The following is a 115,343-nucleotide window of genomic DNA, read 5'->3' on the forward strand; positions in this document are numbered from 1 at the left end:
TCAAATCACCTTTCATCATTCTATATCCCAAATCTACTGCTTTTTCTTTTGTTGTATTTGAAGGTAAAGATGCAATGTATTTTATCGAATAATCTTCAATTTGTTTATCATCAACATTCCCAACAAAGAAAAATTCAAAATCTCCTGCATTAGCAAAACGCTCTTTGTATTTGTCATAAGCCAATTTATAATCTGTTGTTGACCATGTTTTTTCGTCAGGGAAAATTCCAATAAATCTTGGGTTCTCTTTCATCAAATAACCATAAAACTCTTGTTGAAAGAACACATTAGGTTGCGACGATAAATTCTTGAAAAACGCCGATTGTTTTTGCTTGTAACTTTCAAATGCTTCGTTATCATAATTCAAATCGGTCATGTAAGCATGTGTCATTTGAAATAAATATTCTAAATCTTTTGGAGTTGTATTTCCTCTTAAACCTTCAGTTGTGTTACTTATATATGGAGAAACACTTGCGATTTTTCCTGACATAAATTTGTCAATATCATTTTTCTTTAATCCAGAAAATCCAGCTTCTGTTAAACCTCCATTTGCAAATTGAACTTTTTTAGCATCTTCATTTGAATATAAATTAGATCCTCCAAAGCTAATTGCTTCCATCAATATTTCATCATTTTTAAAATCTGTTTTTTTATAGGTTACTCTAGCACCATTAGAAAGTATTAAAGTTGTTGTTCCTACTTTTGCATTAGACTCTTTTTTAACAACTGATCCAGCTTTTACTTCATTTCTTAACAAACTTCTAGCTACTTCAGTTTCTTTATAAGCTGATACATCAGTATCTTTTACATTTAATACATTTAACACTTCAGCTTCTGTTACTTGCTTCAAACCTTCTTTTTCAGGTCCTGTTAAAACAATAACTCTGTTTTCATCTTTAACATAGTTTTTTATCAAATCATTTGTTTCTGATAAAGTTATTGTTGGCAACATTTTTTTAATTGTGTTGAATTCCCACTCAATTCCTGGAGTTGGTACACCTTGAAGAAAGTAACTTTGATATTCTGAAACAAATCTTTCTGAATTAGTTTTATCTCTTTCATTAAAAGATCTTTCATAATTTGCAATTGTTTCAGATTTGGCTCTATCTAATTCACTTTGTGTAAATCCAAATTTCTTAGCTCTTTCATTTTCAACAACTAAAACCTTAAGCGCCTCAAGTTGCTTATCCTCTGAAACCATTGCAAATGACTGATATCCTTCTTTCGACCTAGCAAAAGTTTCTCCATGATATGAAAACCCATAAACAAATGGTGGATTTGGAGCATTTGTAAGTTCTTGTAAACGATTATTTAGCATTGTTGTGAATAATCCTTTCACTAAGTCATCTCTGTAATCTTTAATTGTTATTGTTTTTTCAGGTAATCCACTATCTTTATATAGCAATTGAACTCCTGAATCGGATGCTTCTTTATCTTTTTCAATACTTACAAAAGTTTCTTTATGATTTGGAACTTCGTAAATTTTACGTGGTTTTTCATTTTTTGGATTTTTATATTTAGAAAAATGTTCTATAATCTTTTTTTCCATTTCAGCAATATCTATATCACCAACAACAATAACAGACATTAAATTTGGACGATACCAATCATTATAAAAACTAGTAATTTTATCGTAAGTAAAATTTTCTAAAATTTCTTTTTTTCCAATTGGTAAACGATTTGCATACTGTGAATTATACATCATTTTAGGCATAAATCGATCCATCATTCTTTTTTCTGCTCCAAGGCCTAAACGGTATTCTTCAAGCACAACACCTCTTTCTTTATCAATTTCCTCGGGTGTCAAATTTGCATTAAAAGCCCAATCTTCAATAATTTGAAACCCTTTTTCAAGTTTTTCTTTATCGTCTGATGGAATAGGTAAAAAATAAACTGTTTCATCAAAGCTTGTATAAGCATTTAAATGTTGTCCGAATTTCACACCAATACTTTGTAAATAATCTACAAGTTGATTTTTTGGAAATCTTTTTGTTCCATTAAAGCACATGTGCTCCATAAAATGTGCTAAACCTTGTTGCTCATCTGTTTCTAAAATCGATCCTGCATTAACTACTAATCTCAAATCAACTTTATTTTCTGGCTTTGAATTTTTTCTGATGAAATAGGTCAAACCATTTTTAAGTTTTCCAGTTTTTACATTCGAATCAAAAGGAATTTTATCATAACCGTTTAAATCTTGCGCTAATAATGACAATGGAACTGCCAATAAGAATAGCATTGTTTTTCTAATTTTATTCATAATTTGTGGTTTAATTTGTACTAAATATAGTACATAACTCCAAATTAAATCGTTTATTGTAATACATTTAACAAAAAATTATAACGTCAAGAATACAGAAATATAGGCTTGGCACAATATTAGATTATAATTATTGTTATATTTACACTTCTTAAAATTTCATTTCCAATGAAACATAAATTATTATTTTTATTGTCTGTTTGTTTTTCATCAATTCTTTATTCACAAGAAAAAGAAGTTAATCCTCCATTTCATATCAAAACAATATCGTTTGTTCAAAACGGACAGAATGTTATTCCGTTATTTCAATTAGGAGACTCTTTCCAATTGCAATTTGATGATTTACACGGAACAGAAGATAATTATTATTACAAAATTACACATTGCGATTATGATTGGAAACAGTCGCAATTATCGATCAATGAGTATCTTGTTGGTTTTGATAATCAACGTATTCAAGAGCATATTAATTCCTTGAATGCTTTACAAATTTATTCCCACTATAGAATCCCATTCCCAAATAAACTGACACAATTAAAAGTTAGTGGTAATTATGTAATTAGTATTCTAAATGAAGATCAAGAAGTTGTTTTCGCCAGAAAATTTATAGTATATGAGCCTTTGGTTTCGGTACCAATGCAAGTTAAAAGAGCCAGAAATGTAAAAGATGTTGACTTTAAACACAACCTTGATTTTGCTGTAAGGTCTAACACTATAACTTTTCAAAGCCCATTACAAAATGTTAAAGTACTTTTGCTGCAAAACGGAAAATTCAATAATGCAATAAGCGATATAAAACCCATGTATACTGTTGGTAACGATTTGATTTATAAATACGATCGTGAAACACAATTTTGGGCAGGCAACGAATATCTATTTTTTGAAAATAAAAATATTAGAGGCGCAAATAATAGCATTGCAAGAATTGATACCGAAGGCGGTTTGTATAATTGTTATTTGTATACAAGCAATGCAAGAGCAAAAAATCCTTACACCTATTGGCCAGACATAAATGGTAATTTTAGCATTAAGAACATCAGTGCAGAAAACGATGAAATAGAAGCAGATTACGCATGGATATACTTCACTTTATCAGCACCATCTTTTTATGAAAATAAGGATATTTATATCACTGGAATGTTTAATAACCACGCTCTTACTGATGAAAATAAAATGGAATACAATGAAAAAAAAGGTATTTATGAAAAAGCTTTAATGATTAAACAAGGTTTCACTAATTTCATATACACGATTGCAGATAAAAATGGTAAGATTGATGAATCAAATGCAATTGATGGTAATTTCTTTCAAACTGAGAATAATTATTTCGCAATAGTTTATTATCGTGAAAACAATCAAAGATATGATAGAGTTATTGGAAAAGGAGTTGCAACTTCAACAGACATAATCAATTAAAAATCTTTAACATAAAAATCACATTGGTTTTTTTATTATTTTTGTAACTTTACAAAAAGTTTGATTATGGTTTCTCAAATTACAAGAGGCATAAAAATATCGGTCGTAACTAGTTTTGAAGGCACCTACTTCAAGAACTATAAGATTCATTTTGCCTTTTCTTATGAGATAACTATCGAAAATCACAGCAAAGATTCTGTTCAATTAACCTCACGTCATTGGGAAATTTTTGACTCACTTAATGATGTTGAAGTAGTTGATGGCGAAGGCGTTATTGGGAAAAAACCTGTTTTAAAGCCTGGTGAGTCACACACCTACAGTTCTGGATGCTTACTTTCTTCTCCTCATGGAGCAATGCGCGGATTCTTCAACATGATTAACTTTACTTCAACCAAAAATTTTAGAGTAATTGTTCCAACATTTCGTTTGAGTGCACCTTACGCTTTAAATTAATAAGCTTTTATTTTTTAAAAATACATCCGAAATTTCTCTCGAAAAGTTTCGTAACATTTGTTATCAAAAATTTAGATTTTCCTTTGTACTTTTGTTACAAATTAAATAATTCGCATTATTTGAATTGTCTATTTATCAAATTGTCTAATTTTCAAAATATAAGATATGCCTAAAGGATTCTTTCACGTACCAAAAGCGGTTAATGAACCTGTAAAATCATACGCTCCAAATTCTCCAGAAAAAGCAGCTGTTTTAGCTGCCTATAAGAAAATGTGGAACGAAACAATCGATGTTCCAATGTATATTGGTTCAGAACAAATTAAAACTGGAAACACACGTACAATGTCTGCGCCTCATGACCATCAACATATCGTTGGTACTTATCATTTGGCTGACAAATCTCATGTAGAAAAAGCAATCGCATCAGCATTAGAAGCAAGAAAAAAATGGTCGCAAATGCCTTGGGAACACAGAGCAGCGATCTTTTTAAAAGCAGCTGAATTAATTGCTGGACCTTATCGTGCAAGAATTAATGCCGCAACAATGATTGCTCAATCGAAAACCATTTTTCAAGCAGAAATTGATGCATCGTGCGAATTGATTGACTTTTTACGTTACAACGTAGAATTCATGACGCAAATTTATCAAGACCAACCAACTTCAAATTCAGATGTTTGGAATAAAGTAGAATACCGTCCGCTTGAAGGATTTATTTACGCTATTACGCCATTTAACTTTACAGCTATTGCGGCTAATCTTCCTGCAAGTGCCGCTTTAATGGGAAATACAGTAGTTTGGAAACCAAGTGATAGCCAAGTTTTTTCTGCTAAAATTATTATTGACGTTTTCAGAGAAGCAGGTGTTCCTGATGGAGTTATTAATGTAGTTTTTGGTGATCCAGTGATGATTACTGATACTGTTTTAGCATCACCAGATTTTGCTGGAGTTCACTATACAGGTTCAACCTTCGTTTTCAAAGAAATTTGGAAGAAAATTGGAACACAAATTCATTCATATAAAACGTATCCTAGAATAGTTGGAGAAACTGGAGGAAAAGATTTTGTCGTAGCTCATCCATCAGCAAATGTAAAACAAGTAGTTACTGGAATTACTCGTGGTGCCTTTGAATTTCAAGGTCAAAAATGTTCTGCTGCCTCAAGAGCTTACATTCCTCAAAGTTTATGGCCAGCCGTAAAAGAGCAATTAATTATTGATGTAAATTCAATGAAAATGGGAAGTCCAGAAGATTTTTCAAACTTCATTACAGCAGTAATTCACGAAGGTTCTTTTGACAAATTAGCAAGCTATATCGACCAAGCAAAAAAAGATGCAGATGCAGAAATTATCCTTGGTGGAAATTATGATAAATCGAAAGGATATTTCATAGAACCAACAGTTATCGTTACTACAAATCCGAAATATACTACAATGGAAACCGAACTTTTTGGTCCTGTAATTACCATTTATGTGTATGAAGATGCTAAATGGAACGAAACTTTAAAATTAGTTGACGAGACTTCAGAATATGCTTTAACTGGTGCTATTTTCAGTCAAGACCGATATGCTACAATTGAAGCAACAAAAGCTTTAGAAAACGCTGCAGGAAATTTCTATATTAACGACAAACCAACAGGAGCTGTTGTAGGAATGCAACCTTTTGGTGGAGCAAGAGCTTCGGGAACGAATGATAAAGCAGGTTCGATGCAAAACTTATTGCGTTGGGTTTCGCCAAGAACTATAAAAGAAACTTTCGTAACTCCAGAAGATTATAGATATCCATTTTTAGGAGAATAATTTCAAAAACAAAGTGAAATTTTAAAAGCTCATTCAGAAATGTTTGAGCTTTTTTTATTTGGCTGATTACTAATTTTTTGTATCTTCGAAATTCAAAACTAACAAACTATGAAGTCAAAAATTACTTTATTATTTATTTTTCTTATTTCAATATTTGGCTACAGCCAAGATAAGACTTATGATTTATTGAAAGAAAAAACAGAAACTAAAATCCTTCACGATAGAGTTTTTGATTTGTCAAAAGCTGCAACGATTGGTTCTAAACCCATTAATTCCAACACTTTTAATCAGTTTTACCATGAAATTCAAAGAGCTGATTTCTTACAACGCTTACCAAAATATGAAATTTTAAAAAACGAAGCCAACTTTGGAAAAGCAACTAAACAAATTCCGTTAGCTATTTTAATCACTGAGTATGAAACTCTAAAAAGAACTTCAATTGATAATGGTGATGTTTTTCTTCAAAACAATCAATATAATGTTAAACCAAATGCTACTGGGCTTTTTGAAAAACATACTATTAGTCTAGTATCGCCTTTATTAAGTAAGTCAAATAGTAACACATTTCTACTTAAAGAAGATTTTATTTTAAATTCTACCAATAAAAAAATTCTTTCTGTTGAACTAAAACTGGAAGATTCTAATTGGGTAAAAATCAATTTTAACAAACCTTTTCAACTAAATTTCAAAGAAACTGGCAATCAAATAGTTGATTACAAAATTGAATTTACTGATGGAAGCAAAGTTCAAAATTCATTTGAATTTGAAATCACATCTATTGAAAATATTCAAGGGAAAAATAATGAAGCCCAAACCCCAAATATAGTTTTACCTATCACCTCAACCATTGCTTATCAAGGTTATAACGAAACTGCACCCTATTTTGGGCAAGGTGAATATGAACTTTTTATGGATACCACAAATGGAGTTTTAGACAAACCTATTTTTTTAGTAGATGGTTTTGATCCAGGTGACTCAAGAAACAGTACAATAATTTATCAATCATTAAATTATGGAACTGGTCAAAATTTGGCTACCGATTTAAGAGCACAAGGATTTGATGTAATTATATTAAATTTTCCAGTTTATACCAGAACAGGAACAACAACAGTAGTTGATGGTGGCGTTGATTACATTCAACGAAATGCAATGATTTTGGTTGAATTGATAAACCAAATTAATGCACAAAAAGTCGGCAGCGAACAGAATGTGGTTATTGGTCCAAGTATGGGCGGACTAATATCGCGTTATGCTCTTCGTTATATGGAAATGAATAATTTAACTCATCAAACAAGATTGTACATTTCTTTTGATTCACCACATCTTGGCGCAAACGTTCCAATTGGTTTTCAACATTTATTTAATTACATGGCTTACGGACCACTTGGAAGTACAGCAGTTCAGCCAGTAGTTGATGGTTTAATTAAAAGTCCTGCCGCTAAACAAATGTTGATTGATCATTTTGAAGGACACCTACAATCAGGAAGTGCTTTTGAATTTAATACAACTTCAAACTCTCTACTTCCAACTGGAGCACCTAATTTTAGAAATGCATTTCAAACTGAACTCAACACTATGGGATTTCCTGTTAACACAAGAAATGTTTCTATTTCAAATGGCGCAGGAAATGGCTCTATGAATTATTCTCCTAACTTTGAAGCGATGAACCATACGTTTAACGTAACTTCAACACAGAGAGCCATAATTAATTTGAGATTTACACCAGCTGCGAATCAAACTAATGAAGTAAGCCGATTTAGAGGACAACAATATTTTTTATTTTTCTGGATAACTGGTTATGAAAGCGCTGCTAACTCAAAATCGCCGACTTATACAGATGGTTTAGACTCTGCACCAGGAGGAAGATTTGATATGGCTGGTTTTCAAGCTGGAGCTGGAACAGACCCTTTACTTACGGAGTTTTTTGATAATTTATTAGTTGACTACTTTTGTTTTATTCCAGTATGGAGTTCTATGGCAGTTTCAAATACAACAAATCTTTATGCTCCAATAAATAGTAGTTCAACTACGCCATTTGCTGCCTCTTCAATTCCAACAGTAAATGAAAATCACGTTACTTTAAACTCCCAAAACACAGCATTTGCTTTAGCAGAAATTTTAAATCCAATTTTAACAAATAATGAAAATTTAGCTTTAAATAATTTTTGGATTCAAAACCCGATTCAGAATAGTTTACAAATTAACTCAAACTATACTATAGAAAATGCCTCAATAGTTGTGAAAGATATACTTGGAAAAACTATTGTTGAAATGAATAATCAAACTATTAATGGTTTACTTGAAATCCCTATTTCACTATCAAACGGTGTTTACTTAGTAACATTAAAAAATAGTCAAGGAAGTGTCACTAAGAAAATAATAAAAGGTTAAAAACTAAAAAGTCTCCAAATTTGGAGACTTTTTTATTTCAAAGGTAAATGAACTACTTTTTTGGTTTCAAAAAATTCATTAGAAAAATAATCAGATAAATTGTATTCAGTTGCCTTTGGAAAATCTTTCAACTCTTCAGACAAATCGCCACCTTTTAAATATAAAATTCCGTTTTCTAATTCGTGTTTCGATTTGGTTTTCATTTTTCCTTTTACCCAACTCACAAAGTCAGGCATATTCGTAACGGCGCGACTTACGATGAAATCAAAATCATGCGTTACAATTTCGGCTCTTTTTTGTTCTGCTTTAATATTTTTTAATCCTAGAGCTTTGATAACTTCATTAACTACCTTTATTTTTTTGGCAATAATATCAATAGCATAAAAATTAGCTTCCGGAAATAAAATAGCCAATGGAATTGCAGGAAAACCTCCACCAGTTCCAACATCCATAATTTTAGAACCTGATTTGAATTCTAAAACTTTAGCAATTCCTAACGAATGTAAAACGTGACGTGTATACAATTCGTCAATGTCTTTTCTCGAAATTACGTTGATTTTAGCGTTCCAATCTTCATATAAATTTTGCAACATTTCAAATTGTTGTATCTGATTATCAGTTAGATTTGGAAATTGCTTCAGAATTTCTTCCATAAATTGAATTTTCAACAAAAATAGTCTTTTTGGTTAATAATTATGATTTGTTTTTACTTCTAAAAAAAATATAATATTTACCTTTGAACAAATTATTAGAATTCCAAATTTATGAATACCACAACACCTGTCTTTTCTAAAAACGACAATCTTAAATTTTTTAGAACTTTAAATAAAAGAGTAAACGATTATTTTAAAGAAAACAACATTGATAAAACCGGAAACTGGAAATTACATTTAAAAACAATTGTAATGTTTACCATTTTCTTAACGCCTTATTTCTTTTTACTAGCAATGGAAATGCCTTTTTGGGCTTATCTTTTACTTAACGTAGTAATTGGAGTTGGAATGGCTGGCGTTGGAATGAATGTAATGCACGATGGAAATCACGGCGCCTATTCTAACAAAGGTTGGGTTAATAAATTCATGGGTGGAAGCATTTATATTCTTGCTGGTAATGTTTATAATTGGCAAGTTCAACACAATGTTTTGCACCATACTTATACTAATATTCTTGGCCATGATGAAGACTTAGAAGCTGGAAGAATTTTACGTTTCACCAAAGAGGCAAAATGGTATAGTCATCATAAATTCCAACACTATTATTCATTTATTCTTTACGGATTATTGACTTTCAATTGGGCAATTACAACCGATTTTCAACAAATGAGACGTTATTTAAAGAGAAATTTATCTTACGGAGAGTTTAAAAAACCTGTAATTCGTTGGACAACATTAGTGATTACGAAAGTTATTTATTTTTCAATGTGGATTGTAATTCCAATTCTTGTTGGACATGTAAGTTGGTGGCAAGTTCTAATCGGATTCTTTATCATGCACTACACAGCCGGAGTTATTCTGAGTGTTGTATTCCAATTGGCTCACGTAGTTCATGAAACGGATAATCCAATTCCAAATGATGAAGGCGAAATAGAAAATACTTGGGCAATTCACCAATTGTATACTACTGCTAACTTTGCACCAAAAAATTGGTTAGTAAACTATTACACTGGTGGATTAAATCATCAAATTGAGCATCATATTTTCCCAAATATCAGCCATATTCATTATAATAAAATAGCTGAATTTGTAAGAGAAACTGCAAAAGAATGTAATCTTCCTTATTATGAATTCAAAACAACTAGAGCTGCAATTTATTCGCACTTTACTCATTTGAGAGATTTAGGAAGACAACCTCAGTTATCGTAAAAAATTAAAATGAAGATTATTTAAACCATTAAGGCATTAAGGTCCATTAAGCTAAACTTAATTTTCTTAATCTCTTAATGGTTTAAATTTTTATAATTAGTATAATCAACAACACAACAATGAGCAACCCATTATCAGACAGAATTAACCAACTATCTACATCACAAACTCTTGCTATGGCAGCATTAGCAAGAGAATTAAAAGCACAAGGAAAAGACATTATCAGTTTAAGTTTGGGTGAGCCCGATTTTAACACACCTGATTTTATCAAAGAAGCGGCTAAAAAAGCAATCGACGAAAACTACTCAACTTACTCACCTGTTGATGGTTATATGGAATTGAAAGAAGCTATTTGTAGAAAATTTAAACGTGATAATAATTTAGATTACAAACCTGCAAATATTGTGGTTTCTACTGGAGCAAAACAATCTTTATACAACATTGCTCAATGTATGATTAATGAAGGTGATGAAGTTATTCTTCCTGCGCCATACTGGGTTTCTTACTTTGAAATTATAAAAATGGCTGGCGGAATTCCAGTTGAAGTTCCAACTTCGGTTGAAAGTGATTTCAAAATTACACCGGAACAATTAGAAAAAGCTATTACTCCAAAAACTAAAATGATTTGGTATAGTTCGCCATGTAATCCTAGTGGTTCTGTATATAATCGTGAGGAATTGACAGCTTTATCAAAAGTGATTTTAAATCAAACAAACGAAATTTATGTAGTTTCAGATGAAATATACGAACACATTAATTTCTCTGGAACTTTCTGCAGTATAGCTACTATTGACGGAATGTTTGACAGAACGATAACAGTAAATGGTGTTGCAAAAGCATTTGCTATGACTGGTTGGAGAATTGGATATATTGGTGCTTCTGAAATAATCGCAAAAGCCTGTACAAAAATGCAAGGACAAGTTACTTCTGGAGCGAATTCTATCGCACAAAGAGCTACAATTACCGCAGTTGATGCTGATCCAAGTGTGTTGAACGAAATGGTTTCTGCTTTCAAAAACCGTAGAGATTTAGTTGTTGGTTTAGTTAAAGAGATTCCTGGATTCAAGCTAAATGTACCCGAAGGTGCTTTTTACGTTTTTCCTGATGTTTCTTATTATTTTGGAAAAACTTTACGTGGAAAATTAATCAATAATGCTGATGATTTTTCGATGTATTTATTGGCAGAAGCTAATGTTGCAACTGTAACAGGTGATGCTTTTGGCAATCCAAATTGTATTCGCTTTTCTTATGCAACTAGTGAAGAATTATTAGCTGAAGCTATGAAACGTATTAAAGAAGCGTTGGTGTAAAATTCCAAAAAAATAAATTCCAAATTCCAAATAAATAACAAACCTCAAAATTCAAACTTTGAGGTTTTTTTATTGGTTTAACTTCCGAATTACTTTTGCAGGATTTCCAACTGCGAGTGAATTATCTGATATGTCTTTTGTCACGACACTTCCGGCTCCAATTGTACAACCATTTCCAATTTTAACACCTGGACAAATTACAGAGTTTCCTCCTATCCAACAATCATCACCAATAGAAACAGGTTTTGAAAACTCAACTGTTCGTCTTTCAACAGCGTCAAGTGGATGCGTTGCTGTGTAAATATGAACATTTGGACCAAAAAAAACATTGTTGCCAATTTCAATTTTCATAGTATCTAAAACCACACAATTGACATTAAAATATACATTTTCTCCCGAATGAATATTATAGCCATAATCGCAATGAAATGGTGGTTCGATATATAATCTTTTGTGAGCATTGGGCATTAGTTCACGCAGAATATTTCTTGAATTTCCATTCATTACATACTCTGTAACATTCAATCTATGAAGTAACTTTTTAGCTCGTAATCGCTCTGCCATTAAGACTTTATCGTTAGCAAAATAGATTTCTCCATCGAGCATTTTTTCTTTTTCGGTTTTCATATTTGCAGAATTTATTTTTTAGAGGTCAAATATGGTATCGCTTTGTTTAAAGGTGTTTGCTTAGCAAACTTTTTGTTGATGCGATTTCATAATTCAATTTTAAACAATCAAATATACTATTTTGCCACAGATTTGCACAGATTAAACGGATTAGAAAAATATTTGTTAGAAAAACTATTTTAACTGTATTTTTGAACTTATGCAATCTATCCTAAAAAATATCGCTAAACATGTTTCTTTAACTTCTGATGAAGAAGCTTTGTTTTTATCTAAAACCGAAACTAAACACTTAAAAGCTAAAACTATTTTATTGAGTTCGAGTGAAATTGCTAATTGTACTTACTTTGTAAATTCGGGTATTTTAAGAAGTTTCAACATTAACGACAACATTATCGAGCATGTTTTGCATTTTGCTTGTGAAGGTTGGTGGATTGGTGATATGTACAGTTATATTTCAGGAAAACCTGGTAATCTTTTTATTGAAGTTTTAGAAGATGCCGAAGTGGTTATCATCACCAAAGAAAATCATCAGGAATTATATAATGAAATTCCAAAATTAGAACGCTTTTTCAGAATTCTAGCTGAAAACTCGTTGGTATCACACCAAGAACGCTTAATGGATAACTTAAGTTTATCTGCAGAAGAACGCTTCGAAAAATTCTGTTCAAAATACCCAACACTAATTCAAAAAATACCTCAAAAGCAAATTGCTTCTTACATTGGTGTTACACCTGAGTTTTTTAGTAAAATGAAAAGTAAGTTGTTGAAGAAAAATTAATATTTTTTTGTAGTTTTGAAAAACATCAAAACCAAATTATGTCGCTGTTTCAAAATAACGTTGTTAAAAAATACACCAATACACTCGATAAAAAAAAGCTAGACGAAAAGTGGCAACTTTTTTCAACCATTTTTCATAATACTGCCAAGCAAGACAACATTCGAAATAGTAAAGAAGAACAATATCAAGAAGGATTTCTTCGTGATTTATTTGTTCAAATTTTGGGTTATACTTTAAATCCTGATGCGCATTATAATTTGATTTCGGAACAGAAAAACGAAACCAATAGCAAGAAAGCCGATGGCGCCATTATTCTGAACGAAAATGTGCACGCCGTAATTGAACTTAAAGGAACTGAAACTACCGATTTAGCTAAAATAGAAAACCAAGCCTTTGGCTATAAAAACAATCAGAAGAATTGCAGTTATGTGATTATTTCCAACTTTGAAAAACTACGCTTTTATATTGACAACGCTACCGAACATATAGAATTTAATCTGTTTACGCTTTCTCGTGCCGAATTTGATTTGCTATATACTTGCCTTTCTTTGGAAAGTATGCAAACTGATTTACCCAAGAAAATCAAAAACGAAAGTGTTTCCAATGAAGATAAAATCACCAAAGAATTATACAAAGATTATTCGGCTTTTAGAAAAGAATTGTTTACCGATATTGAAAAGCTAAATCCTCAGTATGACCGATTGCTTTTGTTCAAGAAAACTCAAAAGTTATTAGATAGATTTCTATTCATTTTCTTTGCAGAAGATAGACAATTGTTGCCCACCAATTTGATTTTTAGTATCAATCTCGAATGGCAAAAACTTCGTGAAGCACGCGTTTCTGTTTCGTTGTACGACCGATATAAAATGTATTTTCAAGATTTGAATACTGGTGCACGTGTGAGTTTGCCTGCTTTTGGAAAACATACCAACGAAATTGTAACAGCACAATATGATATTTATGCTTACAATGGCGGTTTGTTTCAACCGGATGATGTTTTAGACACGATTGCTATCGATGACGATTTGCTTTTTAAACATACCAAAAAATTAAGCGAATACGATTTTGAAAGTGAAGTTGACGTAAACATTCTCGGTCATATTTTTGAAAATTCGTTGAACGAAATCGACGAAATTACTAACGCTATTGAAGGTCAAGAATTAGATAAAACCAAAACCAAACGCAAGAAAGACGGAGTTTTTTACACACCCAAATACATTACCAAATACATAGTAGACAACACCATTGGCAAACTGTGTGAAGAAAAGAAAACCGAATTAGCACTTGACGAAACCAAATACACCATCGACAAACGCATAACGGTTGCCACCAAAAAGAAACTGATAGAAACCCTAGACAGTTACAGAAAATGGTTGTTGCAATTGACCATTGTGGACCCAGCGTGTGGCAGTGGCGCTTTTTTGAACCAAGCGTTGGAATTTTTAATTGCCGAACACAAATATGTTGACGAATTGCAAGCCAAACTATTTGGTGATGCGTTGGTATTGAGCGATGTAGAAGGAAGCATTTTAGAAAACAACCTTTTTGGTGTAGACCTCAACGAAGAAAGTGTAGAAATTGCCAAACTCTCGTTATGGTTACGCACGGCACAACGCAATAGAAAACTAAACAGCTTAAACAACAATATAAAATGTGGCAACTCACTAGTAGACGATGCCACGATTGCAGGCGACAAAGCGTTTAATTGGCACAACGAATTTCCGCAAGTGTTTGAAAAAGGTGGTTTTGATGTGGTGATTGGGAATCCGCCTTATGTATTATGTCAACAATCAAATACAAAAGAAGATACTCTTGAATACTTTAAAAAGTTTGAAGTTGCTAGTTATAAAATTGATTTATTCCATTTATTTTTTGAAAAATCAATTAAGTATTTAAAGAATAATGGAAAGCTAGGATTTATTACTCCAAATACATATTTGACAAATAAGTATATTCAAAAATTAAGAAATTATATTCTAAATAATACATCAATCGAAATTTTAGTCAATTATGAAGATTCTGTATTTATTGATGCAGGAGTTGATGTAGCAACTATAATTCTAAAAAAAGATAAAAAATTAAATAATTCAATTGAAACATTTAAATCAAAATTAGGTGTAATTGAATCATTAGGAAATAAAAATCAATTAGATTGGTTAAATGATTCTGAAAATAATTTTAACATTAAAATAGAGCAAAAGTTCAAATTCAAAAAATGTTTAAAATTTGAAGAAATTGGGAATTCATATTTTGGGATTCAAGCTTATGATAGAAAAACATCTATTTCTGATAAAAAAGAAAATGATCAATTTTTACCAATGATTGATGGTGCCGAAATAAATAGATATGAATTTTCAAATCCAAACAAGTATTTTAATTTTGTTTCTACAAATATAAAAAGTGGAGGTGATTATTCTGTTTATAAAAAATTAAGAATTGTAGTTAGACAAATTGGACAAACTCCTATTATTGGTATTTGTGAACCAGATATTGTAACGTCAAATACCTTATATAATCTATATCTAACAGACGAAAAATATTCTTTAAAATACATATTAGCAATATTAAATTCTAATTTAATAAAAAAATATTGGCTATCAAATTATTCGGATGGTAAACAGTTATTTCCTAAAATAAAAGGTTATCAATTAAAACAATTACCTATCAAAATTGCAACTAAAAACGATCAACAACCTTTCATCGAAAAAGCCGATTTAATGTTATCGTTGAATAAAGACTTACAAGAAATTAGTTTGAAATTCAGCAAGTATTTTTCGGGACAATTTAAGTTGGAGAAATTATCGGGTAAATTAGAGAAATGGTATGATGTATCGTTTGAAGAATTCATTAAAGAAATCAACAAAGCCATAAAAGTGCAAAAAGGCACACCTTTAACCAAAAAAGACGAATTTGATTGGATCGATTTATTTGAAGAAAATAAACAAAAAGCCAACGCACTACAACAAGAAATAGCAGTTACTGATAAAGCGATTGATGCTATGGTTTATGAGTTGTATGGGTTGACACAAGAAGAAATTGAAATTGTGGAGAATAGTTAAACATTATTTTGTCATTTTCTTTTTTGTCATTTTGAGGCACGAAGAATCACAAAAAACAATCACACAAAGCAATCACATAAAGAATAACAATACATGAGTTACTAGTGAGATTCCTACGGAATGACAAAACAAGAAATGTGTTTTGTCAATCTAAACAACTAAAAAAAGCAACTAAGTACAGTTGCTTTAATATATAGTGGAAATGCTTAGACGTATCTGCGCATGTAGTTATACACTACAAATATAAGAAACTTTTACTAAAATTAGCAAATCCAACTCCGCGAAGAGTTCTTCAAAAATGCTACGCAAATGTCACCTGACTTTGCGTTACAATAATTTAAACTATACCTTACTGGTTTCAACAATAACTATCCTAAACCTAATTTTCTATAATAAAATTCAAGCATCAAATTTCTTAATCTACATTAAGTGCTTCACGAATCTTATCGCTGTAAATTTGTATCATAATAATTACTAAATTTATAACGATATGAAAAATATAGTTTTACACAAAGCAGATTCAAGAGGTCACGCCAATCATGGTTGGTTGAATGCTTATCATAGTTTTAGTTTTGCAAGTTGGTACAATCCAGATAGAGTTCAATTTGGAATGTTACGCGTTTTAAACGATGATACAGTTGCCGCTGGAATGGGTTTTGGAACTCATCCACACGACAATATGGAAATTATAACTATTCCATTAGAAGGTGATTTGGCGCACAAAGACAGCATGGGAAATACTGAAACCATCAAAACAGGTGATGTTCAGGTTATGAGTGCAGGAACAGGAATTCAGCACAGCGAATTCAATCCGAATGCTGACCAACATACTAAATTATTTCAAATTTGGTTGTTTCCAAAATACAGAAATGTTGAACCACGTTACCAACAAATCACATTAGACCAATCATTACAAAAAAATAATTTTGCACAAATCCTTTCGCCAAATGCCGATGATGCTGGAGTTTGGATTCATCAAGATGCTTGGTTTTACTTGAGTGATTTTGACAAAGATTTTTCTAAAAAACTTTCTCTTAAAAAAGAAGGAAACGGATTTTACATCATGAATATTGAAGGTGAAATTGAAGTAAATGGCGAAAAACTAGAAAAAAGAGACGCAATTGGAATTTGGGAAACTTCTGAAATTGAAATTAAAGCAAATACAGATGCGAAGTTTTTAGTGATGGAAATTCCGATGGAACAATAAATAGCAGATTTCAACATTCAAAATTCGTTATTGAATATTCCAAGTTAAAAATGTTGAATATTCAATTTTGAGTAACGAATGTTGAAGTTTTTAAAAATTAAAAATCATGAACGAAGTACAATTAAAAATCAATGACAAAAACGGTGTTTTTTATATTGATGTTGATGGGAAACATGAAGCCATGATGACTTTTGTTTTTGCAGGCGATGACAAAATTATCATCGACCACACCGAAGTTAATCCCGGAAATGAAGCTAAAGGCTTTGGTAAAAAAATGGTTGTAAAAGCAGTAGAATATGCTCGTGAAAAAGGAATTAAAATTATTCCGCTTTGTCCATTTGCTAAAAGTGTATTTGACAAAACTCCTGAATTTAGAGACGTTTTATAATTTAAAAAATCAATTATGAATTCAAACGACTTAACAAAAGAATATACTAATGGCGAAGTTACCATTGTATGGAAAAATGGTTTATGCAAACACGCAGCTGAATGTGTAAAAAACAATCCAGATGTTTTCAAACCCAAAGAAAAACCTTGGATTATTGCAGAAAATTCGACTACTGAAAAAATTATTGAAACTATAAAAAAATGCCCTTCTGGTGCACTAACCTATTTTATAAACAATGAAACAACCACCTAGATGGAAGTTTGCTGTAATGGTTTGGATAGCAATTTATCCAACAATTACACTAGTTTCTCTTTTAATTGGAGATTACATTAAAAATTTACCGCTACCTTTAAAAACATTAATCATGACTGGAATTTTAGTTCCTTTAATGGTTTTTGTTTTGCTTCCTTTTTTGGGGAAAATATTAGGTAACTGGTTAAAAAAATAAACTATGAAAAAAATCATCGCTTTTGGAGCATCGTCAAGTAAGGCTTCAATTAACAAACAATTAGCAACCTATGCTGCTAATCAATTTAAAAATGCTACAGTAGAAGTTCTAGATTTAAATGACTTCGAAATGCCAATTTATTCGGTAGACAAAGAAAAGGATAACGGAATTCCTCAATTAGCTCAAGATTTCTATGCTAAATTAGGAACGGCAGATGCTATAGTGATTTCGTTTGCAGAACATAATGGTGCTTATTCAGCTGCTTTTAAAAACATTTTTGATTGGACTTCGAGAATCAATGCCAAAACATTTCAAGAAAAACAAGTGCTTTTACTAGCAACTTCACCAGGACCACGTGGCGGAAGTTCGGTTTTAGAAATTGCAAAAAATCGTTTTCCTTTTCAAGGCGCTGTTGTCAAAGGAAGTTTTTCTTTGCCAAGTTTCAATGATAATTTTGATGCTGAAAAAGGAATCACAAATGAAGATTTAAAGAATCAATTGTTAGAAATTATAAATGCAATTGAATTATAATAAAAATGTTATTTTTGCTAAAGTTTTGGGTAATACTTTTAAACTCTTAACCTTTTTAAACTTTTAAACTACATTTATGAAAGCATACATATTTCCAGGTCAAGGTGCACAATTCTCAGGTATGGGAAAAGATTTATATGAAAACTCAGCAGTAGCAAAAGAATTATTCGAAAAAGCAAATGACATATTAGGCTTTAGAATTACAGATATTATGTTCGAAGGAACTGCAGAAGAATTAAAAGAAACAAAAGTAACCCAACCAGCGGTTTTTTTACATTCGGTAATTTTAGCTAAAATATTGGAAGATTTTTGTCCAGAAATGGTAGCTGGACATTCATTAGGCGAGTTTTCTGCATTAGTTGCCAATGGAGCTTTATCTTTTGAAGACGGATTAAAATTGGTTTCACAAAGAGCAATTGCAATGCAAAAAGCTTGTGAAATTACTCCATCAACAATGGCAGCCGTTTTAAATTTAGATGATAAAATCGTAGAAGATATTTGTGCTTCAATTGATGGCGTAGTTGTAGCAGCAAATTATAACTGTCCTGGACAATTAGTTATTTCTGGAGAATACAAAGCTGTAGAATTGGCTTGTGAAAAAATGAAAGAAGCTGGAGCAAAACGTGCTTTAATTTTGCCTGTTGGTGGAGCATTTCATTCTCCAATGATGGAACCCGCAAGAGAAGAATTAGCTGCAGCAATTGAAGCAACTACTTTTTCAACTCCAATTTGTCCGGTTTATCAAAATGTGACTGCTAGTGCGGTTTCAGATGCTAACGAGATTAAGAAAAACCTAATCATCCAATTAACTGCTCCTGTAAAATGGACTCAATCGGTTCAACAAATGATAAAAGACGGAGCAACAAGTTTTACAGAAGTTGGTCCAGGAAAAGTATTGGTCGGATTAGTAAATAAAATTGATAGAGAAGTAGAAACTATTTCTGCTTAACAACTAGTTTATGGAAAATTTTGTAGACTTTTTATCTCATTTAGAATCAGCTAAAGTAATCGAGCCTAGCATTGATTATTCCGATTATGTTGCTTTAGATTTATCTGTTTCAAACACAGAATTGAATAATCATAAACTTGAAACTGCAGCCGATTATGAAGTTTTTATTCAGAATCACTTAGATAGAAACAATGCAAAAATTGCTTTTGGTGGTTATTTAGAAACCAGAAACTTATATAAAAGAAGTACGGTTTTTAAAAACGAAAATACCGAAGAACGTAACATTCACATAGGTTTAGATTTATGGATTAACAAACAAGCATCTATTCATGCTGCTTTAGATGGTACAATACATAGTTTTCAAAACAACACTGCTTTGGGCGATTATGGTCCAACAATAATTTTGGAACATGAAATAAACGAATTCAAATTTTACACTTTGTATGGTCATCTTAGTGAAGACAGTTTATTTGATAAAAAAATAGGTCAAAAGGTGACTCAAGGAGAGCAAATTGCAAATCTAGGTTTACCACCAATAAATGGAGATTATGCGCCACATTTACATTTTCAAATCATTTTAGATATTGAAGGCAAAACAGGTGATTATCCCGGAGTTTGTTCTGAAAATAAATTAAGTTTTTATAAAAATAATTGTCCTAACCCTAATGTATTATTAAAAATTAAATAGTTATGAAAAAAATAATTTTATCCTTAGCCTTTGCATCGCTGTTAATTTCATGCAAGGAAGAAACTAAAGAAAAAGTAAAAGAAGCTTCAAAAGCCGTTGGAGCTGATTTAAAACAAGCCGCTGATTCTGCAAAAGTAAAAGCTAAAAAAGTTTTAGACTCTTCTAAAGTTGGTGAAAAAGCTAAAGCAATAATTGCAAAAGGTGCAGAAAAAGTAGAACAAGGAGCAAAAAAAGTTCAAGAAGCCACAAAAAAATAATTTTAAGCATTATTTAAACTATTTGGCATCTAATTTGTATTACTGAAATTGTTATTAATTTTAATCTTTAAAAAAATGAAAAAAACAATTTTAGCATTAGCATTTATGGCTGTTGTGATGGTGTCTTGCGGAGACAAAAAAGTAGAAGGTGAACCAACTGTAGGAACAGAAATTGGTGAAAAAATTGACACTGTTGCACAAAAAACAGAAGAAGTAATTGACACTACTCAAGCTAAGGAAGGTGAAGCTCTTGAAGAAGATGCAGAAAAACTTGATGAAGCTGGCAAAGAACTTAAAGAAGCCGCTAAGAAGTAAAAAAAAGAAATCCTCATAAAATTTATGAGGATTTTTTATTTGTATAAATGTATAATATTTAGCTTCTTATCTTCTGTTCCCATTTCCAAGCACTAGCCAAACTATCTTCTAAAGTTGATTGTGCTTTCCATCCTAAAACATTATTAGCTTTATCAGTGTTTGCATAAGCTGAAGTTATATCTCCTTCTCTTCTACCTACAATTTGGTAATTCAGTTTTTGCCCAGAAACTTTTTCAAAAGCAGTAATAACTTCTAAAACTGAACTTCCTGTTCCTGTTCCAAGATTGAAAGTTTCAACTTTATCTAAATTTTGTTTGCTCAACAAACGCTTCAAGGCTACAACATGCGCTTTAGCCAAATCAACAACGTGAATATAATCACGAACCGCTGTTCCATCAGGTGTTGGATAATCATCTCCGTAAACAGATAATTTCTCACGCATTCCAATAGCAGTTTGTGTAATAAACGGAACTAAATTTTGAGGAATTCCTAAAGGTAATTCACCAATCTCCGCACTCGGATGCGATCCAATTGGATTAAAATAACGTAATAAAATAGAATTGATATTGGTCACTTTTGCAACATCAGTGATGATTTCTTCGCCAATTTGTTTGGTATTTCCATAAGGTGAAGCGGCAGGTTGTACAGAAGCATCTTCAGTAATTGGCATTATTTCGGCTTGACCATAAACAGTACAAGAAGAACTAAAAATAAAATTCGGGTTAGACAACTCTTTCAATTCCTGAAGTACATAAACCAATGCGTTGATATTGTTTTCGTAGTACAACAAAGGATTTTCGACACTTTCTCCAACAGCTTTTGATGCAGCAAAGTGAATCACTCCAGCAACATCATTATGTTTTTTAAAGAAATTTTGAACCGACGTTTTATCACGCAAATCCATTTTTTCAAAAATTGGTTTTTTACCAGTAATTCTTTCAATACCATCCAAAACACTTTCCGATGAGTTCGATAAATTATCAATGGCTACAACCTCAAAACCTTCGTTTTGTAATTCAACAACGGTGTGAGAACCTATAAAACCTAAACCTCCTGTTACTACTATTTTCATTTTTTTGAGATAATAGAATATAGAATATAGAATATAGATTTTAGCACTTATGTCTATTCTCTATTTTCTATTCTCTATTTTCTTATTTTAAATATTCTAAAACTGTATCAGTTATAAATTTAATTTGCTCATCGTCCAATTCGGTATGCATTGGCAAAGCGATAACTTCCTTACATAACTGATTTGTTACTGGAAAATCTTCTTCTTTGTATCTTGAATCGGCATACGCTTTTTGACTGTGCAACGGAATTGGATAATAAATCGCACACGGAATTCCTTTTTCTTGCAAATGTGCTAACAAGCCGTCACGCTTTCCATTCATAATTCTGATAACATATTGATGAAAAACATGGCAATCGCAAGTTTCACAAATAAATGGTGCCCAAATATTTGAATTTACACTCAACGCAATAGAATATTTCCTAGCAGCATCTTGACGTGCTTTATTATAAGTATCTAAATGTGGCAATTTCGCTTTCAAAACTCCAGCCTGAATACTATCCAAACGCGAGTTCACTCCTACAACATCGTGATGGTATCTTTCATACATTCCGTGATTTACAATTCCTCGTAATGTGTGAGCTAATTTATCATCGTTTGTAAAAATTGCTCCACCATCACCATAACAACCTAAATTTTTAGATGGAAAAAAAGATGTCGCTCCAACATGACCAATCGTTCCTACTTTCTTTTTAGAACTATCTTTTGATTTATAATCGGCTCCAATTGCTTGCGCATTATCTTCAATTACATAAAGGTTATGTTCGTTTGCAATTTCCATAATCGCATCCATATTAGCCGCACGACCAAACAAATGAACCGGAACAATCGCCTTAGTTCTAGGAGTAATTGCTTTACGAATTCCATCCAACGAAATATTCATATTATTCATATCCACATCAACCAAAACCGGAGTTAATTGTAATAATGCAATCACTTCAACAGTTGCCGCAAACGTAAAATCGGCTGTGATTACCTCATCGCCAGGTTTCAAATCCAATCCCATCATGGCAATTTGCAACGCATCGGTTCCGTTTGCACAAGGAATTACGTGTTTTACACCTAAATAATCTTCTAAATCTTTCTGAAATTGATGAACCAAAGGTCCGTTTATGTATGTATTATTTTCTAAAACATCTTGAATAGAAGCATTCACTTCTTCTTTTATTTTTTCGTATTGACCTTTCAAGTCAACCATTTGTAATTTCTTCATCTTAAAAAATTTGAAATACAAAAGTATAACATTTCTTATTATTTGGAGCGAATGGTTCGGGCTTTTTTTGGTTTCCTTTTTCCTGCTTTCCGTTACAATCTTTTTTCAATTGTTGCCTGAGGCACTCGAAGGCAACAATTGAAAAAAGGATTTCCTCTCCAATCAGGGCTATGTAGCATTTGTCTTTTGCAAAATCAGATTTTCAAAAGAAATTTAGTTGTGAAAATCCGTTTAATCTGTAAAATCTGTGGCAAAAAATCTTATTTTTACCCAACTAAAATTAGATAATGCTTTTTCTATACAATTTAATTATAATTTTTGCTTCACAAGTTGTAAAACTATTGGCACTTTTCAGTCCGAAAATGAAACTTTTTGTTGATGGTCGAAAAGAAGTTTTTTCAATTTTAAAAAGCAAAATCAATACAACCGACAAAACTATTTGGTTTCATGCAGCATCATTAGGAGAATACGAACAAGGCTTACCAGTTATTGAAAAAATAAAAGTTCAATATCCTAACCATAAAATAGTAATTACTTTTTTCTCTCCATCAGGTTACGAAGTAAGAAAAAACAATACGGTTGCCGATGCTACAGTTTATTTGCCATTAGACACAAAATCGAATGCTCAGAAATTTATAAAAGCGATAAATCCAGAACTAGTTTTCTTTATTAAATATGAATATTGGCCCAATTATCTAAATGAATTAAAGAAACTTGAAATAAAAACCTACTTAATTTCAGGAATTTTTAGAGAAAAACAAGCCTTTTTCAAATGGTACGGAGGTTTTTACAGAAATGCATTAAAAACATTCGACTACTTTTTTTTACAAAATGAAAGTTCAAAAAATTTGATTCAAAGTATTGGTTTCAACAATGTAAAAATTTCTGGTGATACGCGATTTGATAGAGTAGTTTCGATTTTAGAAAGAGACAATTCATTAGATTTTATAGAACAATTTAAAAACAACAAAACCACAATTATAATAGGAAGTTCGTGGCCAAAAGACGAAAATTTATTGGTCAATTATATTAATAATGCATCAGATGAAATTAAATTTATCATCGCACCACACAATATAAAAGCAGAACAAATCTCAAATCTTAAATCCCAAATAACAAAAACTTCTGTATTATTTTCTGAAAAAAGTACTATTGATTTATCAAATTTCAACGTTTTCATTATCGATACCATCGGAATTTTAACTAAAATATATTCCTACGCAGATATTGCTTACGTTGGTGGCGGATTTGGAAATCCAGGCGTACATAACATTTTAGAGCCTGCAACATTTGGTGTTCCGATAATTATTGGTCCAAATTATTCGCATTTTGCAGAAGCCACCGCTTTGGTTCATCAAGAAGGTTGTATTTCCATATCAAACCAAAACGAATTGAACGAAGCCTTTGATAATTTAATTTCCAACGAAGATGTTCGCCATGAAAAAGGACATATTTGTTCGACTTTTGTGCAAATGAATAAAGGAGCAACAGATGTTATTTTGAAACATATAATATGAAGAAGACTTTAGTTTTTTACTTTTTAATTTTTTCATTTTGTTTAAATGCTCAAACATTTGATGAAGTAAAAGCTTGCGAACTTAAGTATCAAAATTGTCTAGATTCTGGACTTGACATGAAAACTTGTGCCATCACTTTTTATAATGAAGCAGATGTATTACTTAATTTATCATATAAAAAACTCAAAAATCAATTAAATGCTTCGCAAAAAAGAAAACTTCAAAACGAACAAAGAAATTGGTTAAAGAAAAGAGACAAATATTTTGAAGAAGCTTTTGAAGAAGCAAAAAATGATAATGGCGGAAGTACACTTTCTGAAGATTTTAAAATGATGTATTTTGATAAAAAAGCTGAATTTGTAATTGAAAGAGTTAAAGAACTACTATCAAAAATTAAATAATTGATTCATTATAATAATTTAGAACCATCCCAAATCGAAACCATCATAACAATGATGCAAGATTTCTATGCCATTGATAACTATCCAATTGACGTTGAAGTTTCTAAAAAATTATTTCAAGAGTTTATTGCTAACGAACATCTTGGTAAAGCTTGGCTGATTTATTCTAAAGATGAATTAGTTGGCTATGTAATTCTTACTTTTATTTTTAGTTTTGAATACCAAGGAAGAATTGCCTTTATAGACGAACTTTACCTTAAAGAAACTGCACGAGGAAGAGGAATTGGAGCCAAAACGTTGCAATTTATAAAAGAACAAATCCCTAAATTATCGTTAAAATTGCTCTATCTTGAAGTAGAACATCACAATGAAAACACACAAAAATTGTATCTTGCCAACGAATTTGAAATTCATAATCGCAAATTATTAAAATACAAACTACACTAACTTATGAAATATTTTAAACTACTACTCTTATTATTTGTCATTCAAACGCAAGCGCAACAAGGCGGAATGTGGATTCCATCGATGTTAAAAGGAATGAACGAAGGCGAAATGAAAACCTTAGGAATGAAAATTTCTGCCGAACAAATTTATTCTATAAACCAATCTAGTTTGAAAGATGCCGTTCCTCATTTTGATGGAGGTTGTACTGCTGAAGTAATTTCGGACAAAGGATTGATTTTGACCAATCACCACTGTGGTTTTGATAATATTCAAAGTCATTCAACAGTTGAACATGACTATTTAACCAATGGTTTTTGGGCTTACAAAATGGAAGAAGAATTGCCAAACAAAGATTTGGAAGTAACTTTTGTGGTAAAAATTGAAGATGTAACTTCCAAAATAATAGAAGGTATTGCAAGTTTGACTTCAGAAGCTGAAAAACAAAAGAAAATTCAACAAAACATTTCGGAATTAGTTAAAAATTCTCCTAAAGAAGCTTGGCAAGAAAATCGTGTAAAAACATTTTACGACGGAAATCAATATCTATTATTTGTAGTAGAAAGCTATAAAGATGTACGTTTGGTTGGTGCGCCACCAAGTTCGATTGGTAAATTTGGTTCGGATACAGACAATTGGGTTTGGCCAAGACATACTGGAGATTTTTCTCTATTCAGAATTTATGCCGATAAAAACAATCGTCCAGCAGCTTACTCAGCTGATAATGTTCCATACAAACCAAAACATTTCTTTCCAATTTCCATTACAGGTTTAAAAGAAAACGATTTTACAATGGTTATGGGTTATCCGGGAAGAACTACAGAATATTTACCATCGGTAGCCGTTAATCAAATTGTTGAAACATTGAATCCTGCAAAAGTTGAAATTCGTGATGCGGCTTTGAAAGTGCAAGATCGTTTTATGCGAAAAGATCAAGCCATCAAAATTCAATATGCAGCAAAATATGCTTCTGTTGCTAATTATTGGAAAAAATGGATGGGAGAAACTAAAGGTTTGAAAAAAGCCAATGCGGTTGCTGCCAAACAAAAATTTGAAAAAGACTTTCAACAAAAAGTAGCAAAAGCTGGTAAACAAGCTGAATACGGAAATTTATTATCAGAATTTGAAAAAAATTATACTGAAATTAAAGACTATGCTTTAGCAAGAGATTATTTTTCTGAAGTTGCTTTAAGAAACACTGAATTACTTTCTGTTGGATATAAATTATACCAATTGGAACAAATTTTAAACACTAAAGGAGAACAATCTTTTACAGATAGAAAAAACACACTTTCAAGCGGAATTGGAGATTTTTATAAAGATTATAATGCAGAAGTTGATAAAAATGTATTTGAGCAATTAATCAATTTGTACGCAACTAAATCTCCAAAACAGTTTTTACCTGAAAGTTTGCACAACATTAATGCATCTCAATTAACGACTGATGTTTTTGCAAATTCAAAGTTAACATCATTAGAAAAATTTAGGTCATTACTTGAAGGAGATTCTAAAACAGTTATTGAAAAAATGAATGCTGATAAAGGATATCAAGTTATAAAATCAATGGCGGATGCCTTTACTAAAAATGTATCTCCAAAATATGACGAGTTGAATTTGAAAAACATTGCTTTGCAAAGAACTTATATGAAAGCCATTTTAGAGTTAAGTCCAAAATCGGCTCGAATTTTTCCTGATGCCAACAGCACTTTACGTGTAACTTACGGAAAAATTAAAGGATACAAACCGAATGATGCAGTATATTATGAGCCATTTACAACTCTTGATGGTGTTATGGAAAAATATGTTCCTGGTGATTATGAGTTTGATGTACCACAAAAACTAATTGATTTGTACAATGCCAAAGATTATGGTATTTATGGGGTAAATGGTAAAATACCTGTTTGTTTCATAGCTACTAATCATACTACTGGAGGAAATTCAGGAAGTCCGGCTTTAGACAAAAATGGAAACTTAATTGGCTTGAATTTTGATAGAGTTTGGGAAGGAACTATGAGTGATGTTTATTACTCTCCAGACATTTGTAGAAACATAATGGTTGATTCACGATACATTCTATTTATTATAGATAAGTATGCTGGAGCAAAAAACATCATTAACGAATTGAAAATCATACAACCAGCAAAGAAAAAATAATTTTAGCTAAATTTATAGTTTGGCACGAAATTTGTAAAGTAAATGATGGAATTCAAAGTGAGAATTTTAAAAAAAAGTTGAATAAAAGTTTTTTCGATTAAAAAAATTTATATCTTTGCTCCGAATTAATAATTAACCTTTTATATTAAATTAAGATGAAAAAAGTATTTTTAAGTTTAGCTGTTATCGCTGCATTAACTGTAGTATCTTGTAAACAATCAGAAAACGCTGCTGAGCCTGCTGCTGATACAACTGCTGTTGAAGCTCCTGCTGATACAACTGCTGCTCCAGCTGATACAACTGCTGCTCCAGCTGATACAACTGCTGCTCCAGCTACTGAAGCTCCAGCTACTGAAGCTCCAGCTAAAAAATAATTAGAACCCAGCTTCTAATTAAGCAAAAAATAAGCTCTGCATTGCAGAGCTTTTTTTTGCTTAATATATTTAAATTGACCCGAAGATTTCTTCAGCAGGAGGAAAAATATCATTTTGATTTGAAAAATCAAGAACCTCAGAGTTATGTAAAGAACGTTCTATTTCTGATATTCCTTTCTCCATCAATAATTGCGTTGTATATTTTCTACTTACAGCAATTTCTTTTTCATTTAAAATGATTTTAAAATACAGCTTGCCATTTTTTGATTTGAACTTCATAAAAAACAAGTTAGCCACTGATTTTTTTAGCAATTCGATATTCTCTTCACATTCAAAACGTAATTCAAAATCATTGCTTAGCAAAATTGCTTTACCTTTTCTAGAAGTAAATTCATATTTGTAATACCCATTCAATCTTTTACTAATAACAAAAGTACCCATATCAATTAAAAACAGAATCAAATTAAAACAAAAAAGCTCCAAACATTATGTTTGAAGCTTTAGTACTCAGAGCGGGACTTGAACCCGCACGAACATTACTGTTCACTGGATTTTAAGTCCAGCGTGTCTACCAATTTCACCATCCGAGCGTATAGGTGATTGAGCGAAAAACGGGGCTCGAACCCGCGACCTCGACCTTGGCAAGGTCGCGCTCTACCAACTGAGCTATTTTCGCATTATCAGATTTTGTATGAACTACAACACTTGTTCCGTATTGCGGATGCAAATGTAATATTAAAATTCAATTATACAAACGTTTTTTATAAAAAAAACTTCACAAAAACATAACCTACTGAAAACCTATTTGTTACTTTTTTAGCAACATTCGTTTTATTTCATTAAGTTTCATTAATGCCTCTACAGGAGTTAAGGTATTTATATCTAATCCAAGGATTTCTTCTTTAATTTCCTCCAATAATGGGTCGTCTAAATTAAAAATACTCAATTGCATTTCATCCTTAGCGGATTTTATTCCATGTAAAGCGTCTCCTGAATGGTCTTTTTCTAATTTCTTTAATAGTTTTTGAGCTTTTTGAATTACTGTTTGTGGCATTCCAGCCATTTTAGCTACATGAATTCCAAAACTATGTGCACTGCCTCCTTTTACTAATTTTCTTATGAAAAGAACATTATCTTTTAACTCTTTTACCGAAACATTGTAATTTTGAATTCTCGGAAGCATTTCGCTCATTTCATTCAATTCATGATAATGCGTTGCAAAAAGTGTTTTTGGTCGAGCAGGATTTTCATGCAAAAACTCTGCAATTGCCCATGCTATAGAAATTCCATCATACGTACTTGTTCCTCGACCAATTTCATCTAAAAGCACTAAACTTCTATCCGAAATATTATTTAAAATAGAAGCTGTTTCGTTCATTTCTACCATAAAAGTAGATTCGCCCATCGAAATATTATCGCTTGCTCCTACTCTAGTAAATATTTTATCGACAACTCCCATTCTAACCGCTTCTGCCGGAACAAAACAACCCATTTGAGCAAGTAATACAATCAAAGCTGTTTGACGCAAAATAGCTGATTTACCCGACATATTTGGTCCAGTTATCATAATTAGTTGCTGAGTTTCTCTATCTAAATAAACATCATTAGCAATATAAGGAATTCCAACTGGTAATTGCTTTTCAATAACAGGATGACGACCGTTGGTAATTTCTAATTCAAAAGTTTCGTCTATAATTGGACAAACATAATTGTTCTCAATTGCTAATTGCGTGAAAGAAGTCAAACAATCTAACTGAGCAACCAAATTAGCATTTAACTGAACTGGTTTTATATATGTAGCAATCCAATTGACTAATTGTTCGAAAAGTTGACTTTCAATTTGATGAATTTTTTCTTCGGCACCAAGAATTTTGGTTTCGTATTCTTTTAATTCTTCTGTAATGTATCGTTCAGCGTTTACTAATGTTTGCTTTCTAATCCATTCGGCAGGAACTTTATCCTTATGGGTATTTCTTACTTCAATATAATATCCAAAAACATTATTGAACGATATTTTCAAAGATGAAATTCCTGTAGCTTCAGATTCTCTTTTTTCAATTCCTTCTAAAAACTCTTTACCAGAAAAGGCAATATTTCTTAATTCATCTAATTCGGCATGAACTCCTGTTGCAATAGCATTTCCTTTTGAAATAGCAACTGGCGCATCTTGATTTAAGGTTGTTTTTATCTTTTCACGAAGTAAATCACAGCTATGAAAACTATCACCAATTATTCTTACTGCTTCTTGCTTACTTTCTAAAGCCAATGTTTTTATTGGAATTATTGCATCTAAAGATTCTTTCAAATAAATTACTTCTCTTGGAGAAACTTTTCCTGTTGCAATTTTAGAAATCAATCGTTCTAAATCGGAAATCTGCTTTATTTGATATTGTATTTTTTGAAGTATTTCTTGATTTTCTTTCAAATAAGTAACCACTTCATGACGACTTCTAATTTTGCTAGCATCTTTCAAAGGCAACGCCAACCATCGTTTCAACAAACGTCCACCCATTGGCGAAAGCGTTTTATCAATTACATCTAAAAGCGTAACAGCATTAGGATTATAACTATGATATAATTCTAAATTACGGATTGTAAATCTATCCATCCAAACATAAGCATCTTCGGCAATTCTTTGAATACTTGTAATATGCTGAACACGATTATGCTGAGTTTCTGACAAATAATATAAAATCGCTCCTGAAGCTATAATTCCATCTTGTAATTCTTCAATTCCAAAACCTTTTAATGAATTGGTTTGAAAATGATTGGTCAATGTTTCAAAAGCATAATCTTCTTGATAAACCCAATCTTCAAGATAAAATGTGTTAAAATCTTCTCCAAAATTTTCTTTAAATTGATTTCGATTGTTCTTCTGAATTAGAATTTCACTTGGACTAAAATTTTGAAGTAACTTATCGATATATTCTTCATTTCCTTGAGCCGTCAAAAATTCTCCAGTTGAAACATCTAAAAAAGAAACACCTAATTGCTTTTTTCCAAAATAAATTGACGCTAAAAAATTATTGGATTTAGATTGTAAAACCTCATCATTCATTGCAACACCTGGAGTCACTAATTCTGTAACACCTCGTTTGACAATAGTTTTAGTCATTTTTGGATCTTCAAGTTGATCACAAATGGCTACTCGAAGTCCTGCTTTTACAAGTTTCGGCAAATAGGTATTTATAGAATGGTGAGGAAAACCTGCCAAAGCCGTTTCTGTTTCTGAGCCAGCGCCTCGCTTTGTCAATGTAATACCAAGAATTTTTGAAGCACGAATAGCATCCTCCCCAAAAGTTTCATAAAAATCTCCTACTCTAAACAATAAACAAGCATCAGGATACTTCCTTTTAATCTCATTGTATTGCTTCATTAATGGCGTTTCTTTCGGGCTTTTATCTTTAGATGACAATGGTTTTATAATTTTAATTTTAGCTTACGAATTTAATTATTTAATATTAAATTTTATCATTAACAATTCATTTAATAAAAATTTAAGTTTCATTGTGACTCTTGAACTTTTTTTTATATAAATTTGTCTTGTTAAATTATTAATTTTATAAAAAATGAAAAAAATATTACTAGTAGCAGTTTTAGCAGTTTTCAGTTTAACTTCTGCAAATGCTCAAACAAAATCTAAAGCAAAAAAAGCTAAGAAAGCGGTATCAACTAAAGTTGAAACTCCTAAAGTTGATGGTGCAGGAATGGTTTTTGAAAATGAAACTATTGATTATGGAAGTATTCCACACAATGCTGACGGACAAAGAGAATTTGTTTTCACAAATAATGGAAACAAACCTTTAGTTATTGAAAATACTCAAGGATCTTGTGGTTGTACAGTACCATCTAAACCAGAAAAACCAATTCAACCAGGAGAAACAGGTAAAATTGGAGTTAAATACGATACTAGCAGAGTTGGCCCATTTACTAAAACAGTAACTGTAACTTCTAATGCTGTAGGTTCAAATGTTACTCCAGTAACAACTCCTTCAACAACTCCTGGTGGTGCTCCGGTTCCAACAGGAAAATCTACAAAAATTATTACTATTAAAGGTAATGTTCTTCCAGATGCTCCTGCTACTCCAGTAACAGAGACTAAAAGCTAATATTTTTTCCTCATAAAAAAAGAGCTTCCGATTTTCGGAAGCTTTTTTTTTGAATACCTTTACAAAAAAATTAGAAATGCGAAAATTAGAAAACAGCGAACTTGAAAGAAAATCGGTTGAAGATTTTAAACAAGCTGAAAAAACACCAATAATCATTGTCTTAGACGATATTAGAAGTCTTCACAATATTGGCTCGGTATTTAGAACTTCTGATGCATTTCTAATTGAAAAAATTTATCTCTGCGGAATAACCGCAACACCTCCAAACAAAGAAATTCATAAAACCGCACTTGGAGCAACTGAAACCGTCGCCTGGGAACACAATAAAAGTGTTATTGAAGTTATTGAAAACCTTAAAAAAGAAGGCATTTCTGTTTATGCTATTGAACAAGTTGAAAATGCTATATTCTTAGATGATTTTAAACCTGAAAAAGAAAAAAAATACGCATTAGTTTTCGGAAATGAAGTGTTTGGAGTTTCACAAGAAGCTATTGATTTAAGTGATGGAGTTATAGAAATTCCACAATTAGGAAGTAAACATTCATTAAATATATCGGTAAGTACAGGAATAGTAGTTTGGGATTTATTTCAAAAAATAAACACTCTTTAATCTTGTGAAAATAAAAAACATAACTAAAATATTTGTTTTATTTTTATTACTAATTGGGCCTTCTACGAAAGCTCAAACATCTAATGTCGCTCCAATTTTAACTGCAACCGGGAACCAAATATACTGTCCTGGAACTTCAATGAAAATAGTTACAAATATGACTATTGTTGATCCCGATGATCTTGGTGTTACCGCTATCTATATTCAAATTTCATCCGGATATGTTTCTGGTGAAGATATATTGACTCTTACTGGTTCGCATCCTACAATTAATAGTAGTTGGGACAGTAATACAGGAAAATTAACTTTGATTGGTCTATTTAGTCAACCTACCTACGCAGAACTAGAAGCTGCAATTGAAGATGTTGAATATTTTAGCAATGCTACTAATCCAAGTGGCGTTAGAACTTTTTCTATTTCAATTGGCCAAGCCAATTATTTACCTTCAAATGGACATTATTATCAATATATTCCCAATATCGGAATAACTTGGTCTGATGCTAGAGTTGCCGCTACTACCAACTTTTACTACGGAATTCAAGGCTATTTAGCTACAATAACCGCAGCAGATGAAGCACAAATTGCAGGAGAACAATCGGAAGGCGCTGGTTGGATTGGAGGAAGCGACGAACAACAAGAAGGTGTTTGGCGTTGGATGACTGGACCAGAAGCAGGAACTGCTTTTGCTTTTACTTTTTGGAATACAGGTGAACCAAACAGTAGTGGTGATGAAGATTATACTCATATCACTGCTCCAGGTGTAGGAATTCCTGGATCATGGAACGACATATCAAACACAGGAGCAACTAGCGGATTTTATCAACCAAAAGGGTATATAGTGGAATATGGAGGAATGCCAGGCGATCCAATAATTCAAATTTCTACAAGCACAACAATAACTATCCCAAGTATTATCTCAACAACAGCCGCAGAAATTTGCAATCCTGGAGTGGTAACTCTTGGAGCGACTGCAAATGTTCCAGTAATTAATTGGTATACTTCTGCTACAGGAGGAACGCCAATTGCAACAGGAACAACTTTCACTACTCCTTTTTTAAATTCAACCACTACATATTTTGCAGATGCCTCTCCTATTGGATGTACTTCAAATATTAGAACTGCCGTAACTGCTTCTGTTAATACAACACCTATTTTAACTACTGATACTAATGTAAGTATTTGCGAAAACACAGGAACGACACTTAATGCTTCTACTTCATCAGGAGTAATAAATTGGTATTCGTCTTTAACTAGCATAACTCCTTTAGTTACAGGAACCAGTTTTACAACTCCAGCATTAACACAAAACACTACTTATTACATTGAAGGAAACAACAATGGTTGTCTTTCAATTGGAAGAATTGCTATAAATGTTCAAGTAATTTCAAAACCTATAGTTGTTGATGAAAATCTTTCACTTTGTGAAAACGAAACACTTACTTTAAACGCAGGAATTAACAATGTTTCTTATTTGTGGTCAACATCTGAAACTACCAATACAATTACCATTGCTTCTCCTGGCATTTATTCTGTTTTGGTAACCGATTTGACTCCACAGGGTTGTTCTAGTACAAAGACATTTACAGTAACTCAAAATGACCTTCCTGTTATTGATGACGTTTTGATTAATGGTACAACTGCAACAATTATCGTTTCAACTTCTGGAGATTATGAATACTCCATTGACGGTGTGAGTTTTCAAACATCTAATGTATTTACCGTTTCTGATGGCGGAATTTATAATGCTATAGTTCGAGGAAAAAACAATTGTGGTTTTGATTTCAAAGAATTTGCAGTAATTACAATCCCTAATTTTTTTACTCCAAATGGAGATGGATTTAATGACAATTGGACAATCAAGGGTTTAATTTATTATCCAAAAGCAAAAGTTTCGATTTTTAATCGCTACGGAAAGTTAATTAAACAACTGAATGCTATAGATAATAATTGGGATGGCACTTTAAACAACCAACTTTTACCATCTGACGATTATTGGTTTACGTTTAAAAAGGATGAAAACACTCCAGAAATAAAAGGTCATTTTTCCTTAAAGCGTTAATTCAACTTCTTCTTAATTTCATCAAGAATGAAAATATAATCTTCTTGATTTTTTACAAAATCTCTTTCAGAAACGTCTACTATAAGTACATTCAAATCTTTCTGAGTTTTGATATAATCGAGATAACCATTATTGATTTTTTCTAAATAATCTGCTGGAATTTCTTGTTCGTAACTTCTTCCTCTTCGCTTGATATTTGCCAATAATCGTTCTGTATTTTGGTATAAATAAACATACAAATCTGGTTTTGGCATTTCTTTGTAAATGATATCAAAAAGCGTTTTATACAATCGATATTCATCTTCTGCCAACGTTACTTTAGCAAAAATTAAAGATTTAAAAATATGATAATCGGCAATTATAAAATCTTTAAACAAATCAAATTGCGCTAAATCGTCTGATATTTGTTGGTATCTATCGGCTAAAAAAGACATCTCTAGCGGAAAAGCATATCGGTTTTGATCTTTATAGAATTTAGGTAAAAACGGATTGTCTGCAAATCGTTCTAAAACGGTTTTGGCATTAAAATCTTCTGCCAATTTAGAAACCAAAGTTGTTTTTCCTGCGCCAATATTTCCTTCAATCGCAATGTAATTAAAATCGTCAAAATTGATTTTTTGCAATGGTGCATTCAGTTTTGAAATCTTAACACAATTTCCTTTATCCTTACAATCTTTTAAAATATCTGAAATTGATTTTTGAGAAATAGGATGTGTCCAATCGGAAACCAATTCCATCATTGGCAACAATACAAAAAGTCGGTCTTGAAGATGTTTGTGCGGAATTTGTAATGATTCAGATTCAATAATTTCATCATCAAAAGAAATCATATCAACATCAATAACTCTTGGTTGATAATCGGAACTTTCTGTTCGAACTCTACCCAACTTTTTTTCAACTTTCAAAATATTTTTTAAAAGCTTTTGCGGATTTTTATGCGTATGAATTAAAACGGCACAATTATAAAACGAATCACTAGAAAAACCCCAAGAATCTGATTCAAATAAAGAGGAAACCTTAACTACAGTTCCAACTTCATGATGCAATAAATCAATACAATGCTCAATGTTCTCAAGGCGATTACCTTGATTACTGCCTAGCGAAAGTATAACTTGATGTTGCTGATTCATATTTGGCAAAATAACTAAAAGAAATTCAGAATTGAAGTATATTTGTGCTTTGTGTTGATAACTATTTTTATTTTACATTTAATCAAATGGTTTGTAACAAATTATCTTTTTTAACTACTAATTAGTAAAATTAACTACTATGAGATTTTTAGGAAATGTATTAGCCACTATTGTTGGACTATTTATTTTTTGCATGATTTTTTTCTTCGGAATTATCTTGATTGGAGCCATTGCTGGTAGCGGAGATTCTGAAACAGTTTCGGTTAAAAGTAATTCTGTAATCGAGTTGGATTTATCTAAAATCAATTACGATTATGCTGGTAAAACCAATTATGACGACATGCCTTTTTTGAACGACAAGGACAAACATGACGGCTTATTTGATGTAATTAATGCAATTGAATACGCCAAAACTGATTCCGATATTAAAGGGATTTCAATTTTAAACAATTTTTCAAATTTAGGTATGGCACAAACCAAAGCGTTGCGTGATGCTTTAGAAGATTTCAAAAAATCTGGGAAATTTATCTATTCTTATGCCGATGTTTATTCGCAAAAAGATTACTATTTGAATTCGGTTGCCAATACCATTTATTTGAATCCTATTGGAGAATTAGAATTCAAAGGTTTATCTGCCGAATTGATGTTCTTTAAAGATTTACAAGAAAAATCGGGTGTTAAAATGGAAGTAATTCGCCATGGAAAATACAAAAGTGCAGTAGAACCATTTTTAGAAAATAAAATGAGTGATGCCAATAGAGAACAAACTACGCAACTATTAACTTCTGTATGGAATTCGGTTGTAACCGATGTTGCAGCTAGCAGAAAAATCTCTGTTGCACGATTAAATCAAGTTGCTGACGGACTTTTAGCAAGAACACCACAAATGGCAAAAGCTGAAAAGTTAATTGACGTTATTGCCTATGAAGATGTTTATCATAACGATATCAAAAAAGCTTTGAAGGTTGCGGCTGATGAAGATTATGAAAAAGTTTTAATTGAAGATTATGCTGAAAAAGTTGCTTCAACATCAAAAGATTATTCAACTAAGGATAAAATTGCTATCATTTATGCTCAAGGCGAAATTGGTAGCGGTGAAGGTGATGTAAACCTTATTGGAGAAGGTGCGATGCGTCGTTCTTTGCAAGAAGCTCGTGCTGATAAAAATGTAAAATCAGTGGTTTTAAGAATCGATTCTCCTGGTGGAAGCGCTTTAACATCGGAATTAATTTGGAGAGAAATTGAATTGACTAAAAAAGTAAAACCTATCGTAGTTTCTATGGGAAATTATGCTGCTTCTGGTGGTTACTATATTGCATGTAATGCTAATAAGATTTTCGCAGAAGCTAATACAATCACAGGTTCGATTGGAGTTTTTGGAGTTTTACCAAACTTTACTGTTGCAGCTGATAAAATTGGTTTAGACATCGAACAAGTAAAAACACATACAAATGCCGCAGGTTACAGTCCGTTTATGCCTTTAGATGAAAACTATCGCGGTTTTGCTCAAGAAGGTGTTGAAAAAATTTACTCCACATTTGTAAATCGAGTTGCTGCTGGAAGAAAATTAACTTTCGAGCAAGTTGATGCAATTGGTCAAGGTAGAGTTTGGAGTGGTCAAGATGCTTTAAGAATTGGTTTAGTTGATAAAATTGGCGGAATGGATGAAGCTATAAAAGAAGCAGCTAAACTTGGAAAAACATCAAAATATAGAATTCAAAATTTCCCTGAATATGAAAAAAGTTTTGAAGATGTTTTAGCTCAATTTGGATTTGCGCAATCGCGTCAAGCTATTATAAAAGAAGAAATTGGAGAGCAAAATTATAAAGTACTTCAACAAATAAAACAAATGACCAACCAAAAAGGCGTTCAAGCAAGAATGGCTTATGAGTTGAAAATTAATTAATCAAAAAACGATTGGGTTAGTTGTTTTTATCCGTCTTATTGAAAAATGAGACGGATTTTTTATTTGTAAAAGTTGTTCTACATCAAGGAAATAATGAAACATTTTATGACAATTTTACAAACTAAAACCATCCTAAAACACTAAATTTGTTGATTGTTTTTAGAAAGGCAAGATATTTGCATTGAATTAGTTGAATAAATAGTGAATCATTATGGTAAAGAAAATTTTAAAAATCGTTGGAATTGTATTATTGTTATTAGTTGTATCAGCTTTTGCAATTCCGTATTTATTTGAAGACCAAATAAAAGCCAAAATTTTAAAATCTATCAATGAAAGTGTCGATGCAAAAGTAGCTTTTACAGATGCTGATTTAAGTTTGTTTAAAAGTTTTCCAAATGCAAATGTGGCTATGGAAAATTTATCTATTGTAAACAAAGCACCATTTAAAGGTGACACTTTGGTTTCATTCAAAGAATTAAATTTAAAAATGTCGGTGATGGAACTTTTTAATGGCGATAATGAACCATTAAATATTGATGCTATTTCTTCCAAAAACGGATTAATTAACATCATTTTCAATAAAGATGGTATCGGGAATTTCGACATTGCTTTAAAAAATCAAGACCAAAAAACAGACGATGGGAAAAGCAAACCACTTGCTTTAAAAATTAAAGAATACGATGTTGAAAATTTCAAGTTCAAATATTTTGATGAATCCTCTAAAATTTCAATGGTTCTTGACAGCATCAATCATTCTGGAACTGGCGATTTTACAAATGATGTTTTAGATTTAGATACTAAAACAACAGCAAAAATTTCTTTGAATATGGACAAAGTAAATTATATGAATAATATTAATGTTTCTTTGGATGCCATTCTCGGAATTGACTTAAAAAATAGCAAATATACTTTCAAGGAAAACAAAGCAAAAATCAACGAGTTGCCATTAGAATTCAACGGATTTATTCAATTAGTTGATGCAGGACAATTATATGATTTGACATTCAAAACTCCAACTTCATCGTTTAAAAACTTCTTAGGATTGATTCCTTCGGCTTATGCAAGTAGTTTGGATAATGTAAAAACTTCTGGTGATTTTACAGTTGCTGGTTTTGCTAAAGGAATGTTGACCGATACAACCGTTCCAAAATTTAATATTGCTATTGCTTCTAATAATGCTTCTTTTCAATATCCTGATTTACCAAAATCGGTTAAAAATATTGTTATCGACACTAAAATCATCAATGAAACTGGTGTGATGAATGACACTTATGTGAATTTAGACAAACTATCATTTTCTATTGATCAAGATGTTTTTAACGCTAAAGCAAATATAAAAAACGTGGCAACAAACGCTTTGGTTGACGCCGCATTGAAAGGAACAATCAATTTAGGAAATCTATCAAAAGCGTATCCTATTAAATTAGAAAAGCCACTTTCTGGAATTTTGAAAGCTGATGTAACTACTAAATTTGATATGGCATCGGTTGAAAAAAGTCAGTACCAGAACATTAATAATGCAGGAAATATCAACTTAACTGGTTTCAAATATGTGGATGAGAACGGCAAATCGATGAACATCAACAGTGCAATTGTTCAATTCAATCCGAGTCGTGTTAATCTTCAAGAATTTAAAGCTACTACAGGAAAAAGTGATATGAACGTGACTGGAGTGCTAGAAAATTTCTACGGATTTATTTTCAGAAATCAGAATTTGCAAGGAAACTTTAATTTGAGTTCTAACCAACTTGCGGTTTCCGATTTTATGACAACAGCTGAACCAACTTCTAAAACAGAAACGAAAGCTAAAACTGAGGCGATGAAAATTCCTGCGTTCTTGGATTGTTCGCTTACCGCAAAAGCTAATACGGTTTTATATGATAATTTAACTTTGAAAGATGTTTCCGGAAAATTGATTGTAAAAGACCAAGCGGTGACTTTACAAAATGTGAAAACCAATATTTTTGGCGGTTCGATTGGCGTAAACGGAATGGTTTCTACCAAAGCAAAAATACCAACTTTCAACATGAATCTTGGTTTGAATCAAGTAAATATTGCAGATAGTTTTACCCAATTAGACATGTTGAAAAAAATCGCACCAATTGCAGGAATCATCAACGGAAAACTAAATTCAACTATCAAATTATCAGGAAATTTAGATGCTAATGAAATGACTCCTGATTTAAAAACATTATCTGGAGATTTATTAGGTCAATTGTTGTCAACTACTGTAAATTCTAGTAATTCTACTCTTTTGAGTGCTTTAGATTCCAATTTGAATTTTATCGATTTGAAAAAATTAAATTTAAACGATTTGAAAGCGGCTTTAACCTTTAAAGATGGAAAAGTTACGGTAAAACCATTTGATATAAAATACCAAGACATAAAAGTAACTGTTGGCGGAACGCATGGTTTTGACCAATTGATGAATTACAATTTAAAATTTGATGTTCCTGCAAAATATCTTGGAAGCGATGTCAACAATTTAATTGCAAAATTATCTCCGGCAAATGCAGCTAAATTGGAAAGTATTCCTGTAAATGCAATTCTTGGTGGTTCTTTTACTACGCCAAAAATCACTACAGATGTTAAAACTGCGACAACAACTTTAGTAAACAATTTAGTAAAACAACAGAAAGAGCAATTGATTGGAAAAGGTAAAAATGAATTAGAAAATCTAATCAATAAAAACAAAAAACCTGGTGATACTACAAAAACTAAAGTCCCTGCAACAAAAGAAGAAGTGAAACAGGAAGTTAAAACCAAAGCCAAAGATTTATTAAATGGTTGGTTGAAGAAAAAAGAAAAACCAGCTCCAACAACAACTCCGTAATTGTTGGTTTGTCATTTCGACGAAGGAGAAATCGCATAAAATAATCTAATGTGATTTCTCCTTCGTCGAAATGACAAAAAAAATCTACAAACTAATCTTCACTACATAACCTTCAAAGGTTCTTATGTTGAAAACAGTTCCGTCTTCGAAGATTAAATATTGTCCTTTTATTCCGGTTAGTTTTCCTAAGAAGTTTGGAGATTTATCCAAATTTAAACTGGTTACCTTTTTAGGATATTCCAAAACTGGAAAATGCAAATCATATAAATCTTCTTTTTCTGGATGATAGAATTCTTGTACTTCTTTTGGAATTAGGTATTTCAAATTGGCGCGTTCTTTTATTAGATCGGCAGCTGGAACCTCATTTTTTAGCATTTTTTGCCAATTGGTTTTGTCTGCAAAATGATTTTTCAAAGCTACTTCGGTAATTCCTGCCAAATATCGATTTGGAACTTCAACAATTGGAATGGCTTGCACCGCACCTTGATCAATCCATCGAGTTGGAACTTGCGTTTTTCTTGTCACGCCAACTTTCACCTCACTTGATAAGGCTAAATAAACAATATGTGGTTGCAATTGCACTCGTTTTTCGTATTCCAAATCTCTATCTTCAATATCTAAATGCGCTGTCGATAATTCTGGTTTCATAATCCAATCGCCTGCAGAGGCGCTATTCATAAAGCAATCATAACAAAATCCTTGACGGAAAATCTTCTTTTTCTTACCACATTCCAAACATTGATAGCCAAGAAAATTAATTTCTAACGATTTGTTTAACAACTGATTCAAATTCAAAAAACTGTTTTCAAAAACCAAATAATATTGAATTGGATTAGAAAACTCTGTTTGCATTTTGGTTAGAACTCCTTCGTATTGCATATTAAATATTAGATTTATGATATTAGATTTTAAATATTTTACTATTTTAGCGTAAAGTTATAACTCATAACTCACAACTCATAACTCACAACCAAAAAAAATGCCTTTTCCAATAATTAATTCTATCGCATCTTGGGTTTTGAAGCAACGCATTCATCAGATTGAGTTGTTTCTTAAATATCCTAATGAAGTTCAGGATGAGTTACTTATGAACTTAATTCGCAATTGTGAAGAAACCGTTATTGGGAAAAAATACAATTTTGAATCGATACGAAATTATAAAACATTTACCGAAAGAGTTCCGGTTTCAACCTACGAAGAATTGGAACCTATGATTGAACTCACTCGAAAAGGCGCACAAAACGTTTTTTGGAATACACCTATAAAATGGTTTGCGAAATCAAGTGGAACTACCAATGCTAAAAGTAAATTTATTCCGGTAAGCAATGAAGCTTTAGAAGATTGTCACTACAAAGGTAGCAAGGATTTGTTGTGTATGTATTTGAACAACAACGAAAATTCGGATATGTTTCTTGGAAAAAGTTTGCGTCTTGGTGGCAGTTCGCAGATTTATGAAAACAACAATACTTCGTTTGGCGATTTATCAGCAATATTGATAGAAAATATGCCAATGTGGGCAGAATTCAGCAGCACACCAAGCAATAAAGTTTCGTTAATGAGCGAATGGGAAACCAAATTAACTGCCATTATCAACGAAACAAAGACAGAAAATGTAACCAGTTTTGCTGGTGTTCCTTCATGGATGCTGGTATTATTGAATCGAATTCTGACCGAAACCAACAATTCTAATTTGATGGAATTATGGCCCAATTTGGAAGTATATTTTCACGGTGGCGTTAATTTTGAACCTTATCGTGAGCAATATCAAAAGATTATTCCGAGTAGTGATTTTAAATATTATGAAATTTACAATGCTTCCGAAGGATTTTTTGCGATTCAGGATTTGAATTATTCTAACGATTTATTGTTAATGTTGGATTACGGTATTTTCTACGAGTTCATTCCGATGGATACTTTTGGAACGCCGAATCAGCGCATTGTTCGTTTAGCCGATGTTGAATTATTTAAAAATTATGCCATTGTAATCACAACTAATTCAGGATTATGGCGTTATATGATTGGAGACACGGTTCGATTCACTTCTTTAAAACCTTATAGAATTAGAGTTTCAGGAAGAACAAAGCATCATATTAATGTTTTTGGAGAAGAATTAATGGTTGAAAATACTGATACTGCCATTGCTAAAACAAGTTCGGCATTGAATTGTGAAGTTAAAGATTATACGGTTGCTCCTATTTTTATGAAAGGTAAAGAAAAAGGCGCACACGAATGGATGATTGAATTTAAAAAACATCCCGAAGATATGGCGCAATTTCAAAAAGTATTGGACGAAACGTTGCAAACCGTCAATTCCGATTATGAAGCTAAACGTTATAACAATATGACTTTAAATCAATTGAAAGTAAATGTTGCGCGTGAGAATTTATTTTATGATTGGTTAAAAGAACAAGATAAATTGGGTGGACAACATAAAATACCAAGATTGTCTAACGAACGCGATTATTTGGAACAGTTGATTGGGATGCAAACTAGTGTGAATTCCAAAGGTTAAAATTTCTAGTCATGAAAAGATTAAATTTAATAATACTTTCTGTTTTTAATTTATTTTTTGGATGCAAAACGAACACTGATTTATCAAGTGAAGAAATAATTTACGCAGAGAATAACTATGAATTTGATCGCACAATTAAACTAAACATTTATTCTGATAGTACATATATTTTTACATCTTCAGAAAAAGATCCTCGCTATGAAAAAATAGAAAAATTTAAGGGCTTTTGCTTTAAAAGATTAGACACCATATATTTTAAACCATTCGAATTTGAGCTTACAGACTCAGAAAAAGCTGTTATTAAAAATAATTTTATAGAATTTATAGACGGAAAATATCCTTTAAGAATAAAAATAAAGAAGACAAATTTCCCCTTAAAAGAAGAAGCCTATTCAGAAAAACAAGATAGTTATTCAACATTTACATTTAATTCCAAATTTTATGATTGTTTCAAGGAAGACGTTAAACCTTACGATTTATCTGAAAAGGAAATAAATGAACTGGAAATATTGTTAATAAAATGCATTGAAGAAAACAAAAGCAAAATGACTCGTCCAATTACTGAATATCAAAAACAAGTTATCGCAGTTAAAAACTTACAAGGAGAAATTGAGGTTTGGGTAAATTGTAATTGTAAAGAGAAAAATGATGAATTTCAATATTCTATACTTGATTATAATGATGGTGGTGATTGTCATTTTAATTTGAAAATAAATTTATCTAAAAACACCTATTCAGAATTGTACATCAATGGCGAAGCATAAATTTTTAAATATAGAAACGAAAGAATTAAAAAATGAAAAAAATGAAAAAAACTGCTTTCCTACTACTTCTATCTTTATCCATAATTTCTTGTGGACCAAAAAGAATGAAATGTTACGGAAAACGTTGCGTGGAAACTTCGATTAAAAAAGAAAGTTCAGTACCTTCGCATCGCAATTCGTAAATCCCAAATCCTTTTTTGAAAACTAAACTTTACTTAGCCTTATTCTGTGTTGCCTTCTTTTGGGGCACAACCTTTTTGGGCATTCGAATTGGTATAGAAACCATTCCTCCTTTTCTTCTTGCAGGAATTCGTAATTTAATTTCTGGTTTTATCATTTTCTTTTATTTATTATTTCAACGAAAATTAGAACCTGTAAACCCAAGGCAATTTCTTAGAGTTTTTATTTTGGCGATAATGATGATTGTTCTTGCCAACGGATTAACAACCTATTCTGAAAAGTACATTACTAGTGGTTTGGCATCGTTAATATCAACTTTATCACCATTTTTTGTACTGATTTTAAATTTGATTTTAGGCAACGAAAAACTTTCCATCAAAACAACACTTGGAATTTTATTAGGTATGTTTGGAATTTTTCTAATCTACCAAAATAGTCTTTCCGATTTATTGAATCCTGAGTATCGCCAAGGCGTTTTTGCTATTTTAATTGCCGTTTTAATGTGGGCAATCGGAACTATTATCACCAAAAAAGGAAGTGAAAATTCGTTAACCATGCTAATGAATGTAAGTGTTCAAATGATAATTGCCGGAATCATTTTGACCGCAATTCAATTCATTTTAACACCAACAATCTCTACTGAGAATTGGAGTTTACGCAGCGTTTTAGCAATGGTTTATTTAGCCGTTTTTGGTTCGGTTGTAGGTTATGTGGCTTATAGTTATTTGATAACTCAAATGTCTTCTACCAAAGTTTCCGTTTTATCTTATGTCAATGTTGTTGTTGCTTTATTTTTGGGTTGGCTTATTCTAGATGAGACCATTACTTCTCGAATTATCATTGCTGCTTCACTAATTATTGGTGGTGTATTTATTGTTAACTACAAAAAAGTAAAATAAATCTTAAATTCATTGTAACATTTGTTGGTGTTTCAAGTCTTACTTGTAATCATCAATCAAATCAAATACAATGAAATCATTATTTTTATCTATTACCTTGTTAGTAGCAAATGCCTTATTTGCTCAAGAAACAGAAACACCAAAAGATACTATCAAGAAAAAAGTTGAAGTTCTTGACGAAGTAAAAGTAGCTACAAAAAAACAACTCATTAAAGTCGAATCAGACAAAACTACAGTTTCTGTAAAAGACAACGCTATGTTGAGCACAGGAAATGCTTATGATGCTGTTAAAAAATTACCTGGAGTTATAGCTTCACCAACAGGAGGTTTGACTTTAAATGGTAAAGGTGTTGCTATCTATATAGATGGCTCGCCAAGCACACTTAGCGGTTCTGATTTAGAAAATTATTTATCTTCTCTTCCTGCCAATGCTATTGAAAAAGTAGAATTAATCTATAATCCTGGTGCATCATTTGAAGCCAACGCAAGTGGTTCTGTAATTAATTTAGTTACAAGTAACAAAAGAATGAAAGGCATCAATGCAACATTCAATTTAAATTATAATTTTAATAAATATCAAAAACCTAGTCCGCAGATATTATTGAATGGTAAGGAGAAAAATTTGAGTTGGCAAACTATGATAGGTTACAACTATATTGATCGTGAGCAAAAATCAAAAAACGGACAAACTTTTACTTCTTTTGATCCAGATAAATACATTGACCAACAAAGATTATCTCTTACTACAAACCGAAACTTCTACATGAGAATTGGAACTAATTATAAGTTGAGTGAAAAATCTAACTTGTTGTTTAATTATAATTCTACTTATAGCAATGATAGAGATGTTTTTGATGCTAAAACTACTGGAAGTGAAATTTCAGATTATTTGAATAACGGAACAAATAAAACAAAATCTAACAATCAAGAGTTTAGTTTACAATATAAAACTAAGTTAGATACTATTGGAAGAAGACTTGATATTATTGCTTTTGCAAATACTTTTAATAGAAATCCGAATTTTAAATCTAATGCTTTCGATGGTGTAAATTCTAGTTATAATAATTTTACAAATGACTTTGGTTTACTAAATTATTATTTGAAATATGATTTTACAATTCCATTTGAAAAACTAAAACTTTCTATCAATACCGGAGGAAAATTTAACACCATCAAAGTCAATAATACTGGAAAATACAATTTGAATTCGCCAATTACAGACATAATTGACTTTGATTATGAAGAAACAAATTTAGCTTTTTATGCAGAAGCGAGAAAGAAAATTAAAAAATTCAACTTTACTTTAGGTCTTCGTTATGAGGATTTTAATATCGATAGAACTGGAATTGTTGACAACACAAGAACAGATATAGACTTTAATAACAAAAATTTATTTCCAAATGTTAGTGCTTTATATGAAATTGCGCAAAGTGTAAATGTGAGCGCATCCTATTCAAGAAAAATTGCACAACCAAGTTATGGTGTTCTAGATCCAAATGGTTCCAATTTTGACCAATACAATTCTTCAACTGGAAATTTATTGTTGAATCCGTCATTTTTTGACAATTATGAATTCAAGATTTCAGCAATGGATTTCATTCAGTTAGGAACAAATTATACCGTTTCTAAAGATCATAATTTATTTATTTTTAATGCCGAGCCAGGACAATTGGTAAGTACACAAACGTTCCAACAATTTGATCGTTTTAAAACTATGAGTGTTTTTGCCAACTTCCCAATTCCGTTAGATTACTTTTTTAAAGGTAAAGAAGAGTTCAAAAACAGAATGAACAATATTGACAAAATGAATTACATCTTTTTGAACATCAATTACATCAAAAACTTGACAGAAGGATATGACTTTTCATTTGAATCAAAACCAATTTGGAACTATGCAGCTCAAGCACAAATAATGTTACCATGGGATATTAAAAGCAGCATGACTTACTTCATTTTACCTGAAGGTGGTGTTTGGGAAATATATAAAATCACAAAACCAATTCAACAATTTGATATTTCGTTGAATAAAGATTTCTTGAATAAGAAATTAAAATTAGGAATTCACGCATTTGATTTATTCAATCAAAATGAGATTAACGCCTTAATTTCGTCTACCAATTTAGAAACAAAATTCTATGAAAAAAATGATTCTAGAGTTTTTAGAATTTCGTTAACCTATAGATTTGGTAATTTGAAATTGGAAAAAGAAAATACCGACATTCAAACAGAAAAAGTGAAAAGTGGCGGCGGATTGGTGAAGTAATTTAGAGATTAGTTGTAAAACAAAACCCGATTTTGAAATTTCAAAATCGGGTTTTTATTTTTTAGTTATGAAGCAATTTCCAATCGTTTCAATAAATTTTTATTCAAGGTATGCTCAGCGTATTCTTTATCAATTTCTAAAGACTTATCATCAGAACTTGGCAATTCATACATCGCATCGGTTAAGATTGCTTCACATAACGAACGCAACCCACGTGCACCTAATTTGTATTCTAAAGCTTTTTCTACAATGTAATCTAATGCTTCGTTGGTGATGGTGAATTTTACATCATCCATAGCAAATAACTTTTGGTATTGTTTTATCAAAGCATTTTTTGGTTCAGTTAGAATAGAACGTAACGTTTCTTTATCTAAAGGATCCATATGAGTTAATACTGGCAAACGACCAATAATTTCTGGAATCAATCCAAAATCTTTGATGTCTTTTGGGATGATGTATTGTAACAAATTATCCTTATCGATATTATCAACATTTCTTGAAGTTGAATATCCAACAGCGGTTCTGTTTAAACGTTTTGAAATAATTCTTTCAATTCCGTCGAAAGCTCCACCAGCGATGAATAATATATTTTGAGTATTTACCTCAACAAATTTTTGGTCTGGATGTTTTCTTCCTCCTTTTGGTGGTACATTAACAACGGTTCCTTCCAATAATTTCAATAAGGCTTGTTGTACACCTTCACCAGAAACATCACGAGTTATTGATGGATTATCACTTTTACGAGCAATTTTATCAATTTCGTCGATGAAAACTATGCCTCTTTCTGCTTTAGTTACATCATAATCGGCTGCTTGAAGCAAACGAGTTAAAATACTTTCAACATCTTCTCCAACATAACCAGCTTCGGTTAAAACAGTCGCATCAACAATAGCTAAAGGAACATCTAACATACGTGCAATCGTTTTTGCTACTAATGTTTTTCCGGTTCCTGTTTGTCCAACCATAATGATGTTTGATTTTTCAATTTCAACATCTTCGGCTACTTGTTGTTGCATTAATCTTTTGTAGTGATTGTACACTGCAACCGACATTACTTTTTTGGTTTGCTCTTGACCAATAACATATTCGTCAAGAAATGCTCTGATTTCTTTTGGCTTACGCAAAACTAAATCGGTAGCAATTTTTGCATTGGAATTGGTTTTTAATTCTTCTAAAATAATTCCATGTGCTTGTTCAATACAGCGGTCGCAAATGTGCGCGTCGATTCCGGCAATCAATAAATTGGTTTCCGGTTTTTTTCTTCCGCAGAAGGAACATTCTAATTTTTCTTTTGCCATCTTTTTGGGTTGGATGCTGGAAGATGGATGCTGGAAGATGAGAAAACACCCAACTTCCAGCTTCTAACTTCCAACTTTATTATCTTCTTAAAACTTCATCAATCATTCCGTATTCTTTTGCTTCATCAGCAATCATCCAATAATCTCTTTCAGAGTCTCTATGAACTTTTTCGAAAGTTTGACCTGAATGGTTTGAAATTATTTCATACAACTCGTTTTTCAATTTCAACATTTCTTTCAAGTTGATTTCCATATCGGTTGCAACTCCTGAAGCGCCACCTGAAGGTTGATGAATCATTACTCTTGAATGTGGTAATGCCGAACGTTTTCCAGCTGCACCAGCACAAAGTAAAACGGCTCCCATTGAAGCTGCCATTCCTGTACAAATTGTTGCTACATCTGGTTTGATGTATTGCATTGTGTCATAAATTCCTAGACCTGCGTAAACGCTTCCGCCTGGAGAATTGATATAAATTTGAATGTCTTTAGAAGCATCCACTGATTCTAAAAACAATAATTGTGCTTGAATGATGTTCGCCATATAATCATCAACTCCTGTTCCCATGAAGATGATTCTATCCATCATTAAACGAGAGAAAACGTCTAATTGTGAGATATTTAATTGGCGTTCTTCAATAATATAAGGCGTTAAACTAGCTACCATTTTATCGTAGTACAAGCTATTTACTCCATGATGCTTAGTAGCGAATTTTTTAAATTCTTTTCCGTAGTTCATTTTAAAATATAGTTTAAAAGTTTATATGTTTAAAAGTTTAAAGTTGTTGGACTAAACTTATAATTTATTTCTTTATTGCAAATGTCGTTCCTTTTATTTTAAGTGACAAACTGTCTGAAAACAAAAGCGTCAAAATCAATTGACTTTGACGCTCAAATATAATAAATTATCTTTTACAATTAGTGGTTTAGTTCACCATACATTGCTTTAATAAACTCTTCGTAATTAACTTCTTTTGTTTTAGCTTTTACTTTTTCTTTGTAAAGGTTCAACATTTTTTCGCTCATTACTTGCTCTGAAAGACGTTTTACCTCATCTTGATTAGACATAACTCTAGCAACAATTCCTTGAACATCTTCGTCTGTTGGATTCATTTGTCCGAATTGCGCCATTTGTTTTTTGATTAAACCTGAAGTAAAATCTTTTAATTCTTCGAAAGTAATTTGAAGATTATTATCTGCCATTACTTTACCTTCGATTAATTGGTAACGCAATCCGTTTTCAGATTTTGCATATTCTTCTTCAGCTTGTTCTGCTGTTAATGGATTTTCACCAGCAGTTTGTATCCATTTTTTCAAAAATGCCGCTGGTAAATCAAATTTTGTATTAGCAATTAATGATTCTGTAACATCATTTAAGAACTTTTGATTCGCTTGTTGTTCGAATTGTTGTTCAGCATCTTCTTTGATTTTTGCTTTCAACTCTTCCAATGAATTTACAACACCAGGTCCGAATAATTTATCGAATAATTCTTGGTTTAACTCAGCTGGCTCGCTTGCAACAACTTCATCAATTGTAAAAGTAACTTCAATATCTAAACCATGAACATCATCGTGACCAATAGCCAAAACATCCATTAATTTATGGTCATCATTGAATAAACCTTTAGTTTTTAATGTCACGACATCGCCAACTTTTTTACCTAAGAACAATTTTGCTGTTTTTGCATCAGCAAACAATTCCATATCTAAAGTCGTTCTGTTATTGATTCCTTTTTCTTCGTTTGTAAAAATTCCAGAAACATCATTCCCTTCTACAACAACAGTTGCCAAAACTATTTTACCATATTGTTTTTGAATTCTTGCAACTTGAGCGTTCAACATTGTATCGTCTGCAATGATTTTGTATTGAACTACATCATTTTTAGCTGCTAAATCAACAGAGAATGTTGGAGCTAAACCTAATTCGAAATCAAATTTGAAATCTTCAGCATCCCAATTAAAACTTTCTGTTACAACAGGAAGTGGATTTCCTAAAATATCTAATTTTTCTTCTTGTAAATATCTGTTTAGATTTTCTTGTAAAACTTTGTTTACTTCTTCCAATAAAATTGCTTTTCCGTATTGTTTTTGGATTAAGCTCATTGGTACAGCACCTTTTCTAAAACCAGGAATCGCTGCATTTTTACGATAATCTGCTAATACTTTTTCTACTTTTGGAGCATAATCAGCTTTAGAAACCTCTACAGTTACTACAGCATTTAATGCATCTACATTATTTCTTGTAATATTCATTTCTTCGTGTTTTATACATACTAAAATTGGGTTGCAAAATTATAACATTTCTACAACCCAACCAATTTTATTTTATTGATTTTAAAAGTATTATTTCTTGTCTTCCGTAAGTTTATAAACTAATGATTGTGAAAGCGATAAAATGATGCTAAAGAACAAGGCTGTCCAAAATCCGTTTACATCAAATCCATCTACAAAATGGTCGCACAATAGAATGATTATCGCATTGATAACCAGCAAAAAAAGTCCAAGAGTAAAAACGGTCACTGGCAAAGTAAACAACACTAGCACTGGTTTTACAAAAAAGTTCAACAATCCTAGCACAATTGCAACAATTAATGCTGTAGAAAACTCGTCAACCACAACTCCTTTCATAAGGTAAGAAATAACCATGACTAGTAAGGATGTTGAAATAATTCTTAATATTAGATTCATAATTAAAAAATTAAGTTATAAATATATTAAAAAAAATTAAATATAAAATTTTTTATTTAGATTTGCATATTAACTTAAATTTGATGATATGAAAAAACTATTACTTTCTTTTTTAATGATTGGTGCAATAAGTTCAAATGCACAAACAACTATTTATGAAGATAGCTTTGAAACTTATGCTGACTTTACAATTTCTAATTTTGGGGGTTGGGGCGTTATTGATGTTGATTTACTAAATACTTATACCGGTGGTCTTCCAACTGGAGCAACGCCATGGCCAAATGCAGGAGACCCTCAAGCATTTATGATTTTTAATCCTTCTGTTGCAGGTGTGACTAATGCAGCAACTGGTGCTGATCTTAGAAATTTTGATCCAAGAACTGGTCTTAAAGTTGCCGCTTGTTGGGCAGGAGTACCTGCTGCACCAGTAACCGCAAACAATGATTGGTTGATTAGTCCGCCTATTACACTAGGATCTTCTGGAAATGTATTGAGTTTTTGGGCAAAATCGTTGTCTAGCTCTTATGGTTTAGAACGTTACAGAGTGGCAATATTTGTTGGTTCTAGTGATCCACTACCTTCTCAATTTGTATACTTAGCAGGTAATCCAACTGCATTAACTGCTCCATATCCAGCTTGGGAAGAAAGAGTAATTTCTTCGACACTATTGAATCCTTATAATGGTCAAACGGTTCGTTTTGGTATTCAATGTGTTTCACCAGATGCCTACATGTTTATGGTTGACGATTTTAAAGTTACAACAACTGGTTTAAGTGTAAACGAATCTTTATCTCAAAAATTCAGTGCATATCCAAATCCAGCAAACAATTTTGTAACTATTTCAAACAATGCTAATGATGCATTTACAAATGTTACAATCAATGACATTAACGGAAGAACTGTTAAAACTGTAAAAGTAAATAATCTTACAGAAGTTCAAATAGATATAAATGAATTGAATTCTGGCGTTTACTTTATGAACATCACAACCGATTCTGGAATTGCAGTTAAAAAGCTTATTAAAAACTAAATTTATATTAGTTTTTTTTCAAAACCCTTTTCGGTTGAAAAGGGTTTTTTTTATTATAAGAATCTTATAGTTTCCTCAAAAAACAACTGCGGATTTTCTGCATGAAGCCAATGACCAACATTTGGAATTGTTACTAATTCAAAGTTAGGAAAATGTTTTTTTATTTCAAGTAAATCTGAATCTAAAATATACCTTGAATTACCACCACGAATGAATAGTGTTGGTTTTTCAAATTGAGCTTCTTCTGGTAAAGCCGTTCCAATTACTTCAATTTTATCATTAAAAACTTTCAGATTAAAACGGAAATCTAATTGTCCAGGCTCTTTCCAATATAAATTTTTCATTAGAAATTGACGTGTGCCAAAATCTGGAATAAAAGGATATAAAGTTTCTTCTACAGAAGCTCTATCTGGTTTTGAAGTAAAATCAACTGCATTCAATCCTGCTAATATGTCTTGGTGATGTGGTGCATAATATTTTGGACCAATATCGGCTACAATTAATTTTTCTACCATTTCCGGATAATTGGTCGCAAAAAGCATGGCTACTTTTCCTCCCATAGAATGACCTATTATAGATACTTGATTCAAATTATGATTTTTACAATATTCCAAAACATCTTGAGCCATTATATCATAACTAAAATCTTCTGAGTGAAAACTTTTACCGTGATTTCTCAAATCTAGAATATGAACTTGAAATCCATTGGAAGCATATAAAGCTCCAAAAGATTTCCAATTGTCAGACATTCCTAAAAACCCATGAATTATCAGCAATGGTTTTCCTTCTCCTTCTATTCTTGAATGCAACATTTTACTTTAATTTTTGCAAATACATGTTAACAACATTATCCAATCCAAAATATAATGCTTCAGAAATTAGAGCATGACCTATAGAAACCTCTAATAATCCTGGAATATTTTCCTTGAAAAATTTGATATTATCCAAACTTAAGTCATGACCGGCATTGATACCTAATCCTAATTCATTTGCTAAAACTGCCGCTTTAGTATAAGGTTCAATACCTTTCAAATTTCCTAAACCATATTGATGCGCAAACTCCTCTGTATAAAGTTCAATTCTTTCCGTTCCGGTTTCTTTAGCACCTTCTACCATTTCTAATATTGGATCAACAAAAATTGATGTTCTGATTCCGTTACGCTGAAATTCTTGAATTACTTCTTTTAAATAAGATTGATGTTTTACAGTATTCCAACCAGCAGAAGATGTAATAGCTCCAATTGCATCTGGTACCAAAGTCACTTGTGTTGGTTTACATTCTAAAACTAAATCAATAAAATTGTGTTGTGGATTGCCTTCAATATTGAATTCTGTATAAACAATCGGTTTTAAATCGCGAGCATCTTGATAACGAATATGTCTTTCATCTGGACGCGGATGAATAGTAATTCCTTGCGCTCCAAACTTTTGAATATCTTTTGCAACTTGCAACAAATCGGGAACATTTCCTCCACGTGCATTACGTAAGGTTGCTATTTTATTAATATTTACACTTAATTTTGTCATAACTTTTTTTGAAAATTTCATTTTTGAAATTCTGTTCACAAAAATACAAAGTTAAAATAAGGATTTATGTCCTAAAATTTGATTATTTTGCAACAAATATTGATTAATTGCTATGACCGAAATTACAGATTATATAACTAACGATTACAAAGCCATTGATAGTCAACAAACTATTGCTGATGTTCAAGACTTTTTTTTAGATGTTCCTTATTCTCACTTTTCTGTTTTAAATGAAGGCATTTATATTGGAAGCATTGCTGCAGATGATGTAGAGACTTTTGATATAGATAAAAAAGTAGCTGACTACAAATATACTTTGGAAGGATTCTTCGCTAGAAAAAATATGATATGGCTAGATGTTTTGGAAGTTTTTGCTAAAAACCATACCAATATTGTACCTGTTTTGGATGAAGAAAATTCTTATCTAGGATATTATGAATTAGAAGATATTGTCAAGTTTTTTCATGAAACTCCATTTCTTAAAGAACAAGGTGGCATTATTGTAGTGAAAAAGAGTCTTATAGATTATTCTATGAGTCAAATTGCCCAAATCGTTGAAAGCAATAATGGTAAACTTTTGGGATTATTTGTTTCTGAAGCAGATGTTGAAAGTGTTCAAATAACAATAAAAATTGCTCTTGGAAGCATGAATGACATCATTCAAACCTTCAGAAGGTACAATTACGAAATAGTTTCAGAGCATCATGAAGATAATTATTTGAACAGTTTAAAAGAACGTTCCGATTATTTGGATAAATATTTAAACATCTAGAAAATGAAAGTTGCCATCTTCGGACAATATTACCAAAACGATACTCGACCAATTATTCGAGACATTTTTTTATTTTTCAATAACAACAATGTTGAATTGGTGATAGAAGAAAAATTTCTCAAAATATTATATGACGAAGAAATTCTGAAAAAAGAGTATAAAACATTCAACGATTATAAATGTTTAAACTCAAGTTTTGATTTACTTATTAGTATCGGTGGAGATGGAACTATATTAAGAGCAGCGACCTATGTTAGAGATTCAGGAATTCCAATTCTTGGAATTAATGCAGGACGACTAGGGTTTTTAGCCAAAGTTCAAAAAGAAAATATTGAGACCTTTTTGCAAATTGTGTTAAAAAAAGAATACACTCTTTCTGAAAGAACGCTACTAAGCTTAGAATGTAATCCAGAAAACGAACAAATCAATGAATTGAATTTCGCCATGAATGAAGTAACGGTAAGCAGAAAAGACACTACTTCGATGATTACAATTGACACTTCATTAAATGGTGAGCATTTAAATTCCTATTGGGCAGACGGATTAATTATTTCTACACCAACAGGTTCAACAGGTTATTCTTTAAGTTGTGGCGGACCAGTTTTAACTCCAGAAGTTAAAGGATTAGTAATTACTCCTATTGCACCTCATAATTTGAATGCACGTCCATTGGTTATTCCTGATGACACAGAAATTAAATTGAAAGTTTCAGGTAGAGAGGAACAATATTTAGTTTCATTAGATTCTAGAATTGCAACTCTTAATAACAATGCAGAATTAACTATAAGAAAGACTCCTTTCAAAATTAATATGGTAGAAATCCCAAACGAAACTTTCTTAAAAACATTAAGAAATAAACTTCTTTGGGGTGAAGATAAACGAAATTAATACTCTTTTTAAAATACTACTTCCTACTTTTTTCCGTTAAATAGCAGTTCATTTTAAATGAATTTTATTTTAAACTTTAACTGTGTAAATATTAATTTATTATAAATACTACTATCATGTTTTATTAGTGGCTATAATTGTTATATTTGCACGCTATTTTTCAATTAATGAAAAGAATATTTTTATTTATTTTTATTTTAGGATTAACAAAATTAAACGCTCAGATTCACGAAGTTGGAGTATTTCTTGGTGGTAGCAATTATATTGGTGACGTTGGAAAAGCAAATTATGTGAATCCAAATGAATTGGCTTATGGTCTGATTTATAAGTGGAATAAAAGTCCTAGACATTCTTGGAGAATATCCTATACTCAATCTAAAATCACAGCAAATGATTTAGATTCAGAAGTACCAGGAAGATTTAAAAGAGGCTATGACTTTGAAAATAACATTAAAGAATTATCTTTAGGTTTGGAGTTTAATTTTTTCGATTTTAATCTTCATAATTTTGATAAATTAGTAACTCCATATGTCTATTCAGGATTGAGTTATACCAATTATGATGAATTATATGTAATTAATGGTGTTTCAAAAATTGACAAAAACCAAGGTACATTTGCAATACCTATGATAGCTGGAGTTAAATCTAATATAATGCCTAATTTAATTTTAGGAGTTGAAGTTGGAGCAAGATATACAATGACCGATAATTTAGATGGTAGCTTTCCAAAAAATGAAAGATTAGAACCATTAAAATTTGGAAATATAAACAGTAAAGATTGGTATGTTTTTTCTGGTTTTACATTAACCTATACCTTTGGTGAAAAACCATGCTATTGTGCAGATTAAAAAAATATGAGTTTATTAGAATCAATAAATAAAGAGAATTTACCTAAACACCTTGCTATCATAATGGATGGCAATGGCCGTTGGGCAAAACAAAAAGGTTTGTTGAGAACACTAGGACATGAAAGCGGAACAAAATCTGTAAAAGTTACCGTTGAAACATGTGCAAAATTGGGTATAGAAAACTTAACCTTGTATGCCTTTTCTACAGAAAATTGGAATCGACCAAAACTTGAAGTAGATACTTTAATGAAATTACTAGTTAGTTCGTTAAGAAAAGAATTAAAAACACTTCAAGAAAACAACATACGCCTCAATTCTATTGGAAATCTTTCTAAAATGCCAAAGTCAATTCTTAAAGAATTAAATGAGGTAATAGAAAAAACAAAAAACAATACTCGAATGACTTTAACATTAGCATTAAGTTATGGTTCACGAGAAGAATTATTAAATGTTGTTAAAAACATTAGTGATAAAGTTAAAAATAATATAATTTCAATAGACGCTATTGATGAATCAATTATAAATGAGCATCTTTACACGCACAATCTACCTGATGTAGATTTATTAATTAGAACGAGTGGTGAACATAGAATCAGTAATTTTCTGCTTTGGCAAATAGCTTACGCCGAATTATTTTTTACTGATGTTTTATGGCCCGATTTTACAGAAGAACATTTATATGAAGCCATCATTAGCTATCAAAAAAGAGAACGAAGATTTGGAAAAACAAGTGAACAAATTAAACAATCCTAAAGTGTCAATAAATTACATTAAATCATTACTAACACTTTTATTTTTAGGAGTTGTTTTACAATCAAATGCACAAGATAGATTGCCGTTTGACCAAGGAAAAAAATACATTCTTGGAAATGTAAACGTATTAGGTAAAATCAGCTACAATCAACAAACAGTTGTTACTTTTTCTGGATTAGAAAAAGGTCAAAGAATTTCGGTTCCTGGAGAAGAAATTAGTGCAGCAATAAAAAAACTTGGTAAATTAGGTTTATTTAGCGACATCGATTTTTATATTAATGAAATTAAAGGTGACAGTGTTTATTTAGATCTAGAAATTGTAGAATTACCAAAATTAAGTGAAGCTAAATTTGTTGGAGTCAAAAAAAATAAAGTAGAAGAGTTAATCAAAGAAAACTCGCTAACTAAAGGTAAAATAGTTAATGAGAATTTAATTACAACTACCAAAAACTATTTAGAAAACAAATACAAAAAAGACGGATTTTTTAACACTAAAGTAAATATTAGAACCATTGCAGACACCACTTCAAACACTGTTAACATGGTTGTAAACATTGATAAAGGTGAAAAAATAAAAATCAAACAAATAGCATTTCAAGGCAATAAAGAGTTTTCTAATAAAAAGCTTAAAAAGTCTATGAAAAACACCAAAGTAGTTAATCCAATTAGAGTGTTTAAAGCTTCTAAATTCATAAAAACTAAATACGAAGAAGATTTAGTGAAAATTGTTGACAACTACAAAGAAAAAGGATATCGTGATGCTAGAGTAGTAAGTGATTCTGTTTGGCTAGACAAGAAAAAAAATAAGCTTGCAATAAATATTAAGGTAGAGGAAGGTAAAAAATATTACTTTGGAAATATTAAATTCTTAGGTAACTCCGTATATTCGGATCAACTTTTAAGCACCATTCTTGGTATTAAAAAAGGTGACACTTACAATGGCGTTCTTCTTGAAAAAAGAGTTGCAGATAAAACAAAACCAGACGGAGAAGATTTGACCAATCTTTATCAAAATAATGGTTATTTATTTTCTAACATAAATCCTGTTGAAGTAAAAACAGCTAATGACTCTATCGATTTTGAAATTAGAGTAACAGAAGGACCAATTGCTTATTTTAATAAAATTACCGTTGTTGGAAATGATAAAACAAATGATAAAGTAATTTATCGTGAGTTAAGAACAAAACCAGGTGAAAAATATAGTAAAGACGACTTAGTTAGAACTATTCGTGAAATTGGACAATTAGGATTCTTCGATCCTGAAGCAATCGACCCAAAATTCAAGAATGTTGATCCAACTGCAGGAACTGTTGATATTGAGTATAATTTAGTTGAAAAAGGATCTAGTCAAATTGAACTTCAAGGAGGTTATGGAGGTGGTGGATTCATTGGGACACTTGGTTTGTCTTTTAACAATTTCTCTGTAAAAAACATGTTCAAAAAAGATGCTTACAAACCGCTTCCAATGGGTGATGGACAAAAAGTAGCTTTACGTTTACAAGCTAGTACTTTCTTTCAAACTTATAGTTTATCATTTTCAGAACCATGGTTTGGCGGAAAAAAACCAGTAAGTTTTTCTACATCTATATCTCAGAGTAAACAATTTTTATTTGGAGGTAATGCAAATGATGTAGACAGAAGTAAAAGTTTTAATATCACTTCATTGTCTGTTGGAATTGCAAAAAGATTAACTATACCAGACGATTATTTTACACTATCAAATGCCATCAGCTTGCAATACTATGATTTAAATAATTATAACACTGGTCTATTTACTTTTGGAAATGGTTCTTCAAGAAATCTGGCTTTCAATATAGGTCTAACAAGAAATAGCAAAGGTGTCAACCCTATTTATCCTACAAAAGGGTCTGAGTTTAGCTTGTCTACGAAATTTACTCTTCCTTATTCACTTTTTAACGGTATAGATTATGGTAATTTAAAAAATCTAGAAGAATATAAGTTACGCTTTGTTAATGGCCAATTCCCTTCAGATCCAAACTTATCACCATTACTTGTTAATGGAGAACTAATTAAAGAAACTTTTACAGGTTCAGGAATTTACACAAGAGCACTTGGTGTTGCTGACGCAGCTCCTGACCAATCCAAAATTGACCAAAAAAGATTTGATTGGTTAGAATATTACAAAGTAAAGTTTAAAGCCGATTGGTTTACTAAATTATATGGCAATGATCAAAACGCACTTGTTTTAAGAACTTTAGGAGAATTTGGATATCTTGGCGCATATAATTCTGAAAGAGGAATTGTTCCTTTTGAAAGGTTCTTTGTTGGTGGTGATGGTTTAGCCAACTTTGCTTTAGATGGTCGTGAAGTAATACAATTAAGAGGTTATCCAAATCAATCTTTATCATCTGTAAATGGTGGTTCAATCTATAATAAATTCTCTTTAGAATTGAGATATCCTATTACATTAAAAGCACAAGCATCGATATATGCACTATCTTTTTTAGAAGCTGGAAATTCTTTTGACAATTTTAGAGACTATAATCCGTTCTCTTTACAACGATCTGCTGGATTTGGAATTAGAGTTTTCATGCCAGCCTTCGGATTATTGGGAATTGACTTTGCTCATGGCTTTGATGCAGTTCCAGGTTTAACAGAAAAAAGTGGATGGCAAACACATTTTATTATTGGTCAACAATTTTAGTATATTTGCTTAACATTTCTAAAACTTAAGTTTATGAAGAAATACATTTTACTAGCATTATTTGTAACATTAGCTGTAACAAACAATGTAAATTCGCAAACAAGAGGAATCAAAGTTGGCTACATCGATATGGAGTACATCTTAGAAAAAGTTCCTGATTATGCTGAAGCAAAAAACCAATTGGAGCAAAAAGCAGAAAAATGGAAGCAAGAAATTGAAACCAAAAAAAATGATATTGCCAAATTAAAAGAAGCTTTAAAAACAGAAAAAGTTCTTTTAACTAAAGAACTTATAGCAGAAAGAGAAGAAGAAATTGCTTTTCAAGAAAATGAATTATTAGAATATACTCAGAAAAAATTTGGTCCGAATGGTGAACTAATTGTTCAAAAAGCCGTTTTAGTAAAACCTATTCAAGACCAAGTATTCAATGCTGTTCAAGATATTGCTGAGGCAAAAAAATACGATTATATTTTCGATAAATCATCTGATTTAACAATGCTTTTTGCTGCAAAAAAACATGACATTAGTGACAGAGTTGTTAGCGCACTTACACGTGCTGAGAAAAGAGAACAAATGTCAAAAAAACAATTAAAACTTGAAGAAGAAAGAGAACGCAAGCAAGAAATGATTGATGATAATCCGCTACTATCTGAAAGACAAAAACAAGCTGAAGAAAGAAAAGCGGCACGTCTAAAAATGATTGAAGACAAGAAACTTCTTGCCGAAGAAAAGAAAGCTGAAGCTGAAGCAAAAAGAAAACAATTGTTAGAAGAAAAGAATAATAAAAAAAGTGGCACAGTTTCTGATAAGCCTAATACAGATAACAAAGATGCAGACACAAAAACAGTTGCAGCATCTGATAAAAAAGCAGAAGTTGAAGCTCAAAGGAAAAAAACATTAGAAGAAAGACAAAAGTTAATTGACGATAGAAAAAAAGCAGCCGAAGAAAAAAGACTTAAAATATTAGCAGACAGAGAAGCTGCAAAAAAAGCAAAAGAAGACGCAAAAAATAATAAACCTTAAAATAAATAAAAACAATAATTAATACGAAGAATGATGAAACAATTTAGAACTTTTTTAATAGCAGCAGTAGCTTTATTTAGCTTTCAAACAATGAGCGCTCAAACTAAAGTAGCACATGTTGATACTAACGAAATCATGACAAAAATGCCTGCTGTACTTGAGGCTCAAAATCAATTAAAAAAATTGAGCGATACGTATACTGCAGATTACAAAACTATGGTAGATGAGTATCAAGCCAAAATTAAAAAATATGATGCTGAAGCTGCAACAGTGACTGATGCTGTAAACCAAACACGTCAAACAGAAATGCAAGACATGGGTAAAAGAATTGGCGAATTTCAAGAAACTGCTCAAAAAGATTTACAAAAGAAGGAAGCAGACTTAATGAAACCAATTACAGAAAAAGTAAAAGCTTCTATCCAAAAAGTTGGAAAAGCTAAAGGTTTTAACTATGTACTAAACGCTGGTGATTTATTATTAGCTGACGGAACAGATATTACTGCTGACGTTAAAAAAGATTTAGGATTTTAATTTAATCTGAATTTATTTCAGATTCTAACTTAAAATATTTAAAAACTGCTCAAATAAATTGAGCAGTTTTTTTTTACATTTGCTTTATGACAAACAACAATCCTATTGGGCTATTTGATTCGGGAATTGGTGGAACTTCCATTTGGAAAGAAATTCATCAACTACTTCCTAATGAAGACACAATTTATCTAGCTGATAGTAAAAATGCTCCTTATGGTCAAAAATCTAAAGAGGAAATCATTCATTTAAGTTGTAAAAATACTGAATACCTTCTAAACGAAAACTGTAAAATTATTGTTGTTGCTTGTAATACTGCTACCACGAATGCAATAAAAGAATTACGAGCTAAATATGATGTTCCTTTCATTGGAATCGAACCAGCTATAAAACCAGCAGCGTTACATTCTAAAACGCAAAAAATAGGAATTCTTGCTACTAAAGGAACATTAAATAGTGAACTGTTTTACAAACATGTTGAACAATTTCAAGACATTCAAGTCATAGAACAAATCGGATTTGGTTTAGTTGAACTAATTGAAAATGGCGAAATAAATTCTAAAGAAATGAAGACTTTATTGAAAAAGTATCTAAATCCTATGATAGCATCTAATATAGATTACTTGGTACTTGGATGCAGCCACTACCCTTACTTAATTCCTCAAATAAAAAAAATTCTACCTTCAAATATCAAAATAATTGATTCTGGTGAGGCTGTTGCAAAACAAACCAAAAAAATCTTAGATGAAAAAGTAGGTTTTAGAGAAATAAATGAGAAAAGTAAGCAACTTTTTTATACCAACACCAACCCAAAAGTACTTATTGAAATTCTTGAAAATAAGTTTAAAGTTATTGAAAAAAAATTCTAAATCCCTTTGCTTTCATATTCTTAGCAAAAGTTAAGCTCAAATAGAGTATCTTTGCAAAAAATATAAGCATGAATAATTCTAATAATAAAAAACGAACTGGACTAAGCAAACCAAGTGGTGATAGAAAAAAATCTACCACAACTTCTAAACCTGCCATGGACAAACGTTCTCAAAATAGAAAACCCGCAGTTAAGAAAGATTCTCCAAACGTACCGAAACCAATAAAATCAGATGAAATTCGTTTGAATAAATACATCTCAAATTCTGGTGCTTGCTCTAGAAGAGATGCTGATATTTATATTCAATCTGGGAATGTAAAAGTAAATGGAATTGTCGTTACAGAAATGGGACATAAAGTTAAACCTGGTGATGTTGTAAATTTTGACGGAGCTACTCTAATGCCTGAAAAGAAGGAATATTTTGTTTTAAACAAGCCCAAAAACTTCACGACTTCTAATGATGAAGATGGTGATCATAGAAATGTTTTAGAGCTAATAAAAGGCGCAACAACATCTAGGATGCAACCTATTGGTAGAATGGACAAAAATACCACTGGATTATTAGTATTTACGAATGATACCGATATTATTAGAAAATTTAGTTTACCAAATCAAAAATCACCAAAAATCTATCAAGTTACTTTAGATAAAAACTTAAAGTTTGAAGATTTAGAAAAAATTTCAAAAGGAGTTACCCTTGACGGACACAAATTATTTGTTGATGAAGTAAGTTACATTGAAAACGAACCTAAAAATGAAATTGGCATCAAATTAAGAACTCCAAATGTAAAAGTTGTTAGAGCCATATTTGAAAATTTCAATTATACTACAATAAAAATTGATCGAGTTGCCTTTGCAGGTTTAACCAAAAAGAATCTTCCAAGAGGAAATTGGAGACCATTAACGGAGCAAGAAATAATTAATTTAAAAAATATCTAACCAGGCAAAAGCTTGGTTTTTTTATCCAAATGACGACTCAAAAAAATTTATCTATAGCACATGCTTGGTTTGAAGCATTCAATACTCATAACCTAGAAAAGCTACTATCATTATACGATAATGATGCTGAACATTTTAGTCCGAAATTAAAAATTAGACATCCAGAAACAAATGGACTAGTTAAAGGACAAGACGCACTAAGAACATGGTGGCAAGATGCTTTTGAACGATTGCCAAGTTTACAATACAAGGTAACATCACTAACAGCGAATTCTGACAGAGTATTTATGGAGTATATAAGAAATGTAGATAATGAAGAAGCAATGCTAGTTGCAGAAGTATTAGAAATAAAAGAAGGCCTAATAGTTGCTTCACGTGTATATCATGGCTAAAATTATGCAACACAGCTAATTGTCGCAATATTTCTATAAAACAAAATACTATTGTATTTATAAATTTTGTAATTTTATTCCTTTAACCAAATAAATAAATTATGGCAGTATTAAAAGTAATCGAAGTACTTGCAAGCTCAGAAAAAAGCTGGGAAGATGCAACACAAAAAGCAGTTGAACAAGCAGCAAAATCATTAAAACACATTCGTTCAGTTTATGTTCAAGAACATAGTGCTGCTGTAAAAGACGGAAAAGTAACAGAATACAGAGTAAATTTAAAACTTACTTTCGAAATTGAATAATCAATAATAATTTTAACCAAAACAAAAAAATAGAAACTATGGGATTAGGAGGATTTTTTAAAAACCTATTTGGTTCAGCCAAAGAAAAAGTAAGTGAAGTTGCAGATAAAGCTGAAGGTTTTGCTGAAGAAGCAATTGAAAAAGTAAAAGAATCAGCTGCACCACTAGTAGAAAAAGCTGAAGAATATGCAGATATTGCAAAAGAAAAAGTAGCAGAATATGTTCCAGCTGCTAGTGAAGCAATTGAGAACGCTGTTGAAACTGTAAAAGAAAAAGCAGGCGAACTTGCTGATAAAGCAGAAGAAATGGCTGGAAATGCTGTTGATACTGTAAAAGAAAAAGTTAACTCGTTTACTAATGATGCAGAAGAAGCAGCACCAGTTGCTCCAGCAGAAGAAGCAAATAGAGTTGAAGAAGATGCCGATTAATTTTAGAAAAAAGCTATCTTTGTAAAAATTTAAATCACACTTTTAGTGTGATTTTTTTATTATGGAAAAAACACTTCACATCAACAGTTTAGAAGAATACACAAAGCAATTTTTTGATGTATTAATTAGTTATTCGCCAAAGTTAATTTCAGCATTCATCATTCTTTTTGTTGGAATTTATGTTATTCGATTTATTAATCGATTGGTTAAAAAATTAATGGCTCAACGTGAGTTAGATCCTACACTTACAAAGTTTTTAGCCGATATTCTAAATTGGGTATTACGAGTTTTGTTATTTGTAACTTTCATTTCAAAACTTGGAATAGAAACTTCATCGTTTGTAGCAATTTTAGGAGCCGCTGGTTTAGCAATTGGTCTTTCACTTCAAGGTTCTTTATCTAATTTTGCTGGTGGAATGTTGATTATTCTTTTTAAACCATTTAGAGTTGGAGATACTATCGAAGCACAAGGTGTAATTGGAACAGTAACAGAAATTCAAATATTTGTAACTAAACTTATTTCAGCTAACAATCAAACCATTTATATTCCAAATGGGATTTTATCGAATGGAATTATTACAAACTTTTCTGTTGAAGGAATGAGACGTGTAGATTTGGTATTTTCACTTTCATATGAAACCAACATCAAAGAAGCTAAAGAAGTTGTCTTAGAAGTAATGAAAAGCCATTCTAAAGTTTTGAAAAATCCAGAACCTATAGTTGTTGTAAAAGATTTGTCTGATAGCGCTATTCACTTAGCAATTCGTCCTTGGTCTAAAAACGAAGATTTTGGTGAAGTTTCCTCAGATATTTTGGAAAATTGCAAAGCAGCTTTTGATAAAAAAGGCATCATAATTCAACCTTTTGTAAGAGAAAATTCTAAGTAGATTTGGTTTGTAACATGAAATCTTTCAAATAATAAGGTTCGAAATAAGCCACATCTTTAAAAGAATTATTTAGAAATTTTTTATACGAAATCGCACTCATTTCATTTGCTGAAGGATAAAAAACAGTATCAACAAAATTAAAATTAGATTTTGTTAATATCGTTTTAGCTTTTTCATTACTATCACCAACAAAATAAACAGCATCATCAATATCAGAAAAACTAGAATCCGTAAGAATTTCAGCTTGAACTTCTCTAATCATTTCTTTTTTTGCATTAAAAATGGCGCTATAAACTTCCATTCTTCTAGCATCAATCATCGGAATGATAATACCATTCTCTATTTGCAATTGATTTGCTAAAACCGTCAATGTATCAACTGAAATCAATGGTATTCCCAATGCATAACATAATCCTTTAGCAGCTGAAACTCCAATTCTTAATCCTGTATATGAACCAGGTCCTTGGCTTACTGCAACAGCACTTAAATCAGAAAATGTTATACCAGCTTCCTTTATAATCTCTTCAATAAATAGGTGCAATTTTTCTGCATGAGAAAAGCCTTGTTCAGCCATTTCCTTGCATAAAATAGTTTCACCATTTTTGGCTAAAGCCACAGAACAGTTTTTGGTAGCTGTTTCAATATTAAGAATGTAACCCATTTAAAAGATAATCTTTTTAAGTTCTATTTTTTTGCTTCTTCTTTCTTAGCAGTGATTTTAACTTTATCACCAGAATTTAGATTTTTAGAAACAGTAACATAAGGACCAACGATTACCTCATCACCTTTTTGAAGTCCAGATATAATTTCAATGTTAGTATCATCTTGGATTCCAGTTTTTACCACTCTTATTTTAGCTTTATCGCCTACTTTTACAAAAACACATTCTAGTTTTTTATCCGACTTAGCTTTAACTTTATTATCCTCTTCTTCAACTTCAAACTTTTTAGTTGCCGTTGTATCCGATTTTATAACTACAGAGCTAATTGGCACACCAATAACTTTTTCTTTTCTTGTAGTAATGATGTCAACAGTAGCTGTCATTCCTGGTCTAAAAGGCGAATAAGTATCTGGTTTTCCTTCGATTAAATCTAAATATGATTCTTTCAAAATTCTAACTTTAACTTTAAAATTTGTTACTTGATCGGCTGTTGTAGTTGAGCTAGCAGAGTTAGAAATACTTGTAACAATTCCTTTAAACTCTTTTTTCAAATACGCATCAACCTGAATATTAGTTTCGTCTCCTATGTTGATTTTAACGATGTCATTTTCATTCACATCAACTTCAACTTCCATATTGTTTAAGTTGGCAACTCTTAAAATTTCTGTTCCAGTCATTTGTTGGGTTCCTAAAACTCTTTCACCCAATTCTACATTCAGCATAGAAATTGTACCATCAGCTGGAGCATAAATTGTAGTTCTTCCTAAATTATCTTTTGCTTCTTTTACAGTTGCATTGGCACTTTGAACGTTATAATATGCCGATTGTTTACTAGCTTTTGCCACTTCGAATGAAGCAATCGCTTTATCCCAATCTGAACGAGAAATAATTCCTTTTTCGTACAACGATTTGTTTCTATCATAATTGGCTTGAGCTTCTTTGAAAGATGCATCGGCTTGACTTAATCCGGCTTTAGTTCCAGAATAATTTGATACAGAACGATTCAAACCAGAAGTGTATAAATCAGGATTAATTTTCACTAGTAAATCACCTTTTTTAACTACTTGACCTTCTTTTACAGGCAAAGCGATAATTTCTCCTGAAACTTCAGAAGATATTTTTACTTCAATTTCTGGTTGAATTTTTCCAGTTGCAGATACTGTTTCTATAATAGTTATTTCGTCAACTTTGGCAGTTTCAACTTCTGTAGAATTATCTCTATCACCAAAAACTCCTGCTTTTGATAAAGCGATTAATAAAACTACTAATCCTAAAATAACTCCAGTTATTATGTAAATTTTCTTTTTTGACATGATTTTATTTATTTTTTATATAGGTATTATTTCTTGCATGAATACTTAAAGTTATTAATTCAATAAATACACCAATTGAAAACGCTTTAATAAATTCTAATAGCAATATTATTCACTTTATTTATTTTCAATAATTGGGATTCCAAAATAAAATTCTAAAACCTTAGTTTTAAAAACATAGTCATACTTTGTTCTTAAAACTTCCGATTGTGCATTTTCTAATGCAATTGTTGATTGTGAAAAATCAAATGCATTCATTAAACCAACATTATATCGTTCTTTAGAAAAATTAAAAGCTTGTTTTCTTGCTTCAAGTGATTTTTGAGCTGCTTCAAATGATTTGCCAGCATTAACTACATCATTATATGCTTGATATACATTGCGCTCTAAATCTAATTCTGCTTGTTTTAATTGAAATTCTGTACGCTCTTGATTAATTTTAGCTCGCTTCACTCTTCCTTTTGTAGCAAAACCATTAAATATTGGCACATTTAATTGAGCTCCAACTGCCGTCCCATCAAATAGCGATAATTGATCAATAAAATTAAAAAACGGATTCTCAGACCAACGAGTATTATATCCTATAAATCCTGATAGGGTTGGTAAGTAGGAACTTTTTGAAATTGCAAGATCCTTTTTAGCTATTTCAACATTAGAAGTTGCAATTTTAATGTCTTTTACAGACTCTTTTGCTTTTGCTAAAATACTTGCTTGGGTTTCATTTATTACACTAGAAACAGGAACATCAACAGGAACATCAGACACATCAAAAGTGCTATATTCTTCAATTAATAATGTTTGACACAAGGCAATTTTTGAAATAAGCAACGTGTTTTCTGTTCCTATAATTTGTTGTTGTTGTGTTGCGTCTGTAGCTTGCAATTCATAAATATCACCAGCTGGTAAAGAACCAGCATCAATTAATTTTTGAGTACGAATAATATTTTCTTTAGTGATACTATTTTGATTTTTTTGAACCTTCAATTGTTCTTTATTGAACAGGATTTGTAAGTAAGAATTTGCTATAGATAAAGCAATATCGTCTTTCATTTTGTCTAAACGATACGAATTTGCAATTTTATTTAATTTTGAACGCTGTAACGTTTTCCAATTTACTAATCCATTAAATAAATTTACACTTGAATTTAGTCCTGCAGAAAAAGATTGAAAAGTTTCATTTTGAAATTGGTTTGTAACCGGATTAATACTTGCACCTGTATTTACACTGAAGTTGGCATTACCATTTAAAGTTGGTAAAAAATTTCCAACTGCTTCCATTTTTTCAACATCAGATATTTTCAGATCCAATTCAGATTGCTTTATGCTGATATTGTTTTTTAATGCATAATCAACACATTCTTTGAGTGTCCATTTTTTTGTTTGAGCTTGGGATGAAAATCCGAAAACTAGAGCAAAAAGGAAAATTATTTTAAAACCTACGTTTTTCATGTTTATTTTAATCAATAGTTAAAATACAATAATGCAAATTTAAGCGTTTTATAATCAAAACAATTAAATTAACATTTTCTTATCTGACGTTAAATTACTTTTTTTGTTACATTCACACCCAAATTAATTTTGATTTAAAAATGAAAAACTGTTTTCTTATATTAATTTCGCTTCTTCTACTTTCGACTTTGTTTAGTTGTTCGTCAACAAATAAGATTGCTACTATAAAACCAGAACCCTCTCAAAACACTCCAATGGCATACAAAACAACAACTTCATTCGTAAGCATGCCCATGGAAGTCTCATTAAAAGAAATCGAAAACCAATTAAATAAAGCCTTAACTGGATTGATTTATGAAGATAATAATCTTGATGATGACAAAACGGAAATGAAAATTTGGAAAACAGGCACCATAAAATTAATTGAAAAAGACGGAAAAATACAATCTGTTTTGCCTTTGAAAATTTGGTCAAAAATAAAATACGGAACGGAGTTCATGGGATTAAATGACACAAGAGAAATTGACTTAAACGGAACCATAACTTTACTCAGTACAGCCAAATTATCAAATTGGAAAATGAATACTAGCTCTGTTATCGAAGATTTTGAATGGAGTGAAAGCCCAACGATATTAGTTGCTGGAAAAAAAGTTCCGATAACTTATATAATCAATCCTACTTTGTCTATTTTCAAATCGAAAGTGGCAAAGAAAATTGATGATGCTATTGAAAAATCTTGTGATTTTAAACCTTATGTTTTAAATGTTTTAGAAACTTTGGGCACACCATTTAAAACAAGTGAACAATATGAAACCTGGTTTAAAATGAATCCAATTGAAGTTTATGTTACTGATGCACAATTGCAAAAAAGTAAAATAAAAATGAACTTAGGATTAAAATGTACCATGCTAACAATGGTTGGACAAGAACCAAAAAATGTTTTTGATAAAGAATCTGTTACTTTCAAACCGGTTGCTACTGTTCCTAATAAAACAACAGCTACTGTAGCGGCAATTTCTACCTATGAAAGCGCTTCTCGAATAATAACTAAGAATTTTCAAGGAAAAGAATTTGCTTCTGGAAGTAGAAAAATCACAGTGCAAAAAGTTGATTTATGGTCAAAAGATGGCAAAATGATTATTGCACTTGACATGACTGGAAGCATCAATGGATCAATTTATCTTTCTGGAATTCCAAATTATAATTCAGTTACAAAAGAAATTTATTTTGAACAAATGGATTATGTTTTAAACACAAAAGGACTTTTGACAAAAACAGCTAATTGGTTGTTGCAAGGCGTAATTTTGAGAAAAATTCAAGAAAATTGTCGTTATTCTATAAAAGAAAATTTAGAAGAGGGCAAGAAAAGTTTATTGCCTTACTTGAGCAATTATTCGCCAATGAAAGGCGTATTCGTAAACGGAACTTTGAACGATTTTGAATTTGAAAAAGTAGAATTAACCAACGAAGCTATAATTGCATTTATAACTACATCTGGCAAATTGAACATTAAAATTGATGGAATGGAATAAAAACTATTGAGTTTTCTTTTTCGTGTACATTCTATAAACTACTAATCCAACGATACCAACCAACACGTACGGAATTACCATTAGGTAAACAATTCCGTCGTTTACTGCTTCTGCCTTCATGGTATTTCCTTCGCTCTCTAATGATGCTCTACACATGGCACATTGTGCTTGTGAAGGAAGAGAATAGAATATAGAAAAAAGTATAACAACAAATCCTTTCAATGAGGAAATATGTCTTTTCTCCAATCTATTTTCTATTTTCTTCACTCTATTTTCTTTATTTAACATAGTAAGGAGAAATCATTAGATAAACAATAACGCCAGTAACTGCAACATATAACCATAATGGGAATGTAATTCTAGCCAGTTTTTTGTGTCTATCAAATTGTTTAGATAATGCTCTAACGTAAGTAAACAAAACCAAAGGAATTATAATTACTGAAAGTGCAATATGTGTTAGTAAAATAAAAAAGTAAACGTATCTGATTATACCTTCACCTCCAAACTTAGTTGATTCTGAAGTCATGTGATAAGCAACATACATTACTAAAAAGATTACAGAACATGCAATTGCAGAAGTCATTAATTTTTCATGTAACGAACGATTACCATTTTTAATAGCTCTAACTGCTAAAATCAATAAAATAGCCGTAACACCATTAATTGATGCGTAAATTGGTGGTAAGAAAGAAAGTGGCTCCACATTAATTCCAAAATCTTTTAACTTCACAGAAAATAGAATTGCTACAACTATTGGAATTAGTATTGAAACAATAATAATTGGTGTTCTAAATTTTTTTTCTACTGTATTATTCATGATTACTCTTCTAATAATAATTTAATATCTTCTTTAATTTCTTTTACTCCTTTAGCTTCAAGTCCATCATAATATAGAATTGGATTTCCTTGATTATCCTTTCTGCATCTTATTTTTCCTTCTTTATCTACAAGTGCAAAAAGTCCGGAATGTTCAAAACCACCATTCACTTTTTTATTTTCTGCAGCATATAGATTGAAGCCTTTGTTTGCCAAACTTAAAATATATTCTTTATCACCTGTTAAAAAATGCCAATTTGGTGAAGTGATGCCAAGTTGATTTGCATGTTCTTTAAGAACTTCGACAGTGTCATTTTCCGGATTTATAGTAATTGAGGCTACTCCAAAGTTGGTCTCTTTTGAAAATTCCTTTTGAATATCCTTCATGTTTTTATTCATAATAGGACAAATTGAAGGACACGTTGAAAAGAAAAATTCAATTACATATACTTTACCTAAATAACTTTTGTCTGATATTTTGGCATTATTTTGATCTGTTAATTCAAACTTAGGAACTGGCCCTATTTTCATTAAACCATCCTCTTTTACAATATCATTTGAAAGACTCATTCTATCGTTTTTTACAACAGAACCGTCTTTTATGCGATCGATTATTTTTGGTATAAAGATAATCCCAAACACTAAAATTATAAATGAAATTCCTATGTAAGATTTATTTTTCATGTCTATTATATTTTTCTTGAAGCGTTGTGATTTCTTTTTAAAGCCAATCGATACTCTGCTAAAATGATTTTAACATCATCGATCATTTGGTTGTATAATTCAGAAACCAAAACTGTATTATAGCCTTCTTTGTATTCTGGCTTACCTTTTTTGTCTTGACCTTTTCTACCTCTAAGATTTCTCTTTTTATCTACAATATAAACATTTGGTGTTCCAAGCTTATCGTCTAATTTACCGACTAATTGAAGTTTATCATAGAATGTTTGTATTTGCTGTGGCGAACCAAAAACAAAGTTCCATCCAGCTTGCGTTCCAAGTTTACTAATATCGTTTTTTAATGCTTTAACTTGCTCTTGAGTTCCATCTGGAAAAATCATTACCATTTGAAAATCTTTAAAATCTTTATTTCTGGTGTATATTTTTTCGTATAAATTAAAAAAGCTTCCTTTACGTTTTTCAACGTCTGTTCCAATAAAGCCTAATATAGTAATTTTATTGGTAAGAGCAACAGGTTTATCATCTAGCGTTTTCCAAGTATTTATGTCTGGAATATTTTTAGTAATGGTTGGAAGATTAACAAAACTATTAACTCCTGAGGCAAAAAAGAGATAAGTAACTAGAGGAAGAACAAACAATACAAAGAGAACGATTTTCTTTTTCATTTTTTTTTTTATTTAAATATACAAAAATAAAAAAAAGGTACGCAACGCGTACCTTTAAATTGAATTAATATAATGTTAAAAATTCCACTTAATAGTAGCATTTTTAAATACCTCAAAAACATAATTGCCTTCTACTAAAAGAATGAATGTTAAATATAAAACTAAGAAAATAACTGTCCAAACAACAGATCTTCTTAATGCTTTTGTTTCACCTTCCATGTGCATGAAAGCCCAAACAATTCCATATGCTTTAACTAAAGTCAAAATTAAGAATATCCAATTTAGAAGATTAGTTCCTAAAATATTTGTCATATGCAAGGCTTCAGGCTTAAAAATACCTAAAATTACCTCTACAATTGTAACTGCAGATAGAAACCAAAAAACCTTCCAAATTCTACCTGTATTCGATTCGTGTGCGTGTGCCATTATTTTTTTATCTTAAGATTAAACTAAATAGAAGAATGTAAATACGAAAACCCAAACTAAATCGACAAAGTGCCAGTATAGTCCAACTTTTTCAACCATTTCGTAACTTCTTCTTTTTTCATAAGTTCCTAGAAGAACATTTATGAAAATGATGATGTTAATGATGACTCCTGAGAATACGTGGAAACCGTGGAAACCAGTAATAAAGAAAAAGAAATCAGCAAATAACTTACTTCCATATTCATTGTGTTGTAAGTTAGCTCCTTCAACTACCAATGCAGCATCTGCTAATCTTTTTTCAGATTCTGCTCTTGAAAGAATAAATTTATGTTTTGGTTTATTCAATGATTTATCTTCATTTAAACCTTGAGCTGTTTTAAGCGTTTCTTCACTATTGATAACTTCAGTTCTTACTAATAAGTCTGGACGAGCTTTAAAACCGGCCAAAACTTCATTCACAGAATAAGTCGGTAAAGAACCTTCTTCCATAAACCATTTTCCTTTTCCTCTTGTAAGTTGTTCTCTTTCTTCTGGTAATACAACCGCGAAGTCAGCTAAAGCAACACGTTTTCCTTTGCTATCAACAAATTGTAAAATACTTCCGCCTTTTGTTTCAACAGCACCATACTCACCATGAATGAAATTTTTCCACTCCCAAGCTTGTGAACCAACGAAGATTAAACCTCCAATGATTGTTAAAAACATGTAGAATGCTACTTTTCCTTGTTTCATTTGGTGTCCAGCATCAACAGCTAATACCATTGTTACAGATGAAAAGATAAGAATAAAAGTCATTAATGCTACGTAGTACATTGGAGCTGGAACTCCGTGCATAAATGGAAAGTGAGTAAACACCTCATCAGCCAATGGCCAAGTTTCAATAAATTTAAACCTAGAAAAACCGTAAGCAGCTAAAAAACCAGAAAAGGTTAATGCATCAGAAACGATGAAAAACCACATCATTAATTTTCCGTAACTTGCTCCTAATGGCTCATTATTTCCGCCATCCCATGATTTCCCTACAGTATTTGCAGTAGTAACTGTCGATCCCATAAAAAGTTGTTGTTAAAAAGTTCCCAAATTTACATATTTTTCTTATTTAAAGAAACATAAAAACAAAAATAAATAAATCCACAAGAAATCAAGAAAGTGCCAATACATTGCACCTAGCTCAATACCAAGAAATTGGGACGAATTGTACTTTTGTTTAAAATGATTATAAATTATAATTAATAGTGAAATTATACCTCCAGCTAAATGTGCCATGTGTACATATACCAAAACATATAAGAATGAAATGGTAATTGAACCTGATCCTCCAACTGGATATAGGTGATTTTGAAATAACTGCGTAAAACCTTCAAATTGGAAATAAATAAATCCCAATCCCAAGGCAAGAGTTGCTAACAAAAAAAGTGTTGTAGCACTTCTATCATCTTTCTTAATTGATTTCTTTGCTAAGTGAATGGTTACACTACAAAGAAGAATAATTGCAGTACTGATGAAAAAAGCAGTTGGCATTTGAAAATCTTTAAGCCAATCTGGTCTCGATTTACTTACAACCATTGCGCTTGTTAAACCGGCAAACATCATCACCATACTTATCATCGCAAAAATCAACAAGAGTTTGTATGACCTTGCTGTGCGTTCTTTATGTTCTTCAGTTGTCATCATAACTATCTTAAAAATTTATCTGTTATATATATTATTTGCAATAAAGTAATGTAAGAAACACTCACTAACATTAATACTCTAGCTGCTTTTGGTGTTCTTTGTTTGTATAATTTGAAAGCATAAATCAGCATCCACAATCCTAAAATAAAAACCAATACAGCTGCAATTTGGCTAATAAAAAATTGCCCAGTAAACCCTAGACAAGGTAAAAGTGATGCAACTATTAGCCAAAGTGTGTACAAAATAATTTGTGTCGCTGTTTTAGTATCTCTTTGTCCTGTTGGCAACATAAAAAACCCTGCCTTTTCATAATCTTCATACAAAAACCAACCTATTGCCCAAAAATGAGGAAACTGCCAAAAAAACTGAATCATGAATAATGTTCCTGCTTCAATTCCGAAATTTCCTGTTGCTGCAACCCATCCTAACATGAAAGGAATTGCTCCTGGAATTGCTCCTACAAAAACCGATAATGGTGTAACCGTTTTTAATGGTGTGTAAGCACTTGTATATAAAAATATTGAAATCGCTCCGAACATTGCTGTTTTTGGATTGATTAAATAGAGTAAGATTAACCCAATAATCGTTAACAAACTTGCTACAAACAGAGCAATATTTGGTGACATTCTTCCTGCAGGAACTGGACGATTCTTAGTTCTATCCATTAATGCATCCAAATCTTTTTCTATCACTTGATTAAAAGCATTTGACGCTCCAACCATGCAATATCCACCGATAATCAACATTATCAAAGTTGTCCAACTAAACGGATGACTTTCGTCAAATCCTAATAAATAGCCAGCAATTGAAGAAAATAAAACACTTATTGCTAAACCAGCCTTGGTGATTTCTTTAAAATCTCTAAAGATTACTTTGAGCGAAAGTGTATTAGTTGTAGAATTCAATGGAATTGAAAAATTGATTTTTTAATGGTGCAAAAGTAGTTCATCAAAAAGGATTTGACAAAAAACAAACCATAAAATTATTTAAAATTCTAATAATCGAAATACCAATTAAAAATATCGCATCTCAAACCAAGAGAAAACCATGTAGTACTTTGTTTTTTCAACGCATCTGTTTCAACTGTTGGACTAAAATTTCTGTAAATAATACTTCCAAAAGCTTTCAAATTTGTGGCTGGGTTTATCAAATAACCAGCTTGTAAATCGGCGATAAAAATATTAGTTTTATTCCCTTGTCCAACAGTAACTCCATTGTCAAAAGGTCTATTATCATTATAACTTAAATAAATATTTCCACCGTAATTCTTAGTAGCATCAAAATCAAAACCTCTTACACCCATTGTTAATTTGGCATCAGCAAAATATCTTCCTTTGTGGTATCTTGCAATTGCAATTAATTCTTTAGCATTCCCACCCCATTGATGTCCAAGACTTTGGTTGCTATTTCCATAATTTGTTAACGCATTGCTATGTGAATAAACGTAAGGTCTAATATGATTGTACTCCACTTGCACCAACAGATTTTCTATATTAAACGCATTGAAATATTTTGCTCCAATTTGGTAGGCAAATTTGTTTTTCCAACTTTTATTAGCATCTTTTACTTCATTGAATGAGAATTCATCAATTAGAAACTGTCCATAGAAATTAATTTGATTGTTCCATTTGTACTTAGTTGTTAAACCAAGTAAAGCATTTCCGCTTCTTGAAGATGATGCAAACTCAACTGCTCTATAAAAGATAATTGGATTTACGAAACTCATGTCAAATCCTCTATCGTTTTGTTTAGACCAAACTACCGATTCGAAAAAACCTAAATTGAATCTTTTAGTAACATTCCAACTTAAATAATGGTTTGCAACAAACTTTGTTGCATAAGTTCCATCAATTGTGGCGTCATTTCTAACATCTTTCATCCACATATAATTGTTGGTATATTTAATTTTCCAGAATGTAGTGTTTATTTTAAAATAAGGAATAGGGCTTACACCATCTGTTAAAAACAGTGAACGAAATCCATCACCTAAAAAATTTCTTCCATAACCCAATTGTAAATCAATAAACTTATTTGGCGCGAAAGTTAAATTTGCCTCGGCCATAGGAAAATCGAAAGCATCTGATTTGAATTCTTTTGCGATTCCAATTCCTGGAATTATTGCCGGATTTCCTCCTGATGGTTTTATCGAAACTGCATAATTATTAAAATAATCAGCAAAACGACCTTGACTTTCAAAAATGGTTGTGGTAAAGTTTAATTGACTTCCTAAACCACCTCGAACTTGAATTCCACGAGTATTTACATAAGTATAATCTGCAACACTTGGATCGCTTTTACCCATTTGCAAATCGAAAATAGGATTCATAGTAAACCAATAATCATCTCCTTGAATGGCTACTGTATTTTCATTCCAAAGTTTTTTTCCCCACCATGAAGTTTTGTTCTTCATTAGCTTTTGATTTTCTGCTTCTAAATTGTAATATTTAGAAACTTCAGCATAAGTATAAGGTTTGGATGCCGTATGATTATTACTACCTACTTGATTCATCGCCGGATCAAATTGCGCATAAAAACTGTGAGACAATGGAATGCTCAAATGACTTTGAAACTGTGGGTTATTGAATTTTTTATAAACTATACTATCAAATTCTGTAAGTTCTTTATTTTTATCTTTTAGCGAGTAAATAGTCGTTGGCTTGCTAGCCTCAATCTCTTTCTCCTTTTCTGCTTGAATTTCAGCAGCACTTTGAAGTGGAATTGCTATTTTGATTGTATACTTTGCATAAGTTGGCTTTCCGTTATACGTTGGCGGACTCACTTTTGGCATAGCCGCAAAAACTCGTTTACTTTCTTTTACTAAATCTTCATCGTTAGCATCAACATATTGTACTTTGAAAGTTCCTTTATCGTCAACCTCAAACAAGACTATGACATTTCCTTTGTAGTTGTTGTCTTTTAACTTAGTAGGTACTTGAAAATTATTGTAAACAAAATTTTGCACTTCAGTATTGAAACAATTTTCAAGTTCTTTAGCTTGTAATTTAGCGCAGTTTGGAAAAATTGGCATTTGTTCACTTCCTTTTTGGGCGGTAACCAATAGTGCATTTAAAAGTAAAAAAGCTATCGTTATTTTATTAAACATCCTATTTGAATATAATTTAGTAATCGCTGTTTGTTGTTTGTCCGTTGGCAATGGCTTTGGCAGAGGATGTCCCTATTCTCTTAACTCCAAGATTAATCATTTCTACTGCTTCATCGTATGTTCTAACGCCACCTGCTGCTTTTATAGACAGAGGAGAGCCATTTTCTAACATCATTATTATAGTTGGAACCGTTGCGCCATTTGGCAAACCATTTTCTGTTTTGTAAAAACCTGTTGATGATTTTACATAAACCGAATGATAACATTCTTCTTTAAAATTAGACATCACAACCTTTTTAATCAAAGAAGAAATTTGGATAATTTGGTCGTTACTTAATGCCGCCACTTCAATAATCCATTTTACTATTTTGTGATGATCCAATCCTAGTTTTGTTCCTTCGAGAACTTCTTTTTTTACAACATCTACCTCACCTCTTTTGAACGCTTCATAATTGCATACAAAATCTAAATCGTCTGCACCATCTTCAATAGCTTTTTTAGCCTCGGTAAGTTTATCTTCCAATGAATAAGTTCCTTCATGAAAACCAATTACAGTACCTATCGTAACCATTGAATTAGCTTTACTAATCATTTTTCTAGCCATAGCTACCATATCAGGACGAATCATGATGAGTTTAAAACCTTCATCAATAGCTTCTTGGATAAATCCTTGAACTACTTTGGTGTTTTCTTCAACAGAAAGTCCGGCTTGCTCGGGTGTTTTTAGATAAGTAGAATCTAAATAGTGTTTAATGTTCATTTTCTTAATTATTAGAAACGATAAAGGTACAAAAAATCTGTATCCAATTTATTGCTGCCAAAAATAGAAAATATTGAAGGAATGATTGCTTTTTGGTTAAATAAACTTATGTAAAAAAATTAATAGAAAAGCTTTTAAAGCTAAAAAACAAAACCACTCAATGAGTGGTTTTGTTATTAAATATCTTAGTAATTATTAGTAATCCTACTATTGCTCCTGTTGTATTGGCTATAACATCAAAAACATCTGCGCTTCTTGTTGTTGTGAATAGCTGTTGGCAAATTTCCATTACTATTCCGTAGCCGATAGCAGCAAATAAAATTTTATAATTGTATTTACTTTGTTTAAAAAACAACGCCCACAAAACTACAAACATCATATAGAATGTAAAATGTGCGAGTTTGTCTTTATATGGAACTTCTATATCACTACTAACATCGTCAAATGTAGCCAAACTCAAATATGTAACAACAAGTGTCCAAAGAATGGCTAGTAGGAAAAATATTTTTTTATTATGCACCTATCAAACTTGCGTAAGCTTCGCTATCTAATAATTCGTCCCATTGAGAAACATCAGACACTTTTACTTTCACCATCCATCCTGCTCCATAAGGGTCAGAATTTACAGTTTCTGGATTGCGTTCAAGGTCTTCGTTGAATTCGATAATTTCACCAGACATTGGTAAAAATAAATCAGAAACTGTTTTTACAGCTTCAACAGTTCCAAAAACCTCATCTCTTTCAAGAGTTTGGTCTAGTGTTTCAACTTCAACATAAACGATATCACCCAATTCGCTTTGAGCGAAATGTGTAATTCCGATAGTTGCTACATCACCATCCATAGAAACCCATTCGTGGTCTTTTGTGTATTTTAAATTAGTTGGTATGCTCATTTTGTTTGTAAGTTTAAATTCAGGTCAAATGTATTGTTTATTCTTAAATTTTTAAAATGATTTTTATTACTATTTCAATTAATTTCCAAAGTTATATCTTAAAGTGAATCCACCTCTAATATTTGTCAATGGGAATGATGTTGAAATTACTGCTTGAGAGAACGAATGATCGTAATAGAAAATCGCAGTTAGATTCTTACTAAACGAATAATCGGCAGTTAATCTTGCAGACCAAATGTTTTGTCCTCCACCTAATTGATTGTTGTTATAATCTAAATAACGTACAATGGTTTTATTGTTTCTGTAAGAGAAATCTATTTTCAAATTAATATCGCTTTTTATAACCCCAGAAGGATCATCAGCCAATTTAGTTGAAAAAATTACATCTTTAAAACGATAACCAGTTCCAATTACATATTCAATTCCCTTTACTTCTGTTAATAGATTATTATCGAAACTTAGAGATAAGGCTCTGTCTTTTTTCATTTCAGCTAGGAACTTGAACGAACTTTTAGTTTCTAAATCTAAACGAATTAAAGGATTAAATTGTTCTACTAAATTCACATTTCCAACAAGAGTTCTTTCATATAAATTCCCGTTTAGTGGATTTACACCTTCTTGGTAATCTAGATTAGATCGGAATGAATTTATTGTGTAAGATGCTTTATAATTATGTTGTAAAGAGAAACGTTTGAATTTATCTTTAAAATATTTATAACGCATTAATCCATTATATTTTACATTCCAGTTAGGAATTGGGAAATTTCTCAAGATTCCTAAGGAAACATCTGAAGCTCCAGCACCTGTGTAGGCAGCTAAGAATGCTGGCAATAAAACCGATTGACTATTTTTGCCAAAACCAGCAGGATATCCTTCAGCATCGACTGCATAAGGTGCGCCTCCGTAATAATTTGAGGCCAATCTGTTTGCTATTTTTAAACGATTTTCTCTAAAATCATCAAAAGCTTCTGAACCAAACTCGTCACTATTCTTAAATGCGGTTTTAATCAAAACTGTTGAAATTGCAAAATTTCCTGTACTGTATGGCGATCTTGAATTGTAATTTCCATCAAGAGAAACGTCGTACTGTTCTGAGAAATTATTAGCATACGTTCTATTTCCACTCAAGTCGATTTTGAAATCTGGAAATAAATCAATATTAGCCGTATAATCTAATGTTCTAGTTAGAATTTGAGTATAATTTAAATTGAATTCTGGATAAGAAGTTAACCAACCATTTTTAGCAGCTTCAAAACGAATATCATCTTGCGAACCAAAAGCAAATCCTAAAGAAGGTTTAGCTGTTCCAAAGAAACCAATACTTGGAAGGAATCCTGGCAAAGCAGTTCCTTGATTTTCGGTGTAATTGATTTGAATGTTTTTCACACTTGTTAAAACACCAACTAAACCATCTACAAAAATGTTTCTATCTTTAGCTGGAGTAGCTGCTTGACTAGTTACTTTTTGACCAGGTTTTGGTGGACCAACTTGTGTCGTTTTGGTTTGCTTTTTGGTTTTATTCAATCCTAAATACTTGTAAAAAGTTTCCATATTGAATTGGGTATTCAATTTATGAGAACCTGCATTTTGAATTGTGTTACCTAAACTGTACTCAATTCCGTTAGAAATAACAGATGAGAATGCCAATGAGGAACGTTGCCAACTAAAATTACCTGTATAAGTATAACTAGATTTCACAAAACTCAGGAATGGAATTTTGTTTAATGGTAATTCGTAGTTAACCGTTAACTGTTGGTTGTGTTGGTTTGGTGAACCAATATTCCAATAATCTGTCCAAATTGTGTAGGAGTTATCTGGATTATTGTTTTCGTCCATGTAATTTCTAACTATATTATTGGAAGTAGCATTAAAATTAAGTTTCAACGATTTAGTTAGGTTATAATTAAATCCATATTGATAGTTGAACAAGAAATTTCTTTGGTATAAAGCATCTAGACCAAGACCTTCTACATCAACTAATCTAAATTGTTGTCTGTTGAATTGACGAATAATATTAGAACTAAAAGATATATTTGCAGGTAAATAATTGAAATTAAAATCGCTCAATAATTTCCAATAGCTACTTTTCTTGAACGTTTTCACTTTTTTGAAAGGTTCAATTGGTTTAGATTGGAATGCAAATGTATAATCAGCAGTAGTGTTTACTTGTTGATCTGTGAAATTTTCTAATTCAAAATTATGTCTATCTACTTGATTGTATGAATAAGAAAGTGTCAAGTTTTCTGGATCATAGAAATGTGGTTTTTGTTTTTCGCCACGTTCTTTTTTCACACCAATAAAGTTGATACTTTTTCTCTTAGTATAATCAATTGCTCTATTTCTAATATTTCGTTTTTCTGCTTCATCAGCCGTTACATCAATTAATTGTTGCAATTCGATATCTTGATTGAAAGGATCGTATTTAGGCGTAATAAACTCTTCACCAACAGCATAATTAAACGGAAGATTTATTCCCCATTTTTTAGGTAAAAGTTTACCCAAACTCATGTTGGTTACAACGTTATATTGTAAAATATCTTCACGACTTCTTTCATTTGGACCTTGCTCTAGAGTTCCAAAACCTATAGTACTCAGTCTACCTGTAGCTGAAACATTGGCAAAATCGGCAAGATTACCATCTAAATTAGCAACTGCTGCCATACCACCTTTGTTGTCCATTTCGGCAAGACGAAGTTCATTAAACCATACTTCACCTTTAATACGCCTAGGATTCAAAGGATGTTGTGGTGTATTTAAATCATCTGTTTGGTTTTTTACACCAACCATTAATGTTCTTACTAAACCGAAATTAGGATTTCCTCGAATACCTAACCTTAATTTATTTACTTTACCGGAAGCTGAAGGATTCATGTCTGGATCATCTTCATTTCTATAGAAAATTTCACCTGGTGTGTAAACATAATTTAAAGCTAAAATTTTCAGTTTGGTTAGTAATTCTGTAGAAATATCTATTCTATTAGACTCTGGCCAAACACCTTCTGGTGAATTATCTCCAAACTGAGTTTTCTTTAATGGAATCTCAACTTGATAAAAGTTTTCTGTAAAGTCATTACCAAAACGAATGAAGGCAACCATTTCATCATCTTCCAATGAAGGAACATCATCGGCTGGTGCTTCTGCGTGCACAAACATTTTCAGTTTTTTAAACTGACGCATATCTACGCTTACGTTTTTAAACACTGCTCTAGAATCTCCTGGCTCTAAACCATCGCCATCTACTCTCAATGCTAACGATTGCTCGTTTTGTGGGATTAAGGTATTATTTAAAAACAGCTCTTCTAATTGAACCCCTGGAGGTGTTACATAACGAATAGGTAGTCTATCACCGTTTTCTTGAATATTTACCGCTTGAGAATCAAAATCGGTACCATCATCAGAGGTATCTGTATCGGTTGGATCTAATGTATTTTCAAATCTTCTCCATTCACCACGAACTAAATCTAAAGCTCCAAAACGCAACGTAATTTGACTTTCGAAACCTGTCATGAAAAGTCTCATGAATCTTATAGAACGAAAATCTGAAATGCTTCCAACTGTATTTTCAGGTTGCGAAACTGGTACTTTGAACTGAATCCATCTTGCTTGAGTGGTTTCACCATTTGATAATGTTACTGTAGTTTCTCTTACATCGGTAACGTATCTTGTATTTCCCACTGCCATTCCTGGCCTAACATCAATACCATATTCATAATAAGCATTGATAGTATTCATGGTATTGTCTCTGTTGATGTCTTCAACATCTGGAACCGTTGTAGAACCTCGATTGGTGTCTGTTACATCAATTGGTGAATTGCCTTCTGTTCCATTATAATTTTTATAACGATCAAAAATATTTCCAGTAGTATTTAAGAAATAAGTAAAATTATCAACTGCTGGATCGGCAAAAGAAGAAAACGTTGGAAACTTAGCTGCTTCTTGAGCATCGTTCAATCCATTAAAACCAACATCTTGAGCCGTTCTATTTCCAGGATCAGAATCGAAAGCATAGATTAACGATTGTGAAGCTGGAACATCTCCCCAAAGCGGTTGCGGATTTACCAATATTTGATTATTACCAACTCCATTTTCATAGAATTTTCTTCCGTCTTTAAGAACATCTTCTGATATTTCACCAAGATTTAAATACACTTTACCAATGTTTGTACTTGGAGTTTGAGCAGAAGGATTTCCTGGATCAAAATAAGGATCTAACATCCAAAATTGCACGTACTCAACATTAGATTGTTCAAAATTGGTTGAATTTAACGCACGAACTATTCCACCAAAATTATCTTGAGGATTTGGTATAGTGTTATCTGGTGCAGTTGCCGTATTAAAATTGTATGGACCACGCTCATTTGGAAAATACGTTAAATCTAAAGTATTTACAACTTGAGTTTGTCCCTGAGCTATAACTGTATTTGGAAACAACTCTTGACTAAAAATTCTTCGTGTGGAGTTTAATGACAAATCATCTTCAGAAATTCCAGATGGCCTTTGAGTGTAGAAAACCGGGTCAATAGTATACCAAGCCAATTTTGCTCTTTTAAAACCATATTCTAAACCATTAGAAGTTCCTCCAAAGTCAGGATAACTTGGTAATACTCCTGTGGTTGGTTTTTCTGGTGTAGAAGATAAATACCAAGAAAAAGGTGATTTTAAATCGATGGTTGTTTGTGAACCTTCAAAATCGTCAACATAAATAGTTGCTTCACCTTCAAAACGATCGGCTTTTGGAGAATTAGGTTGCAAGTAAGCTACTTCACCTCTAAAAGAAACCACAGAAGGAACGTCCGTATCTATATTTGGAAGTTTATTTACCAATCTAGTCAAGAAAGGTACTTCTGTCGAATAAGCAGTATTTATTCCGTAAATAGAATTGTTTACCGATTCTTGTCCATAGTTAGATTTTTGAGTAAAAGGTCTTTCTGTCATTTTTAAGAACGTAGCTCCTAAAATGAATTTTTCAGAAAATTTGTGCTCTACATTTACACCAAAAAAACGTCTTGTTTGTTGACCAAAAACAGAGTTGTTCTCTACAGAAACTTCAATTGGAGTATTCGAAGCTGATAATGCCGGGTCAAGAATTTGCACTCTACCTGCTTGATAGTTTACAGTGTAATCAACGCCTTCAACAAGAACTCTTCCACCAGCTGTAACTACTACAGAACCTTTAGGTACATTGAAAGCACCAATTGGAATTCCATCTCCACCGGAAGATTTGAATTTACCTCTAAGTTGGAATTTATTTTTTTCACTGTCTTGCAAAGCTGCTGCCTGTGTACTTTTATATAAGGTTCTAAAAACGTATTTCGCTTGATTGGCGTTGTAAACTAAAGTTGGATCACCATTGTAATCTTCACCCGCTCCACTTCTTAACTTTTCAAATAAGTACTTACCGAAAGGTTCTACAGAGGTAAAAATCAATCTACCATTTTGTTGATCTACAGTCAATCCTGGAATAAAGTCGAAGAATCCGTCACCTCCGTTTTGTGGGTCATTGTTATAGTTCAATTGGTCAATTCCAAAAACTTTTAACAAAGGTGTTTGTTCTACTCCTGCTGGAAGTGGCGTAGTAGAATTAGCTTGTGTAATGTAGTTTAATGGTGATGGATCAGTATATAAGATATTGAATTTAAAATCTTCTTTTTGTAATTGATAACCTCCTGGAATTTGATAGATGTTTTTCATCATCAATCCCCAAATTGGTTTTTGAACTGTTGTTAAACTACTTTTAAGCATTTTCAATATTAATGCTTGAGATGAAGGCACACCACTTGGGTCTACTTGTGTTGCTTCTACTCCATCATTACCAAATTCACCTACTTGGTATACTTGGTCTCCAATAGTATATTGATAAGCTACTGCAAGAACTTCATCATTTGCTAAACGCTGTTGTAAAGAGATGTATCCCAATTGTGGATGATAAGTAAACTCGTTTGGGCTAAGTTTTCTTGCATTTTCTAATTTTGCATAATCTATTCCTTCACTTACAGGAACCGAGTTATTAAAACCTGCATTTGAAGTTACAATTTCTCTAATGTTCGTATTTAAGAAACCGCCACCTAAAGTTATTAAAGCAGGATCATATTTATTGTTTGAGTTTTTAGAAGGAGTATCAGCAGGTGCTAAAAAAAAGCTATTTGCAGGAATAGGAGGATTATCCAAAGGATTAATCGCCACTATTTCTGTAGCTGGAATTGGATTTAAAGTTCCAGATTCATTTAAAGGAGCTTCACCTAAATCTTGTAAGGCAATAATATTTCTTAGATTATTATTATTTGTGGTAACTCTGTTTTGTCTGTTTGTTAACCAAACCTCAATACGTGTAATTTGAACTCTACTATCAATTTGAGGATAATTTCTTAAAGAATAATCATATTTGTTTTTGAAGTATTGCGATAGGAAAAAGTGTCTATCGGCATCATATTCTTGAGCAAAAAGTTCAAAATTTTGAATGGTTCCACCGCCTTGAGAAGTAACCGTTTTTGTTTGTGATTTTTGCTCAGAGAAAACTCCGGTAACTGTAGTTTTTCCGAATTGCAATTGTGCTTTTACTCCAAATAAACTCTGTGCTCCTCTTATCAATGAACTATTAAGAGGCATGTTTACGTTACCTACTTCAATTTTTTGAATAATATCGTCTTCTGTTGGAGCGTATTCTAATTTGATAAGATTTTGAAATGCAAAAGTAGATTGGGTATCATAATTGGCATTTACATTTAATCTTGTACCCACTTTTCCCATCAAACTCATACTGATTCTTTGGTCAAAATCGAAGGTTGTTGTAGCTCTATTTCTTGGCGAAAAGGATGGGTTGTCTTGTCTAGTATGTCTAAAACCTAAATCTACTTCGACAGAACCTGTTGGTTTTACATCTATAGTATTTCCACCAAAAATGGTTTCGAAGAAACTTGAATTCACATAATATCTTGGTAATAAATTCTTTTTATCTGCCTCAGTTCCTTTACCATCAACTGCTTTTGATTTGTTCTTGAAGTACTCATGCATTGACTCTTTTAATACCAATTTTTCATATTCTTTTGGAGTAAGAATGATGGGATAATTGATATTAAAACCTTCAAAAGTTTTTGTAAGAACATACATATTAGTTATTGGGTCATAAGTATATGCCTCAACCACACTTTTAGGATTGGCCAGATTAATAGCTCCTGTATTATATCCTTTTATTGAATCGTTAACTTCATCATCTTGAGCAAAAGAAAGTTGCCCAGTTAACAGCAAACTTAGAAAGCACGCTGTTTTAAAAATAAATGAAGTATATTTTTGGTAATATGTTTTCAACAATTATAAATTTTTTAATGCTTGTTTAATAATAACTTCAACGGTAGCATCGGGATTTTGACTTATCACTTTATCTACTATTTTTTCGGAAGTTTTTCTAACAAAACCTAAAACCTCCAAAGCAGATAACGCTTCATCTCGATTTGTATTGCTTTGTGACATAGAAACTTCGTCTAAATCGTAAATTTTTAACACTTTATCCTTCAAATCAAGGATAGCTCGTTGTGCTGTTTTACCTCCAATCCCTTTAATGGACTGAATAGTTGCAACATCTCCGCTGGCTAATGCTTGAATAATTTGTTTGGGTTCTAATGAGGAAAGCATTGTTCTTGCAATTCCTGCTCCAATACCAGAAACTGAAAGTAACATTTTAAATATTTCACGCTCCGATTTTTCTACAAATCCATACAATGAATGGGAATCTTCCTTTACCATCAAATGCGTAAATAATTTTACAAAATCGGCATTGGGTAATAAGGAATAAGTATGTAGTGAAATATTAATATGATAACCTACACCATTGCAGTCGATTACAACTTCTGTTGGTGTTTTTTCAACTAATTTACCTTGAATATGTGCTATCATAGTTTTTATTATGCTTTCCAAATATAACAAAAAAGTTTAATTGGCATAACTAATGCCGATTTTCTGCTATTTTTTTACGTCAAAATTCTTAATTCGTTTATTTTTCTCTTGTGCATCAACAACTGCAACTGCTGCCATATTAACCATTTCCTCAACACTTGCTCCCAATTGGAAGATATGAACTGGCTTATCCATTCCCATTACAATTGGTCCAATAGAATCAACTTTATATAATTCTTTAAGAAGTTTGTAAGTAATATTTGCTGCTTCCAAATTAGGAAAAATCAAAGTATTTACTTTTTTTCCAGCCAATTTAGAAAATGGAAATTTCTTTTGAAGCATTTCAGGATTTAATGCAAAATCAGTTTGAATTTCACCATCTACAATTAAATCTGGGTAATAGTGATGTAAATATGCTACTGCTTCTCTAACTTTATTAGCACTTTCATAGTTTGACGAACCAAAATTTGAGAACGAAACCATAGCAATTACAGGTTCAATACCAAACATTCTAACGGTTTTTGCAGTCATTAAAGCAATTTTAGCTAAATCATCAGCAGATGGATTTGGGTTAATTGCAGTATCTGACAAGAACATAGGTCCACGATTAGTCATCATCATATTGGTAGAAGCAATTAGAGATATTCCAGGGGCTTTTCCTATTAATTGCATTAATGGTTTTACTACTGAAGGATAACTTCTTGAATATCCTGAAACCATAGCATCGGCATCACCTTGATTTACCATCATTGCGGCAAAATAATTGCGTTCACGCATCCACTTTTGAGCATCGAGTTGTGATATTCCTTTTCTTCTTCTTTCTTTCCAAAAGATTTCGGCGTATTCTAATCTTCTTTTATCTTCTTCTTTTGTTTTAGGATCTAAAATTGGTACATCAGCATCAAAACCAATTTCTTCTTTCAGTTCTAAAATATCTTCTTTTCTTCCCAATAAAATTGGATGTCCGATACCTTCTTCATAAACAATTTGGGCTGCTTTTAATACATCTAGTTGGTCAGCTTCTGCAAAAACAATTCTCTTTGGATCTGTTTTAGCTCTGTTGGTAAGCAATCTAACCATTTTATTATCAGAACCCATTCGTTCTAACAATTCACTTTCATATTTTTCCCAATCTGTAATTGGATTTAAAGCTACACCACTATCCATTGCGGCTTTTGCTACAGCTGGAGCCACCATAGTAATCAATCTTGGGTCAAATGGTTTTGGAATTATATAATCTCTACCAAAATTTAATCTAGTTTCACCATAGGCAATATTCACTTGCTCAGGAACCATTTCTTTTGCTAATGCTGCTAAAGCTCTAACTGCTGCCATTTTCATAGCTTCGTTAATCTTAGTTGCTCTAACATCTAGCGCGCCTCTAAAAATATAAGGGAAACCTAAAACATTATTTACTTGATTAGGATGATCTGAACGACCAGTTGCCATAATTATATCTTTTCTAGTATCTATTGCAAGGTTGTAATCAATTTCGGGAGTTGGATTTGCCATTGCAAAAACAATAGGATCTTTTGCCATTCCCAATAGCATTTCTGGAGTTAGAATATTTCCTGCTGAAAGTCCTAAAAAAACATCTGCATTATTCAATGCTTCTGCTAGTGTAGTTCCTTTTTTACCGAAAGAATATCTTTTTTGTAGTTCAGACAAGTCGGTTCTGTCACTTGATAAAACTCCATCTTTATCAAACATAATTATGTTTTGAGGTTGGATTCCTAACAAAACATATAAGTTGGCACAAGCTAATGCAGCTGAACCAGCTCCAGAAACAACTAATTTAACCTTTTCGATATCTTTTTCTGCTAATTCTAAAGCATTTAATAATGCTGCAGAAGATATAATTGCGGTTCCATGTTGATCATCATGCATTACAGGAATATTTAATTCCTCAACCAATCGTCTTTCTATTTCGAAAGATTCTGGCGCTTTGATATCTTCTAGATTAATTCCGCCAAAAGTTGGAGCAATATTTTTTACAGTAGCTATAAACTCATCTATGTTTTTAGTATCTACTTCAATATCAAACACATCTATGTCTGCGAAGATTTTAAACAATAATGCTTTTCCTTCCATTACTGGTTTTGAAGCTTCTGGTCCAATGTCTCCTAATCCTAAAACAGCAGTTCCGTTGGAAATAACAGCAACTAAATTCCCTTTGGATGTATATTTATAAACGTTATTAACGTCTTTTGCAATCTCTAAACATGGTTCTGCAACACCAGGAGAATAAGCTAAAGACAAATCTCTTTGTGTTGCATATTTTTTAGTTGGAACAACCTTAATTTTACCTGGAGTGGGTTTAGCGTGATATAAAAGTGCTTCTCTACGTTTATTGTCTTTATGCATTTTCTTTTCTTTTTATTCTGACCTACAAAGGTAAAAGTCTGAATGGAAAATGGAAACAATTATAGCTTTTCTTTTAAATAAATTTCAAATTGATACAAATAGAAAAAGCTGTGATTTAAAATCACAGCTTTACATTAAACAAAACTCAAACTAACTCTATTATTCTATTATACTTTTTATATTTATATTGTCTGGCAATCGTCCAACATTTTGAAGCTTTATGGTTGCTAATTTTTGTGCAATTGTGATACTCTCGTTAAGGTTTTTACCTTCAATTTGAGCATATAAAAAACCGGTCCAAAAAGCATCTCCAGCACCTGTTGTATCTTTTATTTCATCTATGTGAATAGCTTTTTGAAAAAACAAACCTTGATTTAAATCAGAGACAACTACGCCATTTTTCCCTTTAGTTAAGCAAATTGTTGTTGCTCCTAGATTATGAAAATATTCGAATATATAGTCCTCTGATTTTACTTCTGAAAATAATCGGTAACAATCATCCTCACTTAATTTAACTAATGGATCATTTGCTAAATATTCTTTTAAAACCTGTTTTGCCTCTTCTCTATTTGGCCAAATTCTCTCAGAAAAATTAATATCAATACTTAATTTTAATCCTAACTCTTTAGCTTTTTTTGCTCTATTTAAAATTGTTTGTCTAGCCGGATTTTTACTTAATGCAAAGCAAGTTGTGTGGAAAATTTTAGCATCTGCAATAATCTCATCTGGCAGTTGAGTTTCAAAAATTTCGCAATCGGCTTGTCTGTAAGGAATAAAATCGGGTGTTTCGGTTGATTTTGAAACAAAAATTACAGATGTTGGAGCCGATTCTGACTTTCTAATTTGTGATGTATTTACATTATTCGATTTTAATTTTCTAACAACATAATCGCCTAAACCATCTTGTCCGCATGATGCTACTAATACTGCATTCAATCCTAAACGAGAAGCATTAACTGCAACGTTTGTAGGAGAACCTCCTAAAAAACGATGATAATCTTTGGTTCTATTGATTGAAGTGTTCACCTCATGACCAATAAAATCGATTAAAACTTCGCCTATACTTATGATATCTATAGATTTCAATTAAAAAAATATTTTAAAATTATTATATAATGATTGATGAACTAGAACACTAGCTGCTGCGCTCCAAGCACAAAAAGCTACACCATTTGGCTCTTGAGTTGTAGTATTGAAATTTTCATAAAATGAAAACTCACTTATTGCATTTGCATGATTTATTCTCTCTAAAATAATTTCTGCATCAGCATTTTTATCTTTTGAAAGTAATGCTAATCCAAAAAAGCCATTGACCATTGGCCAACTTCCGCCGTTGTGAAATTCATACGGATAATTTCTAAACTCAAATTTGCAATTGTTCTTCAATAAATTCCAATGTTCATCATTTGGAAAAACTGGAGGCCAAAAAGCTGGAATCAAACCTAAATTAGTTTCAGATGCTAACGAATTTGAAAAATCAATAATCTTCTTTTGAAACTCTGCTGAACCAATATTTAGCAATAAAATTAATGAATTTGCAAAAGCATCAAATTGTGTTTTATATCCAGAAGGAGAAAAAGAACAAGGCATGAAATCTTGAAAACTCATTTCATCATAAGCTCTTTGATGGTATTTTTCTCCAGTTGATTTTGGTATAAAGTTTATTTCAACTTGCTCAATAATTTTGTCTATTTTATTTGAAATTATCTCTTCTTTTTGAAAATAATTATAACTTTTTAGAGCCCAAATTCGTAGTAATTGATCGTACAGTACATATCCATCGGTGATGTATTCATCAGCCCAATTACCTGACAAAGGCACATACATAAGATGCTTATTATTAAATTCCCATGCTTCTAATAATGACAAACATTTTTCGATATGAGATTCATATTTTATAACAAACTCGGCATTATCGGTTTGCTTAGCATATTGACATACTCCAATTACAAACCAAGTAACAGCATCTACTCTTCCAGCTAATCCACCATAGCTTACTTCTTTAAAACTACCATCAATTAATACATTTGAAGGAATTGTTCCGTTACTATGTTGATTGTTTGCTAATGTTTCTAATGTTTTTTTGAATGTTTCAATTAGCATTTCATCGCCAGATGCCAAAGCTGCTAAACCACAAATAACTCCATCACGAGCCCAAACTCTCTGATAATTAGTTGTTTTTTCTGCGCTTGCTAAGAAACCACTTGGAGTAGCGACTTTATGCAATAATTCAATGGCTTTATTGTATGCTATATTTTTCAAATTAAGTATTTTGATTACTGTTTTTTACTTTAATAAAAAGAGTGCAAATGGCACTAATTACTAATAAAATTCCTGCAAAAGTTATAGCTTGTCTAGGGTCGTTATTTAGAAAATTCTTTAAAACATAACCAAAAGTCAACGTTTGAATAAACATTGGAATTACAATCATCATGTTTATAATTCCCATATAAACTCCATATCGCTCCTTTGGAATATTGGCAACAACCATCAAATAAGGAATTCCCATCATACTTGCCCAACCAATTCCGAAACCGGTAATTGCTGGAAATAATAAATATTTATTTTCAATATGTGGAAACAATAAAAATCCTATAGCCGCAAGAATCAAACAAGTGAAATGGACATATTTTGCAGAATATTTTTTAGCAAAACCTACTAGTAAAAAGGCAACTAAAAAAGTAACAATATTGTACCAACCATTTACTAATCCTGTCCAACTTACAGCTTCACCATATAATTTCATATCCTTTTCTGGAGAAGTATTCCACACTGAAAGCGCAATGCTTTTAGATGAGTTTTGCCAATAACAGAACAAGGCATACCATTGAAATAAATAAACTAAAGCTAATTGCCACATTACTTTTGGCATATCTTTTACTGCTGAAAAAATATCTATAAATGGTGTGAGAAGATTAATTTTTTCTGCTTCTATTTTTTGTAATTCTTCCTCGGTTGGAGGAATTTCTTTAGTAGTGTGCGAACTCCACCAAACTGAGACTACAGAACAAACTGCACCTAAAATAAACGAAGCAAAAACCCATGTTGGAAGTTTTCCGGTGGTTCCTATAAAAATTAATGGAAAAATAAATAAGGAGACATTCGCTAATGTTTGTCCAAAACCAGTAAAAAAACTTTGCGCTTGAAAACCCAATGGTTGTTGCGATTCGTCTAGTTTGTCGGCAATAAAAGCTCGATATGGTTCCATTGCAGTGTTGTTTCCTGCATCTAAAATCCATAATAAACCTGCGGCCATCCACAAAGAACTACTAAATGGAAATAAAAATAGAGCAATACTACAAACCAATGCACCAATAAAAAAGTAAGGCTTTCTTCTTCCTCCAAATTTTGGCAACCAGGTTTTGTCACTTAAAGCACCAATTATAGGTTGAATTAGTAAACCTGTAAGTGGTCCTGCAAGATTAAGTAAAGGCAATTCATCTGGACTTGCACCAAGAAAATCGTATATAGGATTTACAGCACTTTGTTGCAAACCAAAACTATATTGGATTCCGAAAAATCCAACATTCATATTTATAATTTGCCAAAAGCTTAGTGAAGGTTTGTTAGACATTTTTTAATTTAGTTTTTTTAAAAACTCTTCGAAAACACCATTATTTGTAAAAATAACACCTTGCTTATCAATTACTGGAATCCCTAAATTGGAAGTACTTATTCCAGCATTTTTTAATTTGGCGAGCATTTCTTTTAGTGCATCAGCATTTTTGTCAATATCAAAAAAAACGAATTCAATATTATTTTTTTTTAGGTAAGCTTTTGTATCAATACAATGATGACAATCATCACTTCCGTATACGATAATCGCTTTTTTTGATGTTTCTTGTGCGTGCAATTGTGAAGGAATAAAAGCCGTAAAAAAGAAAAGTAAAAGTAGTATTTTTTTCATTTTTTAATGTTTTTAAATAGTTTAGTGTTTTAAAAATAATTCCCATATCAGCTTCTGACTGATATAGGAATTATCAAAATTAAACATGAACTTTTTTATTAGAATCTATAAGCAATTGTTAATGAAGTTGTTCTTCCATTAATTGATCTAGCTCTAACAATGTTATCTGTATTTTCAGTAATACTTCCTTCTTCTACTTCTGTAATACCGATTGTATCAAATACGTTATTTACATTTAAAGAAGCTGAAAGTCCTTTAGTTAACTCAACATTGATAAATGGATTAACATAAGCATATCCTGGCATAACTAGTTTGTTATCATCTTGAGCATAAGATTTTGTAGTTCCTATTACAGAGAATCCAAAATTATGTTGCTTGTTTGAACCAAATTTGAAAGCTGGTACAATGTTGTAAATAAAATCTGCTTGACGACGAGGTTTGTTTCCATTTAAAGCTGGAGTTACTACATCATCAGCAATTTCAGCTTTTGTGTAAGTTACACTACCATTTACAGAGAAATTTTTAACTTTATAGTTTCCTTCTAATTCTAAACCATAAGAATTATATTTTCTTTGAATTTGTCTAATTCCACCACCAGAACCACCAAAGTCCCAGTTTTGTTCAGATACATTAGCATAAAAAGCTGTAGCATAAATTGATGAATTTTGACCTTTTCTTTTGAAACCTAATTCTGCTTGATTAACCATATCAGCACTTAAACCAGGAACTGCAGAACCATCATTTAATACATTTGGACCGAATAATAAACGATCAGCATTGGCTCTTCCACCACGACTGTATCTTGCAAAAACAGATTGATTATCAGTTAATAAATAGTTTCCACCAAATGAGTAAGATACATAATCATAATCATAGTTAATTGGTTTTCTGTTAGCATTATCAACTACAGAAACACTTGCTTCTGGTCCTTCAATTGTTCCGTTATTGTTAACATCTAAATTTAGAGCTTGAGTTGCACCTGCATAAGATCCTCTTGCTTTTCCTGAATCAAAACGCAAACTCATATCTACATTAAATTTATCATTCACTTTTAATTGACCTGCAACATAAGGAGCAGTTACTTCATAATTTGCATCATAATTTCTTGTACAACAGTTACCCCAAGCTGGAACACCATATGCATACAATCCGTTTACCGAGTTAGGTCCAGCATTTAATAACGCTGCATTTTCTCCTTTAACTTCAAGTAAGTAAGAATTCCACAACCATGACATATTGATATTTTGGAATGCTTTGTAATATCCTAAAGTCAAATCAAAGTTTCCGAATTTTTTTGTCAATTTCATATCATTTGTAAAGTTGTTGAAATTGTTTATTTCAGTATCAAATGTATGAATTCTCATTACTAATCCATTACTAGCAAAGTTTTGACCAGCTAATGGTCCGTTAGCGTATGTTAAATTTGGAACTCCGAATCCTGTTGCAAATGAAGCAGCAGTTGCAACTTCAGCAGGAAATGGAGAAACAAATCTACCATTGTGATAGTTTTGTCTGAAACGTTCTTCAACTTTCCAATCATTACCTAAATCAAATTTCATTTCACCACCGAAAGAAGTTGCCACAGGACGCATTCCGTCTGCTAAATTACTTCTTCTTCTTTCTCCATCAGCACCAACAGTTAGGTTATCTAAAAAGTAAGGGCTATGAGGAGTATCGTGCAAAATATTAAAGTTTGATAATGAACTCCAATTAGGATTTTCATTAGTACCTGAAACTTTTACTGGCATTGGTAAGTAACCAATTGATCTATCATTTAAATATTTGAAATAAAGACGTACATATCCTTTTTCAAATTCTTTAGTCATATTAGCCTTGAATTGACCTCCTAAATTTGCTGTGTAACCTGCATTTCTAGGTCCTTCTCCTTGACGGAAAAATCCACCTACGTGAAAACGTAATGTTTCTGAAATTGGTGAACCATATTCAAAATCTGTTCTGTTGCTTCCGAAATCAACACCAATAGATTGCATTAACGAACCACCTTCTTTTTTACCATCTTTACTGATAAAGTTGATGATACCTGCTGGTGAATTACTTGCCAAAGTAGATGCTGAACCTCCACGGATAGCTTCAACTTTACTGATAGTTTGGTCATTTCTTACAAAAATATCTGCATTACCAAAAGCAACATCTCCAAATTGCATTACTGGCATTCCATCTTCATGCAATTGTAAAAATTTTGCTCCACCAGATGCTATTGGAATACCACGAACAGTTATGTTAGCGTTACCTTCACCACCTGTTGATTCAGATTTTATACCAGGAAGCATTCTAAATAATTCTGCTGTTGCTCTTGGAGCTCCTTGCTCAATTTGTGCCACTGACACAGAACTGATAGAAACACTTGATTGCAGCTTAGAACGTGGATTGATTACACCGGTTACAACAACTTCTTCAAGTGAAGTAGCTTCTTGCTCAAGTTGAACATTAGCAGTAGTAGCTCCGCTAATTACAACTTCTTTTTTAGAAGTTTTCATACCAATGTAAGAAACGGTAACAGTTGTAGCTCCATCAGAAAGTCCTGATATTGCATAATTACCATCAGCATCAGTAGTTGTAGCCTTTTTTGCAACAGATACATTAGCGCCAGAAACGACATTTCCTTTGTCATCTGTTACTTTTCCGCTCAAGCTACTTTGTGAGAAAGCACTATTAAACAACAATAATGCTGTTAAGAATAGTAAGTTCTTCAAAAATAAAGTACTTTTTTTCATTTTTAATAATTGTTTGATTAGTAAATTTAGTTAATAATAATTCCGAAATTATATTTTTTGTTATTAATATATTAGAGAATTATTATCGAAAACGTTTTCGAAAACTCCGAAAACGTTTTCGATTTTTATTTTAGATTTTTTTTATCATATTTGTTAAATGAAAGAGACAACTTTAAAACAAATAGCTGAAACTTTAGGAATTTCTATAACTACGGTATCAAAAGCTTTAAAAAACTATCCGGATGTAAGTGCAAAGACTAAAAAAAAGGTTTTAGAACTTGCACAAACCTTACAATATACACCAAATAGTTTTGCAGTAAATCTTAGAACTAGAGAATCTAGAACCATAGGTTTAATTATTCCAGAAGTAGTTCATCACTTTTTTTCTAATGTTATTAATGGAATTATTGCTGAAGCTGAGAAGAATGGTTATTTAGTTATTATCCTCCAATCTAATGAATCTTTAGAATTAGAAAAGAAACAAGTAGATTTATTGATAAACAAAAGAGTTGATGGGATAATAATGTCCCTTTCAAATGAATCTAATGATGATGAACATATAAAAGATATTATAAGACGTGAAATTCCTTTTGTAATGTTTGATAAAATTTCCAAGCTTATCAATTGTTCTAAAGTAATTATAAATGATCAAAAAGCTGCGTTTGAAGCTGTAGAACACTTAATAAGTAAAGGTTGTAAAAAAATTGCTCATATTCGCGGACCAGTAAATCCACAAAATTCAATTGACCGATTTCTTGGATATAAAAAAGCTATTGAGAAAAATAACTTAAATTTTGATTCAAAATTAGTTTATACATGTAAAAACGTAACTTTTGACGAGGGAAAAGAATTTGCTGCTCAAATTATTAAAGATCATCCTGATGTTGATGGTATTTTTGTGATAACAGATTTGGTAGCTGTAGGAGTTATAGCTTATTTCAATGAAAATAATATAAATGTCCCTAATCAGATAAAAGTAATTGGATTTAGTAACTGGTTTATGTCGCAAGTTATAACTCCGAAGTTAAGTACTATAGATCAACCTAGTTATGAAATGGGTGTAAATTCTTTTAATTTATTGTTGGAAGAAATTAATCAGAGAAAAGAATTACTAGAATTCAAACCTAAGACCATAGAATTACAAACTTCAATTATAGAAAGAGAATCTACTTCAGGAAATTGATATTCCTCTTAAAACCTTCAAATTTTGTTCTTTTAACTGCTGAGTTTTTAAAAACCTTGTTGAAGGTGTCATTTGTAATTTCATCCCAATCTCTTTTAGAAAAAGATAAAAGTTCAGGATTTGGATTAAATAATGGTTCATTATGAGGTTTTGAAAAACGATTCCATGGGCAAACGTCTTGACAAACATCGCAACCAAATGCCCAATCGTCAAACTTACCTTTCATTTCAATTGGTAAATTGTCTTTTAATTCAATTGTGAAATAAGAAATACATTTACTTCCGTCAACTACATAAGGAGCAACAATGGCATCGGTTGGACAAGCATCTATACAAGCAGTACATGTTCCGCAATGGTCTGTTGTTGGATAATCATATTCTAATTCTAAATCTATAATTAGTTCGGCAATAAAATAAAAGGAACCTACTTTTTGAGTAATTAGGTTACTGTTTTTTCCTATCCATCCTAGACCACTTTTTGCTGCCCAAGCTTTGTCTAAAACAGGAGCAGAATCTACAAATGCTCGTCCAGAAACTTCCCCAATTTGTGATTGAATTGTATTTAATAGTTCCTTTAGTTTTTCTTTAATTACAAAATGATAATCTTTTCCGTAAGCATATTTAGAAATCTTATAACTATCACTATTTTGCTCTTCTGAAGGGAAATAATTTAATAGCAATGAAATAACACTTTTGGAATCATCAACTAAAAGTTTTGGATTTAGTCTTTTGTCAAAATGATTTTCCATATAGGTCATTTGACCGTGATGGTTTTTATTCAACCAACTTTCTAATCTTGGAGCTTCTTCTTCTAAGAATTCTGCTTTAGAAATACCACAAGAAAGAAAGCCGAGTCTTTTGGATTCGGCTTTAATTAATTGTGAATATTTTTCTTTATTGTTTATCAAAATTAAAATAATCCTCCTTGAATATTTGCTTTGATTTTACCCAAATGTTTATAGGCCTTTTCTGTAACTTCTCTACCTCTAGGAGTCCTAACAATAAAACCTTCTTGAATTAAAAATGGTTCATAAACTTCTTCTATTGTTTCTCCACTTTCTGAGACTGCAGTTGCAAGAGTAGACAACCCCACTGGACCTCCTTTAAACTTATCAATAATAGTAGTGAGAATTTTATTATCCATTTCATCTAAGCCGTGTGCATCAACATGTAATGCTTTTAGAGAATAGCGAGCAATTTCAATATCAATCTTACCATTACCTTTAATTTGAGCAAAGTCACGAACACGTCTTAAAAGTGCATTTGCGATTCTTGGAGTACCACGACTTCTTCCTGCTATTTCAATAGCTGCCTCCATAGTAATAGGCATTTTTAAAATTGCAGAACTACGTTGAACGATAGTAGTTAATAATTCCGTATTATAATATTGTAATCTACTTTGAATTCCAAAACGAGCACGCATTGGCGCAGTTAACAAACCTGATCTAGTTGTTGCCCCAACTAATGTAAAAGGATTTAAATTAATCTGAACAGTTCTTGCATTAGGACCTGATTCAATCATTATATCAATCTTGAAATCTTCCATTGCAGAATACAAGTATTCCTCAACAACTGGACTTAAACGATGTATTTCGTCAATAAATAAAACATCACGGTCTTCAAGATTGGTTAATAATCCAGCTAAATCACCTGGTTTATCTAAAACTGGACCTGATGTAATTTTTATACCAACTCCAAGTTCATTAGCCAAAATATTAGCTAAAGTTGTTTTACCTAATCCTGGTGGCCCATGAAACAATGCATGATCTAAAGCTTCATTCCTTTGATTTGCAGCCTCAACAAAGACTTTCAAATTATCTAAAACTTGTTCTTGTCCGGTAAAATCATCAAAAGATAGCGGCCTTAATTTCTTTTCAAGGTCAAGCTCTTCCGAATTGTAATTATTGTTAGTTGGATCTAAATTTTCATTCATACTACAAATATATAACAAAGTTACATCTAAATAAAAAAGCCTTTCTAATGAAAGGCTTTTTTTGTATTGTATTTTAAAATCTTAGTGATGTAAAACTTCTTCACCTGGTTTCATAGGAACATTCTGTGGAACAAAATCTTCATCATGACCTGGTTTACTATAATCATAAGGCCATCTATGAACTTCAGGAATTTCTCCTGGCCAGTTACCATGAATATGCTCAATTGGTGCAGTCCATTCTAAAGTATTAGATCTCCATGGATTTTGAACTGTTCGTTTTCCGTAGAAAATACTTGAGAAGAAATTATAAATAAATACCAACTGAAACGCTCCTCCAACAAGTGCAAAAACTGTAATAATAACATTTACATCCTGTAAATCGTCGAACAATGGGAAGTTTGTATTTGTATAATAACGTCTTGGAAGACCTGCCATACCAATAAAGTGCATTGGGAAGAAAACTCCATAGGCACATATTGCAGTTACCCAAAAGTGAACATATCCTAAATTCTTGTTTAACATTCTTCCGAACATTTTTGGATACCAGTGATAGATACCAGCAAACATTCCGTAAAGAGCAGAAATACCCATTACTAAGTGGAAGTGAGCAACAACAAAATAAGTATCATGAACATTAATATCTAGAGTACTATCACCTAAAATAATTCCAGTTAATCCACCAGTAATGAATGTAGAAACTAAACCAATAGAAAATAACATAGCTGGATTAAGTTGTAAATTACCTTTCCATAAAGTTGTAATATAGTTGAATGCTTTCACCGCAGATGGTATTGCAATCAATAATGTTGTAAAAGTAAATACTGACCCTAAGAAAGGATTCATCCCAGAAATAAACATGTGATGTCCCCAAACAATTGTTGATAAAAATGCAATCGCTAATATTGACATAATCATCGCTCTGTAACCAAAGATAGGTTTACGAGCATTTGTTGCTATAACTTCTGAAGTAATCCCTAAAGCTGGCAATAAGATGATATATACCTCTGGGTGACCTAGGAACCAAAATAAGTGTTCAAATAATACAGGTGAACCACCTTGATAATTTAATACTTCGCCAGCTAAATATATATCCGACAAGAAGAAAGAAGTACCAAAACTTCTATCCATAATTAATAACAAAGCAGCTGACAATAAAACTGGGAAAGAAATAACACCAATGATAGCTGTGATGAAGAAAGCCCAAATTGTAAGAGGCATTCTTGTCATTGTCATTCCTTTAGTTCTAAGATTAATAACAGTTACTATATAATTTAAAGAACCCATCAATGATGCAGCAATAAATACTGCCATTGAAACCAACCATAATGTCATACCTAAACCAGAACCAGCAATTGCTTGTGGCAAAGCACTTAATGGAGGATAAATTGTCCAACCGGCAGAAGCAGGTCCAGATTCAACAAATAATGAAACTACCATTATCACACTTGATAAAAAGAATAACCAATAAGAAACCATATTAAGGAATCCAGAAGCCATATCTCTTGCGCCAAGTTGCAAAGGAATTAATAGATTACTAAAAGTACCACTAAGAGCAGCAGTCAATACAAAGAAAACCATTATAGTTCCGTGTATTGTAATTAATGATAAATATGCTTCATTAGTCATAACTCCTTCTGGTGCCATTCTTTCACCTAAGAAAAAACTAAAAACTTTAAAAGATTGTTCAGGCCAAGCCAATTGCAATCTAAAAAGCAAGGACATACCAACACCAATAATTCCCATAAATATACCAGTCAAAAGATATTGCTTAGCAATCATCTTATGGTCTATACTAAAGATATATTTAGTAATAAAAGTATCTTTATGGTGGTGTTCATGATGATCGTCGTGGTGATCGTGTGCGTGATTATCGTGTGCGTGACTCATATTATAAAATATATTATATTTTTATTATTTAGTTGGGGCTTCAGCTACCAAGGTAGTATCTTTTTTTACAGAAGTAGTATCAATTTTAGCTGGATTAGATTCAGCAAGTTTAGCAGCAGCTTCCTCAGCAACAGCTGTTTTAACTGACTGAACTAATTTAGTTTTCTCTTTCAACCATTTTTTATAATCTGCTTCACTTTCTACAACTACTTTCATTTGCATATTGTAGTGAGAAGATCCGCAAATCTTGTTACATAAAAGCAAGAAATCAAATTGATAAGGATCTAAACCAGGCTTACCTTCAGCAACCAATTTTTTACTTTTCGCTTCTCTAATTTGATTAATATTAGCCACTTTTTCTGTCATTTCTTTCGTCTCTCTCATTTCTGAAGTAGTCATAGAAGGAGTGAAAGCAAACTGAGTTACCATTCCAGGAACACAATTCATTTGAGCTCTAAAGTGTGGCATGTAGAAAGAATGCAATACATCTTGAGAACGAATCTTGAAAAGTACTTTTCTACCTTTTGGCAAATGCATTTCTTCAGCAACAATATCATCTTGTGCATTTGGATCAGATAAATCTACTCCAAGTGAATTAACACCTTCAATAAGCCTTACATTAGCTTTTCCAAGTACATTATCATCCCCTGCATATCTAACTTTCCAATTAAATTGCTGAGCATAAACTTCGATTATAATTGGTTTTTCTTCTTTTTCATTTACAAACATAATATCAGTCCATGAATATAATCCGAAGAAAATTAAAACGGCTAATACTAAAGCAGGAATAGAACTCCAAATAAACTCTAATTTATTATTATCAGAAAAATATGTTGCTACTTGACCTTTTCTACCTCTGTATTTATAAGAAAAATAAAATAATAATGCTTGAGTAATAGTTTGAACAATAAAAATAAGAATCATTGAAATCCACATCAATTGATCCACATCTTTTCCATGAACAGAAGCAGCATTACTCATCAATGGAAACTTTCCGTAATTAACTAAACAAAATATTGTTATTAAATAAATAAATGCTAAAAATCCAAAAGATAAATAGCCATTTACTCTATTATCATTGTCGTTTGCTACCTGAGTATCATCAGATTGTTTACCAACTTGCGTTAGGTCAAAAATTTTAGTCAATTGCCATAGGGCAATCGATAATAAAACTAAAACAAGAAGTACTAATAAACTTGTCATTTGTTCTTTTCTTTAAATATTAATAATGAAAATGTTTACTTTCTTCAATGAAAGGGTTACGTTTTGGAGTAAGTGGTGCTTTAGACAAAGCTGTAAATACTACAAAAATAAACAATCCTAAAAAGAATAATACAGAAGCGATTTCAGATACACCAATGAACCATTGGTCACCAACAGTTGCTGGCATAACCATGTTAAAGAAATCAATATAATGTCCTAATAAAATAACAATACCTGCTCCTACAATAATTGGTGCTATACGTTTAAAATCAGTATTAATTAAAACTAATAATGGGAAAACAAAATTCATAACAACAGCACCAAAGAAAGGTAAATTATAGTCATTAATTCGAGTTATGAAATAAGTAACCTCTTCTGGAATATTTGCATACCAAATAAGCATGAATTGTGAAAACCATAAATAGGTCCAAAAAACACTTATACCAAACATAAATTTAGATAAATCGTGAATATGACTTGAGTTTACATTTTCTAAATAACCCTTAGATTTTAAATATAATGTTACCATTGAAATTGTGGTAATTCCACTTACAAAGAAACTAGCAAAAACATACCATCCAAAAAGTGTGCTAAACCAATGAGGATCGAAAGACATCAACCAATCCCAAGACATAATAGACTCGGTAACAATAAAGAAAACTAAAAATCCAGCAGATAATTTAAAATTCTTTTTGTAGAAAGTATTATCATTTGATTCATCTTGAGCTAAACAATTCTTTCTAGACATATATCGGTATAAGTTCCAACCAATCAAGAAAACTGCGGCTCTAACCAACCAAAACGTAACATTTAAATAACCAGATTTTCCTGCAATTAATTTATCATAATTAGCATGACCAACTTCAGTAACACCATCATCCATCCAAACAAATAAATGATTTAAGTGTAAAGCAGATAACACTAGTAGACCAAAAAATATCAAAGAACCAACTGGTAAATATGCAGTAATACCTTGCATTACTCTAAACAAAACTGGAGACCAACCTGCTTGAGCAACTTGTTGTATAGCATAAAAAGCTAAAACACCCAATGAAATTAACATGAAGAAAATACAAGCAACATATAATGCAGACCAAGGTTTGTTTTGTAACTGGTGTAAAACATGTTCTAAATGTTCTTTATGCTCTTTTTCAGCATCAACTTTAGATTCTGAAACATTGCTAGCAGCATGATTATCATGATGATTCTGATCTTCTTTTACTAAAGGAGCAACTTCAGTTTTGGTTGTATCTTTGTGATCAACTATAGAAGTAGTATCTGTTTTAGATACTTCAGCTTCATTTTTAACTTCTTCTTTTGCTTCATGATGATTCGCTACTACCTCATGTGTATTGTGAGCGTCAGCCTTTGTGTCATGATTACCATGATGACTAGCGGCAACTATTTTTTCAACTTCTTCTATAGTCTTTGGAGTAGATAAAAAACCATACACTATACCAACTAATCCTAAAATCATTAGAACAAGCGCTGTGTTTTTTAAACCTTTTGAAAATGTGTACATATCTATAACAATCTGTTTGTTCTACAATTATAATTCACTTTTAAGCTTCATTACATAAGCTGAAACCATCCAACGTTCTTCTTGATTTAATTGAGTAGCATACGAACCCATTGAATTTAAACCATAATTTATAACGTGATTAACACTACCTTCGTTGATAACTCTGTCAGCATAACTTGGAACTCCAAGAAATTTACCTTGAGTCACTAATTTACCTTTACCATCTCCAGCGTTACCATGACAAATTGCGCAATAAATCACATATAACTCTTCTGCTTTTTTCATATCAATTTTTGCAGGATCTAACGGAGAGGCTAAATTTGCTGCTTTAACAGCTGCAAAAGATTCTGGTGTATCAGCATATTCGTAAGGAACATAACCACGTTTAATAGAACCTTTAGCAGGTAATTGACCTTCTTGACCTTTCAATCCATAAGGCGAATTAAAAGCATTTGATTCAGAATATGTTTCATATGCAACTGACTCGTACATGTTTGGCATATACTGATAATTAGGTGATGCATTATCTTTACATGAAGAAAGAGATACTATTATACCTAATACTAATGTTATTTTTATTATACTTTTCATGTCTGTTTAGTGCTTATCAATTACTTTAACTTCAACTGCACCTGTATTTTTTAAGAAAGAAGTCAATTCTTCTTCATTATTATTTACAGCTACTTCCATTAAGAAGTGATCATCTGTTGTTCTCACATCAGGATTTTCTGCTTTTTTAAATGGCCACAATTTACTTCTCATATAAAAAGTAATTACCATTAAGTGAGCTGCAAAGAAAACTGTCATTTCAAACATTACCGGCACAAAAGCTGGCATATTTTGTATGTAGCTCATACTTGGCTTTCCTCCAATATCTTGAGGCCAATCTTGTATCATAATGTAATTCATCATTGTTGTTGCAACACTGATACCTATACAACCATAAATAAATGCGCATATTGCAAGTCTGGTTGGTGCCAATCCCATCGCTTTATCCAATCCGTGAACAGGAAATGGAGTAAAAACTTCTTCAATATGATGATGCGCTTTTCTTGTTTGCTTTACAGCATCCATTAAAATATCATCATCATTGTATATTGCGTGTATAACTTTATTACTCATAACAAATACTAATGTTTTTCTGAATGATTATGACCTTCTTTTTCTCTTTCTCTCTTATAATTCTCACCAGAAGATTTCAAGATTGTTTTAACCTCCGCTTGAGCAATAACTGGGAAAGTTCTAGCATACAATAAGAATAAAACAAAGAAGAATCCTATAGTTCCAATGAAGATACCAATATCAACAAATGTTGGAGAGAACATAGTCCAAGATGATGGAAGATAATCTCTGTGTAATGAAGTAACAATGATTACGAAACGTTCAAACCACATTCCAATATTTACAACAATTGAGATTATGAAAGAGAACATAATACTAGTTCTCAATTTTTTAGACCACATAAACTGTGGAGAGAATACATTACATGTCATCATTGCCCAATAAGCCCAAGCATAAGGACCAGTTGCTCTATTCAAGAAAGCATATTGTTCATATTCAACACCTGAATACCAAGCAACGAATAACTCTGTGATATAGGCAACACCAACGATAGAACCAGTAATCATGATTACAATGTTCATTAATTCGATATGTTGAATTGTTATGTATGCTTCTAAGTTAGAAACCTTTCTCATAATGATTAATAAGGTGTTAACCATTGCAAATCCAGAGAATACCGCACCAGCAACGAAGTAAGGCGGGAAGATAGTTGTATGCCAACCAGGTACTACCGAAGTAGCAAAGTCAAATGATACAATCGTGTGTACAGAAAGAACCAAAGGTGTTGCTAAACCAGCTAATACTAAAGAAACTTCTTCAAAACGTTGCCAATCTTTTGCTCTACCACTCCATCCGAAACTCAAAATAGAATATATCTTTTTGTTGAAAGGAGTAACTGCTCTATCTCTTAACATTGCAAAATCAGGAAGTAAACCAGTCCACCAGAAAACTAATGATACTGAAAGGTACGTCGAAATTGCGAATACGTCCCAAAGAAGAGGTGAGTTAAAGTTAACCCAAAGTGAACCAAATTGATTAGGAATTGGAACAACCCAATAAGCTAACCATGGTCTACCCATGTGGATGATTGGGAATAATCCTGCTTGAACAACTGAGAAAATTGTCATTGCTTCCGCAGAACGGTTAATAGCCATTCTCCATCTTTGACGGAAAAGTAAAAGTACTGCAGAAATAAGTGTTCCTGCGTGACCGATACCAACCCACCAAACGAAATTGGTAATATCCCAAGCCCAACCTACAGTCTTGTTAAGACCCCAAGTTCCGATACCAGTTGAAATGGTATAAGTGATACAACCTATTCCCCAAAGGAAAGCTGCTAATGCGATTGAAAAAACGGTCCACCATTGTTTGTTTGCTCTTCCTTCAACAGGAGCAGCAACATCGACAGTCACATCGTGATAACTTTTATCACCAATAACTAATGGTTTTCTAATGGGTGCTTCGTAGTGAGACGACATAATCCTTTATCTTGTTTCTTAATTAATCTTTTTTAAACTAGGTATTTCTAACTTTTACGTGGTAGATAACGTTTGGCTTAGTTCCAACGTGCTCTAACAAATGATACATTCTTTTATCTTCAAGTAACTCAGCTACTTTAGATTCTTTATCATTTACATCTCCAAATATCATTGCTCCTGAAGAACATGCATTTGAACAAGCTGTTTGGAATTCACCATCTTTTATTTCTCTTCCTTCACGTTTCGCATCAAGAATAGTTTTTTGTGTCATTTGAATACACATAGAACATTTTTCCATTACTCCACGAGAACGAACATTTACATCTGGATTAACAACCATACGACCTAAATCATCATTCATATGGAAATCAAATTCGCTGTTATTGTTGTATAAGAACCAGTTGAAACGACGTACTTTATATGGACAGTTGTTAGCACAGTAACGAGTACCAACACATCTGTTATAAGCCATTTGATTTTGACCTTGACGACCGTGAGAAGTTGCAGCTACTGGACAAACAGTTTCACAAGGAGCGTGATTACAATGCTGGCACATAACTGGTTGGAATGCCACTTGAGGATTATCCGCAGGACTTTCCATTTGACCAAATCCACCTAATGAACCTTTATCACCAAACAATCCGTCAAATTCTTCTTTTTTCTTGTTGTCACCAACAAAAGTATCTTCAGAAGAATAGTATCTATCAATACGCAACCAATGCATATCGCGGCTTCTTCTTACCTCAGACTTACCAACAACTGGTACATTATTTTCAGCATGACAAGCTATAACACAAGCACCACATCCTGTACAAGCATTCAAGTCAATTGATAAATTGAAATGGTGACCGGTTGAACGATCAAATGATTCCCATAAATCAACTTTAGTTGCTTCTACTTCTTTATGATCTAAAGATACCATAGGAACTGGATTCCATTCTCTGCTATCTTTTGCTGTATTGAAAATTTCAAGTGTAGTTTCTCTAACAATATCTCCTCTACCCATTAAAGTTTTTTGTGATTGAACACAAGCAAACTCATGCTCTCCATCACCTTTAGTGATAGTTGCAGATTGAACGTTGTTAAAATTATTATATAAAGCGTAAGCATTAACACCTACTTGCATTTCTTCTTTCAATGCTGCTTTTTTACCATATCCAAGAGCTAATCCTAATGTCCCTTTAGCTTGTCCTGGTTGAACAATTACAGGTACATTTTCTAATTTTACTCCATTAACAGTTAGAGTAGCATAACTTCCGTTAAGACCTCCATTAGCAACAATTTTGTTTTCTAATTTTAATTTATTAGCATCAAATTGAGAAACAGTAACATAATTATCCCATGAAACTCTTGTAATAGGATCTGGGAATTCTTGTAACCATGGGTTATTTGCTTGTTGACCATCACCTAAACCAACTTTTGTATATAATACCAACTCAAAACCTTGTGCAGGTTTAGATTGAGATAAAGCTGATGCAGCTCCGTTATAATCAGCAGTACCACCAGCTAAAGTGCTAACTCCTGAAACAAAAACACCATCATGAAGTACTTTATTCCAAGATGAACCTGAAATATAACTTGCAGAATTTGCTTTTATATAATCGTAGTAATTTCCAGCTACTCCATTCCAAGACATTAATGATTCTTGGAATTGTTTTGTATTGAATAATGGACGAATAGTTGGCTGAACTAAAGAATATGTCCCTTTTGTCAACATTAAATCGTTCCAAGATTCTAAATAATGTGGTGTTGCAGCTGCAATTGTAGTAAGCTCTGCAGTTTCGTCTTCTTTAAGAGAAAAAGCAACAGATGTTTTAACTTTTTTCAAACCACTAACAAAAGATTTGCTATTTGCTAATGTGTAAACAGGATTAACACCACTCATGATAAGTGTATGAACCAAACCTGCATTCATATCTGAAATTAATTGAGCAACTTTTTCGTTAGATCCTTTTCTGATTAATCTTGCACCAGCAGTTAATAAAGCTTCGCTTTTTAAAACTTGATTGATAGCAATAACTAATAACTGAGCATTTTTATCTTGAATACCAGAAACCAAAAGACCTTTGCTTCCTGCAGATTTTAATTGACTAGCAGCTTTTACAACTTCCGCTTCATTTTCGATTTTTCCTGTTGAAACAGAAGCACCAGTTATAATGTTATATATTTTTACTAAGGCTAATTTTTGATTAGCAATAGTCATTGGAACTCTTTTATCAGCAGCAGCTCCTGACAATGTCATGTTTGCTTCAAATTGAAAATGCTTTGACATTTTTCCTGCTTGAGGAATTCTTCCTTGAGCATAACCTTTATCAAAACCTCCACCTTGCCAATCACCTAAGAAATCAGCATCAATAGAAACAATTGTATTTGCTTTTGAAAAATCATAATCTACTAAAGCTCTTTCTCCATAAACAGATTCGAAAGCATCTAAAGCAGCCGATTCAGAAACAGCATCATAAACTACATGTTTAGCAGTAGGATTTTTTGAGATAAAGTCTGAAATTAATTTTTCTGTAGAAGGACTCGCTAAAGTATTTGTCAATAAAACAACTTGCTTACCAGATGCTTTTGCATCAGCTAAACTAGCTTTAACTTTTGCATCAACTTCATTCCATGTTGCTGACTTAGAATCAACTTTTGGAGAAGTAAGACGCATACTATCATATAAAGATAATACTGAAGCGTGAACTCTTGCATTAGCTGCAAACTTAGCTCCTTCAATTGTATTATTCTCAATTTTAATTGGACGACCTTCTCTTGTCTTTACTAAAAGATTTGCAAAATCAAAACCATCAAACATAGATGTTGCATAAAAATCAGCAACACCAGGAATGATTGTATCTGGTTGAACCACGTATGGAATTGATTTATGAACTGGTCCTTCACATGCAGCTAACGAAGCAGCTGCAGTTGTAAAACCAACGTACTTTAAGAAATCACGACGAGTAGTTGATGAAGATGATAATGATTCGTTTGATAAGAATTCATCCGTTGGGATTTGTTCTACAAACTCATTATTTCTAAGCGTCTCAACAATAGAACTATTTTCGTTTAGTTCCTCAACACTTTTCCAGTATTTTTTGTTAGATGACATCGTATATAAATATTAGCTTCTTAATAATTTGATTAATAGTGACACTTACCACATTCTAAACCTCCCATTTGCGCTGCAGTCAATTTGTCTACACCATATTTTTTAGAAAGTTCTTTATGAATTTTATCGTAATAAGCATTTCCTTCCATTTTAACATCAGTTTTACGGTGACAATCAATACACCATCCCATAGTTAAAGGAGCAAATTGTTTTTGTATTTCGTAAGTTTGAACTTCACCATGACATTTTTGACATTCAATACCCGCAACAGTTACGTGTTGAGAGTGGTTGAAATATGCAAAATCAGGTAAATTATGAATTCTCACCCATTTCACTGGCTCAGTTTTACCAGTATATTTTTGAGTACTTTGATCCCAACCTACGGCTTTATATAATTTTTGAATTTCTTTATCATAGAAAGCTTTTGAGTACTCTTCAGTAGCAGTAGTATCAGAAACTTCAGCAATATTCTTATGACAATTCATACAAACATTTAATGATGGAATTCCTGCATGCTTACTAACTCTAGCAGAAGAGTGACAGTATTTACAATCGATACCATTACTACCTGCGTGAATTCTGTGAGAATAATGAATTGGCTGAACTGGTGCATAATCTTGGTCAACACCAACTTGCATTAAGAAACCATATACAAAATAACCACTAGCCAACAATAAAAATATTGCAGAAACAAGAACTAAAAACTGGTTTTTAGCAAATGCTTTCCAAATAGGCATTGTTGGTTGTTTTGCTGAAGCTTCAATTCCATTTGCTTTAGCAATTTTAGTAAGAACATTGTTAACTAAAAACAACATTACAACTAACATTAACATCACTAAAGCTAAAGCACCCAATATAATGTTATTTGAAAGACCACCATTATCAGACTTTTTTGCATCTGGTAACTCTATCTTATTTTCAACTACTGGTGCTGGCTCCGAAGTGTAAGCTATGATATTATCAATATCAGTAGTTGACAATTGAGGAAACGCAGTCATTACAGACTTGTTGTACTCTTCATAAATTTTTACAGCTTTAGCATCACCAGATTTGATTAATGCTGAACTATTATTTATCCATTTGTACAACCAAGGCATATCATATTTTGCAGCTACACCTCTAAGTGCTGGTCCAGTCATTTTTCTGTCTAAATTATGACATGCCGCACAATTTGCATTAAATAATTCTTTTCCCTTTACCGCATCTCCTCCAGCAGTTGCGGCAGGAGCAGCTGCAGCAGGAGCAGCAGCTGGTGTAGCTGTTGCAGCAGGAGCAGCAGGTTCTTGAGCAAATGAAGACAAAGAGATGGTTAGCATTAAAGCTAATCCAAATGAATAAATTCTAGAAATCGAACTATGGTTACCCACTTTTTTCATATTATAAATGATTATCGACTAAATTTTGGTACGGTTTTTTCTTATGATTAAACAAATTACCAATACACTTTTTTTAAAACTTGAGCAAAAATACGATTTATCAACTATTCTCAAAACCTTAAATATATCTTAATTATCAATTTATATTAATTCTAAATAATATTTTTATTTCGACTTATGTTTTTTCAATTACATTTGCATTAAAATCAAATCATTATGAAATATCTAAAAGAAAAAAGAACTTTAAAACACTTACTATTTATTTTTTTATTTTTCAATTTTAACACCATAAAAGCACAGAATACTAATGTGAATCAAGACCCAAAATTTGAACAATTATTAAACGAAAAAAGAAAGATAAACTCTTCAATAACAATAAATAACAGATATAAAATACAAATATTTAACGGTACAAGCGATGCCTCTAAAAAAACTCTAATACAATTTAAAAAAGAGAACAAAAACTATGATGCGACGATAATATTTAGCACACCTTTATATAAAGTATGGGTAGGCAATTTTAAAACAAGAATTGAAGCTGAAAGAAACTTAAATTTATTAAAGAAAAAATACCCTTCCGCAATTCTAATCAAGCCTTCAAAACAGTAAACAAAAAATCCCGATTGCTCGGGATTTTTTGTTTATAAAATTATAATTACTTAAGTTTTTTCTTAACCTCTACTTCTTGGAACGCTTCTATTATATCTAGTTGTTCTATTTCGTTGTAGTTTTTAATTTGAATACCGCAATCGTATCCTTTAGAAACTTCTTTAACATCGTCTTTAAAACGTTTTAAAGCTGTAAGTTCTCCTGTAAATATTACAACACCCTCACGAATAATTCGTATTTTAGAATTTCTAAAGATTTTACCATCTGTAACCATACATCCAGCAATTGTACCAACCTTAGAGATTTTGAATGTTTCACGGATTTCAGCAGTTCCGGTAATTTCTTCTTTCATTTCTGGAGACAACATTCCTTCCATTGCATCTTTCAAGTCATCAATTGCATCATAGATAATTGAGTAATTTCTGATGTCGATTTCTTCTTTATCTGCAAGTTGACGTGCATTTCCAGCAGGACGAACATTAAATCCAATAATGATAGCATCAGAAGCTGAAGCCAACATAACGTCAGTTTCAGTAATTGCTCCAACACCTTTATGAATAATATTGATTTGAATTTCTTCTGTAGATAATTTAGAGAATGAATTTGATAATGCTTCAACAGAACCATCAACGTCTCCTTTAAGGATAATGTTCAATTCTTTAAATTGTCCAAGCGCAATACGACGACCAATTTCTGCAAGTGTGATATGACGTTGCGTTCTAACAGATTGTTCACGCATTAATTGTGTACGTTTAACAGCAATTTGTTTTGCTTCTCTTTCGTCTTCAAAAACATTGAATTTATCTCCAGCAGTTGGCGCACCATCCAAACCTAAAATAGACATTGGAGTTGAAGGACCAGCTTCTTTTACGCTATTTCCTCTTTCATCATACATTGCCTTAACCTTACCATGATTTTTACCAGCCAATACATAATCACCAACTCTTAAAGTTCCAGATTGTACTAAAATAGTAGAAACATATCCTCTACCTTTATCTAATTGTGCTTCAACAACAGTTCCAACAGCAGGTTTATTTGGATTTGCTTTTAAATCTAATATTTCTGCTTCTAACAATACTTTTTCTAAAAGCTCTTTTACTCCCATTCCCATTTTGGCAGAAATGTCATGCGATTGATATTTTCCACCCCAATCTTCAACAAGTAAATTCATTGCTGCTAATTTTTCCTTGATTTTTTCAGGATTAGCATGTGGTTTATCTACTTTATTTATGGCAAATATCATTGGAACACCAGCTGCTTGTGCGTGACTGATTGCCTCTTTAGTTTGTGGCATGATGTCATCATCGGCAGCGATTACGATAATTGCAATATCGGTTACTTGAGCTCCACGAGCACGCATAGCGGTAAACGCTTCGTGACCAGGTGTATCAAGGAATGTTATTTTTTGTCCGTTATCTAATTGTACAGCATAAGCTCCAATATGTTGTGTAATTCCACCAGATTCTCCAGCGATTACATTTTCTTTACGGATATTATCTAACAAAGAGGTTTTACCGTGGTCAACGTGACCCATTACAGTAACTATAGGTGCTCTTGTTACTAAATCTTCTTCTCTATCCTCAACAATTTCTATTGCTTCCTCAAGATCAGTTGTAATAAATTCAACTTCATAACCAAACTCATCAGCAACAATAGTTAATGTTTCAGCATCTAAACGCTGATTCATTGTAACCATAATTCCTAGAGACATACAAGTACCGATAACTTTAGTAATAGGCACATCCATCATAGTAGCAACTTCACCAACAGTAACAAATTCTGTAACTTTGATAGTTTTGCTTCCTTCGTCTAATGCTCTTTGCTCATCATCTGAACGTTGACGGTGGGTATCTCTTTTATCTCTTCTATATTTTGCAGCTTTAGATTTTGAACCTTTCCCTTGAAGTCTTTCAAGAGTTTCTTTGATTTGGTTTTTAACTTCCTCTTCTGTAGGCTCAACTTTTTGAACTATAGCTGGTCTATTTCCTTTTTGGAAACCTCCACCACCTGGTTTGTTAGCAACAAATTTATTACCACCTGCACCACCTGGTTTATTTTGTCCTCCAGCAGCATTGCCTCCAGCATTCCCAGGACGAACTTCACCTGGTTTTGGTGGAATTCTTTTTCTCTTATTTTTGTTTGGATCAACCTTATTAGCACTATTGATTTTAGGTGGAGTGGTCTTTTTAGGTTTATTAAATTGAGATAAATCAATTTTTTGACCTGTTAAAGTTGGTCCAGAAAGGTTTTGATATTGAGTTGTGTGTGTTTCATCTTCAACTGGAAGATTATCAGCTAATTTATCAACTTTTACTTCTTCAACTTTTGCTTCAACAACAACCTCTTTTTGACTAGGTTTTTCTTCAGCTAATGTAGGTTTTTCTTTAGATTGAACAGGTTTCTCTTTTAAAGGAGCTGATTTTTCCTCAACTTTTGCTTCTGATTTTACACTTTCAGGTTTATTTGCAGGAACCTGTTTAGGTTCTAAATCAATTTTACCCACTTGTTTTGGCCCAGAAACGACAGCTTTAGCTTTAATAACTTCAAGACGTTGACGCTCTTCTTCTTGTTTTCTTTTGTCTTCTATCTCTTTTTCTCTTTCAAGACGAAGGGCTTCTTTTTCTTTCTTAATTTCTTCGCTAACACCTTTGGACGCTTCTTTGTTGCCTTTGTCGCCGGCAAATTGATTTTGTAGAATATCAAATTCTTTATCGGAAATCTTAGCATTTGGGTTTGCATCAATAGCAATTCCTTTATCCTTAAGATAATCGACAGCTCTTTCTAATGAAATGTTTAATTCCCTTAAAACTTTGTTTATTCTAATATTTCTTTCTTCAGACATAAAATCTTTTATAAATTCTTTTTTTATTGGGGTGAAAAATTAGTCTTCAAACTCTTCTTTCAATATGCGCATTACTTCTTGTATTGTTTCTTCTTCTAAATCGGTTCTTCTAGCTAAATCGGCAACATCTTGTTTTAAAATACTTTTTGCAGTATCCAACCCAATTTTTGCAAATTCATCAATAATCCAGCCATCAATTTCATCTGAGAATTCAGTTAATTCAACATCATCATCTTCTGCTGTGCTTCCTTCTCTGATAACATCTAATTCGTATCCAGATAATTGACCTGCTAATTTAATATTTTGTCCTCCACGACCAATTGCTTTAGAAACTTCTTCTAATTTCAAAAACACTTCAGCATGTTTTGTTTCTTCATCAATTTTCACAGAAGAAACTTTTGCTGGACTTAATGCTCTTGTAATCAATAGAGAAGCATTAGTTGTATAATTTATTACGTCAATATTTTCGTTACCTAATTCGCGAACGATACCATGAATACGAGACCCTTTCATACCAACGCAAGCTCCAACAGGATCAATTCTATCATCATAAGAATCAACAGCTACTTTTGCTTTTTCACCAGGAATTCTTACGACTTTTTTAATCATAATTAAACCATCGAAAACTTCTGGAATTTCTTGTTCAAATAATTTTTCTAAAAACTTCTCAGAAGTTCTAGACATAATGATTTGAGGTTTATTTCCTTTTAATTCAACGCTTTCAATAATTCCTTTAACATTATCTCCTTTACGGAAAAAATCAGATGGAATTTGTTTTTCTTTTGGTAATACAATTTCGTTTCCTTCATCATCAACCAAAATTACAACTCTTGGACGAACATGGTGTACTTCTGCTGTATAAATTTCACCAATAATATCTTTAAATTGTTTGTACAAGTTAGTATTATCGTGTTCGTGAATTTTTGAAATTAAATTTTGGCGCAAAGCTAAAATAGCTCTTCTTCCTAAATCTATTAATTTAACTTCTTCAGAAACTTCTTCTCCAATTTCAAAATCAGGTTCTATTCTTCTAGCTTCTGTAAGTGTAATTTCTTCATTTTCTAAATCTAAATCATCATCGGCAACAACAATTCTTCTTCTCCAGATTTCCATATCTCCTTTATCAGGATTTATGATAATATCAAAATTGTCATCAGAACCATACTTCTTTTTTAAAGCATTTCTAAAAACATCTTCCAAAATCGCCATAAGCGTTACTCGATCAATAAGTTTATCATCTTTAAACTCTGAGAATGATTCGATTAATGCAATATTTTC

General features: G+C 31.8%; 99 protein-coding genes and 2 tRNA genes (2 of these 101 running past the window's edge). 49 read left to right on the forward strand and 52 right to left on the reverse strand.

Annotated features, from left to right (window positions below):
* On the reverse strand, window positions 1–2,260 hold the 5' portion of the coding sequence (locus tag ABD766_RS03995) for a M16 family metallopeptidase (protein ID WP_344815484.1). Its footprint begins 551 nt before the window's first position; only the first 2,260 of its 2,811 coding nucleotides appear in the window; it begins with the start codon at window positions 2,258–2,260; its stop codon lies off the left edge, out of view.
* A 168-nt stretch (window positions 2,261–2,428) separates the two neighbouring features.
* Between ABD766_RS03995 and ABD766_RS04000 the strand changes: the two genes are divergently transcribed.
* The 4 genes from ABD766_RS04000 (at window position 2,429) to ABD766_RS04015 (ending at window position 8,314) form a co-directional block, all read left to right on the forward strand.
* Window positions 2,429–3,676 (forward strand): type IX secretion system plug protein, encoded by a 1,248-nt coding sequence (locus ABD766_RS04000; protein ID WP_344815485.1) that lies wholly within the window; start codon window positions 2,429–2,431, stop codon window positions 3,674–3,676.
* A gap of 66 nt (window positions 3,677–3,742) precedes the next feature.
* Window positions 3,743–4,129: a Co2+/Mg2+ efflux protein ApaG gene (gene apaG / locus ABD766_RS04005; RefSeq protein WP_298304576.1), complete on the forward strand. Its 387-nt coding sequence runs from the start codon at window positions 3,743–3,745 to the stop codon at window positions 4,127–4,129.
* A 165-nt stretch (window positions 4,130–4,294) separates the two neighbouring features.
* Entirely contained in the window at window positions 4,295–5,923 is a 1,629-nt protein-coding gene (gene pruA / locus ABD766_RS04010) for an L-glutamate gamma-semialdehyde dehydrogenase (RefSeq protein WP_344815486.1), read from the forward strand.
* A 108-nt stretch (window positions 5,924–6,031) separates the two neighbouring features.
* Window positions 6,032–8,314: a T9SS type A sorting domain-containing protein gene (locus ABD766_RS04015; protein ID WP_344815487.1), complete on the forward strand. Its 2,283-nt coding sequence runs from the start codon at window positions 6,032–6,034 to the stop codon at window positions 8,312–8,314.
* A 32-nt stretch (window positions 8,315–8,346) separates the two neighbouring features.
* On the opposite strand, the gene rsmG is transcribed toward ABD766_RS04015, so the two are convergent.
* On the reverse strand, window positions 8,347–8,967 hold the full coding sequence (gene rsmG, locus ABD766_RS04020) for a 16S rRNA (guanine(527)-N(7))-methyltransferase RsmG (protein WP_344815488.1): 621 nt from the start codon (window positions 8,965–8,967) through the stop codon (window positions 8,347–8,349).
* A 111-nt stretch (window positions 8,968–9,078) separates the two neighbouring features.
* On the opposite strand from rsmG, the gene ABD766_RS04025 reads away from it, so the two are divergent.
* Together ABD766_RS04025 and ABD766_RS04030 are read left to right on the forward strand one after the other, a co-directional pair.
* Window positions 9,079–10,176: a fatty acid desaturase family protein gene (locus ABD766_RS04025; RefSeq protein ID WP_344815489.1), complete on the forward strand. Its 1,098-nt coding sequence runs from the start codon at window positions 9,079–9,081 to the stop codon at window positions 10,174–10,176.
* 119 nt (window positions 10,177–10,295) lie between these two features.
* Window positions 10,296–11,486 (forward strand): pyridoxal phosphate-dependent aminotransferase, encoded by a 1,191-nt coding sequence (locus ABD766_RS04030; protein WP_344815490.1) that lies wholly within the window; start codon window positions 10,296–10,298, stop codon window positions 11,484–11,486.
* A 69-nt stretch (window positions 11,487–11,555) separates the two neighbouring features.
* On the opposite strand, the gene ABD766_RS04035 is transcribed toward ABD766_RS04030, so the two are convergent.
* Complete coding sequence (locus ABD766_RS04035) at window positions 11,556–12,113, reverse strand: sugar O-acetyltransferase (RefSeq protein ID WP_344815491.1); 558 nt, start codon at window positions 12,111–12,113, stop codon at window positions 11,556–11,558.
* Between the two features lie 199 nt (window positions 12,114–12,312).
* Between ABD766_RS04035 and ABD766_RS04040 the strand changes: the two genes are divergently transcribed.
* The 11 genes from ABD766_RS04040 to ABD766_RS04090 all read left to right on the forward strand — a co-directional run bounded on the left by ABD766_RS04040 (window position 12,313) and on the right by ABD766_RS04090 (window position 20,733).
* Window positions 12,313–12,891 (forward strand): Crp/Fnr family transcriptional regulator, encoded by a 579-nt coding sequence (locus ABD766_RS04040; protein WP_344815492.1) that lies wholly within the window; start codon window positions 12,313–12,315, stop codon window positions 12,889–12,891.
* 38 nt (window positions 12,892–12,929) lie between these two features.
* Window positions 12,930–15,950 carry an Eco57I restriction-modification methylase domain-containing protein gene (locus ABD766_RS04045; protein WP_344815493.1) on the forward strand — a complete coding sequence of 1,007 codons (3,021 nt, stop codon included), beginning with the start codon at window positions 12,930–12,932 and terminating at the stop codon, window positions 15,948–15,950.
* Between the two features lie 490 nt (window positions 15,951–16,440).
* Window positions 16,441–17,157 (forward strand): pirin family protein, encoded by a 717-nt coding sequence (locus ABD766_RS04050; RefSeq protein ID WP_344815494.1) that lies wholly within the window; start codon window positions 16,441–16,443, stop codon window positions 17,155–17,157.
* A 106-nt stretch (window positions 17,158–17,263) separates the two neighbouring features.
* Window positions 17,264–17,545, forward strand: coding sequence for a GNAT family N-acetyltransferase (locus tag ABD766_RS04055; protein WP_344815495.1), 282 nt, complete (start codon window positions 17,264–17,266; stop codon window positions 17,543–17,545).
* Window positions 17,546–17,560: 15 nt separating this feature from the next.
* Window positions 17,561–17,797 (forward strand): (4Fe-4S)-binding protein, encoded by a 237-nt coding sequence (locus tag ABD766_RS04060; RefSeq protein ID WP_344815496.1) that lies wholly within the window; start codon window positions 17,561–17,563, stop codon window positions 17,795–17,797.
* Window positions 17,781–17,993, forward strand: coding sequence for a putative antibiotic biosynthesis monooxygenase (locus ABD766_RS04065; protein ID WP_298305707.1), 213 nt, complete (start codon window positions 17,781–17,783; stop codon window positions 17,991–17,993). The genes ABD766_RS04060 and ABD766_RS04065 overlap by 17 nt, the downstream gene beginning before the upstream one ends.
* 3 nt (window positions 17,994–17,996) lie before the next feature.
* A complete protein-coding gene (locus ABD766_RS04070) occupies window positions 17,997–18,524 on the forward strand; it encodes an NADPH-dependent FMN reductase (RefSeq protein ID WP_344815497.1) in 528 nt (175 codons plus the stop codon).
* A 76-nt stretch (window positions 18,525–18,600) separates the two neighbouring features.
* Window positions 18,601–19,473: an ACP S-malonyltransferase gene (gene fabD / locus ABD766_RS04075; protein WP_344815498.1), complete on the forward strand. Its 873-nt coding sequence runs from the start codon at window positions 18,601–18,603 to the stop codon at window positions 19,471–19,473.
* Window positions 19,474–19,483: 10 nt separating this feature from the next.
* Window positions 19,484–20,161, forward strand: coding sequence for a peptidoglycan DD-metalloendopeptidase family protein (locus tag ABD766_RS04080; protein WP_344815499.1), 678 nt, complete (start codon window positions 19,484–19,486; stop codon window positions 20,159–20,161).
* Between the two features lie 2 nt (window positions 20,162–20,163).
* Window positions 20,164–20,418 carry a hypothetical protein gene (locus ABD766_RS04085; RefSeq protein WP_298305719.1) on the forward strand — a complete coding sequence of 85 codons (255 nt, stop codon included), beginning with the start codon at window positions 20,164–20,166 and terminating at the stop codon, window positions 20,416–20,418.
* A gap of 75 nt (window positions 20,419–20,493) precedes the next feature.
* The gene (locus ABD766_RS04090) at window positions 20,494–20,733 is read left to right on the forward strand and encodes a hypothetical protein (RefSeq protein WP_344815500.1); all 240 of its coding nucleotides are present in this window, start codon (window positions 20,494–20,496) and stop codon (window positions 20,731–20,733) included.
* A gap of 58 nt (window positions 20,734–20,791) precedes the next feature.
* Here the strand turns inward: ABD766_RS04090 and galE are convergent, their stop codons facing one another.
* Both galE and ABD766_RS04100 read right to left on the reverse strand, forming a co-directional pair.
* Window positions 20,792–21,805 (reverse strand): UDP-glucose 4-epimerase GalE, encoded by a 1,014-nt coding sequence (gene galE / locus ABD766_RS04095; protein WP_344815501.1) that lies wholly within the window; start codon window positions 21,803–21,805, stop codon window positions 20,792–20,794.
* Window positions 21,806–21,887: 82 nt separating this feature from the next.
* Window positions 21,888–23,018: a DegT/DnrJ/EryC1/StrS family aminotransferase gene (locus tag ABD766_RS04100; RefSeq protein ID WP_344815502.1), complete on the reverse strand. Its 1,131-nt coding sequence runs from the start codon at window positions 23,016–23,018 to the stop codon at window positions 21,888–21,890.
* 287 nt (window positions 23,019–23,305) lie between these two features.
* Between ABD766_RS04100 and ABD766_RS04105 the strand changes: the two genes are divergently transcribed.
* The 5 genes from ABD766_RS04105 (at window position 23,306) to ABD766_RS04125 (ending at window position 27,908) form a co-directional block, all read left to right on the forward strand.
* Window positions 23,306–24,535, forward strand: a complete 1,230-nt coding sequence (locus ABD766_RS04105) for a 3-deoxy-D-manno-octulosonic acid transferase (RefSeq protein WP_344815503.1) — start codon at window positions 23,306–23,308, stop codon at window positions 24,533–24,535.
* Window positions 24,532–24,936 carry a lysozyme inhibitor LprI family protein gene (locus tag ABD766_RS04110; protein ID WP_344815504.1) on the forward strand — a complete coding sequence of 135 codons (405 nt, stop codon included), beginning with the start codon at window positions 24,532–24,534 and terminating at the stop codon, window positions 24,934–24,936. The genes ABD766_RS04105 and ABD766_RS04110 overlap by 4 nt, the downstream gene beginning before the upstream one ends.
* Window positions 24,937–25,383 carry a GNAT family N-acetyltransferase gene (locus ABD766_RS04115; protein ID WP_344815505.1) on the forward strand — a complete coding sequence of 149 codons (447 nt, stop codon included), beginning with the start codon at window positions 24,937–24,939 and terminating at the stop codon, window positions 25,381–25,383.
* 3 nt (window positions 25,384–25,386) lie between these two features.
* Complete coding sequence (locus ABD766_RS04120; protein ID WP_344815506.1) at window positions 25,387–27,534, forward strand: S46 family peptidase; 2,148 nt, start codon at window positions 25,387–25,389, stop codon at window positions 27,532–27,534.
* A 155-nt stretch (window positions 27,535–27,689) separates the two neighbouring features.
* The gene (locus ABD766_RS04125; protein ID WP_344815507.1) at window positions 27,690–27,908 is read left to right on the forward strand and encodes a hypothetical protein; all 219 of its coding nucleotides are present in this window, start codon (window positions 27,690–27,692) and stop codon (window positions 27,906–27,908) included.
* A gap of 69 nt (window positions 27,909–27,977) precedes the next feature.
* On the opposite strand, the gene ABD766_RS04130 is transcribed toward ABD766_RS04125, so the two are convergent.
* From ABD766_RS04130 to mutS, 4 genes are all read right to left on the reverse strand, one after another.
* On the reverse strand, window positions 27,978–28,349 hold the full coding sequence (locus ABD766_RS04130) for a DUF1508 domain-containing protein (protein WP_298305737.1): 372 nt from the start codon (window positions 28,347–28,349) through the stop codon (window positions 27,978–27,980).
* Between the two features lie 63 nt (window positions 28,350–28,412).
* Window positions 28,413–28,498 (reverse strand) — tRNA-Leu (locus tag ABD766_RS04135).
* A 13-nt stretch (window positions 28,499–28,511) separates the two neighbouring features.
* Window positions 28,512–28,584: transfer RNA gene (locus ABD766_RS04140), tRNA-Gly, on the reverse strand.
* A 132-nt stretch (window positions 28,585–28,716) separates the two neighbouring features.
* Entirely contained in the window at window positions 28,717–31,284 is a 2,568-nt protein-coding gene (gene mutS / locus ABD766_RS04145; RefSeq protein WP_425556568.1) for a DNA mismatch repair protein MutS, read from the reverse strand.
* 193 nt (window positions 31,285–31,477) lie between these two features.
* Here mutS and ABD766_RS04150 point away from each other — a divergent pair, with 193 nt between their 5' ends.
* The 3 genes from ABD766_RS04150 (at window position 31,478) to ABD766_RS04160 (ending at window position 34,686) form a co-directional block, all read left to right on the forward strand.
* Window positions 31,478–32,017: a DUF1573 domain-containing protein gene (locus ABD766_RS04150; protein WP_344815509.1), complete on the forward strand. Its 540-nt coding sequence runs from the start codon at window positions 31,478–31,480 to the stop codon at window positions 32,015–32,017.
* A gap of 76 nt (window positions 32,018–32,093) precedes the next feature.
* On the forward strand, window positions 32,094–32,627 hold the full coding sequence (locus ABD766_RS04155) for an RNA methyltransferase (RefSeq protein ID WP_298305746.1): 534 nt from the start codon (window positions 32,094–32,096) through the stop codon (window positions 32,625–32,627).
* A 139-nt stretch (window positions 32,628–32,766) separates the two neighbouring features.
* Entirely contained in the window at window positions 32,767–34,686 is a 1,920-nt protein-coding gene (locus tag ABD766_RS04160) for an Ig-like domain-containing protein (RefSeq protein WP_344815511.1), read from the forward strand.
* Here ABD766_RS04160 and folK read toward each other — a convergent pair.
* Window positions 34,683–35,816 carry a 2-amino-4-hydroxy-6-hydroxymethyldihydropteridine diphosphokinase gene (folK, locus tag ABD766_RS04165; protein ID WP_344815512.1) on the reverse strand — a complete coding sequence of 378 codons (1,134 nt, stop codon included), beginning with the start codon at window positions 35,814–35,816 and terminating at the stop codon, window positions 34,683–34,685. The two genes, ABD766_RS04160 and folK, sit on opposite strands and share 4 nt — an antisense overlap.
* A gap of 139 nt (window positions 35,817–35,955) precedes the next feature.
* Here folK and sppA point away from each other — a divergent pair, with 139 nt between their 5' ends.
* On the forward strand, window positions 35,956–37,722 hold the full coding sequence (sppA, locus tag ABD766_RS04170; RefSeq protein WP_344815513.1) for a signal peptide peptidase SppA: 1,767 nt from the start codon (window positions 35,956–35,958) through the stop codon (window positions 37,720–37,722).
* Window positions 37,723–37,933: 211 nt separating this feature from the next.
* Window positions 37,934–40,555 (forward strand): AsmA family protein, encoded by a 2,622-nt coding sequence (locus ABD766_RS04175; RefSeq protein ID WP_344815514.1) that lies wholly within the window; start codon window positions 37,934–37,936, stop codon window positions 40,553–40,555.
* A gap of 84 nt (window positions 40,556–40,639) precedes the next feature.
* Here the strand turns inward: ABD766_RS04175 and ABD766_RS04180 are convergent, their stop codons facing one another.
* Window positions 40,640–41,434, reverse strand: a complete 795-nt coding sequence (locus ABD766_RS04180) for a DUF2797 domain-containing protein (protein WP_344815515.1) — start codon at window positions 41,432–41,434, stop codon at window positions 40,640–40,642.
* 100 nt (window positions 41,435–41,534) lie between these two features.
* Here ABD766_RS04180 and ABD766_RS04185 point away from each other — a divergent pair, with 100 nt between their 5' ends.
* The 5 genes from ABD766_RS04185 (at window position 41,535) to ABD766_RS04205 (ending at window position 47,173) form a co-directional block, all read left to right on the forward strand.
* Window positions 41,535–43,067 carry a GH3 auxin-responsive promoter family protein gene (locus tag ABD766_RS04185; RefSeq protein WP_344815516.1) on the forward strand — a complete coding sequence of 511 codons (1,533 nt, stop codon included), beginning with the start codon at window positions 41,535–41,537 and terminating at the stop codon, window positions 43,065–43,067.
* 11 nt (window positions 43,068–43,078) lie between these two features.
* A complete protein-coding gene (locus ABD766_RS04190) occupies window positions 43,079–43,831 on the forward strand; it encodes a hypothetical protein (protein WP_344815517.1) in 753 nt (250 codons plus the stop codon).
* Window positions 43,832–43,872: 41 nt separating this feature from the next.
* Entirely contained in the window at window positions 43,873–44,013 is a 141-nt protein-coding gene (locus tag ABD766_RS04195; protein ID WP_344815518.1) for a hypothetical protein, read from the forward strand.
* A 15-nt stretch (window positions 44,014–44,028) separates the two neighbouring features.
* Complete coding sequence (locus ABD766_RS04200) at window positions 44,029–44,910, forward strand: DMT family transporter (RefSeq protein ID WP_344815519.1); 882 nt, start codon at window positions 44,029–44,031, stop codon at window positions 44,908–44,910.
* A 70-nt stretch (window positions 44,911–44,980) separates the two neighbouring features.
* On the forward strand, window positions 44,981–47,173 hold the full coding sequence (locus ABD766_RS04205; protein WP_344815520.1) for a TonB-dependent receptor domain-containing protein: 2,193 nt from the start codon (window positions 44,981–44,983) through the stop codon (window positions 47,171–47,173).
* Between the two features lie 65 nt (window positions 47,174–47,238).
* On the opposite strand, the gene clpX is transcribed toward ABD766_RS04205, so the two are convergent.
* From clpX to ABD766_RS04225, 4 genes are all read right to left on the reverse strand, one after another.
* Window positions 47,239–48,471: an ATP-dependent Clp protease ATP-binding subunit ClpX gene (clpX, locus tag ABD766_RS04210; RefSeq protein WP_344815521.1), complete on the reverse strand. Its 1,233-nt coding sequence runs from the start codon at window positions 48,469–48,471 to the stop codon at window positions 47,239–47,241.
* A 79-nt stretch (window positions 48,472–48,550) separates the two neighbouring features.
* Window positions 48,551–49,207: an ATP-dependent Clp endopeptidase proteolytic subunit ClpP gene (clpP, locus tag ABD766_RS04215; RefSeq protein ID WP_298305780.1), complete on the reverse strand. Its 657-nt coding sequence runs from the start codon at window positions 49,205–49,207 to the stop codon at window positions 48,551–48,553.
* Between the two features lie 179 nt (window positions 49,208–49,386).
* The gene (gene tig / locus ABD766_RS04220) at window positions 49,387–50,721 is read right to left on the reverse strand and encodes a trigger factor (RefSeq protein ID WP_344815522.1); all 1,335 of its coding nucleotides are present in this window, start codon (window positions 50,719–50,721) and stop codon (window positions 49,387–49,389) included.
* Window positions 50,722–50,811: 90 nt separating this feature from the next.
* A complete protein-coding gene (locus ABD766_RS04225; protein ID WP_344815523.1) occupies window positions 50,812–51,156 on the reverse strand; it encodes a phage holin family protein in 345 nt (114 codons plus the stop codon).
* Between the two features lie 88 nt (window positions 51,157–51,244).
* On the opposite strand from ABD766_RS04225, the gene ABD766_RS04230 reads away from it, so the two are divergent.
* Window positions 51,245–52,186: a T9SS-dependent choice-of-anchor J family protein gene (locus tag ABD766_RS04230; RefSeq protein ID WP_344815524.1), complete on the forward strand. Its 942-nt coding sequence runs from the start codon at window positions 51,245–51,247 to the stop codon at window positions 52,184–52,186.
* Window positions 52,187–52,239: 53 nt separating this feature from the next.
* Here the strand turns inward: ABD766_RS04230 and ABD766_RS04235 are convergent, their stop codons facing one another.
* Window positions 52,240–52,998 carry an alpha/beta fold hydrolase gene (locus ABD766_RS04235; RefSeq protein WP_344815525.1) on the reverse strand — a complete coding sequence of 253 codons (759 nt, stop codon included), beginning with the start codon at window positions 52,996–52,998 and terminating at the stop codon, window positions 52,240–52,242.
* 1 nt (window position 52,999) lies between these two features.
* Complete coding sequence (locus ABD766_RS04240) at window positions 53,000–53,713, reverse strand: pyridoxine 5'-phosphate synthase (RefSeq protein WP_344815974.1); 714 nt, start codon at window positions 53,711–53,713, stop codon at window positions 53,000–53,002.
* Window positions 53,714–53,825: 112 nt separating this feature from the next.
* On the opposite strand from ABD766_RS04240, the gene ABD766_RS04245 reads away from it, so the two are divergent.
* From ABD766_RS04245 to ABD766_RS04305, 13 genes are all read left to right on the forward strand, one after another.
* On the forward strand, window positions 53,826–54,485 hold the full coding sequence (locus ABD766_RS04245) for a CBS domain-containing protein (RefSeq protein WP_344815526.1): 660 nt from the start codon (window positions 53,826–53,828) through the stop codon (window positions 54,483–54,485).
* 3 nt (window positions 54,486–54,488) lie between these two features.
* Complete coding sequence (locus ABD766_RS04250) at window positions 54,489–55,373, forward strand: NAD kinase (protein WP_344815527.1); 885 nt, start codon at window positions 54,489–54,491, stop codon at window positions 55,371–55,373.
* Between the two features lie 167 nt (window positions 55,374–55,540).
* The gene (gene porG / locus ABD766_RS04255) at window positions 55,541–56,221 is read left to right on the forward strand and encodes a type IX secretion system protein PorG (protein WP_344815528.1); all 681 of its coding nucleotides are present in this window, start codon (window positions 55,541–55,543) and stop codon (window positions 56,219–56,221) included.
* A 6-nt stretch (window positions 56,222–56,227) separates the two neighbouring features.
* Complete coding sequence (gene uppS, locus ABD766_RS04260) at window positions 56,228–56,974, forward strand: undecaprenyl pyrophosphate synthase (RefSeq protein WP_298305215.1); 747 nt, start codon at window positions 56,228–56,230, stop codon at window positions 56,972–56,974.
* Entirely contained in the window at window positions 56,901–59,639 is a 2,739-nt protein-coding gene (locus tag ABD766_RS04265; RefSeq protein WP_344815529.1) for a BamA/OMP85 family outer membrane protein, read from the forward strand. Before uppS ends, ABD766_RS04265 begins: the two co-directional genes overlap by 74 nt.
* Window positions 59,640–59,672: 33 nt before the next feature.
* Window positions 59,673–60,662, forward strand: coding sequence for an OmpH/Skp family outer membrane protein (locus tag ABD766_RS04270; protein ID WP_344815531.1), 990 nt, complete (start codon window positions 59,673–59,675; stop codon window positions 60,660–60,662).
* 33 nt (window positions 60,663–60,695) lie between these two features.
* Window positions 60,696–61,193, forward strand: a complete 498-nt coding sequence (locus ABD766_RS04275; protein ID WP_344815975.1) for an OmpH/Skp family outer membrane protein — start codon at window positions 60,696–60,698, stop codon at window positions 61,191–61,193.
* 86 nt (window positions 61,194–61,279) lie between these two features.
* Window positions 61,280–62,059 carry a glutamate racemase gene (murI, locus tag ABD766_RS04280; RefSeq protein WP_344815532.1) on the forward strand — a complete coding sequence of 260 codons (780 nt, stop codon included), beginning with the start codon at window positions 61,280–61,282 and terminating at the stop codon, window positions 62,057–62,059.
* 68 nt (window positions 62,060–62,127) lie between these two features.
* Window positions 62,128–62,997, forward strand: a complete 870-nt coding sequence (locus ABD766_RS04285) for a pseudouridine synthase (protein ID WP_344815533.1) — start codon at window positions 62,128–62,130, stop codon at window positions 62,995–62,997.
* 29 nt (window positions 62,998–63,026) lie between these two features.
* Complete coding sequence (locus ABD766_RS04290; protein ID WP_298305201.1) at window positions 63,027–63,389, forward strand: nuclear transport factor 2 family protein; 363 nt, start codon at window positions 63,027–63,029, stop codon at window positions 63,387–63,389.
* Window positions 63,390–63,490: 101 nt separating this feature from the next.
* Window positions 63,491–63,691, forward strand: coding sequence for a dodecin family protein (locus tag ABD766_RS04295; protein ID WP_298305198.1), 201 nt, complete (start codon window positions 63,491–63,493; stop codon window positions 63,689–63,691).
* Between the two features lie 38 nt (window positions 63,692–63,729).
* The gene (locus ABD766_RS04300; protein ID WP_344815534.1) at window positions 63,730–64,119 is read left to right on the forward strand and encodes a YtxH domain-containing protein; all 390 of its coding nucleotides are present in this window, start codon (window positions 63,730–63,732) and stop codon (window positions 64,117–64,119) included.
* A 61-nt stretch (window positions 64,120–64,180) separates the two neighbouring features.
* Window positions 64,181–65,005, forward strand: a complete 825-nt coding sequence (locus ABD766_RS04305) for a mechanosensitive ion channel family protein (RefSeq protein ID WP_344815535.1) — start codon at window positions 64,181–64,183, stop codon at window positions 65,003–65,005.
* Here the strand turns inward: ABD766_RS04305 and tsaB are convergent.
* From tsaB to ABD766_RS04320, 3 genes are all read right to left on the reverse strand, one after another.
* Window positions 64,998–65,666 (reverse strand): tRNA (adenosine(37)-N6)-threonylcarbamoyltransferase complex dimerization subunit type 1 TsaB, encoded by a 669-nt coding sequence (gene tsaB / locus ABD766_RS04310; RefSeq protein WP_344815536.1) that lies wholly within the window; start codon window positions 65,664–65,666, stop codon window positions 64,998–65,000. The two genes, ABD766_RS04305 and tsaB, sit on opposite strands and share 8 nt — an antisense overlap.
* Before the next feature lie 23 nt (window positions 65,667–65,689).
* On the reverse strand, window positions 65,690–66,979 hold the full coding sequence (locus ABD766_RS04315; protein ID WP_344815537.1) for an efflux RND transporter periplasmic adaptor subunit: 1,290 nt from the start codon (window positions 66,977–66,979) through the stop codon (window positions 65,690–65,692).
* Window positions 66,980–67,096: 117 nt separating this feature from the next.
* Window positions 67,097–68,428, reverse strand: coding sequence for a TolC family protein (locus tag ABD766_RS04320; RefSeq protein ID WP_344815538.1), 1,332 nt, complete (start codon window positions 68,426–68,428; stop codon window positions 67,097–67,099).
* A gap of 140 nt (window positions 68,429–68,568) precedes the next feature.
* Here ABD766_RS04320 and ABD766_RS04325 point away from each other — a divergent pair, with 140 nt between their 5' ends.
* Window positions 68,569–69,960 (forward strand): DUF4403 family protein, encoded by a 1,392-nt coding sequence (locus ABD766_RS04325; RefSeq protein ID WP_344815539.1) that lies wholly within the window; start codon window positions 68,569–68,571, stop codon window positions 69,958–69,960.
* A gap of 3 nt (window positions 69,961–69,963) precedes the next feature.
* Here ABD766_RS04325 and ABD766_RS04330 read toward each other — a convergent pair whose 3' ends face one another.
* The 20 genes from ABD766_RS04330 to ABD766_RS04425 form a co-directional block, all read right to left on the reverse strand.
* The gene (locus tag ABD766_RS04330) at window positions 69,964–70,248 is read right to left on the reverse strand and encodes a hypothetical protein (RefSeq protein WP_344815540.1); all 285 of its coding nucleotides are present in this window, start codon (window positions 70,246–70,248) and stop codon (window positions 69,964–69,966) included.
* Complete coding sequence (locus ABD766_RS04335) at window positions 70,238–70,777, reverse strand: DUF420 domain-containing protein (protein WP_425556560.1); 540 nt, start codon at window positions 70,775–70,777, stop codon at window positions 70,238–70,240. The genes ABD766_RS04330 and ABD766_RS04335 overlap by 11 nt, the downstream gene beginning before the upstream one ends.
* Before the next feature lie 2 nt (window positions 70,778–70,779).
* Window positions 70,780–71,460: an SCO family protein gene (locus ABD766_RS04340; protein ID WP_298305172.1), complete on the reverse strand. Its 681-nt coding sequence runs from the start codon at window positions 71,458–71,460 to the stop codon at window positions 70,780–70,782.
* Between the two features lie 5 nt (window positions 71,461–71,465).
* Window positions 71,466–72,122, reverse strand: coding sequence for a hypothetical protein (locus tag ABD766_RS04345; RefSeq protein ID WP_298305169.1), 657 nt, complete (start codon window positions 72,120–72,122; stop codon window positions 71,466–71,468).
* Window positions 72,123–72,197: 75 nt separating this feature from the next.
* Window positions 72,198–72,548, reverse strand: coding sequence for a cytochrome C oxidase subunit IV family protein (locus ABD766_RS04350; protein WP_298305167.1), 351 nt, complete (start codon window positions 72,546–72,548; stop codon window positions 72,198–72,200).
* Window positions 72,549–72,566: 18 nt separating this feature from the next.
* On the reverse strand, window positions 72,567–73,601 hold the full coding sequence (locus tag ABD766_RS04355) for a cytochrome c oxidase subunit 3 (protein WP_298305164.1): 1,035 nt from the start codon (window positions 73,599–73,601) through the stop codon (window positions 72,567–72,569).
* Between the two features lie 42 nt (window positions 73,602–73,643).
* Complete coding sequence (locus ABD766_RS04360; RefSeq protein ID WP_344815541.1) at window positions 73,644–74,222, reverse strand: cytochrome c oxidase subunit 3; 579 nt, start codon at window positions 74,220–74,222, stop codon at window positions 73,644–73,646.
* A gap of 2 nt (window positions 74,223–74,224) precedes the next feature.
* The gene (gene cyoE, locus ABD766_RS04365) at window positions 74,225–75,127 is read right to left on the reverse strand and encodes a heme o synthase (RefSeq protein WP_344815542.1); all 903 of its coding nucleotides are present in this window, start codon (window positions 75,125–75,127) and stop codon (window positions 74,225–74,227) included.
* Between the two features lie 89 nt (window positions 75,128–75,216).
* Complete coding sequence (locus ABD766_RS04370) at window positions 75,217–77,325, reverse strand: energy transducer TonB (RefSeq protein ID WP_344815543.1); 2,109 nt, start codon at window positions 77,323–77,325, stop codon at window positions 75,217–75,219.
* Between the two features lie 16 nt (window positions 77,326–77,341).
* A complete protein-coding gene (gene deoC / locus ABD766_RS04375; RefSeq protein WP_344815544.1) occupies window positions 77,342–78,085 on the reverse strand; it encodes a deoxyribose-phosphate aldolase in 744 nt (247 codons plus the stop codon).
* A gap of 157 nt (window positions 78,086–78,242) precedes the next feature.
* Window positions 78,243–78,539 carry a VanZ family protein gene (locus ABD766_RS04380; protein ID WP_344815545.1) on the reverse strand — a complete coding sequence of 99 codons (297 nt, stop codon included), beginning with the start codon at window positions 78,537–78,539 and terminating at the stop codon, window positions 78,243–78,245.
* Window positions 78,540–78,597: 58 nt separating this feature from the next.
* The gene (gene gcvH, locus ABD766_RS04385; protein ID WP_344815546.1) at window positions 78,598–78,978 is read right to left on the reverse strand and encodes a glycine cleavage system protein GcvH; all 381 of its coding nucleotides are present in this window, start codon (window positions 78,976–78,978) and stop codon (window positions 78,598–78,600) included.
* 78 nt (window positions 78,979–79,056) lie between these two features.
* Window positions 79,057–86,250, reverse strand: coding sequence for a T9SS outer membrane translocon Sov/SprA (gene sov, locus ABD766_RS04390; protein WP_486320565.1), 7,194 nt, complete (start codon window positions 86,248–86,250; stop codon window positions 79,057–79,059).
* Between the two features lie 36 nt (window positions 86,251–86,286).
* Window positions 86,287–86,868: a Holliday junction branch migration protein RuvA gene (gene ruvA, locus ABD766_RS04395; RefSeq protein ID WP_298307896.1), complete on the reverse strand. Its 582-nt coding sequence runs from the start codon at window positions 86,866–86,868 to the stop codon at window positions 86,287–86,289.
* A gap of 66 nt (window positions 86,869–86,934) precedes the next feature.
* Complete coding sequence (locus ABD766_RS04400; RefSeq protein ID WP_298307893.1) at window positions 86,935–89,232, reverse strand: NADP-dependent malic enzyme; 2,298 nt, start codon at window positions 89,230–89,232, stop codon at window positions 86,935–86,937.
* Between the two features lie 159 nt (window positions 89,233–89,391).
* The gene (locus ABD766_RS04405) at window positions 89,392–90,318 is read right to left on the reverse strand and encodes a carbohydrate kinase family protein (RefSeq protein ID WP_344815547.1); all 927 of its coding nucleotides are present in this window, start codon (window positions 90,316–90,318) and stop codon (window positions 89,392–89,394) included.
* Window positions 90,319–91,494, reverse strand: a complete 1,176-nt coding sequence (locus ABD766_RS04410; protein WP_344815548.1) for a glycoside hydrolase 100 family protein — start codon at window positions 91,492–91,494, stop codon at window positions 90,319–90,321.
* Between the two features lies 1 nt (window position 91,495).
* Window positions 91,496–92,806: an MFS transporter gene (locus tag ABD766_RS04415; protein ID WP_344815549.1), complete on the reverse strand. Its 1,311-nt coding sequence runs from the start codon at window positions 92,804–92,806 to the stop codon at window positions 91,496–91,498.
* A 3-nt stretch (window positions 92,807–92,809) separates the two neighbouring features.
* Entirely contained in the window at window positions 92,810–93,139 is a 330-nt protein-coding gene (locus ABD766_RS04420) for a glutaredoxin family protein (protein ID WP_344815550.1), read from the reverse strand.
* 98 nt (window positions 93,140–93,237) lie between these two features.
* On the reverse strand, window positions 93,238–95,874 hold the full coding sequence (locus ABD766_RS04425) for a TonB-dependent receptor (RefSeq protein ID WP_344815551.1): 2,637 nt from the start codon (window positions 95,872–95,874) through the stop codon (window positions 93,238–93,240).
* A 157-nt stretch (window positions 95,875–96,031) separates the two neighbouring features.
* On the opposite strand from ABD766_RS04425, the gene ABD766_RS04430 reads away from it, so the two are divergent.
* On the forward strand, window positions 96,032–97,057 hold the full coding sequence (locus tag ABD766_RS04430) for a LacI family DNA-binding transcriptional regulator (protein ID WP_298307876.1): 1,026 nt from the start codon (window positions 96,032–96,034) through the stop codon (window positions 97,055–97,057).
* On the opposite strand, the gene queG is transcribed toward ABD766_RS04430, so the two are convergent.
* The 10 genes from queG to ABD766_RS04480 all read right to left on the reverse strand — a co-directional run bounded on the left by queG (window position 97,041) and on the right by ABD766_RS04480 (window position 110,614).
* Window positions 97,041–97,964, reverse strand: a complete 924-nt coding sequence (gene queG / locus ABD766_RS04435; RefSeq protein ID WP_344815552.1) for a tRNA epoxyqueuosine(34) reductase QueG — start codon at window positions 97,962–97,964, stop codon at window positions 97,041–97,043. The genes ABD766_RS04430 and queG overlap by 17 nt on opposite strands.
* Before the next feature lie 2 nt (window positions 97,965–97,966).
* Window positions 97,967–98,989, reverse strand: coding sequence for a Holliday junction branch migration DNA helicase RuvB (ruvB, locus tag ABD766_RS04440; protein WP_344815553.1), 1,023 nt, complete (start codon window positions 98,987–98,989; stop codon window positions 97,967–97,969).
* 81 nt (window positions 98,990–99,070) lie between these two features.
* Window positions 99,071–100,876: a cytochrome c oxidase subunit I gene (locus ABD766_RS04445; protein WP_344815555.1), complete on the reverse strand. Its 1,806-nt coding sequence runs from the start codon at window positions 100,874–100,876 to the stop codon at window positions 99,071–99,073.
* A 24-nt stretch (window positions 100,877–100,900) separates the two neighbouring features.
* Window positions 100,901–102,079: a cytochrome c oxidase subunit II gene (locus ABD766_RS04450; RefSeq protein WP_344815556.1), complete on the reverse strand. Its 1,179-nt coding sequence runs from the start codon at window positions 102,077–102,079 to the stop codon at window positions 100,901–100,903.
* Between the two features lie 19 nt (window positions 102,080–102,098).
* Window positions 102,099–103,601 (reverse strand): quinol:cytochrome C oxidoreductase, encoded by a 1,503-nt coding sequence (locus ABD766_RS04455; RefSeq protein ID WP_344815557.1) that lies wholly within the window; start codon window positions 103,599–103,601, stop codon window positions 102,099–102,101.
* Between the two features lie 27 nt (window positions 103,602–103,628).
* Entirely contained in the window at window positions 103,629–104,192 is a 564-nt protein-coding gene (locus ABD766_RS04460) for a c-type cytochrome (RefSeq protein ID WP_298307858.1), read from the reverse strand.
* A 6-nt stretch (window positions 104,193–104,198) separates the two neighbouring features.
* Window positions 104,199–104,723, reverse strand: a complete 525-nt coding sequence (locus ABD766_RS04465; RefSeq protein ID WP_298307855.1) for a DUF3341 domain-containing protein — start codon at window positions 104,721–104,723, stop codon at window positions 104,199–104,201.
* An 8-nt stretch (window positions 104,724–104,731) separates the two neighbouring features.
* A complete protein-coding gene (gene nrfD / locus ABD766_RS04470) occupies window positions 104,732–106,141 on the reverse strand; it encodes an NrfD/PsrC family molybdoenzyme membrane anchor subunit (protein ID WP_298307852.1) in 1,410 nt (469 codons plus the stop codon).
* A 37-nt stretch (window positions 106,142–106,178) separates the two neighbouring features.
* The gene (locus ABD766_RS04475) at window positions 106,179–109,238 is read right to left on the reverse strand and encodes a TAT-variant-translocated molybdopterin oxidoreductase (protein ID WP_344815559.1); all 3,060 of its coding nucleotides are present in this window, start codon (window positions 109,236–109,238) and stop codon (window positions 106,179–106,181) included.
* A 32-nt stretch (window positions 109,239–109,270) separates the two neighbouring features.
* On the reverse strand, window positions 109,271–110,614 hold the full coding sequence (locus ABD766_RS04480) for a c-type cytochrome (protein WP_344815560.1): 1,344 nt from the start codon (window positions 110,612–110,614) through the stop codon (window positions 109,271–109,273).
* 216 nt (window positions 110,615–110,830) lie between these two features.
* On the opposite strand from ABD766_RS04480, the gene ABD766_RS04485 reads away from it, so the two are divergent.
* On the forward strand, window positions 110,831–111,223 hold the full coding sequence (locus ABD766_RS04485; RefSeq protein WP_298307844.1) for an SPOR domain-containing protein: 393 nt from the start codon (window positions 110,831–110,833) through the stop codon (window positions 111,221–111,223).
* Window positions 111,224–111,269: 46 nt separating this feature from the next.
* Here ABD766_RS04485 and infB read toward each other — a convergent pair whose 3' ends face one another.
* Window positions 111,270–114,065 carry a translation initiation factor IF-2 gene (infB, locus tag ABD766_RS04490; RefSeq protein WP_298307841.1) on the reverse strand — a complete coding sequence of 932 codons (2,796 nt, stop codon included), beginning with the start codon at window positions 114,063–114,065 and terminating at the stop codon, window positions 111,270–111,272.
* A gap of 39 nt (window positions 114,066–114,104) precedes the next feature.
* Window positions 114,105–115,343 carry the 3' portion of a transcription termination factor NusA gene (gene nusA, locus ABD766_RS04495; protein ID WP_344815561.1) on the reverse strand. Its footprint extends 3 nt past the window's final position, so 1,239 of the gene's 1,242 nt are visible here — the last part of the coding sequence; its start codon lies beyond the right edge, outside the window — the gene reads right to left on this strand; it ends in the stop codon at window positions 114,105–114,107.

It is taken from the genome of Flavobacterium cheonanense, assembly GCF_039539185.1.
Lineage (GTDB): Bacteria > Bacteroidota > Bacteroidia > Flavobacteriales > Flavobacteriaceae > Flavobacterium > Flavobacterium cheonanense.

Excerpts from the sequence above, each read along its gene's own strand:
- nrfD (WP_298307852.1), bottom strand. The coding sequence starts at position 106,141 with ATGTCGTCTCACTACGAAGCACCCATTAGAAAACCATTAGTTATTGGT.
- ABD766_RS04150 (WP_344815509.1), top strand. The coding sequence starts at position 31,478 with ATGAAAAAAATATTACTAGTAGCAGTTTTAGCAGTTTTCAGTTTAACT.
- ABD766_RS04415 (WP_344815549.1), bottom strand. The coding sequence starts at position 92,806 with ATGTCTAACAAACCTTCACTAAGCTTTTGGCAAATTATAAATATGAAT.
- ABD766_RS04120 (WP_344815506.1), top strand. The coding sequence starts at position 25,387 with ATGAAATATTTTAAACTACTACTCTTATTATTTGTCATTCAAACGCAA.
- ABD766_RS04185 (WP_344815516.1), top strand. The coding sequence starts at position 41,535 with ATGCCTTTTCCAATAATTAATTCTATCGCATCTTGGGTTTTGAAGCAA.
- apaG (WP_298304576.1), top strand. The coding sequence starts at position 3,743 with ATGGTTTCTCAAATTACAAGAGGCATAAAAATATCGGTCGTAACTAGT.
- ABD766_RS04360 (WP_344815541.1), bottom strand. The coding sequence starts at position 74,222 with ATGATGACAACTGAAGAACATAAAGAACGCACAGCAAGGTCATACAAA.
- folK (WP_344815512.1), bottom strand. The coding sequence starts at position 35,816 with ATGAATCAGCAACATCAAGTTATACTTTCGCTAGGCAGTAATCAAGGT.
- ABD766_RS04425 (WP_344815551.1), bottom strand. The coding sequence starts at position 95,874 with ATGAAAAAAAGTACTTTATTTTTGAAGAACTTACTATTCTTAACAGCA.
- ABD766_RS04295 (WP_298305198.1), top strand. The coding sequence starts at position 63,491 with ATGGCAGTATTAAAAGTAATCGAAGTACTTGCAAGCTCAGAAAAAAGC.
- sppA (WP_344815513.1), top strand. The coding sequence starts at position 35,956 with ATGAGATTTTTAGGAAATGTATTAGCCACTATTGTTGGACTATTTATT.
- murI (WP_344815532.1), top strand. The coding sequence starts at position 61,280 with ATGACAAACAACAATCCTATTGGGCTATTTGATTCGGGAATTGGTGGA.
- ABD766_RS04050 (WP_344815494.1), top strand. The coding sequence starts at position 16,441 with ATGAAAAATATAGTTTTACACAAAGCAGATTCAAGAGGTCACGCCAAT.
- ABD766_RS04195 (WP_344815518.1), top strand. The coding sequence starts at position 43,873 with ATGAAAAAAACTGCTTTCCTACTACTTCTATCTTTATCCATAATTTCT.
- ABD766_RS04000 (WP_344815485.1), top strand. The coding sequence starts at position 2,429 with ATGAAACATAAATTATTATTTTTATTGTCTGTTTGTTTTTCATCAATT.
- uppS (WP_298305215.1), top strand. The coding sequence starts at position 56,228 with ATGAGTTTATTAGAATCAATAAATAAAGAGAATTTACCTAAACACCTT.
- ABD766_RS04175 (WP_344815514.1), top strand. The coding sequence starts at position 37,934 with ATGGTAAAGAAAATTTTAAAAATCGTTGGAATTGTATTATTGTTATTA.
- ABD766_RS04345 (WP_298305169.1), bottom strand. The coding sequence starts at position 72,122 with ATGAAAAAGAAAATCGTTCTCTTTGTATTGTTTGTTCTTCCTCTAGTT.
- ABD766_RS04300 (WP_344815534.1), top strand. The coding sequence starts at position 63,730 with ATGGGATTAGGAGGATTTTTTAAAAACCTATTTGGTTCAGCCAAAGAA.
- tig (WP_344815522.1), bottom strand. The coding sequence starts at position 50,721 with ATGAATATTACAAGAAATAATGTAGATGCATTAAATGCTGTAGTAACT.
- ABD766_RS04460 (WP_298307858.1), bottom strand. The coding sequence starts at position 104,192 with ATGAAAAGTATAATAAAAATAACATTAGTATTAGGTATAATAGTATCT.
- gcvH (WP_344815546.1), bottom strand. The coding sequence starts at position 78,978 with ATGAGCATACCAACTAATTTAAAATACACAAAAGACCACGAATGGGTT.
- ABD766_RS04265 (WP_344815529.1), top strand. The coding sequence starts at position 56,901 with ATGAAGCCATCATTAGCTATCAAAAAAGAGAACGAAGATTTGGAAAAA.
- ABD766_RS04235 (WP_344815525.1), bottom strand. The coding sequence starts at position 52,998 with ATGTTGCATTCAAGAATAGAAGGAGAAGGAAAACCATTGCTGATAATT.
- ruvB (WP_344815553.1), bottom strand. The coding sequence starts at position 98,989 with ATGAATGAAAATTTAGATCCAACTAACAATAATTACAATTCGGAAGAG.
- ABD766_RS04370 (WP_344815543.1), bottom strand. The coding sequence starts at position 77,325 with ATGTTTAATAAAATAACGATAGCTTTTTTACTTTTAAATGCACTATTG.
- ABD766_RS04040 (WP_344815492.1), top strand. The coding sequence starts at position 12,313 with ATGCAATCTATCCTAAAAAATATCGCTAAACATGTTTCTTTAACTTCT.
- ABD766_RS04485 (WP_298307844.1), top strand. The coding sequence starts at position 110,831 with ATGAAATATCTAAAAGAAAAAAGAACTTTAAAACACTTACTATTTATT.
- pruA (WP_344815486.1), top strand. The coding sequence starts at position 4,295 with ATGCCTAAAGGATTCTTTCACGTACCAAAAGCGGTTAATGAACCTGTA.
- ABD766_RS04325 (WP_344815539.1), top strand. The coding sequence starts at position 68,569 with ATGAAAAACTGTTTTCTTATATTAATTTCGCTTCTTCTACTTTCGACT.
- galE (WP_344815501.1), bottom strand. The coding sequence starts at position 21,805 with ATGAAAATAGTAGTAACAGGAGGTTTAGGTTTTATAGGTTCTCACACC.
- ABD766_RS04320 (WP_344815538.1), bottom strand. The coding sequence starts at position 68,428 with ATGAAAAACGTAGGTTTTAAAATAATTTTCCTTTTTGCTCTAGTTTTC.
- ABD766_RS04240 (WP_344815974.1), bottom strand. The coding sequence starts at position 53,713 with ATGACAAAATTAAGTGTAAATATTAATAAAATAGCAACCTTACGTAAT.
- ABD766_RS04035 (WP_344815491.1), bottom strand. The coding sequence starts at position 12,113 with ATGAAAACCGAAAAAGAAAAAATGCTCGATGGAGAAATCTATTTTGCT.
- ABD766_RS04030 (WP_344815490.1), top strand. The coding sequence starts at position 10,296 with ATGAGCAACCCATTATCAGACAGAATTAACCAACTATCTACATCACAA.
- ABD766_RS04190 (WP_344815517.1), top strand. The coding sequence starts at position 43,079 with ATGAAAAGATTAAATTTAATAATACTTTCTGTTTTTAATTTATTTTTT.
- ABD766_RS04160 (WP_344815511.1), top strand. The coding sequence starts at position 32,767 with ATGAAAATAGTTACAAATATGACTATTGTTGATCCCGATGATCTTGGT.
- ABD766_RS04015 (WP_344815487.1), top strand. The coding sequence starts at position 6,032 with ATGAAGTCAAAAATTACTTTATTATTTATTTTTCTTATTTCAATATTT.
- ABD766_RS04110 (WP_344815504.1), top strand. The coding sequence starts at position 24,532 with ATGAAGAAGACTTTAGTTTTTTACTTTTTAATTTTTTCATTTTGTTTA.
- ABD766_RS04130 (WP_298305737.1), bottom strand. The coding sequence starts at position 28,349 with ATGGGTACTTTTGTTATTAGTAAAAGATTGAATGGGTATTACAAATAT.
- ABD766_RS04455 (WP_344815557.1), bottom strand. The coding sequence starts at position 103,601 with ATGTACACATTTTCAAAAGGTTTAAAAAACACAGCGCTTGTTCTAATG.
- ABD766_RS04250 (WP_344815527.1), top strand. The coding sequence starts at position 54,489 with ATGAAAGTTGCCATCTTCGGACAATATTACCAAAACGATACTCGACCA.
- ruvA (WP_298307896.1), bottom strand. The coding sequence starts at position 86,868 with ATGATAGCACATATTCAAGGTAAATTAGTTGAAAAAACACCAACAGAA.
- ABD766_RS04180 (WP_344815515.1), bottom strand. The coding sequence starts at position 41,434 with ATGCAATACGAAGGAGTTCTAACCAAAATGCAAACAGAGTTTTCTAAT.
- ABD766_RS04465 (WP_298307855.1), bottom strand. The coding sequence starts at position 104,723 with ATGAGTAATAAAGTTATACACGCAATATACAATGATGATGATATTTTA.
- rsmG (WP_344815488.1), bottom strand. The coding sequence starts at position 8,967 with ATGGAAGAAATTCTGAAGCAATTTCCAAATCTAACTGATAATCAGATA.
- ABD766_RS04090 (WP_344815500.1), top strand. The coding sequence starts at position 20,494 with ATGAAAAAAACAATTTTAGCATTAGCATTTATGGCTGTTGTGATGGTG.
- ABD766_RS04245 (WP_344815526.1), top strand. The coding sequence starts at position 53,826 with ATGACCGAAATTACAGATTATATAACTAACGATTACAAAGCCATTGAT.
- ABD766_RS04205 (WP_344815520.1), top strand. The coding sequence starts at position 44,981 with ATGAAATCATTATTTTTATCTATTACCTTGTTAGTAGCAAATGCCTTA.
- ABD766_RS04335 (WP_425556560.1), bottom strand. The coding sequence starts at position 70,777 with ATGAATAATACAGTAGAAAAAAAATTTAGAACACCAATTATTATTGTT.
- ABD766_RS04230 (WP_344815524.1), top strand. The coding sequence starts at position 51,245 with ATGAAAAAACTATTACTTTCTTTTTTAATGATTGGTGCAATAAGTTCA.
- ABD766_RS04025 (WP_344815489.1), top strand. The coding sequence starts at position 9,079 with ATGAATACCACAACACCTGTCTTTTCTAAAAACGACAATCTTAAATTT.
- ABD766_RS04480 (WP_344815560.1), bottom strand. The coding sequence starts at position 110,614 with ATGAAAAAAGTGGGTAACCATAGTTCGATTTCTAGAATTTATTCATTT.
- ABD766_RS04125 (WP_344815507.1), top strand. The coding sequence starts at position 27,690 with ATGAAAAAAGTATTTTTAAGTTTAGCTGTTATCGCTGCATTAACTGTA.
- ABD766_RS04270 (WP_344815531.1), top strand. The coding sequence starts at position 59,673 with ATGAAGAAATACATTTTACTAGCATTATTTGTAACATTAGCTGTAACA.
- fabD (WP_344815498.1), top strand. The coding sequence starts at position 18,601 with ATGAAAGCATACATATTTCCAGGTCAAGGTGCACAATTCTCAGGTATG.
- ABD766_RS04065 (WP_298305707.1), top strand. The coding sequence starts at position 17,781 with ATGAAACAACCACCTAGATGGAAGTTTGCTGTAATGGTTTGGATAGCA.
- ABD766_RS04315 (WP_344815537.1), bottom strand. The coding sequence starts at position 66,979 with ATGTCAAAAAAGAAAATTTACATAATAACTGGAGTTATTTTAGGATTA.
- ABD766_RS04045 (WP_344815493.1), top strand. The coding sequence starts at position 12,930 with ATGTCGCTGTTTCAAAATAACGTTGTTAAAAAATACACCAATACACTC.
- ABD766_RS04305 (WP_344815535.1), top strand. The coding sequence starts at position 64,181 with ATGGAAAAAACACTTCACATCAACAGTTTAGAAGAATACACAAAGCAA.
- ABD766_RS04290 (WP_298305201.1), top strand. The coding sequence starts at position 63,027 with ATGACGACTCAAAAAAATTTATCTATAGCACATGCTTGGTTTGAAGCA.
- mutS (WP_425556568.1), bottom strand. The coding sequence starts at position 31,284 with ATGAAGCAATACAATGAGATTAAAAGGAAGTATCCTGATGCTTGTTTA.
- ABD766_RS04340 (WP_298305172.1), bottom strand. The coding sequence starts at position 71,460 with ATGAAAAATAAATCTTACATAGGAATTTCATTTATAATTTTAGTGTTT.
- tsaB (WP_344815536.1), bottom strand. The coding sequence starts at position 65,666 with ATGGGTTACATTCTTAATATTGAAACAGCTACCAAAAACTGTTCTGTG.
- infB (WP_298307841.1), bottom strand. The coding sequence starts at position 114,065 with ATGTCTGAAGAAAGAAATATTAGAATAAACAAAGTTTTAAGGGAATTA.
- deoC (WP_344815544.1), bottom strand. The coding sequence starts at position 78,085 with ATGAACATTAAACACTATTTAGATTCTACTTATCTAAAAACACCCGAG.
- ABD766_RS04350 (WP_298305167.1), bottom strand. The coding sequence starts at position 72,548 with ATGGCACACGCACACGAATCGAATACAGGTAGAATTTGGAAGGTTTTT.
- ABD766_RS04225 (WP_344815523.1), bottom strand. The coding sequence starts at position 51,156 with ATGAATCTAATATTAAGAATTATTTCAACATCCTTACTAGTCATGGTT.
- ABD766_RS04355 (WP_298305164.1), bottom strand. The coding sequence starts at position 73,601 with ATGGGATCGACAGTTACTACTGCAAATACTGTAGGGAAATCATGGGAT.
- ABD766_RS04100 (WP_344815502.1), bottom strand. The coding sequence starts at position 23,018 with ATGAAGAAATTACAAATGGTTGACTTGAAAGGTCAATACGAAAAAATA.
- clpX (WP_344815521.1), bottom strand. The coding sequence starts at position 48,471 with ATGGCAAAAGAAAAATTAGAATGTTCCTTCTGCGGAAGAAAAAAACCG.
- ABD766_RS04155 (WP_298305746.1), top strand. The coding sequence starts at position 32,094 with ATGCGAAAATTAGAAAACAGCGAACTTGAAAGAAAATCGGTTGAAGAT.
- ABD766_RS04330 (WP_344815540.1), bottom strand. The coding sequence starts at position 70,248 with ATGTTAAATAAAGAAAATAGAGTGAAGAAAATAGAAAATAGATTGGAG.
- ABD766_RS04105 (WP_344815503.1), top strand. The coding sequence starts at position 23,306 with ATGCTTTTTCTATACAATTTAATTATAATTTTTGCTTCACAAGTTGTA.
- ABD766_RS04275 (WP_344815975.1), top strand. The coding sequence starts at position 60,696 with ATGAAACAATTTAGAACTTTTTTAATAGCAGCAGTAGCTTTATTTAGC.
- ABD766_RS04055 (WP_344815495.1), top strand. The coding sequence starts at position 17,264 with ATGAACGAAGTACAATTAAAAATCAATGACAAAAACGGTGTTTTTTAT.
- ABD766_RS04420 (WP_344815550.1), bottom strand. The coding sequence starts at position 93,139 with ATGAAAAAAATACTACTTTTACTTTTCTTTTTTACGGCTTTTATTCCT.
- ABD766_RS04080 (WP_344815499.1), top strand. The coding sequence starts at position 19,484 with ATGGAAAATTTTGTAGACTTTTTATCTCATTTAGAATCAGCTAAAGTA.
- clpP (WP_298305780.1), bottom strand. The coding sequence starts at position 49,207 with ATGAACTACGGAAAAGAATTTAAAAAATTCGCTACTAAGCATCATGGA.
- ABD766_RS04400 (WP_298307893.1), bottom strand. The coding sequence starts at position 89,232 with ATGCATAAAGACAATAAACGTAGAGAAGCACTTTTATATCACGCTAAA.
- ABD766_RS04450 (WP_344815556.1), bottom strand. The coding sequence starts at position 102,079 with ATGACAAGTTTATTAGTACTTCTTGTTTTAGTTTTATTATCGATTGCC.
- ABD766_RS04475 (WP_344815559.1), bottom strand. The coding sequence starts at position 109,238 with ATGTCATCTAACAAAAAATACTGGAAAAGTGTTGAGGAACTAAACGAA.
- ABD766_RS04085 (WP_298305719.1), top strand. The coding sequence starts at position 20,164 with ATGAAAAAAATAATTTTATCCTTAGCCTTTGCATCGCTGTTAATTTCA.
- ABD766_RS04285 (WP_344815533.1), top strand. The coding sequence starts at position 62,128 with ATGAATAATTCTAATAATAAAAAACGAACTGGACTAAGCAAACCAAGT.
- porG (WP_344815528.1), top strand. The coding sequence starts at position 55,541 with ATGAAAAGAATATTTTTATTTATTTTTATTTTAGGATTAACAAAATTA.
- ABD766_RS04070 (WP_344815497.1), top strand. The coding sequence starts at position 17,997 with ATGAAAAAAATCATCGCTTTTGGAGCATCGTCAAGTAAGGCTTCAATT.
- ABD766_RS04430 (WP_298307876.1), top strand. The coding sequence starts at position 96,032 with ATGAAAGAGACAACTTTAAAACAAATAGCTGAAACTTTAGGAATTTCT.
- ABD766_RS04060 (WP_344815496.1), top strand. The coding sequence starts at position 17,561 with ATGAATTCAAACGACTTAACAAAAGAATATACTAATGGCGAAGTTACC.
- ABD766_RS04445 (WP_344815555.1), bottom strand. The coding sequence starts at position 100,876 with ATGAGTCACGCACACGATAATCACGCACACGATCACCACGACGATCAT.